At 67.0% G+C, this 114,612-nt stretch carries 98 protein-coding genes, 1 tRNA gene and 16 pseudogenes (2 of these 115 only partly in view); 59 read left to right on the forward strand and 56 right to left on the reverse strand.

Annotated features, from left to right (window positions below; all coding sequences use genetic code 11):
* Positions 1–30: the 3' portion of a hypothetical protein gene (locus tag MVG78_RS20300; RefSeq protein WP_247561036.1), read on the forward strand. It extends 240 nt beyond the left edge of the window; only the last 30 of its 270 coding nucleotides appear in the window; the start codon falls outside the window, past its left edge; it ends in the stop codon at positions 28–30.
* Between the two features lie 250 nt (positions 31–280).
* Here the strand turns inward: MVG78_RS20300 and MVG78_RS22135 are convergent.
* Positions 281–370 (reverse strand): annotated as a pseudogene (locus MVG78_RS22135) (integrase core domain-containing protein); the annotation flags it as partial.
* A 429-nt stretch (positions 371–799) separates the two neighbouring features.
* Positions 800–1,573 carry an alpha/beta fold hydrolase gene (locus MVG78_RS20310; RefSeq protein WP_247561038.1) on the reverse strand — a complete coding sequence of 258 codons (774 nt, stop codon included), beginning with the start codon at positions 1,571–1,573 and terminating at the stop codon, positions 800–802.
* A gap of 92 nt (positions 1,574–1,665) precedes the next feature.
* Here MVG78_RS20310 and MVG78_RS20315 point away from each other — a divergent pair, with 92 nt between their 5' ends.
* Positions 1,666–2,637 carry a LysR family transcriptional regulator gene (locus MVG78_RS20315; RefSeq protein ID WP_282615085.1) on the forward strand — a complete coding sequence of 324 codons (972 nt, stop codon included), beginning with the start codon at positions 1,666–1,668 and terminating at the stop codon, positions 2,635–2,637.
* 60 nt (positions 2,638–2,697) lie between these two features.
* Here the strand turns inward: MVG78_RS20315 and MVG78_RS20320 are convergent.
* The 29 genes and pseudogenes from MVG78_RS20320 to MVG78_RS20465 form a co-directional block, all read right to left on the reverse strand.
* Positions 2,698–2,841: pseudogene (locus tag MVG78_RS20320) on the reverse strand (IS630 family transposase); the annotation flags it as partial.
* A 78-nt stretch (positions 2,842–2,919) separates the two neighbouring features.
* On the reverse strand, positions 2,920–3,933 hold the full coding sequence (locus tag MVG78_RS20325) for a 4-hydroxyproline epimerase (RefSeq protein WP_247561040.1): 1,014 nt from the start codon (positions 3,931–3,933) through the stop codon (positions 2,920–2,922).
* A 17-nt stretch (positions 3,934–3,950) separates the two neighbouring features.
* A pseudogene (locus MVG78_RS20330) lies at positions 3,951–5,178 on the reverse strand (NAD(P)/FAD-dependent oxidoreductase).
* A 486-nt stretch (positions 5,179–5,664) separates the two neighbouring features.
* On the reverse strand, positions 5,665–6,054 hold the full coding sequence (locus MVG78_RS20335; RefSeq protein WP_247561042.1) for an FCD domain-containing protein: 390 nt from the start codon (positions 6,052–6,054) through the stop codon (positions 5,665–5,667).
* 58 nt (positions 6,055–6,112) lie between these two features.
* On the reverse strand, positions 6,113–7,168 hold the full coding sequence (locus MVG78_RS20340) for a glycosyltransferase family 4 protein (protein ID WP_247561044.1): 1,056 nt from the start codon (positions 7,166–7,168) through the stop codon (positions 6,113–6,115).
* A gap of 8 nt (positions 7,169–7,176) precedes the next feature.
* Complete coding sequence (locus tag MVG78_RS20345) at positions 7,177–7,968, reverse strand: UDP-2,3-diacylglucosamine diphosphatase (protein ID WP_247561046.1); 792 nt, start codon at positions 7,966–7,968, stop codon at positions 7,177–7,179.
* Positions 7,969–8,111: 143 nt separating this feature from the next.
* The gene (locus MVG78_RS20350; RefSeq protein WP_247561048.1) at positions 8,112–9,131 is read right to left on the reverse strand and encodes a PDR/VanB family oxidoreductase; all 1,020 of its coding nucleotides are present in this window, start codon (positions 9,129–9,131) and stop codon (positions 8,112–8,114) included.
* 30 nt (positions 9,132–9,161) lie between these two features.
* On the reverse strand, positions 9,162–9,887 hold the full coding sequence (locus MVG78_RS20355) for a GntR family transcriptional regulator (protein WP_247561050.1): 726 nt from the start codon (positions 9,885–9,887) through the stop codon (positions 9,162–9,164).
* A gap of 5 nt (positions 9,888–9,892) precedes the next feature.
* Positions 9,893–10,957, reverse strand: coding sequence for an aromatic ring-hydroxylating dioxygenase subunit alpha (locus MVG78_RS20360; protein WP_247561052.1), 1,065 nt, complete (start codon positions 10,955–10,957; stop codon positions 9,893–9,895).
* A gap of 122 nt (positions 10,958–11,079) precedes the next feature.
* Complete coding sequence (locus MVG78_RS20365) at positions 11,080–11,808, reverse strand: ABC transporter ATP-binding protein (protein ID WP_247561053.1); 729 nt, start codon at positions 11,806–11,808, stop codon at positions 11,080–11,082.
* On the reverse strand, positions 11,801–12,595 hold the full coding sequence (locus MVG78_RS20370) for an ABC transporter ATP-binding protein (RefSeq protein WP_247561132.1): 795 nt from the start codon (positions 12,593–12,595) through the stop codon (positions 11,801–11,803). The genes MVG78_RS20365 and MVG78_RS20370 overlap by 8 nt, the downstream gene beginning before the upstream one ends.
* A gap of 5 nt (positions 12,596–12,600) precedes the next feature.
* A complete protein-coding gene (locus MVG78_RS20375) occupies positions 12,601–13,608 on the reverse strand; it encodes a branched-chain amino acid ABC transporter permease (protein ID WP_247561055.1) in 1,008 nt (335 codons plus the stop codon).
* Positions 13,609–13,619: 11 nt separating this feature from the next.
* Entirely contained in the window at positions 13,620–14,480 is an 861-nt protein-coding gene (locus MVG78_RS20380; protein WP_247561056.1) for a branched-chain amino acid ABC transporter permease, read from the reverse strand.
* Between the two features lie 16 nt (positions 14,481–14,496).
* Positions 14,497–15,675, reverse strand: a complete 1,179-nt coding sequence (locus MVG78_RS20385; protein ID WP_428480854.1) for an ABC transporter substrate-binding protein — start codon at positions 15,673–15,675, stop codon at positions 14,497–14,499.
* Positions 15,676–15,736: 61 nt separating this feature from the next.
* A complete protein-coding gene (locus tag MVG78_RS20390) occupies positions 15,737–16,729 on the reverse strand; it encodes a catechol 2,3-dioxygenase (RefSeq protein ID WP_247561059.1) in 993 nt (330 codons plus the stop codon).
* A complete protein-coding gene (locus MVG78_RS20395) occupies positions 16,726–17,448 on the reverse strand; it encodes an alpha/beta fold hydrolase (protein WP_247561061.1) in 723 nt (240 codons plus the stop codon). Before MVG78_RS20395 ends, MVG78_RS20390 begins: the two co-directional genes overlap by 4 nt.
* Entirely contained in the window at positions 17,432–18,289 is an 858-nt protein-coding gene (locus tag MVG78_RS20400) for a class III extradiol dioxygenase family protein (RefSeq protein ID WP_247561064.1), read from the reverse strand. The genes MVG78_RS20395 and MVG78_RS20400 overlap by 17 nt, the downstream gene beginning before the upstream one ends.
* A complete protein-coding gene (locus MVG78_RS20405) occupies positions 18,289–18,654 on the reverse strand; it encodes a hypothetical protein (RefSeq protein ID WP_247561067.1) in 366 nt (121 codons plus the stop codon). Before MVG78_RS20405 ends, MVG78_RS20400 begins: the two co-directional genes overlap by 1 nt.
* A gap of 129 nt (positions 18,655–18,783) precedes the next feature.
* Positions 18,784–19,772 (reverse strand): annotated as a pseudogene (locus MVG78_RS22140) (LysR family transcriptional regulator).
* A gap of 161 nt (positions 19,773–19,933) precedes the next feature.
* A complete protein-coding gene (locus tag MVG78_RS20420; protein ID WP_247561072.1) occupies positions 19,934–20,812 on the reverse strand; it encodes an NAD(P)-dependent oxidoreductase in 879 nt (292 codons plus the stop codon).
* Complete coding sequence (locus MVG78_RS20425; protein ID WP_247561138.1) at positions 20,809–21,687, reverse strand: amidohydrolase family protein; 879 nt, start codon at positions 21,685–21,687, stop codon at positions 20,809–20,811. The genes MVG78_RS20420 and MVG78_RS20425 overlap by 4 nt, the downstream gene beginning before the upstream one ends.
* A 23-nt stretch (positions 21,688–21,710) precedes the next feature.
* Positions 21,711–22,712 (reverse strand): Bug family tripartite tricarboxylate transporter substrate binding protein, encoded by a 1,002-nt coding sequence (locus MVG78_RS20430; RefSeq protein ID WP_247561074.1) that lies wholly within the window; start codon positions 22,710–22,712, stop codon positions 21,711–21,713.
* Positions 22,713–22,728: 16 nt separating this feature from the next.
* A complete protein-coding gene (locus MVG78_RS20435; protein ID WP_247561076.1) occupies positions 22,729–23,724 on the reverse strand; it encodes a Bug family tripartite tricarboxylate transporter substrate binding protein in 996 nt (331 codons plus the stop codon).
* Positions 23,725–23,764: 40 nt separating this feature from the next.
* Positions 23,765–24,613: an ABC transporter substrate-binding protein gene (locus MVG78_RS20440; protein WP_247561078.1), complete on the reverse strand. Its 849-nt coding sequence runs from the start codon at positions 24,611–24,613 to the stop codon at positions 23,765–23,767.
* Complete coding sequence (locus MVG78_RS20445) at positions 24,606–25,289, reverse strand: 4-carboxy-4-hydroxy-2-oxoadipate aldolase/oxaloacetate decarboxylase (RefSeq protein WP_247561080.1); 684 nt, start codon at positions 25,287–25,289, stop codon at positions 24,606–24,608. Before MVG78_RS20445 ends, MVG78_RS20440 begins: the two co-directional genes overlap by 8 nt.
* Positions 25,290–25,672: 383 nt before the next feature.
* A complete protein-coding gene (locus MVG78_RS20450) occupies positions 25,673–26,566 on the reverse strand; it encodes a ParB/RepB/Spo0J family partition protein (protein WP_247561083.1) in 894 nt (297 codons plus the stop codon).
* A gap of 1 nt (position 26,567) precedes the next feature.
* Positions 26,568–27,584, reverse strand: coding sequence for an AAA family ATPase (locus tag MVG78_RS20455; RefSeq protein ID WP_247561087.1), 1,017 nt, complete (start codon positions 27,582–27,584; stop codon positions 26,568–26,570).
* Positions 27,585–27,715: 131 nt separating this feature from the next.
* Positions 27,716–28,051, reverse strand: a complete 336-nt coding sequence (locus tag MVG78_RS20460) for a hypothetical protein (RefSeq protein ID WP_247561089.1) — start codon at positions 28,049–28,051, stop codon at positions 27,716–27,718.
* A gap of 316 nt (positions 28,052–28,367) precedes the next feature.
* The gene (locus MVG78_RS20465; protein ID WP_247561091.1) at positions 28,368–29,219 is read right to left on the reverse strand and encodes a helix-turn-helix domain-containing protein; all 852 of its coding nucleotides are present in this window, start codon (positions 29,217–29,219) and stop codon (positions 28,368–28,370) included.
* A gap of 815 nt (positions 29,220–30,034) precedes the next feature.
* Between MVG78_RS20465 and MVG78_RS20470 the strand changes: the two genes are divergently transcribed.
* The 10 genes and pseudogenes from MVG78_RS20470 to MVG78_RS20515 all read left to right on the forward strand — a co-directional run bounded on the left by MVG78_RS20470 (position 30,035) and on the right by MVG78_RS20515 (position 41,925).
* Positions 30,035–31,162: a hypothetical protein gene (locus MVG78_RS20470; protein ID WP_247561093.1), complete on the forward strand. Its 1,128-nt coding sequence runs from the start codon at positions 30,035–30,037 to the stop codon at positions 31,160–31,162.
* Between the two features lie 137 nt (positions 31,163–31,299).
* Positions 31,300–31,407 (forward strand): annotated as a pseudogene (locus tag MVG78_RS20475) (proline racemase family protein); the annotation flags it as partial.
* 262 nt (positions 31,408–31,669) lie between these two features.
* Positions 31,670–34,753: a formate dehydrogenase-N subunit alpha gene (gene fdnG, locus MVG78_RS20480; RefSeq protein WP_247561141.1), complete on the forward strand. Its 3,084-nt coding sequence runs from the start codon at positions 31,670–31,672 to the stop codon at positions 34,751–34,753.
* Between the two features lie 8 nt (positions 34,754–34,761).
* Entirely contained in the window at positions 34,762–35,748 is a 987-nt protein-coding gene (fdxH, locus tag MVG78_RS20485) for a formate dehydrogenase subunit beta (protein ID WP_282615086.1), read from the forward strand.
* Positions 35,745–36,425, forward strand: a complete 681-nt coding sequence (locus MVG78_RS20490; RefSeq protein ID WP_247561094.1) for a formate dehydrogenase subunit gamma — start codon at positions 35,745–35,747, stop codon at positions 36,423–36,425. Before fdxH ends, MVG78_RS20490 begins: the two co-directional genes overlap by 4 nt.
* A gap of 40 nt (positions 36,426–36,465) precedes the next feature.
* Positions 36,466–37,386, forward strand: a complete 921-nt coding sequence (gene fdhE / locus MVG78_RS20495) for a formate dehydrogenase accessory protein FdhE (protein ID WP_247561096.1) — start codon at positions 36,466–36,468, stop codon at positions 37,384–37,386.
* A 3-nt stretch (positions 37,387–37,389) separates the two neighbouring features.
* Positions 37,390–38,787, forward strand: a pseudogene (gene selA, locus MVG78_RS20500) (L-seryl-tRNA(Sec) selenium transferase).
* A complete protein-coding gene (locus tag MVG78_RS20505; RefSeq protein ID WP_247560601.1) occupies positions 38,774–39,574 on the forward strand; it encodes a tetratricopeptide repeat protein in 801 nt (266 codons plus the stop codon). Before selA ends, MVG78_RS20505 begins: the two are co-directional and overlap by 14 nt.
* A pseudogene (gene selB, locus MVG78_RS20510) lies at positions 39,571–41,543 on the forward strand (selenocysteine-specific translation elongation factor). The gene MVG78_RS20505 and the pseudogene selB overlap by 4 nt, the downstream one beginning before the upstream one ends.
* Positions 41,536–41,925, forward strand: coding sequence for a hypothetical protein (locus MVG78_RS20515; RefSeq protein ID WP_247560602.1), 390 nt, complete (start codon positions 41,536–41,538; stop codon positions 41,923–41,925). Before selB ends, MVG78_RS20515 begins: the two are co-directional and overlap by 8 nt.
* Positions 41,926–42,227: 302 nt before the next feature.
* Here MVG78_RS20515 and MVG78_RS20520 read toward each other — a convergent pair whose 3' ends face one another.
* The 5 genes from MVG78_RS20520 to MVG78_RS20540 form a co-directional block, all read right to left on the reverse strand.
* Positions 42,228–42,572: a hypothetical protein gene (locus tag MVG78_RS20520; protein WP_247560603.1), complete on the reverse strand. Its 345-nt coding sequence runs from the start codon at positions 42,570–42,572 to the stop codon at positions 42,228–42,230.
* Between the two features lie 177 nt (positions 42,573–42,749).
* Complete coding sequence (selD, locus tag MVG78_RS20525; protein WP_247560604.1) at positions 42,750–43,796, reverse strand: selenide, water dikinase SelD; 1,047 nt, start codon at positions 43,794–43,796, stop codon at positions 42,750–42,752.
* 220 nt (positions 43,797–44,016) lie between these two features.
* The gene (locus MVG78_RS20530) at positions 44,017–45,993 is read right to left on the reverse strand and encodes an FAD-binding monooxygenase (RefSeq protein WP_247560605.1); all 1,977 of its coding nucleotides are present in this window, start codon (positions 45,991–45,993) and stop codon (positions 44,017–44,019) included.
* Positions 45,994–46,128: 135 nt separating this feature from the next.
* The gene (locus tag MVG78_RS20535) at positions 46,129–46,566 is read right to left on the reverse strand and encodes a MarR family winged helix-turn-helix transcriptional regulator (RefSeq protein WP_247560606.1); all 438 of its coding nucleotides are present in this window, start codon (positions 46,564–46,566) and stop codon (positions 46,129–46,131) included.
* A 96-nt stretch (positions 46,567–46,662) separates the two neighbouring features.
* Positions 46,663–47,586: a LysR family transcriptional regulator gene (locus MVG78_RS20540; RefSeq protein ID WP_247560607.1), complete on the reverse strand. Its 924-nt coding sequence runs from the start codon at positions 47,584–47,586 to the stop codon at positions 46,663–46,665.
* Positions 47,587–47,723: 137 nt separating this feature from the next.
* On the opposite strand from MVG78_RS20540, the gene MVG78_RS20545 reads away from it, so the two are divergent.
* From MVG78_RS20545 to arfA, 9 genes and pseudogenes are all read left to right on the forward strand, one after another.
* Positions 47,724–49,226 carry a CoA-acylating methylmalonate-semialdehyde dehydrogenase gene (locus MVG78_RS20545; RefSeq protein WP_247560608.1) on the forward strand — a complete coding sequence of 501 codons (1,503 nt, stop codon included), beginning with the start codon at positions 47,724–47,726 and terminating at the stop codon, positions 49,224–49,226.
* Positions 49,227–49,394: 168 nt separating this feature from the next.
* Positions 49,395–51,728: an Orn/Lys/Arg family decarboxylase gene (locus tag MVG78_RS20550; RefSeq protein WP_247560609.1), complete on the forward strand. Its 2,334-nt coding sequence runs from the start codon at positions 49,395–49,397 to the stop codon at positions 51,726–51,728.
* A 126-nt stretch (positions 51,729–51,854) separates the two neighbouring features.
* Positions 51,855–52,793, forward strand: a complete 939-nt coding sequence (locus MVG78_RS20555; RefSeq protein ID WP_247560610.1) for an ArsR/SmtB family transcription factor — start codon at positions 51,855–51,857, stop codon at positions 52,791–52,793.
* Positions 52,794–52,903: 110 nt separating this feature from the next.
* A pseudogene (locus MVG78_RS20560) lies at positions 52,904–54,807 on the forward strand (ABC transporter substrate-binding protein).
* Between the two features lie 55 nt (positions 54,808–54,862).
* Positions 54,863–55,867 (forward strand): ABC transporter permease, encoded by a 1,005-nt coding sequence (locus tag MVG78_RS20565; RefSeq protein WP_247560612.1) that lies wholly within the window; start codon positions 54,863–54,865, stop codon positions 55,865–55,867.
* Position 55,868: 1 nt separating this feature from the next.
* Positions 55,869–56,731, forward strand: a pseudogene (locus MVG78_RS20570) (ABC transporter permease).
* Positions 56,731–57,771, forward strand: coding sequence for an ABC transporter ATP-binding protein (locus MVG78_RS20575; RefSeq protein WP_247560614.1), 1,041 nt, complete (start codon positions 56,731–56,733; stop codon positions 57,769–57,771). Before MVG78_RS20570 ends, MVG78_RS20575 begins: the two are co-directional and overlap by 1 nt.
* Positions 57,768–58,612: pseudogene (locus MVG78_RS20580) on the forward strand (ABC transporter ATP-binding protein). Before MVG78_RS20575 ends, MVG78_RS20580 begins: the two are co-directional and overlap by 4 nt.
* Positions 58,602–60,186: pseudogene (gene arfA, locus MVG78_RS22145) on the forward strand (arabinosylfuranosidase ArfA). Before MVG78_RS20580 ends, arfA begins: the two co-directional pseudogenes overlap by 11 nt.
* 186 nt (positions 60,187–60,372) lie before the next feature.
* Here the strand turns inward: arfA and MVG78_RS20590 are convergent.
* Together MVG78_RS20590 and MVG78_RS20595 are read right to left on the reverse strand one after the other, a co-directional pair.
* Positions 60,373–61,077 (reverse strand): TetR/AcrR family transcriptional regulator, encoded by a 705-nt coding sequence (locus tag MVG78_RS20590; protein ID WP_247560616.1) that lies wholly within the window; start codon positions 61,075–61,077, stop codon positions 60,373–60,375.
* A gap of 22 nt (positions 61,078–61,099) precedes the next feature.
* Positions 61,100–61,831, reverse strand: coding sequence for an SDR family NAD(P)-dependent oxidoreductase (locus tag MVG78_RS20595; protein ID WP_247560617.1), 732 nt, complete (start codon positions 61,829–61,831; stop codon positions 61,100–61,102).
* Positions 61,832–61,994: 163 nt separating this feature from the next.
* Between MVG78_RS20595 and MVG78_RS20600 the strand changes: the two genes are divergently transcribed.
* Genes MVG78_RS20600 through MVG78_RS20620 form a run of 5 tightly spaced genes read left to right on the forward strand, consistent with a single transcriptional unit; the run spans position 61,995 to position 65,430 of the window.
* Positions 61,995–62,666, forward strand: coding sequence for an amino acid ABC transporter permease (locus MVG78_RS20600; RefSeq protein ID WP_247560618.1), 672 nt, complete (start codon positions 61,995–61,997; stop codon positions 62,664–62,666).
* Positions 62,667–62,693: 27 nt separating this feature from the next.
* Entirely contained in the window at positions 62,694–63,341 is a 648-nt protein-coding gene (locus tag MVG78_RS20605) for an amino acid ABC transporter permease (RefSeq protein WP_247561147.1), read from the forward strand.
* A 25-nt stretch (positions 63,342–63,366) separates the two neighbouring features.
* Entirely contained in the window at positions 63,367–64,191 is an 825-nt protein-coding gene (locus tag MVG78_RS20610) for a transporter substrate-binding domain-containing protein (protein ID WP_247560619.1), read from the forward strand.
* 21 nt (positions 64,192–64,212) lie between these two features.
* Positions 64,213–64,962: an amino acid ABC transporter ATP-binding protein gene (locus MVG78_RS20615; protein WP_247560620.1), complete on the forward strand. Its 750-nt coding sequence runs from the start codon at positions 64,213–64,215 to the stop codon at positions 64,960–64,962.
* A gap of 21 nt (positions 64,963–64,983) precedes the next feature.
* The gene (locus MVG78_RS20620; protein ID WP_247560621.1) at positions 64,984–65,430 is read left to right on the forward strand and encodes a type II 3-dehydroquinate dehydratase; all 447 of its coding nucleotides are present in this window, start codon (positions 64,984–64,986) and stop codon (positions 65,428–65,430) included.
* Between the two features lie 55 nt (positions 65,431–65,485).
* Here MVG78_RS20620 and MVG78_RS20625 read toward each other — a convergent pair.
* From MVG78_RS20625 to MVG78_RS20660, 8 genes and pseudogenes are all read right to left on the reverse strand, one after another.
* Positions 65,486–66,500 (reverse strand): annotated as a pseudogene (locus tag MVG78_RS20625) (DDE-type integrase/transposase/recombinase).
* A 106-nt stretch (positions 66,501–66,606) separates the two neighbouring features.
* Positions 66,607–67,422: an ABC transporter permease gene (locus MVG78_RS20630; protein ID WP_428480832.1), complete on the reverse strand. Its 816-nt coding sequence runs from the start codon at positions 67,420–67,422 to the stop codon at positions 66,607–66,609.
* A 13-nt stretch (positions 67,423–67,435) separates the two neighbouring features.
* Positions 67,436–68,623 (reverse strand): ABC transporter substrate-binding protein, encoded by a 1,188-nt coding sequence (locus tag MVG78_RS20635; RefSeq protein WP_247560623.1) that lies wholly within the window; start codon positions 68,621–68,623, stop codon positions 67,436–67,438.
* A gap of 11 nt (positions 68,624–68,634) precedes the next feature.
* Positions 68,635–69,408: an ABC transporter ATP-binding protein gene (locus MVG78_RS20640; protein ID WP_247561149.1), complete on the reverse strand. Its 774-nt coding sequence runs from the start codon at positions 69,406–69,408 to the stop codon at positions 68,635–68,637.
* 10 nt (positions 69,409–69,418) lie between these two features.
* Positions 69,419–70,423: an acyl-CoA dehydrogenase family protein gene (locus tag MVG78_RS20645; RefSeq protein ID WP_247561151.1), complete on the reverse strand. Its 1,005-nt coding sequence runs from the start codon at positions 70,421–70,423 to the stop codon at positions 69,419–69,421.
* Positions 70,424–70,498: 75 nt separating this feature from the next.
* Entirely contained in the window at positions 70,499–71,068 is a 570-nt protein-coding gene (locus MVG78_RS20650) for a carboxymuconolactone decarboxylase family protein (protein ID WP_247560624.1), read from the reverse strand.
* A 122-nt stretch (positions 71,069–71,190) separates the two neighbouring features.
* Complete coding sequence (locus MVG78_RS20655) at positions 71,191–71,562, reverse strand: beta-propeller fold lactonase family protein (protein ID WP_247560625.1); 372 nt, start codon at positions 71,560–71,562, stop codon at positions 71,191–71,193.
* Between the two features lie 187 nt (positions 71,563–71,749).
* Positions 71,750–71,844: transfer RNA gene (locus MVG78_RS20660), tRNA-Sec, on the reverse strand.
* Positions 71,845–72,414: 570 nt separating this feature from the next.
* Between MVG78_RS20660 and MVG78_RS20665 the strand changes: the two genes are divergently transcribed.
* On the forward strand, positions 72,415–72,843 hold the full coding sequence (locus MVG78_RS20665; protein ID WP_247560626.1) for a hypothetical protein: 429 nt from the start codon (positions 72,415–72,417) through the stop codon (positions 72,841–72,843).
* Between the two features lie 139 nt (positions 72,844–72,982).
* On the forward strand, positions 72,983–73,879 hold the full coding sequence (locus tag MVG78_RS20670) for an Lnb N-terminal periplasmic domain-containing protein (RefSeq protein WP_247560628.1): 897 nt from the start codon (positions 72,983–72,985) through the stop codon (positions 73,877–73,879).
* Between the two features lie 283 nt (positions 73,880–74,162).
* Here the strand turns inward: MVG78_RS20670 and MVG78_RS20675 are convergent, their stop codons facing one another.
* Positions 74,163–74,657, reverse strand: coding sequence for a MarR family winged helix-turn-helix transcriptional regulator (locus MVG78_RS20675; RefSeq protein ID WP_247561153.1), 495 nt, complete (start codon positions 74,655–74,657; stop codon positions 74,163–74,165).
* 49 nt (positions 74,658–74,706) lie between these two features.
* Here MVG78_RS20675 and MVG78_RS20680 point away from each other — a divergent pair, with 49 nt between their 5' ends.
* The 8 genes from MVG78_RS20680 to MVG78_RS20715 all read left to right on the forward strand — a co-directional run bounded on the left by MVG78_RS20680 (position 74,707) and on the right by MVG78_RS20715 (position 83,135).
* Positions 74,707–76,215 (forward strand): FAD-dependent oxidoreductase, encoded by a 1,509-nt coding sequence (locus tag MVG78_RS20680; RefSeq protein ID WP_247560629.1) that lies wholly within the window; start codon positions 74,707–74,709, stop codon positions 76,213–76,215.
* A 254-nt stretch (positions 76,216–76,469) separates the two neighbouring features.
* Entirely contained in the window at positions 76,470–77,882 is a 1,413-nt protein-coding gene (locus MVG78_RS20685) for an aminotransferase-like domain-containing protein (protein ID WP_247560631.1), read from the forward strand.
* A gap of 110 nt (positions 77,883–77,992) precedes the next feature.
* The gene (locus tag MVG78_RS20690; RefSeq protein ID WP_247560633.1) at positions 77,993–78,427 is read left to right on the forward strand and encodes a DUF983 domain-containing protein; all 435 of its coding nucleotides are present in this window, start codon (positions 77,993–77,995) and stop codon (positions 78,425–78,427) included.
* 25 nt (positions 78,428–78,452) lie between these two features.
* On the forward strand, positions 78,453–79,880 hold the full coding sequence (locus MVG78_RS20695; protein WP_247560635.1) for a cytochrome ubiquinol oxidase subunit I: 1,428 nt from the start codon (positions 78,453–78,455) through the stop codon (positions 79,878–79,880).
* 5 nt (positions 79,881–79,885) lie between these two features.
* Entirely contained in the window at positions 79,886–80,893 is a 1,008-nt protein-coding gene (gene cydB / locus MVG78_RS20700; protein ID WP_247560637.1) for a cytochrome d ubiquinol oxidase subunit II, read from the forward strand.
* Positions 80,893–81,024 (forward strand): DUF2474 domain-containing protein, encoded by a 132-nt coding sequence (locus MVG78_RS20705; protein WP_247560639.1) that lies wholly within the window; start codon positions 80,893–80,895, stop codon positions 81,022–81,024. Before cydB ends, MVG78_RS20705 begins: the two co-directional genes overlap by 1 nt.
* Entirely contained in the window at positions 81,024–82,544 is a 1,521-nt protein-coding gene (locus MVG78_RS20710) for an MFS transporter (RefSeq protein WP_247560641.1), read from the forward strand. The genes MVG78_RS20705 and MVG78_RS20710 overlap by 1 nt, the downstream gene beginning before the upstream one ends.
* A gap of 114 nt (positions 82,545–82,658) precedes the next feature.
* Positions 82,659–83,135: a GlcG/HbpS family heme-binding protein gene (locus tag MVG78_RS20715; RefSeq protein ID WP_247560643.1), complete on the forward strand. Its 477-nt coding sequence runs from the start codon at positions 82,659–82,661 to the stop codon at positions 83,133–83,135.
* A 67-nt stretch (positions 83,136–83,202) separates the two neighbouring features.
* Here MVG78_RS20715 and MVG78_RS20720 read toward each other — a convergent pair.
* A pseudogene (locus MVG78_RS20720) lies at positions 83,203–83,415 on the reverse strand (AMP-binding protein); the annotation flags it as partial.
* A 34-nt stretch (positions 83,416–83,449) separates the two neighbouring features.
* A pseudogene (locus tag MVG78_RS20725) lies at positions 83,450–83,620 on the reverse strand (alpha/beta hydrolase); the annotation flags it as partial.
* 131 nt (positions 83,621–83,751) lie between these two features.
* Here MVG78_RS20725 and MVG78_RS20730 point away from each other — a divergent pair.
* The 9 genes from MVG78_RS20730 (at position 83,752) to MVG78_RS20770 (ending at position 92,805) form a co-directional block, all read left to right on the forward strand.
* Positions 83,752–84,849: a substrate-binding domain-containing protein gene (locus tag MVG78_RS20730; protein ID WP_247560645.1), complete on the forward strand. Its 1,098-nt coding sequence runs from the start codon at positions 83,752–83,754 to the stop codon at positions 84,847–84,849.
* A complete protein-coding gene (locus MVG78_RS20735) occupies positions 84,815–86,155 on the forward strand; it encodes an extracellular solute-binding protein (RefSeq protein WP_247560647.1) in 1,341 nt (446 codons plus the stop codon). The genes MVG78_RS20730 and MVG78_RS20735 overlap by 35 nt, the downstream gene beginning before the upstream one ends.
* 10 nt (positions 86,156–86,165) lie before the next feature.
* The gene (locus MVG78_RS20740) at positions 86,166–87,020 is read left to right on the forward strand and encodes a carbohydrate ABC transporter permease (protein WP_247560649.1); all 855 of its coding nucleotides are present in this window, start codon (positions 86,166–86,168) and stop codon (positions 87,018–87,020) included.
* Positions 87,017–87,832: a carbohydrate ABC transporter permease gene (locus MVG78_RS20745; RefSeq protein WP_247560651.1), complete on the forward strand. Its 816-nt coding sequence runs from the start codon at positions 87,017–87,019 to the stop codon at positions 87,830–87,832. The genes MVG78_RS20740 and MVG78_RS20745 overlap by 4 nt, the downstream gene beginning before the upstream one ends.
* Positions 87,833–87,895: 63 nt before the next feature.
* Complete coding sequence (locus tag MVG78_RS20750) at positions 87,896–88,963, forward strand: ABC transporter ATP-binding protein (protein WP_247560653.1); 1,068 nt, start codon at positions 87,896–87,898, stop codon at positions 88,961–88,963.
* Positions 88,960–90,222 (forward strand): MGH1-like glycoside hydrolase domain-containing protein, encoded by a 1,263-nt coding sequence (locus MVG78_RS20755; RefSeq protein ID WP_247560654.1) that lies wholly within the window; start codon positions 88,960–88,962, stop codon positions 90,220–90,222. Before MVG78_RS20750 ends, MVG78_RS20755 begins: the two co-directional genes overlap by 4 nt.
* On the forward strand, positions 90,219–91,283 hold the full coding sequence (locus MVG78_RS20760; RefSeq protein WP_247560656.1) for an amidohydrolase family protein: 1,065 nt from the start codon (positions 90,219–90,221) through the stop codon (positions 91,281–91,283). Before MVG78_RS20755 ends, MVG78_RS20760 begins: the two co-directional genes overlap by 4 nt.
* Positions 91,280–92,386: an amidohydrolase family protein gene (locus MVG78_RS20765; RefSeq protein WP_247560658.1), complete on the forward strand. Its 1,107-nt coding sequence runs from the start codon at positions 91,280–91,282 to the stop codon at positions 92,384–92,386. Before MVG78_RS20760 ends, MVG78_RS20765 begins: the two co-directional genes overlap by 4 nt.
* Positions 92,383–92,805 carry a Rieske (2Fe-2S) protein gene (locus MVG78_RS20770; protein ID WP_247560659.1) on the forward strand — a complete coding sequence of 141 codons (423 nt, stop codon included), beginning with the start codon at positions 92,383–92,385 and terminating at the stop codon, positions 92,803–92,805. The genes MVG78_RS20765 and MVG78_RS20770 overlap by 4 nt, the downstream gene beginning before the upstream one ends.
* A gap of 158 nt (positions 92,806–92,963) precedes the next feature.
* On the opposite strand, the gene MVG78_RS20775 is transcribed toward MVG78_RS20770, so the two are convergent.
* The 6 genes and pseudogenes from MVG78_RS20775 to kdpF all read right to left on the reverse strand — a co-directional run bounded on the left by MVG78_RS20775 (position 92,964) and on the right by kdpF (position 98,832).
* Positions 92,964–93,131 (reverse strand): hypothetical protein, encoded by a 168-nt coding sequence (locus MVG78_RS20775; protein WP_247560661.1) that lies wholly within the window; start codon positions 93,129–93,131, stop codon positions 92,964–92,966.
* 167 nt (positions 93,132–93,298) lie between these two features.
* On the reverse strand, positions 93,299–94,252 hold the full coding sequence (locus tag MVG78_RS20780; RefSeq protein ID WP_247560663.1) for a GntR family transcriptional regulator: 954 nt from the start codon (positions 94,250–94,252) through the stop codon (positions 93,299–93,301).
* A gap of 66 nt (positions 94,253–94,318) precedes the next feature.
* On the reverse strand, positions 94,319–94,969 hold the full coding sequence (kdpC, locus tag MVG78_RS20785; protein WP_247560665.1) for a potassium-transporting ATPase subunit KdpC: 651 nt from the start codon (positions 94,967–94,969) through the stop codon (positions 94,319–94,321).
* 3 nt (positions 94,970–94,972) lie between these two features.
* Positions 94,973–97,032, reverse strand: a pseudogene (gene kdpB / locus MVG78_RS20790) (potassium-transporting ATPase subunit KdpB).
* An 11-nt stretch (positions 97,033–97,043) separates the two neighbouring features.
* On the reverse strand, positions 97,044–98,741 hold the full coding sequence (gene kdpA, locus MVG78_RS20795) for a potassium-transporting ATPase subunit KdpA (protein ID WP_247560667.1): 1,698 nt from the start codon (positions 98,739–98,741) through the stop codon (positions 97,044–97,046).
* 4 nt (positions 98,742–98,745) lie between these two features.
* Entirely contained in the window at positions 98,746–98,832 is an 87-nt protein-coding gene (kdpF, locus tag MVG78_RS22150; RefSeq protein ID WP_428480857.1) for a K(+)-transporting ATPase subunit F, read from the reverse strand.
* A 329-nt stretch (positions 98,833–99,161) separates the two neighbouring features.
* On the opposite strand from kdpF, the gene MVG78_RS20800 reads away from it, so the two are divergent.
* Genes MVG78_RS20800 through MVG78_RS20810 form a run of 3 tightly spaced genes read left to right on the forward strand, consistent with a single transcriptional unit; the run spans position 99,162 to position 102,902 of the window.
* Positions 99,162–99,449 carry a hypothetical protein gene (locus MVG78_RS20800; protein WP_247560669.1) on the forward strand — a complete coding sequence of 96 codons (288 nt, stop codon included), beginning with the start codon at positions 99,162–99,164 and terminating at the stop codon, positions 99,447–99,449.
* Positions 99,450–99,486: 37 nt separating this feature from the next.
* Positions 99,487–102,192: a sensor histidine kinase gene (locus MVG78_RS20805; protein WP_247560671.1), complete on the forward strand. Its 2,706-nt coding sequence runs from the start codon at positions 99,487–99,489 to the stop codon at positions 102,190–102,192.
* Positions 102,189–102,902 carry a response regulator gene (locus MVG78_RS20810; protein WP_247560673.1) on the forward strand — a complete coding sequence of 238 codons (714 nt, stop codon included), beginning with the start codon at positions 102,189–102,191 and terminating at the stop codon, positions 102,900–102,902. Before MVG78_RS20805 ends, MVG78_RS20810 begins: the two co-directional genes overlap by 4 nt.
* Positions 102,903–102,919: 17 nt before the next feature.
* On the opposite strand, the gene MVG78_RS20815 is transcribed toward MVG78_RS20810, so the two are convergent.
* Positions 102,920–103,507 carry a sugar O-acetyltransferase gene (locus MVG78_RS20815; protein WP_247560675.1) on the reverse strand — a complete coding sequence of 196 codons (588 nt, stop codon included), beginning with the start codon at positions 103,505–103,507 and terminating at the stop codon, positions 102,920–102,922.
* A 103-nt stretch (positions 103,508–103,610) separates the two neighbouring features.
* Between MVG78_RS20815 and MVG78_RS20820 the strand changes: the two are divergent.
* The 11 genes and pseudogenes from MVG78_RS20820 to MVG78_RS20870 form a co-directional block, all read left to right on the forward strand.
* Positions 103,611–104,221, forward strand: a pseudogene (locus MVG78_RS20820) (TetR/AcrR family transcriptional regulator).
* A gap of 600 nt (positions 104,222–104,821) precedes the next feature.
* Entirely contained in the window at positions 104,822–106,015 is a 1,194-nt protein-coding gene (locus MVG78_RS20825) for an MFS transporter (RefSeq protein ID WP_428480837.1), read from the forward strand.
* Positions 106,016–106,096: 81 nt separating this feature from the next.
* The gene (locus tag MVG78_RS20830) at positions 106,097–106,396 is read left to right on the forward strand and encodes a protocatechuate 3,4-dioxygenase (RefSeq protein WP_247560679.1); all 300 of its coding nucleotides are present in this window, start codon (positions 106,097–106,099) and stop codon (positions 106,394–106,396) included.
* A gap of 14 nt (positions 106,397–106,410) precedes the next feature.
* The gene (locus MVG78_RS20835; RefSeq protein WP_247560681.1) at positions 106,411–107,262 is read left to right on the forward strand and encodes a class III extradiol dioxygenase family protein; all 852 of its coding nucleotides are present in this window, start codon (positions 106,411–106,413) and stop codon (positions 107,260–107,262) included.
* 501 nt (positions 107,263–107,763) lie between these two features.
* Complete coding sequence (locus tag MVG78_RS20840) at positions 107,764–109,035, forward strand: ABC transporter substrate-binding protein (RefSeq protein ID WP_428480838.1); 1,272 nt, start codon at positions 107,764–107,766, stop codon at positions 109,033–109,035.
* Between the two features lie 12 nt (positions 109,036–109,047).
* Entirely contained in the window at positions 109,048–109,923 is an 876-nt protein-coding gene (locus MVG78_RS20845; RefSeq protein ID WP_247560685.1) for a branched-chain amino acid ABC transporter permease, read from the forward strand.
* Entirely contained in the window at positions 109,923–110,957 is a 1,035-nt protein-coding gene (locus tag MVG78_RS20850; protein WP_247560687.1) for a branched-chain amino acid ABC transporter permease, read from the forward strand. Before MVG78_RS20845 ends, MVG78_RS20850 begins: the two co-directional genes overlap by 1 nt.
* Positions 110,941–111,669: an ABC transporter ATP-binding protein gene (locus MVG78_RS20855; RefSeq protein WP_247560689.1), complete on the forward strand. Its 729-nt coding sequence runs from the start codon at positions 110,941–110,943 to the stop codon at positions 111,667–111,669. Before MVG78_RS20850 ends, MVG78_RS20855 begins: the two co-directional genes overlap by 17 nt.
* The gene (locus MVG78_RS20860; RefSeq protein WP_247560690.1) at positions 111,656–112,357 is read left to right on the forward strand and encodes an ABC transporter ATP-binding protein; all 702 of its coding nucleotides are present in this window, start codon (positions 111,656–111,658) and stop codon (positions 112,355–112,357) included. Before MVG78_RS20855 ends, MVG78_RS20860 begins: the two co-directional genes overlap by 14 nt.
* 15 nt (positions 112,358–112,372) lie before the next feature.
* On the forward strand, positions 112,373–114,436 hold the full coding sequence (locus MVG78_RS20865; protein WP_247560692.1) for a hydantoinase/oxoprolinase family protein: 2,064 nt from the start codon (positions 112,373–112,375) through the stop codon (positions 114,434–114,436).
* Positions 114,437–114,438: 2 nt separating this feature from the next.
* Positions 114,439–114,612, forward strand: partial view of a hydantoinase B/oxoprolinase family protein gene (locus MVG78_RS20870; RefSeq protein WP_247560693.1) — the beginning only. The gene runs 1,470 nt beyond the window's last position; the window shows 174 of its 1,644 coding nt (coding positions 1–174); its start codon is at positions 114,439–114,441; the stop codon falls past the right edge of the window.

Genomic DNA, 114,612 nt, shown 5'->3' on the forward strand with positions numbered 1-114,612 from the left:
GTGGCACGCCGGATTATGCCGGATTCGTAATTTATGGCGCCCCCATATCGCCCATGATGACATTCCCCATTTGCGGGCGTCCGGCCCGGCCACACCGGCTTGGCCGCCATCTGATGCTATTGGGACCGCCAGCCGGCTCCGTGCCATGAAGGGACGGATTTGCCCTTCGGTAGTCTTTACCTAACGATAGAATTCAGAGGGTGGCTTCTGGGGTGCTCCCCATCAAACCGGACAGGAGACTGGGTTGGACGCTTGACGGGCGATGAACCCACGAGGTGAGAGCAAGCATACGCAAGCCAGAGTGGGGGTGGCAGGCGTTGTAATCCTCGAACCAGGCAGGGAGCTGCTGGAGGACGGTGGGGGCATCTGGGCAGTGGTGCCGCGCCGGCCAGCGTAGTCTGTGCCGAAGTCTTCCGATGGCCGCTGTGCCGTACGCCCTCAGCCATGCCCGAGGTCATCGAGTGAACAGGGTGGATGGTGACGGAGCACAAAAGCTGGGCGACGTGTCTCTCACAGCAGGATTCACCCGGCTGCTTTCACCGCAGGACAAGACATGGCCATGATGTCAGCGGAGCGCTGCCCGGATGCATTGCGGGAAGCAGGATTGCGTGTACCGGATGGGATTTCGGTTGTCGGCATCGACGGCGTCGGCCCTGCACGCCGATCGCCTTATCGCCCGACCCTCTGGTGGTCCGTATTGGCGAGAAACGAGTAGGACGGCGAGATTCCGCCTATCCGGCCGCGTTTCTGATCGCCTCCTGATGATGCGAAGGGAATGATCTACACCACACGGCACTTCTCAGGCTTCGGTGGCCTGCAACCAGTCGCGCAGCAGTTCGCTGAGCAGATCCGGTTCCTCCAGCGCAGGCATATGGCCGCAGTTCGGAATAACGTGCAGCGTGGAACCTTTGATGCTCGCATGCATCTCCTCTGCGTGCTCCACAGGCGTCACCCGGTCCCCCTCCCCCACCACGATCAGTGTTTCGGCAGGAAGCGCTGAAAGCCCGGGGCGTGCGTCCGCGCGGGTCATGATCGCCTGCTGCTGACGGAGGAAAGCTTCTCCGCCGACCCTCAGGGCCATGGCTCGCATCTCGGCCGCGACATGCCCCTCGAAATGGCGGGGATGTACGAGGTCACCGAGCAGCTTGCGGGTGATGCCGACGAACTTTCCATGGCGGAGCGAGGTCATGCCTGCCTGCCGTTGGGCGATGCGCTCGGGACTGTCGGCACGCGCGCTGGTATCGACCAGGGCCAGGCGCCGCACACGATCCGGCGCCTGCCGCATGATCTCCAGCGCGACATACCCGCCCATCGACTGCCCGACGAGCGAGAAGCGGGGCGGCGCCGCCGCCAGGGTGCGCCGCGCCATGGCCGCGATGGAGGAATCCAGTGTGAGATCCGCCACCATCGGCGCGGACACGTCGGCAAGTGCCCGCACCTGATGGTGCCACAGGGCCTGGTCGCAGAGCAGGCCGGGCAGGAAGACCACAGGCTCCAGCGGCCGGATTGTGGCGGCAGCCATCATGCCGTGCGGCAGTGTCGCTACTCTGTCCAGATCGAATGCCAGGCTCATAGGGGTCAGCTCCTCGGCCCGGAAGATGAGGCTTGATGGCTTCATCTGTCCAATACATGATACAGGCCTTCTTGATATGTTTTGGAGATGATGTGGAGCTGCGTCACATCCGGTACTTCCTGGCGGTCGCCGAAGAAGGCCATTTCACCCGGGCCGCGCAGAGGCTCGGGATCGGGCAGCCGCCCCTCAGCCAGCAGATCAAGGATCTGGAGGAAGAGATCGGCGTCATGCTGTTCCACCGTGGCCCGAAGGGCGCGGAACTCACCGCGGCCGGCAAGGTGTTCCAGGAACGTGTGCGACCCCTTCCGTCCGAGGTGCGGAGCGCGGTGGAAGCAACGCGCCGGGCTGCGCGCGGCGAGATCGGCACGCTCAGGGTCGGCTTCACAGGCTCCGCGGCCTTCAATCCCCGGGTGCCGCTGGCCATCCGCACCTACAGGCGGCGCTATCCGGATGTCGAGCTCAGCTTGCGGGAAGCAAACTCGAACGGCCTTGTCGAGGCGTTGCGCTCCGGCAGCCTGGATGCCGCTTTCCTGCGGCCCGAGGCGATCGACCGGGATGGACTCAGGCTCCATGCCATGGAGGAGGAGCCCCTCATCGCCGCGCTGCCATCCAGCCGCATGGCGCACGAGAAGCCCATCCACCTGCGCGAGCTTGCCTCCGATCCCTTCGTCATGACACCGCGCGCACTGGGGCCGACCTTGTTCGACGTGACGATCGGCGCCTGCCGCAAGGCCGGGTTCGAACCGATCATCGGCCAATCAGCGCCGCAGGTGGCCTCGGTCCTGGCACTGGTCGCGGCCGAACTGGGCGTTGCGCTCGTCCCGGTGTCCATGCGGGATGCGGCGATCAAGGGCGTGACCTACCATGACATCAAGGGCGAGAAGCCGGTCACGGCCCTGGCGCTGGCGGTCCGGAGCAACGAGCGGTCCCCCGCCGTGGCGGCCTTCGTTGCCGAGGCGCGTTTCCTGGAGGGAGGGCCTGACACGTCTGGCCGTTTGCGGGACCACGGCGCGCCAGCAGCACCGCTTCCGGAGCACGGTTCCCACCATCGGCGGCAGGAGTGATCCGATGTCAGGGGCGATCCAGGCGGCAACACCGCCCATTGCTCATCCGGCGGCGGCACTCTCTCCGCGCGGGTCGCGTCCGTTGCGGCGAGCCATGTTCGTGCTCGCCCAGGTCTCGTCGATGAAGACCGGGCGCTCTGGGTCGGGGCTGGGCTGCATCTCTCGCCAGGTGGCACGCGCCGCTGCTATGTCCGGGCGGTCCTGCCCGGCAGTGAGCCGGGAAACCCATGGTGACCTGTGTTCCAGCTACGGCCACGCCACGGCCATTCCATCTGGTGAAACCTACTTCACCACGAAGCCATGCGCGTACGGGTCCCGGTCATCGATGAAGATGGTGTTGATACCGGTCTGGCGTGCCCATCCACCTATGGAGGGAATGATCGCCGGCTTGCCGGCAACCTCGGCCGCCGCCTCGACCCGCCCCTTGAAGATCGAGCCGATGATCGATTCATGCCAGAACTCATCGCCCACATTCAGCTTGCCCTTGGCTGCCAGCTGCGCCATCCGCGCGGAGGTGCCGGTGCCGGTGCCGGTGCCGCAGGGTGAGCGGTCGATCGCCTTGTCACCATAGAACACGGCGTTACGGCCGTGAGCGCCTTCCACCGTCGGCCTGCCGGTCCACTGGATATGCGACAGGCCGCGGATCTCGGGATGCTCGGGGTGCACGAAATCGTACTTCTCGTTCAGTGCCTTCCGAAGCTTCGGCGAGAAGCCGATCAGCTCCCCTGCAGTGAAGTCGGCCATGTCGCCGAAATTCCTCTGCGGCTCCACAATGGCGTAGAAGTTGCCGCCATAAGCCACGTCCACCACGATCTCACCGAGCCCTTCCACATCCGCGGTCAGCCCTTCGGCATGGAGGAAACCCGGGACATTGGTGAGACGCACTTCCTCGACGAAGCGGCCTTCCTGGCGATAGAGGATATCGACCTTGCCCGCCGGGGTGTCGATGGATAACCGGCCGGGTTCGCGCGGCTGGATCAGGCCATTCTCGATGCCCATGGTGATGGTGCCGATGGTCCCGTGACCGCACATCGGCAGGCAACCCGAAGTCTCGATGAACAGTACGGCGACATCGCAGTCGGGGCGCGTCGGCGGATAGAGGATGGAACCCGACATCATGTCGTGGCCACGTGGCTCGAACATCAGGCCGGTCCGGATCCAGTCGAAGTCCCGAAGGAAATGAGCGCGCCTTTCCAGCATGTTCGCGCCTTCGAGGCGAGGCCCGCCGCCCGAAACGAGGCGCACCGGATTGCCGCAGGTATGCCCATCGAGGCAGGAAAAGGTATGGACCGCCATGGTCGGGATCTCCGGCGTCAGAAGCGTTGTGGAGAGAAGGAGGAGATGTCCACGGGCAAGGGCGCGCCTGTCAGCAGATCAGCAACGATGCGTGCCGTTCCCACGGATTGCGTCAGGCCCAGATGGCCGTGACCGAAGGCGTGGATGATCCGTCGATCGCCCCTGGCCAAGCCGAGAGCCGGCAGGCTGTCGGGCAGTGAGGGGCGAAAGCCCATCCACCGGGTGCCACCAGCGGTCTTCAGTCCGGGGAGGAAGGTCTCGGCTTTTGCCAGCATCGCCTCGGCACGCTTGAAGTTCGGCGCGAGCTTCAGCCCGCCGAGCTCGACAGCACCGCCGACCCGGATACCGGTAGAAAGGCGGGAGACGACGAAGCCGTGCTCGCCGAAGGTGACCTGGCAGCGCAGGTCCAGGGCATCGGGCGGTAGGGTGGTATTGTAGCCGCGCTCCGTTTCCAGGGGAATCCGCTCCCCAATGGTCTTCGCGATGTGGTGCGAGAAGGCCCCGGCTGCGAGCACCACCCTGTCGCCGCTGAACACACGATCGCCGATCGCCTCGATGCCAGCGTCGGTCGGTTGCAGGGTCCGGATCTCGGCGATCTCGATCCGGCCGCCCCGCGCCCGGAAGTGATCGGCCAGCGCCAGGGTGTAGAGCTTCGGATCGGCGATGGAATACCATCCAGGGGTGAAGGTGCCGTGGGTGAAGCGCGGCGCAAGACCGGGCTGTAGGTCAGCCATCTCAGTGGCGTTCAGGTGCCGGAAGTCGATACCATGCTGGGCGCGCCACCCACCCGGGCAGGGAGGCGCGAAACTGAGCTTCGCCCTCGTAGACTTCCAGGTTTCCGTCCTCACGCAACATATGCGCCGTGCCAGTCTGCGATAGGAAGTTCCTGAGCTCGGCCTTCGAGAGGTCCATCATCGCCGTTTGTGCGGCGACCGAAGCTGCGACCCGGTCCGGGGCGCAGGCGCGCACGAAGCGCAGGAGCCATGGCATCATCTGCAGGGCATAGGCCGGCGGCAGGCTGAGCGGACCAAGCGGATCGAGCAGCCACTTCGGTGCCTTCAGGAAGATTCGGGGCGAGGCAAGCGGGAAGATATCGGTGAAGGCGAAGGCCCCCGCATTGCCCGCCGACGCGCCTGCCGCCGGGCCGTCACGATCGATCACCGTAACCGGCAAACCTCGCGCCTGCGCGGCGATCGCAGCCGAGAGGCCCACCACTCCCGCACCGATGACGATAACCCGTTCCATCTCGACCTCAATGCTCCACGATGAGGAACTGCCGCCGCCCAGACCCCGTCATCCTGACTGACGTATCACCGGGTCATGGCCCCGAACGTGGTCAGACAAACGAGCGGATGCAGCAGCCGATAGGTCAGCAGCAGGTCATTCGGGTGGTAACGCAACAGGACGAAACTGGTGCGGAACGTCCCACCGCGCCAGAGAGCGTAGCCTTTGTGGAGCGGGCTTGGTTATACGTGGTCTGGATCCTGCCATGACGGCTTCTACCTTTGGTGCCTCCTCAGCCTCTCGCAGGCCGCCGGCGGGTTCATGCACCTCAACATGGCTCAGACGGTGGAAGCAGGCACTTTCCAGGCCCTGTCGGGGGTCATGGACAAGTAGCTTTCCGCACAGACAAAGGTACTGGATCAGACGCAACCGGCCCTCAACCCTCCCCGCGCCCGAGCGCCGCCGCGACACAGCTCTCCGTCAGGCGCGGATGTCAGCAGCACCGTATTACGGGGCGGCGTCTTTCCTGGCCTGCGTATTGTTCTTCGCCTGAAACCTCCGCAGCACCTCTCCCGCGAAGATCACATGCTCACGCATCAGCGCTTCCGCGCGTTCTGCATCGCGATTGGCGATGGCGAGGACCACGCGGTGATGATCATCATGTGAACGCTTCATGATGTCATAATCTTCCCAGATGAACAGGCGGTCGGAAGCCAGGGGCACGTTCTGTGTCTGCCGCACGAAGCTGTTGAGCCAACCATTGCCGGCGGCATCGAGGATCGTCTCATGAAACTCGACATTCATGGCGCGATAGGGCGGCAGCCCTTCCAGTGTCAGCCTGCCTGCCGCCAACACGTCATCACCACGACGCAGGCAGTCGCGCAGCCGCCACCGCAAACCAGGACATCAACGGCTATGGCAGTCGACAGGATCATTCCCAGCTTGCTTTTAGCGCTCAGGAGATGGGAACGAGAGCGGCGCGGAGGAGCGACTTGCACCGCCCCCAGGACCAGCCCTCCGCATGATCGCGACATGCCGAACGATCCACGGCGAGCGCATCGAGACACGCGATGCGGAGATCCTCGTTCATGGCGCCAACGGGCGCGGCCGCTCCGCCCAGCACATCCAGGGGTCCGGGCACCGGGAAAGCGGCGACAGGCGTGCCGCTCGCCAGAGCCTCCAGCATCACCAGGCCAAAAGTGTCGGTGCGTGAGGGGAAGACCAGGACATCCGCATCCGCGTAGCAGGCCGCCAGCGACTCACCGTGCTTCTGGCCCAGAAAATGCACATCCGGGAAGCGTGCCTGGAGTGCCCCGCGCCTCGGTCCGTCGCCCACCACCACCTTCGACCCCGGAAGATCGAGGTTCAGGAAAGCCTCGATGTTCTTTTCCACCGCCACCCGGCCGCAGCAGGCGAAGACCGGTCGTTCGAGCCCGGCATAGGGGGCATGCGGGCCACCCCGCAGCTCAGGCCGGAAGCGTTCCAGATCCACCCCCCGCGTCCAGAGCTGGAGGTTGCGGAAGCCACGCCCCTCCATCTCCCGCAACAGGGACGGTGTCGCGGCCAGGGTGCCGGCCGAAGCCGCATGGAAGCGGCGCAGGATGGCCCAGGACCAGCCCGGCGGCACGCGAGCCCGCAGATGCAGGTAATCCGGGAAGCGGGTGTGGAAGGAGGTCGTGAAGGGCCAGCCGCGACGCCGGCAGACCGCCCGCATCATCCAGCCCAGCGGTCCCTCCGTGGCGATATGGATGGTCTGCGGCCGGAAGGCCCGCACCCGGGCTTCGACCGCGGCACGGGAGACACAGGCGAGCCGGATTTCCGGATAGGAGGGCATGGGCAGGGAAACGAAGCGATCGGGGCCAAGGATCTCGACCACATCGCCATCGCCGCGCAGAAGGTCGGCGACGGTCCGCAATGTCCGCACGACCCCGTTCACCTGCGGTTCCCAGGCATCCGAAACGATCAGGATACGGGCAGGCGTCTCGGGTAGCAGGTTCGGCGCCCCTGCCATGCCCCGCATCAGGCGGATACCGGCTGCGCCGTTGGCGTGGCCAGGCGTTGGCGCGCGGAACAATCCAGCAGTTCGAAGCGTCCGTCGGGATGCTCGACCAGGGCGGTGCAGGATTCCACCCAGTCGCCCGTGTTCATGTAGATGACGCCGCCGATGTCGCGCATCTCGGCATGGTGGATATGGCCGCAGATGACGCCGTCATAGCCACCGCGGATCGCCTCATGCGCCAGCGCTTCCTCGAAGCGGTCGATGGCCTTGACCGCCTCCTTCACGCGCCGCTTGAGCCATTGCGACAGCGACCAGTAGGGATAGCCCATCCGCCGCCGGGCTGTGTTGAACCAGCGGTTCAGCAGCAGCGCCGCGTCATAGGCCCAATCCCCGAGATGAGCCAGCAGCGGCCAGTAGCGCACCACGCTGTCGAACTCGTCGCCATGCATCACCAGCAGCCGGCGGCCATCGGCGGTCACGTGCTCCGCCTGCGCCACGAGGTGGATGCCGGCGACCTCCAGCCCCACCCAGTCGCGGAACATCTCGTCATGGTTGCCGGGGATATAGAGGATCTCGACGCCTTCGCGCGCCCGGCGCAGCAGCAGGCGGATCACCTCGTCATGTCGGGCGTCCCAGTACCAGGACTTGCGCAGGCGCCAGCCATCCACGATGTCGCCCACCAGCACGATCCGCCCGCAATCCACGCCGCCCAGGAAATCCAGCAGCAGGTCTGCCCGGCTGGCGCGCAAGCCGAGATGCAGGTCGGACAGGAACACCGTCCGGTAGTGGCGCCTGACGAAGCTCTGTTGCATGCACGGCCCGGCAACCTGTTTCGTCGCCGGTATAGGGGGCGAGAACCAGGACGGGCGTGAAGATTCCTTGAATGCTGGGAGGCCGGATCGCCCTTGGCAGCATCCGGCCCATGCTCATGACCAGCCCCGGAATCAAGGCCGCATCAGGAATGCAGCCTCTTCAACTCCGGACCGGACCGAAGCCGCTCGTCGCCCCGGAAAGCCGTGTCCACAGTGATGACGCCACCGACCGCGCGGGAAACGCAGGCGCAGATCCTGCGGCCTTCCTCATGCTGATGGTCGCTGAAGAAGACATCGCGATGATCCACGATGCCCTCGGCATCCAGCACATCCATCGCGCAGAGCCCGCATTCCCCGCGCCGGCAGTCGGACAGCACCCCGACGCCGCTGGCCTCCAGCGCTTCCAGCATGCTGCTGTTGGCCGGCACCGGGACCTCGATGCCGAGACGGGGAAGCCGGACGGTGAAAGCCTCGGTCGGATAACGGCCGGAGGAGCCGAAGGTCTCGAAGACCAGCCGGGCACGCGGACGGCCCGCAGCCGCCCATTCGCGCTTCGCCGCCTCCAGCAGACCGATGGGGCCGCAGATATAGGTCTCCGCGTCGGGTCCAAGCGAGGAGAAGGCCTGCCTCAGATCGGCCCTTCGCCCTTCGGCCTCGCTGAAGACCTCAAGATTCCCGCCGAGCTCCGCTTCCAGCTCGGCAAGATAGGCCATCTCGGCGCGGGAGCGCCCGGCATAGAGCATGCGGAAACGCGCACCGCGCCGCCGCAAGGCCGAGGCCATGCCTCGGATCGGCGTGATCCCGATCCCACCGGCAACCAGCAGATATTCGGGCGCATCGCCGGAAAGCTGAAAGAAGCTGTCCGGCGCCGTGACCTCCAGCCGCGCCCCGGCCGGCAGCGACCACATGTAGCGCGAGCCTCCCCTGCCCGGCTCCTCGCGCTTCACGGCAATACGCCAGCAGCCGTCCTGCGGCTGGTCGCCCACGAGCGAATAGCGGCGCAGATCCGTCTTGCCATCGACCATCACGCGCACGCAGAGATGGCTGCCGGTGGCATAGGGCGTCGCGCCGCCCTCGGGCGCCAGGGTGAATTCCCGGATGCCCGGCGTCAGGTCACGCGTGCCGCGAACCACCGCCGTGATCCACTGTCCGTCGAACCGCATCTTTCTTTCTTCCTCCCCTGCGCCGCCGGCTCAGGCCGACAGGCGGCGCTGGATCAGGGCACCGCCCTGGACCAGATGAAGCTTCCCCTGGCGCAGGGCCAGGGCGAGGTTGCGATGGGCGAGCCGGGCATGCTCCCGCATGATCGCCTCCGCCCGGGCCCCTTCCCGCAGCGTGATCGCCTCGACCACGCCGCGATGCTGTTCCTGCGCCACGGTGAGGATCACCCGCGCCTCGGGCAGTTCGCCCTGGGCCATGACGAAGCCGCTGGGGGAAGCGAAAGGCAGGGCCACCGCCTGCCCGACCTTGCGCGCCAGCACCGGACTGTCCGCCAGTTCCAGCAGGAGCTGGTGGAAGTGCTCGTTCAGCGTCACGTATTCGGTGAAATCGATCCCGGCCTCCGGCGCGCGCGCCAGGGCGGCGTCGATGCCCTCCAGGATGTCCCGCAGATGCGCCAACCCCTCCGGCGAGGCACCGCGCTCGGCCGCGAAGCGCGCCGCCAGTCCTTCCAGCGTGCCGCGGACCTCGATCGCATCGCGGATCTCCTTCTCGCTGAAGGCCTTCACCATGAAACCGCCGGAAGGGATGGGCTCCAGGAGTCCTTCCTCCGCCAGCCGCGCCAGGGCCGCCCGGACCGGCGTCCGCGAAGCACCCAGCCGCTCGGCGACACCGTTCTCCGACAGGCGCTCCCCCGGGGGCATGCTGCCGCTGAGGATGACCTCCCGCAGCTTCAGCAGGGCCGCGACGCTCTGCGACATCGTGGCTACTCGGCCGCGACAGGCAGGGAAGGCGTGCCGCCCGTCTCGGCTGCGACCATGCGGTCGATCAGCCGCCGGGCCCAGAGCGCCCCGGCATCGATGTTCAGGTTGTAGAAGACATGGTCCGGATGCTCATCGATCGCGCGCTGCTGCGCCTCGACGATGATCTCGTCCTCCCGGAACACCTTGGTGATGGCATCGCGGATATCGGTCGTCACGCGCTGCTCGTGGATGCGGTAGTCCCGCACATTGGCCCAGAAATAGTGGCAGGTCTTCTCGGTCGCGGGGGTGATCGTGTTGATCACGATCATGCTGACCCCCTCCTTGCGGTCCCCCTGCGGCGCGCCGGTCCCGGTGGGGGCCACGCCCACATCGATGGCCACCGTGCAGGGCGCCTCGAAGCGGATGATCTGCCAGCGGTCCACATGGCCGGGCTTGCCGAGCTGGGCGCGCCAGAAGGGCGGCGGCTCGATATCGACCATCCAGCGCGTGACCGTCGCCGTCCTCTCGCCATGCGTGACGTCGAAGGGCGCTTCCGCCACCGCATCGTTGCCGATGCTGCTGCCATGGATATAGGTCTCATGAGTCAGGTCCATGAGATTGTCCACGATCAGGCGATAGTCGCAGGCGGCGTGGATCACCTTGCCGTCGCCGGCCCAGGCCGGGTCGTGGTTCCAGTGCAGGTCCGGCACCAGCGCCGGATCGGCCAGGGCCGGGTCGCCCGGCCAGATCCAGACGAAGCGGTGCTTCTCCACCACCGGGAAGGAGCGCACATTCGCGGAAGGATTGATCGTCTCCTGCGACGGCATGAAGGTGCAGCGCCCCCGCGCGTTGAAACGCAGGCCATGATAGGCACATTGCACCTCGTCGCCCTTGAGCCGTCCCATGGAGAGCGGAACGAGGCGATGCCAGCAGGCGTCCTCCAGCGCCACGGCACGGTCGTCCTGCGTGCGATAGAGCACGACCTTCTTGTTGCAGATCGTGCGGGCCAGAAGCTCCCGCTTCACTTCCGCATCCCAGGCGGCGGCGTACCAGGCATTCAGGGGAAAGGTCGGGGTCTTGTTGCCCATGGGGGCCTCCACATGGATCGTTTCCTGCCATCCTGTATACAAGCTGGATACCAATCCCGACAAGTCTTTTGTCTTCTATATCTCCCGAGGCCGAGGATCGCCCTGCCGCAAAGCCCCGCCCGTCACATGACGGGCAGGACCACCCCCTTGCGGGATACACCCAGATGCCGCTCCAGGATCTCCGTGTCCGAGCGCAGCACCGCGCTCGGCGCCGCATGCACGATCCGGCCGCGTTCCAGGATCACCGCGTCATCGGTGACGCCCAGGATCTTCTGCGCGTGCTGTTCCACCAGCAGGGCGGACAGGCCCTCGTCGCGCATGATCCGGCGCAGGGCTGAAAGCAGCTCATCCACGATGATCGGCGCCAGACCCTCGGTCGGCTCGTCCAGCAGCAGCAGGCGCGGGTTCAGCACGAGGGCCCGCCCCACCGCCAGCATCTGCTGCTCGCCGCCCGAGAGCTGGTCCCCCATGTTGCGGCGCCGTTCCTCCAGCCGGGGAAACATGCCGAAAACCTTGCGCAGGTCCCAGGGCCCCGGCCGCGCCACCGCCGTCAGGTTCTCCTCCACGGTCAGGGAGCGGAAGATGTTGCGTTCCTGCGGCACCCAGCCGATGCCGGCCAGGGCGCGCCGGTCCGGAGACAGGCTGGTGATGTCCTGCCCGCCGAGATGGACCGTTCCACCGAAACGGCGTGTCACGCCGATGATGCTGTTCAGGAGCGTGGTCTTGCCCATGCCGTTGCGCCCCAGCACGGCCATGGAGCGGCCTTCGGCGAGGCGCAGCGACACATCGTGCAGCACCGCGGCCTGCCCATAGCCCGCCGCGAGATGCTCCACCGCCAGGATGTCAGCCATGCTCGCCCTCCCCCAGATAAACCTCCCTCACCCGCGGGTCCGAGGCGACCTCCGCCACGCTGCCCTCCATCAGCACGCCGCCCAGCACCAGGACCGAGATCCGGTCCGCGAAGCGGAAGACCAGATCCATGTCATGCTCGATCAGCAGCACGGTGACGTCGCCGGGCAGTTCCGCGATGCGGTCGAGGATCTCCTCGCGCTCCGCCTCGGGCACCCCGGCGGCCGGCTCGTCCAGCAGCAGCACCCGGGGGCGGCAGGCGATGGCCAGGGCGATCTCCAGCAGGCGCTGCTGCCCATAGGGCAGGTTGACCACACGCTCCCCCATCACGCCGGCCAGCCGGAACCGTTCGAGGATGGCCACCGCCTCCTCCACCACGGCGGGCCGGCTGCCCACGGAACGCCACCAGGAACGGCCGCCATAGAGCCGCTGCGAAATGGCCAGGCCCGCCGTTTCCAGCACGGTCATGGCCGGGAAAAGCTGGTTGATCTGGAAGGTCCGGGCCAGGCCGCGGCGCACGCGCTGGTCCGGGCGCAGGGCCGTGACATCCTCGCCCTCCAGCAGGATCCGGCCCGAACTGGGGCGGAGCACACCGGTCAGCAGGTTGATGAGCGTCGTCTTGCCCGCCCCGTTCGGGCCGATCAGGGCATGGCGGCTGCCCTGGGCCAGCGAGAGATTGACCTCGCGCGTCGCGTGCAGCCCACCGAAATGCCTGTTCAGGCCCAGTGTCTGCAAGGCCGGGACCGGCCTGGAAGCCGCCGCGCCGGGCCCGGGACGATCCTGCAGCATCGCGCTCATTCGGCCGGCTCCGGGACATGGCTGGCGGCGGCAGGCTTGCGCCGGCGGAACAGCCTGGGCCAGACGGCGATCCGGTCCCGCCCGATCAGGACCAGCGCCACCAGCACCAGGCCGATCCAGAACTGCCAGTACTGCGGTGTGATGTTGGCAAGGACATCCTGCATCAGTTTGAACAGCACCGCGCCGAGCAGGCCGCCATAAAGCCAGCCGACGCCACCGATCACCAGCACCAGGAGGATATCGGCGGAACGATGGAAGGCGAGCACGTCGAGGGAGACGAACTGCGTCGATTGCGCCAGCAATGCCCCGGCGATCCCGGCGATCCCGGCCCCCAGCGTATAGGCCGCGATCAGCCGGGCCCGGACGGGGATGCCGATCGCCCCGGCGCGCAGCGCGTTCCCCCTGACGGCCCGCAGGGACCAGCCGAAGGGGGAATGCACGATCCGGCGGACCACCACGAAGACCAGGAACAGGACGGTAAGGCTGTATACAGCCGCCACCTGCCCACGCAGGTCGAAGTCGAAGAGGCCGAGAAGCGGGCCGACCTCCATCCCCTGCAGGCCATCCGCCCCACCCGTGAGCCAGCTCAGCCGGTTGGCCAGTTCATAGAGGACCGACGCCACGCCCAGCGTCACCATCAGCCGCGTCAGGTCGCTGCCACGCAGCACCAGCAGGCTTGTCGCGCCGCCCAGCAGGGTCGCGGCCACCCAGGCCAGGACGAGGCCCAGCAGCGGGTCCGAAACGCCCCTCACCGCCGCGATGCCGGCGACATAGGCGCCGAGACCGAAGAAGGCCGCGTGGCCCAGGGACAGGATGCCCGCATAGCCGAGGATGAGGTCCAGCGAGAGCGCGAAAAGGGCCGTGACGGCGATCTCCGCGATCAGCAGGTAGCGGTCGGGAAACAGCAGGAACGCCGCCACGATCGCCGCCCAGGCCAGGTATTCCGCGGGATGCCACCGGGACAGGCGCGCGAGCTGTGCCGCCGCCTGCTGCGGAAGGGTCATGCCGGTGCCGCTCATCGGGTCGCCACCCGGCCAAACAGGCCCTGGGGCCGCCAGATCAGGACCGCGATCATCACCGTATAGATGACGAAGGCACCAAGCTCCGGCACGTAGTACTTGCCGGCCACATCGGCGATGCCGAGGAGAAGGGAGGCCAGGAACGCCCCGGAGATCGAGCTGGTGCCGCCCACCGTCACCACGATCAGGAAGTAGATCATGAACTTCAGCGGGAAGCTGGGGTCCAGCCCCAGGATCTCCGCCCCCAGCGCGCCCCCCAGCCCCGCGAGGCCGGACCCGACAGCGAAGGTCACCGCGAAGATCGCCCCCACATTGATGCCCAGCCCGCGCGCCACGCGCGGATCGTCCACGGCGGCGCGAAGCCGGCTGCCGAAGCGCGTGCGCGACAGGGCGAGATGCAGGGCCAGCGCGATCACGCCGCAGGTGACGATGATCAGCAGCCGGTAGGCCCCCATGCTGATGCCCAGGAACTCGAAACGGGCACGGAGCATGTCGGGGATCGCGATGAACTGCTGCGAGGACCCCGCCACATTATCCACGATGGCCACGGACATGAAGACCAGGCCGATCGAGAACAGGACCTGGTCGAAATGGCTGCGGGCATAGACGTGGATATAGAGCGTCCGCTCCAGCAAGGCGCCGAGCAGGGCAGAGAAGAGGAAGGCCAGAGGCAGGGCGGCCAGGAAAGGCACGCCCCAATGGTTCACCAGGACGAGGGCGGCATAGCCCCCGGCCATGGCGAAGGCGCCATGCGCCAGGTTCACCAGGTTCATCAGGCCCAGTGTCACCGCGAGACCGCAGGCCAGGATGAACAGGACCATCCCATAGGCCACGCCGTCAAACAGCACGGTCAGCATTGCCGCCCCCCTGCCCTCAGCCCGAGGCCGTCTTGGCCGGGTCCCGGACGGCCGGGATCGTGGCGAACTCGACGTTGTAAAGCTCGCCATCCACGCGCTCGCAGCGGCGCATGTAGATGTTCTGGACGATGTCGCGGGTCTGCGCGTCGATGGAGATCGGCCCCCGCGGGCTTTCCCAGGACAGGCCCTTCATCGCCTCCAGCAGGGTCGGCCCGCCCGAGTCACCCTTGGTCTTCTCCAGCGCCTTGTAGATCAGCGCCATGCCGTCATAGCCGCCGACCGCCATGAAGTTCGGCCGCATGTCCTTGTTGGCGGCCTTGAAAGCCTTCACGAAGCTCTTGTTCAGCGGGCTGTCATGCGCGGCGGAATAATGCTGCGAGGTGATCACGCCCAGAGCCTGATCGCTCATGTTGTTGAGGAGATCGTCGTCCAGGACGTCGCCCAGCCCGATCAGCCGGATGCCGGCCTCCTTCAGCCCGCGTTCGGCGAACTGCTTCATGAAGACCGATCCGGCCCCCGACGGCACGAAGATGAAGACCGCATCCGGGGAGGCATCACGCGCCCGTTGCAGGAAGGGTGCGAAATCCGGGCTGGCCAGGGGGACGCGCAGGGATTCCGGCACCTGCCCGCCCGCCTGTATGAAGGGCTCCTTGAACCACTTCTCGGCATCGAGGCCGGGACCGTAGTCGGACACCACCGTGACGACCTTGCGGATGCCGTTCTCCGGCGCCCAGCGCCCCAGGGGCAGGGCCACCTGCGGGACGGTCTGGGAGGTGCGGACAATGAACGGGGACGACTCGGTGATGCTGGAGGTGGCGGCGGCCATCACGACCTGCGGCACCTTGGCACGGGTCGCGATCGGGGCCGCGGCCAGGGCCAGCGGGGTCAGGCCGAAGCCCGCCAGGACAGCGGCCTTGTCGTTCACCACCAGTTCCTGCGCGAGGCGCCGCGTCGCATCCGCGACATTGGCATCGTCGCGGACGATTACCTCGACCGACCGCCCGGCGACCTCGCTGCCGTTCTGCTGCATGTAGAGGCGTACAGCCCCCTCGATCTGCCGCCCGGTCGAGGCGAAGGGCCCCGTCATCGGCAGGATCAGGCCGATCTTGAGCGGCTCCGCCGCCCGCGACAGGCGCGGCGCGGCCAGGGGCAGGGCCATGGCGGTCCCGGCAGCCAGAAATTCTCTTCTTCTCATGGTTCTTTTCCTCCCGAACAAAGACGCGGGGCCGGACCGGCCCCAGCTTCCCAACCCCCGATCAGTACACGATCCCCTCCGCGTCCATCTCCTCCAGGGTCGGCGTGCCGTGGGTATGGAAGCTCTCGATGGTCTTCAGGCCCCAGGCCTGTCCCTTCCGCCGCTCCGCCTCGCTCCAGCGGATCGGCTTCCAGTCCGGCGCCAGGATCAGCCGCGCCCCGGCATTGGCCAGTTCCACACGGTTGCCGCCCGGCTCATAGACATAGAGGAAGAAGGTCTGCTGGATCGCATGCTTGTGCGGGCCGGTCTCGATATGGACGCCGTTCTCCAGGAAGATGTCGGCGGCGCGCAGGATCTCCTCGCGGCTGTCCAGGGCGAAGGTCAGGTGATGGAAGCGCCCGCGGCGGCCGTTGCTCTCGCGCGAATAGGCGATGTCATAGCTCTTGTTCGTGCAGGTGAACCACATGCCGGCCTCGACGCCGGTGTCCAGCACGATCTGCTCCGTCAGCCGCATCCCGAGGCACTGCTCGAAGAACTCGCGGTTCGCCTTGATGTCGGCGGCGAGGCAGTTGATGTGGTCGAGGCGGCGCACGTTCACCCCACGCCCGGGGAAGCGCTGCGCCTGGTTCTTCAGCGCCGGCCGCAGCTCGGGCGGCGCCTCGTACCACTCCGTCTCGTAGTAGAGCTCGATCAGGTGCCCGTCGGGGTCCCGGAAGCAAAGGGTGCGGCCATGGCCCAGGTCGCCATCATGCCACGACACATCGTGCCCACCCGCGCGCAACGCGGCGGCGCGGCGCTCCAGGGCCTGCGGGCTCCTGACCCGGAAGGCCATGTGGCCCATGCCGGAATGGCGTGCCGCCGTCAGCTTCACGCAGTAACGCTCGTAATCGTCCCATCCCCGGAGATAGACCGAATCTCCCTGGCGCCCGCTTTCCGTCATGCCCATGACATCGACGAAGAAGCGCAGGCTCTCCTCCGGCTTGGGAGTCAGCAGTTCCAGATGTCCGAGATGGGCCAGATCCATCACGGGCTCCGCGGTTTCAAGGGATGTCATGCCATCACTCCCAGGCGCAGCCAGGCACTCAGCACGCCGGTGACGGCGGCCGGTGCCTCGACCGTGCTCATATGGCCGCTATCCTCGATCACCGCGAGTTCGGCATCGCGGATCGCGGCCGCCATCTCCTCATGCTGCGACAGCGGGCTCCACCCGTCCTGCCGCCCACAGGCCACCAGGGTCGGGCAGCCGATGCGGGGCAGGACCGCCGCCGCATCGGGCCGGTTCAGCAGGGCCTTCACCTGCTTCTCGAAAATCCCTGGCGTGGCCCGGCACACCATCTCGGCCAGCGGCCGCATCAGCGCATCGTCGTTCACGCGCTGCGGATGCACCATGGGCGGCAGCCAGCGTTCTGCCAGGGCCGCCATGCCGCGTGCATAGGCGAGATCGACGAGCTCCTGCCGCTTCTCGGCCTCGCCGGCCCGGCGGGGATGCGTGCCGGTGTCCAGCAAGGCCAGCCTCTCGACCCGCTCCGGCGCGCGATCCAGCACCGCCAGGGCGACCCGCGCCCCCATGGAATGGCCCGCCAGCGCGAAACGCTCCGGCGCCTTGTCGAGAACGGCTTCCGCCATCGCCTCGATGGAATCCAGGCCCCAGAGATCCGGAACCTGCACCTCGTAGTCCCGGCCCAGGCTCTGCCGCTGCGGGACCCAGACGGAGGCGTCGCAAAGCAGGCCAGGAACCAGGACGACCGTGCGGCGCTCATCCATGTGCGGCATCCGCCATGTCCTCATAGATCACCTGGGCGAAACCGGTATGCAACGGGGCGTGGTAGTTCCGGTGCAGGCAGCGCACGCGGGGGGAAAGGGCCCCACGCATGGCCAGCCACATGATGACCTCGGCCCCTTCGGCGCCGCCACGCTCGATGAAATCCTGCAGGCGCAGCCCCGCCAGATGCTCCGGATCATCCTGCAACCGGTCGAGGAACTCCATGTCCCAATCCTGATTCTGGTAGCCGAAGCGCTCGCCATGCAACTGGTGCGACAGGCCCCCGGTGCCCAGCACGACCACGTCGAGATCCTTGGGGAAACTCCCGACGGCCCGCCGCAGCGCCTTCCCCAGCCGGAAGAGCCGCCCCGGGCCCGGCACCGGGAACTGGAGCACGTTCACGGCCAGCGGCAGGATGGCGCAGGGCCAGCCCTCCCCATGATCCGGCCAGAGTGCCGAGATCGGCGTCAGCGCCCCATGATCGAGCGGCATGTCCTGGCAGACGGTCAGGTCGAACTCGTCATCCACCAGGCTGTGCGCGACATGCCAGGCGAATTCCGCATCGCCACGGACCGGCGGCAAGGGACGCGGCCCGAAGCCCTCATCGGCGATCGGATGCTCCTCCGCGACGGACAGCGCGAAGGTCGGGTAGCGGTCGAAGAAGAAGGAAGTGACATGGTCGTTGTAGATGAGGATCGCGAGATCCGGCCTGCGTTCGCGCAGCCATGCCTGCATGGGCCGGTAGCCGTCGAGCAGCTTCTCCCAGCCGGGCTCCTGCCAGGCCCCCTTGTCGATCAGCGCACCGATGGAAGGGGCATGCGGGGAACCGAGGCCGCCGATGATCCGGGCCATCAGGATGCTCCCTTTCCGCCCTGGCGGCTGGCGAGATAGTCCTCCAGCGTCTCGCCCCGCATCTGCGCGCCCGTGGCCGCCAGGCCATCGCCACAAAGCTGGGACAGGCGCAACAGTGGGAAGACATTCGCGCCGCGCCGCACCAGGCCGATCCAGTCACGCGCCAGGACGAGCGCCCGGTCCTCGGGATCGAGATCGTAAGGTGCCATCGCCGCCTCCGGATCGGCCAGGAAGGCTTCCCGCTTCGCCGGCTGGCGGAGGTCATAGCAGAAGCGGTTCAGCCGGAGCGCCTTCGCGGCCGACACCCCCGTGTTCAGGTAGGTGCCGGCGGGCAGGCGCTCGGGATCGAGCTGTCGGCTGTGCATCGCCAGGACTTTCTCCCCATATCACGCGCCCACTTTCCAGCCCTTCGTCGGGACGATCGGGGGCGGGCTCTTAGGAGGAGAAGCTAGACCGGCGAAGCCGGAACCGTGTTATCGCTTCTTCGCCGCGCGCTATGACCGGCCGACATAGGAGCCCTCCGAGCCGGCCGGCTCCCCATCACGGCCCGGGCGCTCACCCCGCGCCGCGATCTCCTCAACATAGCGCCGCAGCCCCTCCACCAGCACCTCGGCGGCCGGGGAAAGCGGCGTGTCGGCACGCCGGATGAAGCCGGCGGGACGTGGCCGGGAAGCGGCGGGAAGCGGCGCCGCGCGGATCGTCCCCCGCAACAGGTCGCCCGCCATCATCGTGTTGGGCATGACCGAGATGAAATCGGTCGAATGCAGCATCTCGCGGATGAAGCCGTAGGAGGTCGAGCGCATCGAGGTGGTAGGGGTCAGGCCCAGCGTGACGAGGAGCTGGTCGATCTCCTGGCCCACACGCTGGCCGATCGTCGGCAGCACCAGCTCCCAACGGCGCAGCGCCTCCGCCGTGATGGGGGTTTCGAAGACGGGGTGATCGGTGCGGGCGAGGACGGAGATCGGCTCCTCGTACAGCGCCTCCCGCAGCAGCCCGTCGGGCTTGTCCGGTGGGTAGAGCTGCCCGACCACCAGATCCAGCTCCCCCCTTCCAGCTTAGGCAGAAGCTCTTCCGTCTTGCCCTGGACGAGCTGGATCACAAGCTCCGGATGCTGGCTGCGCAGCCGCCCCAGCAGTCCCGGCAGCACCCCGGCGGCGGCCACGGGCAGCGCCCCGAGCATGATCGTGGCCTTCATCTGTCCGACCAGGCGGTCCAGCTCCTCGTCGAGGCGGCGCAATTCACCCAGCAGGCGCCGGGCCGATTGCAGCACCACCTCCCCCGCCGGCGTCACGCGTACGCCCCGGCCGCTGCGCTCGAAAAGCTGCAGCCCCAGCAGCGCCTCGGCCTCCTGCAGGCTGCGGGTCAAGGCGGGCTGCGTGACGGCCAGGGCGCGGGAGGCGCCGAGAATGCTTCCATGCGCCCCGATGGCATCGACAGCCCGCAGCAGCCGCAGCTTCAATTGCTGATCGAGGTGCCTCGGCATGTCCTTCCTCCCCCGGGGCCCTGGCTCAAACGGCCGGGACAGAGCGCCCCGGGAATGCCACCGCCCGAAAGCACGGCCCTGGCAAGGCACTATGCCTCACCAGGGCCACCAATCCCATACGGGCCGGCCCCATGCCGGAAGGCCCCGTGCCGGAAGGCGGATCAGAGCCTGGCCAGGACGGCATCCAGCAGCGTGTCGAGATCCTCGGTCGCCAGTTCCTCCGGGGACAGCTTCGCCCCGCGATCGGCGGACCAGTCCTGGCGCTCCGCGATCGGGCCGCTGAGAATCGGCGGCACGCCGGCTTCCGCCACGGTGCGGGCGACCTCGCGCATCTCCTCCGCGCGGCGGCGGCCATGGATCAGGGGGCGGCTGATCACATAGCGCGCCAGCCCCCGCCAGTCCGGATGCGGCAGGGTGTCGGAGAGGGAGGCCAGGACCTCCTTCTCCACGCCATAGCGCCGCGCGGCCAGGAGGCATTCCGTGGTCAGGGCCTCCAGGCCCTTGACCATCACGCTGCGGCACATCTTGACCGAGGAGGCGCGGCCGATCTCCTCCGAGAAGACGGTCAGGGCCATGTCGAACGGCGCCATGCCCGCGACGAAGGCCGCGGCATGCGGCCCCCCCAGCAGCATGGGCGAACGGAGCCCCTTCGGCGGCACGCTGGTCATGACGGCCGCCTCCACATAGCGGCCCCCGGCCGCCTCCACGATCGCCGAAGCCTCGCGCTTCGTGCCCGGGGAAACGGAGTTCACGTCCAGGACGAAGGGACCATGTCCCAGCCCCGCCGCGATGGACCGCATGGCGTCCAGGTCGGAACCGGCCGTCACCGAGACGATGACCAGATCAGCCCCCCGCACAGCCTCCAGCGGAGAAGATGCCGGCGTCAGCCCGGCCTTCCCGGCATTCCGCGACGCCTTGCTGTCCGGATCGGCGAAGGCGGTGTCGAAGGCGCTGATGTCCGTGGCACCGGCGGCGCGCAGGTCGCGCGCGAAGATGCTGCCGACCTCGCCATAGCCGATGAACGCGATGCGCATGCTCATGCCGCCTGTTCCTCGCTCCAGTAGAGACGGGTTGGATTGTCCACCAGGATCTTCCGGCGCGTCGCCTCGTCCGTCACCGCCTCGGCCAGAAGGTCCAGGAGATCGCCGTCATTGGGCATGTCCCCGGCGATGTTCGGGTGCGGCCAGTCCGTGCCCCAGAGCACCCGGTCCGGTGCCACGGCCACCAGGGCGCGCGCGAAGGGAAGCGCATCATGGAACGGCGCCCCCTCGGAGGAAACGCGCTCGGCACCACAGATCTTCACCCAGGCCCTGTCGTTGCGCATCAGCTCCAGCAGGCTCCGGAAGGCCGGCTGCTCCAGCCCGCCGCGCGCCTTCACCCGGCCCATATGGTCGATCACGAAGGGAACGCGGATCCGGGAGATGCGGGGCGCTAGCTCCGTCACGTCCTGCGCGTCCAGATGCAGCACCACATGCCAGCCGAGCGGCTCGATCTGCTCCAGGACCCTCTCGAAGAAGGCCATATCCGGCATCCCGCCGAGATGGCGCACGAAGTTGAAGCGCACGCCACGGATGCCGCCGTCATGGAGGCGGGCCAGCTCGGCATCGCTCACGCCCGGTTCCACCACCGCCACACCGCGATAGGCACCGCCGGACCGCGCGATGCCGTCCAGCGTCACCCGCATATCGCTGCCGTGGCAAGAGGCATGGACGATCACCGCGCGATCGATGCCCAGGATGCCGTGCAGGCGCCTCAGCCCCTCGAAGGGCGCATCCGGCGGCGTATAGGCGCGGTCGGGCGCGTAGGGGAAGACGGCATCCGGGCCGAAGATATGGCAATGCGCGTCGCAGGCGCCCGGCGGGGCACGGTAGCGCGGCTTCCGCGTCTCCGGGTCCGGGCCCTTGCAGGTGGGGATGTCGCGGGAAGCTGCTGGCTGGGTCACTGGCGCGGGATTCCTGCCTTCTCGATCACTTCGGCCCAGCGCGCCGTATCGGCCGCCAGGAGCTTGCCCATGGCCTCCGCCGTGCCGCCCTGCGGTTCCACCCCCGACTGGGTGAGGATGTCGCGCACGGCGGGCCGCTTCAGCACGGTATTCACCGCCTCGTTGATGGCGGCGATGGCCGGGGCGGGCGTGCCCGTCCTGGCCACCAGGGCGTTCCAGGATGTCACGTCATAGTCCTTCACGCCGAGTTCCGTCAGCGTCGGCACATCGCCCAGGCTCGGCGCGCGCGTGGTGGACGTGACCGCGATGGTCCGTATGGCCCCGTCATGGATCTGGCCCAGCAGCGGCGCCGTGATCTCGAAGGCCACATCCACGTCGCCGCGCAGCAGGGCCGTGACGAGCTGCGGCGTGCCGGGGAAGGCCACGGTCTCCGCCTTCACATCCGCCCTGATCTTGAACAGCTCGGCCGACAGGTTCTGCGTGCTCCCCGCATTGATCGTGCCGATGTTCAGCGCGCCCGGTTCGCGCCGCATCCGTTCCAGAAGGCCGGGGAAGCTCTTGATGGGGGAGCCAGGTGCCACGATGAGCGCGATGGGGAAGCTGCCCAGCGTCACGATCGGCGCCAGGTCGCGCAGCGGGTCGAAGGGCAGCGAGCGGAAGAGGGAGCGGCTGATCGCCGTCCCGTTCGTCGCCGCCATCAGGGTGTGGCCATCCGCCGGAGCGTTCATCAGCTGCTGCGCGGCCGGGATGCCGCCCGCCCCGGGGCGGTTGTCCACCACCACCGGCTGCCCCAGCAGGTCGGCCAGGGGACTGGAGACCGCCCGCACGGTGAGATCCGCCACGCCCCCCGCCGCGAAGGGCACGATGACGCGGATCGGCCGATCCGGGAAACGGGTCTGCGACCGGGCGATGCGGGGCGCCGCCAGAACGGATGCCCCGAGGAGCATTCCCGCGCCGAGAAGACCGGATCGGCGCGTGATAGCCGGGTGATCGGTCATGCCTTGCCTCCCTGGCTCAATTGGCCTGGACGCCGGTGCGGCGGATCACATCGCCCCAGCGCTCCCGCTCCTCCGTGATGAAGCGGCCGAACTCCTCCGGCGTGCCGGGCGACGCCACCGCGCCTTCCGCTTCCAGCCGGGGCTGCAGCTTCTCCCCCTTCAGGATGCGGGCGCTTTCCGTGTTCAGTCGGGCGATGATCGCGGGCGGGGTCCGGGCCGGGGCGACGAGACCATACCACTGCACGGCCTCGAAACCCGGCATGCCCTGCTCGGCGATGGTGGGAATGTCCGGCGCGGCTGCCAGGCGCCGCAACGAGGAGACGCCCAGGGCCCGCAGCAGCCCGCCGCGCACCGCCGGAAGGGCCGGAGGGCCGCCCGTCAGCGTCAGGTCGATGGCGCCCGAGATCAGGTCGTTCATCATCGGCCCGGTGCCGCGATAGGGCACATGCGTCATCTCGATGCCCGCCGCGAGGCTGAAGGCAACGGCAGCGATATGCGCGGCCGATCCATTGCCGCCGGAACCGTAGGTCAGGCCGCCCGGCTTCTCCCTGGCGAGCGCGATCAGCTCCGGCACCGTCTGGGCCCGCAGCTTCGGGTTGATCACCAGCACGTTCGGCACGATGGCCACGAGCACGACCGGGGCGAAGGCGGTGGCCGTGTCGAAGGACAGGTTGTGATAGAGGGCCGGATTCACCGCCAGCGTGCCGATATGGCCCATCATCAGCGTATGGCCATCGGGCGGCGCATGGGCGACGTTTTCCGTGCCGATGGTCCCGCCGGCGCCGCCGCGATTCTCCACGACGAAAGGCTGGCCGAAGACCTCCTGCAACTCGGCCCCCAGGGCACGGGCCAGGATATCGGTGGAACCGCCCGGCGTGAAAGGCACCACGATCCGGACCGGCCGCTCGGGCCAGCGGGGCGATGGCGCGGTCTGCGCGGCGGCCCCACGTGCCGCGAGATGGGTGCCCAGGCCCAGCAGCCCCGCGGTGATCCCGCGGCGTGTCATCGGCATCTTCTTGTTTCCTCCCTTGCAGGCCACCCAGGGCCCGCTCCTACCCGATCCCGGTCGGAAGCCCGTCCCAGATGTCCGCCAATGTCAGCGGCGCCGGCAGAAGCTGCTGTTCCGCACAGAAGCGGCTGGCGAGAAGGAGGGCAGGATCCAGCGCGGCCCGGCCCGTCATCGGCGCGTCCCGGAAAAGGCGGACGAGTTCGGCGGCCAGATCCGGCCGTTGCGCGGCGACGTCGCTGCGCATGACCAGCAGATGGTTCACCGGCTTGAAGCCGTACCGCGCGCGGAACGCCTCGCCCGCGGCGGCCGGATCGGGAAAGACCGTGCGCAGCTTCGGATCGTCCGGCACGTCATTGCCCACGATCACCGCGTCCAGCGCGCCCTGCTCCAGCATGGCCATCATGTCGGACCCCGCCGGCGCACGCTCCGCCCAGGGCGGATCCCGGTACTCGGCCAGATGGGCATCCTCGAAGGTCACCCATCGCAGGTCGCCCGGCCGGAGGCCGAACGCCTCCTGCAGGCTGCCCCGCAGCCACATCCCCGTGGTCTGGCTATAGGCACGCACTCCCAGGCGGCGCCCCGCGAGATCGGCCGGCCCCTTGATGGGGCTGTCCGTCCGGCAGAGCAGCGCGGCCTCCTGGAAGCGCGCCGCCATCACCACCGGCAACAGCACCAGCGGCTTGCCGGCCGCCTTGGCCATCAGGAAGGTCGCGATGGCCATCTCGCTGACCTCGAAGCGTCCTTCCCGCACCATGGGCGCGAAGGCGCGGCTGACCGGCTTGATCCCCGCATCCTCCAGCCGGAGAAGCGGCGAGGAAACCCGGCCATCGAGCACCGGCGCGCTGTGCGGATAGCGCCCGATGGCCGAGTGCAGAACGGTCGGGTCAGGCATCGGCGTCCTCGTAGCGCAGCCCCTTCTTCGCCAGCGCCTCCCGCATTCCGTAGATGTCCAACCCGAGCTCGCCGGCGGACAGGCGCGCGCGGGTCCTGGCTTCCTTCTCCTCCCGCGCGGCGGAAGCCCGCAGCACGGCCTCCGCTTCCTCGCGCCGGACCACGACCACACCGTCATCGTCGCCGGCGACAAGATCGCCCGGATGGATGAGCTGCCCGGCGCAGACGACGGGAAGGTTCACGTCCCCCAGCGTCTCCTTGACGGTTCCCTGGGCCGAGACGGCCTTGGACCAGACAGGAAAGCCCATCTCCCGCAGCGCGCCGACATCGCGGCAGCCGGCCTCGATCACCAGGCCGACCACGCCGAGGGCCTTCAGCGAGCAGGCCAGGAGCTCGCCGAAATAGCCGGCATCGGAGGGCGAGGTCGGCGAAACGACGAGGATGTCGCCGGCGCGGCACTGTTCCACCGCCACATGGATCATCCAGTTGTCGGCCGGCGCGATGGAGACCGTCACGGCGGTGCCGACGGCACGCGCGCCGGGATAGATCGGCCGCATATGGGCGCCCAGCAGGCCGCGCCGCCCCTGCGCCTCATGGATCGTCGCGACACCATAGGGAGCGAACCCGGCGGCGATCTCGGGCGGGACGCGCGGCGGGTTACGACGGACCAGGCTCATGCCAGACTCTCCACGATAGGCAGGAATACGGTGCGGCGGCCTTCGCCCAGGGCGGGCGACATCGGCCCGTCCGTGCGGCAGCCCATGGCAGATCCAGGAACGGAGATGGCTGCGGGGAGGCGTTCCGCCTCATACGACGCGGCCCGTTGACCGGCTCGCACCATTGTTTTTCCTCCCGTCACGAAACAGGTGCGGGGACCCTAGGCGCGCGCGGAAGCCTTGTCGTATCGCTTTTCCCTCGGGCGCTATGAGCAACCGGCATAGCGCTTGCCCCAACGCGGCGGCGTTCAGCAGGAATGCTGCAACGCAACAAATGGCTGTCGGGGCACCATCTCTGGCGGAGCATGGCGGTTCTGACGTCAGAACCGCCATGCCGGACCGTCTCAGTCCTGCTGCGACAGGATCTCCGCGATACGCGCCTGCACCTCGGCGAGCCTTTCCCGTTCCAGCTTCGTCGGCGCCTGCTTCCGGGCCATCAGATCCTGCAGCCACTTGTCGAAGCGATAAAGCGCGACCGGCCGGGGCGCCTTCCGCGCGGGCCTGGGGGACGGTTCCCCATTCTCCTCGCCGGCCGCCTCATGCGCGATCTTCGCCGCCCGCAGGGCACGGACCGTGATCCGCCCGGCATAGGCATTGGCGATCAGTGAATCCCGCATCCTGCCCGCGGGCAGGCGCGCCAGTTCCACAAGGATGTTGCGCGGCAGGTCGAGCTTGCCACTCTCCAGATCCATCACGAAGGAAGGCGGCAGCGTCAGCATCCGCAAGGAGGCGCTGATCTCCCCCTTGGTCCGGCCCAGCACCTCGGCGACGCGCGTCTGGGTCCAGCCCTGGCTTTCCAGCAGCCGCTGGATGCCACGCGCCTCCTCGACCGGCGTCAGGTCGATCCGCTGGAGGTTCTCCAGCAGGGCCAGCGCCCCGGCGCCATCCTGCTTCTTCCACTCGATTGCCAGGATCGAGGTCCAGCGGAGCAGCTTCGCGGCCCGCCAGCGCCGCTCTCCGGCCACGATGATCCAGTTCGCCGGATGCTCGGGGTCGCGGCGCAGCAGGATCGGCTGCAACTGCCCCTGGTCGGACATGGTGGAGGCCAGCGAGGCCAGGCCATCCGCATCGAAATTCTTGCGCGGCTGATCCGGGTCCGGCAAGACCCGGTCCAGCGGCGCCTCGAAGGTATGGGCGAAGCGGCTCGCGGGGGTCACGAGCGAATTCGTGGCCTCCCCGATCGAATTCGCCACGGCGCCGAGCAGGGGCGAAGGCCGGCGCTTGCGGGACACGGCCATGTCAGGAAACCTCCGCACGCGGCAGGGGCCTGCCATCGCTGAGCGCCTCGGCCAGCCGCAGATAGGCAGCCCCGGCCGCCGCGCCGCTCTGGCCATGGCTGGCCGAAACCGAGATCCGCCCGTCGCGGGCGGCATGGCCGAAGGCGGCACTGGCCGGGATCGGTTCCAGCAGGGGCACCCGTTCCAGCATGGCCTGCGACAGATGGCCCAGCACCTCGCGATCGACCGCCCGGCGCTGGCTGAACTGGGTCGGCAGCACGCCGATGATCCGCAGGTCCGGATTGAGCCGTCGCTGCACCTTGTTCGCGGTGGCCAGGATAAGCCCGACCCCCATCGCATCATAAGGCTCGGTCCGGACAGGCACGATCACCTCGGTCGCCGATGCCAGGGTCATCCAGGTCAGCATGCCGAGATTGGGCGGCGCATCGAGCACGATCCAGTCATAACTGGCCCGGATCGGCGCCACGGCCTCCCGCAGGGCGGCATCGAAGCCCGGCTCCCGGCGCCCATCGGTGTCCGAGAGCTCGATATGGCTGGGAACCAGGTCGAACGGAATGCTCCGCCCCTGTCCCGACGTATCGGCCAACGCATCGCCCGCATGGACGATGGCCTCGGCGAGGGGCCGTCCGTTCAGGATGACATGGGCGGTGGTGCGCCCCTGGCGATAGGCTTCGACCCCACCGCCGGCCAGCACCGCGGCCGTGGCCGTGGCCTGCGGGTCCATATCGATCACCAGCACGCGCCGCCCGAGGGCAGCCAGGGCCGCGGCGACGTTCAGGGCACTGGTGGTCTTGCCCACGCCGCCCTTCTGGTTCGCGAAGGCCAGGATGCGCGCATTGGCCGGACGGGCCTGGGCGATGGCCGCGACCTCCACCGCGACCTCCCGCGGGATGGGCTCGCGCCCGTTCTCCCAGCGGCTGATCTTGGATTTGTCATAGGCGCGCCCCATGCGCCTGTTGAGAATATCCTTCAATTCGACCTGGCTGAGGCGAAGCTGCTGCCTCGCCTCCTTCAACATCTGCGAATCCACGCTCGGCCCCCCGGCACACCTGGCCCCATCGGCAGCCGGCGACGTTGCTACAGATCATCAACCCAATCAACCCTTGGGTTGATGGCCACTTCGTGTTCGGACATCAGAACATCATCCGGCTATGCCGGAACACGCCGGAAGGTCCCATGGGCCAGGTCCTGCACACGGCGCAGCATGGGGTTCCGCTTCATCTCCGCCCGGTGCAACAGCGCCTGCAACCTCTGCCGCCGCGTTTCCGGCTCGGAGACGGCTTCCCGGCAAAGCGCCACCATCTCGCAGATCTGCGGCCGCCATTTGCGCGTGCGGCGCCACTGCCGGCAAGCCTGCTCCACGGCCCAGATCGGGAACTCCCCGAGATCCTCGGCCCAGTCATCGGCGATCATCTGCTCGACCTGCGGCGGGTTCGGCTCGGCACGGAAATGCGACAGGAGAGCCAGGATACGGGCGAGGAGCACCCCCTCTCGGCGGGCCGCAACGCCGCTTCCAGTTCCGAAAGGTGCTGCGCAGCCAGCTCGGCCACCCCGTCCGCCACATCCGGCGGAGGCTGCCAGGTCTCCACGATCCGGACCGCCCCGTTGTCGGGAAACAGGAAGCGCCGTTCCTGGATACCGCTTTCCAGGAGCCTCGCCACAGGGGCAGGCGGAGGTGGCAAAGGCCCTCGTCCCGCTGAAAGGGACATCGCATCACGCCCTTCGGCGATCCCGGTTGGCCGGCCATCCCGCCTGGAACTGGAGGTTCGGGGATTGATCTGCACGGTCTGGATCCTCCGGATCAGTACGGGCTGACATGGCTGGGCGGCGACATGGCCGCGGCCGCCCAGGCGTCGAAACGATGAAGCCGGTGCTCCGCCGGCCGCCTCGCGGCAGGCACGGTCTGCCGGCCTACCCCCACCGCCCCAACGGCCTGCGGGCGACGCGGCTGTGCGCGGTCGGCAATCAGCCATTCCAGCCAGGCTTCATCGAGATTGGCGTAGCGGTAGCCTTTGGCACGGCAGCGCGTGACGAAGCGCAGCGTGTGGTGCTCCAGCGGTGCATCCGGATAGAGCTGCCGGGCGCGTTCGCTGACCTCCCGCGACGGAGACCAATCCTGGGGCGGTTCCGCCAGGGAGGGCTTTGGTCCCGATGGCAGTGCCGGCCTGTCCCGCTCCTCCGGCGGTGTCTGATCCCCGCGATGCGCACGCATGGTGTGCGTGTCCTGAATCTGTTCAGGAATCGCGTGACTCGTGTCAGCCGGATGACAGGGCCTGTCGCCATTCGGACAAAGGTCTGTTTCCGCCGTGACAGGAGGCTGGATGCCCTGCGCGAAGCCGCGCGCCTGTTCCGGCGTCTGGGCCAGCTGGTACCGGCAGCTCGTCGTGCCGCCGTTCTGGCGGGAACGGGCCTGCTTGCGGATCAACCCCGCCATGGCGAGTTCCGCGATCACCCGGTTGGCCCAGGGGCGGCTGCGGCCGAGCCGCCGTGCCAGCGTCGCCTGGGAAGGCTCGCAGAACCCGGCCTCGTCGGCATAGGTGCAAAGGGCTGCCATCACGGCCAGCCGGTCCGCATCCACGGCAGGATGCAGCAGCCACCAGGCGGGGATCTTACCCCACCGGGTCACCTGATCGAGGGACGCATTCGATGCCATCCGGAACCTCCGCCTGCGTGAGTCGGCGGCATCCAGGGAACGCCTCCCTGTCCTGAGTCAAACCATGACTCAGCAGCAGATGTAGGAACTCGGCGCGTTTCTGACGGCAAAGCCCGCGGAAACGGAAGGGAAGCGGCGCTCTTGTATAGGGCGACGGCGCGCCGGTTTCATGACTGTTCCGCGACTCCGATTCCAGCAGGGATTCCACGCGCTTATGGAGGGCAAGCGCGCGCCTGGCGGCAGGTCCGCCCGCTCCGCGACACGGCAGGAACCTCTCCCAGGGGATGCCCTCGCGCCCAAAGGCTGCCCTCCCACACGTCTCCCGGCGATCGGCGCCACAGGTGTAGGAACTTCGCGCGCTTCGTTCTCCAGAAGCCTCGCGCACCAGGGCCCGAATATAGGAGATCGGCGCGTTTCCAGGGTGAAGAGGCATCGGCGGTGCGAAACGCGCCAATTCCCTATATCCTATCCGCTCCTCGGCGCCCGAAACGCGCGTTTCCCCTACAGCCAGCTCGCAATGGCCCTGCCTGTGGTGGAAGTCCCAGGCCCCGATGCCCCCGGCGCCTGTAGGGAAAACGCGCATTTCCGGGAAAGCTGTAGGGAAACGGCGCGCTTTCTCCCTCATCCGCCCTGGCGATTCGCCCGGGGCCGGCCGGCGACAAGCCGGATCTGCCAGCAAAACGCGCCTTTCCCCTTCATAAAGGCGCCGATCGCCTTCATGATCCGCGCCTTTCCCCTTCACTCCAAGGGAAACAGGCGCTTGATGACAGGAGCCGGAGCCCCCCAAATGGGCCGGACGCGGGCGGAAGGGGATCATGTCGGAGCAGAGGGCCGCTTTGAAGCAGCCGACCCCATTGCAGCTCATCCTGTTCGAGAACTCGGACGCGGATGACAAGCGCTATACGAACACGATCAACCTCTACGACATCGCGCCCCGCTTCGTGTTCTACACGGACAGCCGGGCGGAAGGCGGCTACCTGCGCTCGATACGCCGCGAGTTCGAACATGCCGGCATCACCTACAAGCTCCTTCTTCGTCCGGGCCGCCTCGTCCGCGCCGACGGGGCCGAGCGGGAGGAATTCCCCGGCGAGCGGGAGCAGATCGTCGAGGCGGTGATGCAGCGCATCGCCAGCGACCGCGCGCGCCTGAGCGTCGAGAACGAGAAGGTGCGACTCTCCTTCTCGCTCTACGAGATCCGGGAGGAGCTGCGGAAGGTCCGGCATCTCTACAGCCTGGACGAGATCAAGGACGCGCTGACGGTCCTGCACACGGCGGTGGTCGAGATCACCCGCACGGACCGCAAGGGGCAGATGGTCCTGTCCTCCTCGTCCTTCCCGGTGCTCGCCCTGCGCCGGAAGGACGACCAGGAAAGCGCCTATCTCGAATTCAACCCGCTCGTCGAGAACGCGATCAAGAATCTCCATTACCGGCGCATCAACTACGACTGGCTGATGCGGATCTCGCATCCGCTATCGCGCTGGCTCTACCTGAAACTGTGCCAGAGCATCACCGAGGTCCGGCCCGGGGAAAGCCCCCTGATCTCGATGACGGCCATGGAGATCGCCCGCGACGGCCCCATGGCAGCGCGCTCGCGGCCGCGGGACACACTGCGCTACGTGACGAAGGCGGTGGAGGTCCTGGTCCGGGACGGGCTGCTGGAGGATCTCGGCCCGGACGGGACACGCATCATCAAGGATGGCCGCAAGAAGGCGGATGTGGCCTTCGACATCGTGCCCACACAGGGCTTCATGGACGACATCCGCCGCGCCGATGCCCTGGTGGCGGACAGCAAGGAACGCCTGCGCGCCGTCTCGGGCAGCGAAAGCCCGAACCGCTTCGTGAATGTCGAGCGCGCCTCCGCCCATGCGGTGAAGTCCGCCCGCCGCCGGCTGGCCTCGGGCACGGCCGCGAATGCGCTCCCCAGGACAGCCACGGGCGGGTAGGCCGACGACAGCCGGTTGATCGCCCATCAGGCCCCGGCCTCACAACTGCTTGCAGATGATCCCCCAGCCGAGCCGTGCCCTGAACGCGCGCAACGTCGTCTTCCATGAAGACAAGGCGATCGACCGTTCGCCCCGCGACACCCGCGATCATCCCTTCCATCGCCGGCTGGGCCAGAACCACAGGCTGCAACACCATCTTCATCGATGACCGCGATCCCTGCGCGCACGGTTTCCAGATGGTCTGAACCCCGGCGGTTGTGCTGACGTCAGAACCGCCGGATTCTGTGTGCACAGCAGCAAAATGTTGCGAAGCCAGACGTATCGGGCGCCGCCCATCCCCGCCACGAGGACGGCATCCACCCTTCTCTCCTGATTATGATGGCCCCGCGAGGCGAAGGCAGTGCCATCATCGCGCCGCACCGACAGCGGTTGCTTGACCGGGATCAGAACGGGAACTAACTCTTTCAGGATACGAGGCCCAAACGGCCCGAGGAGGCTTCAGTGACCATGCAGATCTCGCGGCGCGGCCTTCTGAAGGCTGCCGGCGCGGGTGTCGCGGCGACGTCTTTGGCATCCATGGGATTCGGGGAGGCGGAAGCCGCCGTCGCCGCCCATGTCCGGCCGATGAAGCTCGCGAACACCACCGAAACGCGCAACACCTGCCCGTACTGTTCCGTGGCCTGTGGCGTCATCCTCTATTCCAAGGGTGACGTCCGGAAGGGTGAGAAGGCGGAGATCATCCATGTCGAGGGCGACGTGGACCATCCCACCAATCTCGGCACGCTCTGCCCCAAGGGGGCGGCGCTCAAGGACTTCATCCACGCCCCCACCCGGCTGAAGCAGCCGATGCTGCGCCGCCCGGGATCGGACCGCTTCGAGCCGGTCTCCTGGGACCAGGCGCTGGACCGCATCGCCCGCCTGATGAAGGACGACCGCGACGCCAACTTCCTCAGCCAGAACGAGGCCGGCACGCCGGTCAACCGCTGGACGACGACCGGCATGCTCGCGGCTTCGGCCACCACCAACGAGACCGCCTGGTGCACCTTCAAGGTCGCCAAGGGCCTCGGTATCGTAGGATTCGACAACCAGGCTCGCGTCTGACACGGCCCCACGGTGTCCAGTTTGGGCCCGACATTTGGCCGTGGCGCGATGACGAACGCCTGGACCGATATCAAGAACACCGATCTCGTTGTCGTCATGGGCGGCAATGCGGCGGAAGCGCACCCCTGCGGCTTCAAATGGGTCACGGAGGCGAAAGCCAACCGGGGCGCCAAGCTGATCGTAGTGGATCCGCGCTATACCCGCACGGCCTCGGTCGCGGATTTCTACGCGCCGATCCGGCAGGGGACGGACATCGCCTTCCTGATGGGCGTGATCCGCTACTGCATCGAGAACGACAAGATCCAGTGGGAATATACCAAGGCCTTCACCAACGCGGCCTATCTCGTGAAGGAAGGCTTCGGCTGGCAGGACGGCCTCTTCACCGGCTACGATGAGGAGAAGCGCGACTACGACCGGTCGAGCTGGGAGTACGAGATCGGCGAGGACGGCTACGCCGTCACCGACCCGACCCTCCAGCACCCCCGCTGCGTCTGGAACCTGCTGAAGCAGCACGTCTCGATCTACACGCCCGAGATGGTGGAGCGCATCTGCGGCACGCCGAAGGCCAAGTTCCTCCGCGTCTGCGAGATGATCGCCGAGTGCTCCTCGCCGACCAGGACGATGACCTCGATGTACGCGCTGGGATGGACGCAGCATTCGCATGGCGCCCAGAACATCCGCGGCATGGCGATGCTCCAGCTCATCCTGGGCAATATCGGCGTGCGCGGCGGCGGCATGAACGCGCTGCGTGGGCATTCGAACATCCAGGGCCTGACCGATCTGGGCCTGATGTCGCATCTGCTCACCGGCTACCTGAACATGCCGACGGAAGCCGAGACCGACTTCGAGACCTATATGAAGAGCCGGCAGTTCAAGCCGCTCCGCCCCGGCCAGACCAGCTACTGGCAGAACTACCGCAAGTTCATGGTCAGCTTCATGAAGGCCATGTTCGGCGACGCCGCGCGTCCCGAGAACAACTGGGCCTATGACTACCTGTCGAAGCTGGACGTCCCCTCCTATGACGTCCTGCGCATGTTCGAGCTGATGAACGACGGCCGGGTCAACGGCTACATCTGCCAGGGCTTCAACCCCGTGCTGGCCTTCCCCAACCGGGGCAAGGTGGTCTCGGCCCTCTCCAGGCTGAAGTTCCTGATCACCATGGACCCGCTGGAGACGGAGACCGCCCGCTTCTGGGAAAACCACGGCGACTTCAACCCCGTGGACACCGCCTCCATCCAGACCGAGGTGATCCAGCTCCCCACCACCTGCTTCGCGGAGGAGGAGGGCTCGCTCACCAATTCCGGCCGCTGGCTGCAATGGCACTGGGCCGGCGGTTCGCCACCCGGCGAGGCGCAGCACGACACCTGGATCATGGCGCAGATCTTCCTCCGCATGCGGGAACTGTACCGGAAGGAAGGCGGCGCCTTCCCCGACCCGATCCTGAACCTGAGCTGGGACTATGCCGACCCGACGGAGCCGACGCCGGAGGAACTGGCCAAGGAGATCAACGGCCGCGCCCTGACCGATGTGCGCGATCCGAGCGATTCCTCCAAGGTGCTCGTGCCGGCCGGCAAGCAGGTGCTGAACTTCTCGCAGCTGCAGGATGACGGCTCGACCATGAGCGGCTGCTGGATCTATTCCGGCTGCTTCAACGAGGCCGGGAACAACATGGCCCGCCGGGACAACCACGATCCCGACGAGACCGGCGCCTATCTGGGCTGGACCTTCGCCTGGCCGCTGAACCGCCGGACGCTCTACAACCGCGCCTCGGCGGACCTGCAGGGCAAGCCCTGGGACCCGAGCCGCAAGCTGCTGGAATGGGATGGGACGAAGTGGACCGGCTACGACGTGCCGGACATCGCGCCCACGGCGAAGCCGGAAACGGTGATGCCCTTCATCATGAACCCGGAAGGCGTCTCCCGCCTCTTCTCCCGGGGCATGATGCGCGACGGGCCTTTCCCGTCGCATATGGAGCCCTTCGAATCCCCGGTGCCCAACGTGCTGAACCCGCGCATGCGGGGCAACCCGGTCGCGCGCGTGTTCCAGAACGATGTGTCCCAGTTCGGCAATTCGGACGAGTTCCCCTTCGCGGCGACCTCGTACCGGCTGACGGAGCACTTCCACTACTGGACCAAGCACAACCGGGTGAATGCCGCGCTGCAGCCGGAATTCTTCGTGGAGATCTCGGAGGAACTCGCCGCCCTCCGCAAGATCACCAACGGAGGCTGGGTGCGCGTGTGGTCCAAGCGGGGTTCCGTGAAGGCCAAGGCCCTGGTCACCAAGCGCATCCGCCCGCTGATGTGCGACGGGCGGGAGGTGCATGTGGTGGGCATCCCGCTCCACTGGGGCTTCGTGGGGGCTGCCCGGAAAGGCTTCGGCCCGAATTCGCTCTCGCCCTTCGTGGGTGAGGCGAATATCGAGACGCCGGAATACAAGGCCTTCCTGGTCAATATCGAGCCCAGCACGCCGCCAGGAGGGGCCGTGGCATGAGCGCCGGCATGATGGACAGCCCACGGACGGCGGCCAGCAACCCGCCGACCCAGCCGATGGCCAGCCAGTTCGGCGAGGCCGACCTGATCCGCCGTTCGGCGACGGAGAACCTGCCGGCGCCGCAACGGCAGTTCGTGCCGGTGGCCAAGCTGATCGATGTCTCCAAATGCATCGGCTGCAAGGCCTGCCAGTCGGCCTGTGTCGAATGGAACGACACCCATCCGGAGATCGAGGAGAATCACGGGGTCTATACCAACCCCCATGACCTCACCGAGAACATGTTCACCCTGATGCGCTTCACGGAATGGGTGAATCCGGAAACCGACAACCTCGAATGGCTCATCCGCAAGGATGGCTGCATGCACTGCGCCGACCCGGGCTGCCTCAAGGCATGCCCGGCCCCCGGCGCCATCGTCCAGTACAGCAACGGCATCGTGGACTTCATCCACGAGAACTGCATCGGCTGCGGCTATTGCGTGAAGGGCTGCCCCTTCAACATCCCCCGCATCTCCAAGGCCGACCGGCGCGCCTACAAGTGCACCCTCTGTTCCGACCGGGTCGCGGTGGGGCAGGGGCCGGCCTGCGCCAAGGCCTGCCCGACCAAGGCCATCGTCTTCGGCACCAAGGAGGACATGAAGAAGCATGCCGAGGAGCGCATCGCCGACCTGAAGTCGCGCGGCTTCGCCAATGCCGGGCTCTACGATCCGCCCGGCGTGGGCGGGACGCATGTGATGTATGTGCTGCACCACAATGACAAGCCGCATATCTACGCCGACCTGCCGGACAACCCCCGCATCTCCCCCCTGGTGCAGACCTGGAAGGGGGTCACCAAATATGTGGGCCTCGCCGCGATGAGCGTCATGGCGGTGGGCAGCGTGATCCACGGCGTCTTCGCGCGGCCCAACCGGGTCAGTGAGGAGGATGAGGAGAATGCCGAGAAGCTGGTGGAAACCAGCGTGAAGGCCCCGCCGCAGCCGGAAGAGCATCCAAGATGACCGAGCACATCCAGCCAGGAGATGCCATCCACCCGGGCAAGCCCGTCACGGTGGACCGCTACGGCCCCCTGGCCCGGCTCAACCACTGGGTCACGGCCGCCAGCCTGATCCTGCTGGCCGTCTCCGGCCTGGCCCTGTTCTGGCCCTCGCTCTTCTTCCTGACCAACCTCTTCGGCGGGGGACAGAACACCCGCGCGATCCATCCCTGGATCGGCGTGGTCCTGTTCTTCAGCTTCTTCATCTTCTTCTTCCAGCTCTGGCGGGCGAACCTCCCCGCCAGGGTGGATTTCGTCTGGCTGTCGCGGATCAAGGACGTGGTCCGCGGCAACGAGGAGAAGCTGCCGGAGCTCGGCAAGTACAATGCCGGCCAGAAGTTCATCTTCTGGGCGATGACCGGGCTGATCCTGGTGCTGATCGTCAGCGGCCTGGCGATCTGGGAACAGTACTTCGCCCCCTATACATCGATCCCCACCCGCCGGGTCGCCGTCCTGGCGCATTCCATCGCCGCCGTGCTGATCATCTGCGTCTTCATCCTGCACGTCTATGCGGCGATCTGGACACGCGGCACGCTGCGGGCCATGACCCGCGGCTCCGTCACCGGCGGCTGGGCCTGGAGGCATCACCGGAAGTGGCTGAGGGAACTGGCCGGCCGGCATAAGGTCGGCCCCGCCGAATAACCATCGACAACGCGTGGCCGGTCCGGCCCGCGGAGGATCCATGTCAGGATTTCAGAACCTCCAGCCCGATCCCTCCCTGATCGGGCGCATGCTCAAGCCGCCTTTCGCCATCATGCCCGATCCGGTGGCCCTGTTCCGCCAGCGGGCGGAACGCTTCTCGGTCCTGGCGGGCGACAGCCATCTGGCGCCCTACCTGGATTTCCTGGCCGGGCTGAGCGGGTTCCAGGCCGATCTGGCCGGGGAGCTTCCCCCCGCGCTTCCCATCTCTGACGAACAGGTCCGGCGCGCGCGGGAAAACCGCATGCCTCCCCTCGACCGTGCCGCCCTGGCCGGCGATACGGGCCTCCGGGCCCTGGCACAGCGCTTCCTGGAAGGCGTGGCGGCTCTCCCCATGCCCCCGCCGGCGGAGGCGGCCCTGGCCGGTTTGCGGCAGGCGGCCCCCGAGGACCTGGACCAGTTGATCGGCAATGTCCTGGCGGATTCCATCCCCGCCGATGACCTGCCCCGCCACCTGTTCCTGTCCGCGGCCGTGCAGGTCCATGCGGCGCGGCTGGCCTCCCTGCTCGATCCGAAACAGCTCGTGCCGGTGGAAACCGGCCTCTGCCCCTGTTGCGGCGGCCCTCCCGCCTCCTCCATGGTGGTCGGGCATCAGGGGGCGGAAGGGGCCCGCTACGCCGCCTGCGCCTTCTGCGGAACCCAGTGGAACGAGGTGCGGATCAAGTGCCTCGCCTGCGGCTCCACCAAGGGCGTAGGCTACATGGCGCCCGAGAGCGAGGATGAGGCCGCGGTGAAGGCGGAAACCTGCGATTCCTGCCGGAGCTGGGTGAAGATCCTCTACCAGAACCGGAATCCGTCCCTGGAACCGGTGGCGGATGACGTGGCCAGCCTGGGCCTCGACCTGCTGATGCGAGACACCCAGTACCGGCGGGCCGGCTTCGACCCCTTCCTGCTGGGCTACTGATCCATGTCCGATAAGGCGGCGTTGCGGGCCCTCCCTTCGGTGGATCGCGTCCTGTCCCTGGCCGGGCCTGCCATCGCCCGCTTCGGCCGCACCGAGGTCACGGAAGCGGTGCGGGCCGTGCTGGCGGAAATGCGGCGTAACCCGCCCGCACCGGACGCGCCCGATGCAGCCCCCGATGCCGCCACAGTGCTGGCCCGGGCGGAAACCCGCCTGGCTGCGCGGGACCGCTCCAACCTGCGGCCTCTCTTCAACCTGACGGGCACGGTGCTGCACACCAATCTCGGCCGCGCGCTCCTGGCCGAGGCCGCCGTCGAGGCCGCCGTGGCGGCCATGCGGAATGCGGTGGCCCTGGAATTCGACCTCGAAACCGGCCGGCGTGGCGAGCGTGACGACCATCTCCGGGGTGTTGCGCGAACTGACCGGCGCGGAGGATGCCACGGTCGTCAATAACAACGCCGCCGCCGTGCTGATCGCCCTGAACACCCTGGGCGCGGGGCAGGGGGCCCTGGTCTCGCGTGGGGAGCTGATCGAGATCGGCGGCGCCTTCCGCATGCCCGATATCATGGCCCGCGCCGGGGTCCGGCTGGTGGAGGTGGGCACCACGAACCGCACCCATGCCCGGGACTACGAGGACGCGCTCTCGCCCGGGATCGGCCTGATCCTCAAGGTGCATCCCTCCAACTACCGGATCGAGGGCTTCACCAAGACGGTGCCGGGGCAGGAACTGGCCTACATCGCCCGGGCGGCCGGTGTGCCGATGCTGAACGACCTCGGTTCGGGCACGCTGCTGGACCTGTCGCGCATCGGCCTCGCGAAGGAACCCACGGTCAGGAGGCGGTGGCCGAAGGCGCGGATATCGTCACCTTCTCCGGCGACAAGCTGCTGGGGGGCCCACAGGCGGGGTTCATCGTCGGGCGCCGCGACCTGATCGCGGCGATCAACCGCAACCCGATGAAGCGGGCGCTGCGCCTGGACAAGATCCGCCTCGCGGCCCTGGCGGCGACGCTGAAGCTGTACCGCGACCCCGACCGCCTGGTCGAACGCCTGCCGACCCTGCGTCTCCTGGCGCGCCCCCTGGCGGAGATCGAGGCCCAGGCCCAGCGCCTGTTGCCCGCCCTGCGACGGCTCCTGCCGCCCGGCTTCACCGCTGAACCCTGCTCCTGCCGCAGCCAGATCGGTTCCGGCGCCCTTCCGGCGGAAACCATCCCCAGTGCCGGGCTGCGCCTCTCCGCGCCGGATGGCGGAGGGCTGGACCGCCTCGCCGCCGCCCTGCGCAGCCTGCCGAGGCCGGTGATCGGCCATCTGCGCGACGGTGCCCTCGTGCTCGACCTCCGGACCCTGGAGGACGAGCCGGGCTTCCTGGCCAGCCTCGCTGCCATGCCCGCCGATGCACTGGCTTAGGCGTCTCCGGCGGCCTGCCGCGCCGCCGGCCCCCGATCCGGTGGCCGAAGCCAGGGCCGCTTTCGGCCGGGGCGAGTACGGGACGGCCCTGGGGATCTGGGAACCCCTCGCCCGGGCCGGCGACGCGGAGGCCCAGGCGGGGATCGGCCTCTGTTTCCTGCACGGCCTGGGTATCCCCGCCGACCCGCCCCTGGCGGAAAAATGGCTCTCCCTGGCCGCGGCCGGGGGGCATGCCAAGGCACGGCGTGAACTGGCGGAACTGTTCCGGCACGGCGCCGAGGGAGTGGAGGCCGACCCCGGCCGGGCGACGCAACTGTACCGGGCGGCCGCGGAAGGCGGCGATCCCGTTGCCCAGGATGTCTGGAGCCTGATGCTGCTGGAAGGGCAGGAGGGTGTCCCGGTGGACATCGCGGAAGCCCGCCGCTGGGCCCTGGCGGCCGCCGGGGCCGGGATCGCCCCGGCCATGACCCGCCTCGGCATGCTCTACCACAATGCCCAGGGGGTGGAGCGCGACGTGGCGGAGGCCGCCCGCTGGTGGCATGGCGCGGCTCTCCGGGGCGATGCGGATGGACAGGCCATGTTCGGCGCCGCCCTGCATCTGGGGGCGGGCGTGGCACCGGACCCGGTGGCGGCCATGGCCTGGCTGCTCCGGGCCACACGCGGCGGCAGCGCCCTGGCCCGGCCCTTCCTCTCCGCCGTCCGCGCCGCGCTGACCCCCGCGCAGCTCTCCCAGGCCCTGGCCCGCTCCTCCGAACCCCTGCCACCCATCCCTGGAGAGCCGGGATGATCGTCGGAACCGCCGGCCATATCGACCACGGCAAGACCGCCCTCGTGCGCGCCCTGACCGGGGTGGAAACCGATCGCCTCAAGGAGGAAAAGGCCCGCGGCATCACCATCGAGCTCGGCTTCGCCTATCTGGCGGAAGCCGGGCGCAGCATCGGCTTCGTCGATGTCCCGGGCCATGAGCGCTTCGTCCACACCATGCTGGCCGGGGCAAGCGGGATCGACTTCGCCCTGCTGGTGGTGGCCGCCGATGACGGGCCGATGCCCCAGACGCTGGAGCATCTGGCCATCCTGGACCTGCTGGGCCTGCGGCGCGGTGTGGTCGTGCTCAGCAAGGCGGATCTGGTGGACCCGGCGCGGCGGGAGGCCGTGACGGCGGAAATCCGCGCCGCCCTGGCCCCGACCGGCCTGTCGGAGGCTGGGATCCTGCCCGTTTCCACGGTAACGGGCGAAGGGCTGGACCGGCTCCGGGACCGGCTCTGGCAGGCGGCGGCGGAAACGGCCTCGCGCGGAGAGGATGGCGCCTTCCGCTTGGCGGTGGACCGCAGCTTCGTCCTGCCGGGAACCGGGACGGTGGTCACGGGAACGATCCTCTCGGGCGCCGTGGCCGTGGGCGACACAGTGCTGGTCAGCCCCGCCGGCCTGCCCGCCCGGATACGTTCCATCCATGCCCAGAACCAGCCCGCCGGGCGGGGCGTGGCGGGGCAGCGCTGTGCCCTGAACCTGACCGGGGAGGGGATCTCCCGGGATGCCGTCTCGCGCGGCGACATGATCCTCGACCCGGCCCTGCATGCGCCGGCCGGCCGCATCGATGCCCTGCTGCGGCTTCTGGACAGCGAGCCCCGGCCGATCGGCAACCTCCTCCCGGCCCGGCTGCATCATGCCAGCGCGGAAGTGGGCGTTCGCCTCATCCCCCTGGAAGCCGCCATCCCGCCCGGCGGCCAGGGGAGGGTCCAGCTCGTCCTGGAACGGCCCATCGCCGCCGCGGTGGGCGACCGCTTCATCCTGCGCGATGCCTCGGCACAGCGCACGATCGGAGGCGGACAATTCCTCGACCTGCGCCCCCCGCGCGCAAGAGGCGGACGCCCGAACGTCTGGAACAGCTCGACGCCGCCGCACAGCCGGAACCCGCCGAAGCGCTCCGACGAATGCTCGCCCTGCCGCCGTTTCATGTGGAACTTTCCGAATTCGTAAGGGATCGCGCCCTTTCCGCCGCCCAAGGAAAGGCGCTGGCGGGCCTGCCCGGACTGGCCGGTATCGAGGCCGGCGACCGGCATGTCCTGATGACCCGGGACCGCCTGCAGGCGTTCCGGGAGGCGATCCTGGCGGAACTGGCGCGTTTCCATGAGGAGAACCCCGATCTTCAGGGAACGGGCCGCGAAAGGGTGCGGATGCTCCTGCAACCCCGCCTGCCGGTGCCGGTCTTCCGGGCCATCCTGGAGGGGGAGGCCAAAGCCGGAAGGCTGGTGCTGGAGGGTGCCTTCCTCCGCCTCCCCGGGCACGAGGTGCGCCTGGGGCCGGAGGACGAGGAGCTTTACGCCCGCATCGTTCCCCTGATCGGTGGCGCCACCCGCTTCCGCCCACCAAGGGTGCGGGATCTCGTGCCGTTGGTCGGGACGGAGGAAGCCGGGATCCGGCGCCTGCTGAAGCTCTGCGCGCGCCTCGGCCGGGTGGACCAGATCGCCCATGACCACTTCTTCCTTCGCGCCACGACCGCCGAGATGGTCGAGATCGCACAGAATGTCGCCACCTGTTCCGCCGACGGCACCATCACCGCCGCGGCCTTTCGCGACCGGATGGACAATGGCCGGAAGGTCGCCATCCAGATCCTGGACTTCCTGGACCGCCACGGCGTGACCCTCCGCAGAGGCGATCTGCGCCGCATCAACCCGCACAGGAACGATCTGTTCCGGACCTACGACACGGACGGGCCCGCACCCCAGGCGACCGGCCCGGCCCAGAACCATGGATGACGACCTGGCCATGACGCCCCCCGCCGAGACGGATTTCGACGACTGGCTGATCGCCACCTATGGCGAGGTCGGCTCCTTCACCATGCTCTTCGTACTGCTACGGATCGCCGAAAGCACCGTGGAGCCCCTCCGCTCGGCCTATCTCCATGTCGTGGGCGACGAGACGCGCTGGCCGGACATGACGTCGCTCTTCGCCGGGGCCCGTGTGCCTTGGGACGCCGCCGTCTTCTTCCGGGCCGGGCGGGAAGGGCTCGTCGAGGATCGCGAAGCCAAGGCCCGCCTCGCTGCCCTGGCCCGTAGCCTCCACGAGGATCGCGGCCTGATCCGTGAGGGCGAGTTCTTCAATGCAGCGGGCATGCGGCTGCGGCTGGACCCGGCCTGACCCGGACGCGGAGCCACGCGCCATGGTCCACACACGAAGCAAACACATCCCGCCGCCAGAACAGATGGAAGCATGGCCACCGCGCACGCCCCTTGCGCTTCGGGCCACGCGCGAGTATAGGAACAAAATCAGCAAACTTCCACGCGGCCTTCTGCGCTGTCCCTATCCTCTGGAGCAGGAATCCAGCGGAACTCGTTTGCCCGCCGGACTGAGGCCCCGCCCCATACGGGCGCATAAAGGTCTAAAATCCTAAAATCCTAAAGCCTTAAAACAGCCTTCCCGCTGAAAGGTCCCAAAGCCGCTCAGCAGTTCGGCGCGGCCTTCTTCGGCGCGCTGATCGGATCGAGGCCCCGCGCCGTCGCCGGCTGCCAGGTGCGCGACTGCGGCGTCTTCCCGCTGGACTGGGTGCCGATGAAGGAACCACCGGTCCCACCGCTCCAGCCCGTATTGCCCGCATTGCCGGGGGCGGTGCTGTCGGACCTGCCCGTTGCCGCCTGCGTCGCAGGCTGGGACTCCACCGCGGCCCGACAGCCCTGGCCACTGTCCAGGCTCTGCTTCGAGGGGGGCGTGCCGGCCTGCTGGGCCATGGCCGCCGTGCCGAGGCCGAGGATCAGGCTCCCGGCGATCCAGAACGCTCCTGCACGCATCGTCATCCTCCCATTGCTGGCGGGATCGGCCATGCACCCCGGTTGGCGCATGATCCACCTGGCGTCATCCGCGCGATGCCGCCGGCGATCCCGCACCCGGCCGCCACCGAAAGGGAAAGCGTATGGCGAACCGCCGGGTTTGCCCGGCCCCGCACGAAAGAAAGACCACGGCTCCCGTCAGGCGATCACCACCCGCGCCTCGCCCGCCACGGTACGGCCGACGAGACGGGCGGCGGGATAGCCCGCCTGCTGGATGCCGGACAGGATGCGCGCCGCCTCCGCCTCCGCGCAGGCGACGAGCAGGCCGCCGGAGGTCTGCGGGTCGGCCAGCAGCCGGCGCCGCCAGGCCGGCAGTTCCGCCGGCAGCGTGATCCTGTCGCCATAACTCGCCCAGTTGCGGTCGGACGCGCCGGTGATGAAGCCGCGCTCGGCCAGCGCGGCGGCGTGGGACAGCCAGGGAAGATCGTCGAGCCGCAGGGTCAGGCTCAGGCCGGAACCCTGCGCCATCTCCAGCGCATGCCCCAGGATGCCGAAGCCGGTGACATCGGTGATGCCATGCACGGCAGGATCCTTCGCCAGCTCCGCGCCGATCCGGTTCAGCAGGGTGGTGGAGGCCAGCATCTCGGCATAGGCACCCTCCGGCAGGGCACCTTTCTTGATGGCGGCGGAATAGATGCCGACGCCCAGCCCCTTGGTCAGGATCAGCGCATCGCCCGGCCGGGCCCCGGCATTGCGTCGCACCTGGTCGGGATGGCAGAGGCCGATCACCGCCAGCCCGTAGATCGGCTCCGGTGAGTCGATGGAATGGCCGCCGGCCACCGGGATCCCGGCCGCGGCGCAGACCGAGGCGCCGCCCGCCAGGATGCGCCGGATCACCGCCGGCTCCAGCTTGTTGATCGGCATCCCCAGGATGGCCAGGGCCATGATCGGCTGGCCGCCCATCGCATAGATGTCCGACAAGGCATTGGTGGCGGCGATCCGCCCGAAATCATCCGGATCGTCCACCATCGGCATGAAGAAGTCGGTGGTGGCGATCACCGCCAGATCCTCGTTCACCTGCCAGACGGCGGCATCGTCCGAGGTCTCGGTCCCGACCAGCAATTGCCGGAAGGGACCGGCCGCGGGCTGTTCGGCCAGGAGTTCCCGCAGCACCGCCGGCGCCAGCTTGCAGCCGCAGCCGCCACCATGGGCCAGCTCGGTCAGGCGGATCACGGGATCGGACATGGAAGCCTCCACAGTGCGGTCCATCGGCATCCGGGAAGCCTACATCCGATCATCGTGTCCGGAGAAGGGTAGGCCGGGCGACATCCCCCGCCCGTGCCCCTACCGCCGATGCCGCTCCTGGCGGAGCCTCGCACCGTGAGGATGCGAACGCCCAAGGCAGGGCCCCCGGGCATACCCCCCCCGGGGCATACCAAGGGGGCCGCCTGGCCGGCATCCGGCTTTACAGGGACAACTCGCCGGACACGGTATCCCGGCTCCCCCGTGCCGCCGGCGGTTCCAGCAGGAAGCCATCGAAGAAGCGCGCGATCCCGGCATGGTCGTCCAGGGGCAGGACATGCGCCACATGCTGGTCCGGCCTGACGATCACCACGCATCCGCCGTCCCGGTCGATGCCGCGCAGATCGAAGATGTCCCGGCCGCTCCCCGTGGCCGGGCAGAACACCTTCTCGTAGTCCACGAGGCCGTGGCGGCCCTTTGCCGGGCGCAGCAGGGCAGGCATCCCGCCATAGGCGAGATCGCGATGCGGCTGCTGGACGATCGCCCGCAGGTCGATCACCGCGTCGATATCCTCCCCCGCCGGGGTGTAGCGCCGGATCGGAGAGGCATCGTCCCGCTCCAGGAAATGGCAGAGCCGGCCGAGGCGGGAGGAAGGATCGGTCGGGTCCTCTGCCGCCGCGAAGGCGAAGAGGCGCCAGCGGCCATCCGCCTGCACCGCGTGACCGAGATGCATCGGCTTCGCATCCGCCAGCCGGATCACTGGCGCGGAATGGAAGCGCATGCCGATGACGAGGCCTTCCGCGAGATGCTGATGCACGCCCGCCCCGGTGATCGCCGAGGGCTCGTAGCGCATCGCCGTGCCGGCCGTGAAACGGCCCTGCTGCATGAAGTATTTCTGGAACTCCGCCGGATCGACACCCTTGCTGTCCGGATCATGGGGGTCCTTGGGCGGCAGGGAGAGCATCCGGGCCAGCTTGCGGTCGAAGGCGATCAGCTCCTCCGCCACGGCATGGCGCTCCGCCGAATAGGTGGCGAGGAGGAAGGGATCGACCTGTCCCCGCAGCACCGCGGCCAGCTTCCAGCCGAGGTTGAAGGCATCCTGCATGGAGACGTTCATGCCCTGTCCCGCCTTGGGGCTGTGCGTGTGGCAGGCATCGCCGGCGATGAAGACACGCGGCAGGCGCGTGCCCCTTTCCGCCTCCGGGACATCGTCGAAGCGGTGGCACATCCGCTGGCCGATCTCATACACCGACCACCAGGCCACCTCCTTCACCTCCAGCCGGTGGGGGGAAAGAATGCGCTGGGCGGCGGCGATCAGGTGATCGACGGTGATGTTGCGGTTGGCGACACGCTCGTTCTCGGCGAGCTTGTCCATTTCGATATAGAGCCGCACGAGATAGCCGCCCTCGCGCGGGATGATCACCATGTTCCCCGCCGCCGAATGGAGCACGCATTTCAGGCGGATGTCGGGAAAGTCGGTGACCGCGAGCACATCCATCACGCCCCAGGCATGGTTGGCGGAGGCGCCTTCCAGGTTCAGGCCGATCTCCCGCCGCACCGCGCTGCGGGCGCCGTCGCAACCGACCGCGTAACGGGCCCGGATGGTCTCCACCTCTCCCTCATGCCCGGGGTCGAGGCGCTCAAAGCGGGCCGTCACGGGATGGGAAACATCCGGTTCCGCCGCGACCTCCAGCGAGACCAGCCGACGATGATAGTCCGGCACGATGGGGGAGGCACCGCGCCGCATCGTGTCCAGGTAGAAGTCATGCACCCGGGCTTGGTTGAGGATGACATGCGGGAACTCCGAGAGTCCTTCCTCCGTGTCCAGGATGCGGCCGCTGCGCTGGATGGCGCCATCCCGGCTGCTGTCCGGCTTCCAGAACACCAACTCGTTCACCCAGTAAGCCTCGCGCAGCACACGCTCCACGAAGCCGAAGGCGTTGAACATCTCCATGGTACGACAGGCGATGCCGTCCGCCTGGCCGAGCATCAGCGGTCCGGCCTTCTGCTCCACGATACGCGTCGAGATCCCGGGAAAGGCGGCGAGTTGCGCCGCCAGGGTCAGGCCCGCCGGTCCGCAGCCGACGATCAGGACATCGGTGGTCCGGGGCAGGGCCGCGGGCACAGCGCCTGGAGGGGGAGGGGCGATCCTGGCCGCCTCCGGATCGCCTGCACGGAAACCGTTGAGATGGAACTGCATGCTCACTCCTCCCTGGATTGCCGCCATGGCGGAGGATGGGCGTCGCCGGATGCCGGAAGGCATCGGCGGGACGGTGCATCACTCCCTTCTGTGCGGCTCTTGCTTAAAGGATGAACACATAAATTATGTATGCTGTCAATTATCTTCCGCAGCTCGCCCAACGAATTTCCGGAGCAGCGCGATGAACTGGGCCTGCTCCGCCGTGGAGAGCGGCTGCATCATCTCCGCCTGAGCGGCCAATACGCGCTCTTCCACGGCTTCCAGCAGGGCGCTTCCGGCCTTGGTCAGACTGACGGTCTTCACGCGCCTGTCCTGCCGCGACGGCTGGCGTAGGATGAGGCCCTTGGCCTCCAGGCGGTCCAGCACGCCGCCGAGCGTCGCCCGGTCGAAGGCGATCAGATCCGAAAGCCGCGTCGCGTCGATCCCCGGTTGGGAGGCGATGGCCACCATCGCGGCATATTGCACCGAGGTGATCTCGAAGCCCGCCAACTGGGCGGTGAAGATGGCGCCCGAGATCTGATGCGCCCGCCGGATCAGGTGGCCAGGCATGTCATACATGGATCTGATGGACATCAGGCTTTCCGTGGCGGTTGGGACAGGCTGAGCCTCTAGATCAGATCGGGATGAGGGGGAACGGCAGGTACGGTCCCGGAAACCACGGTCCGGGGCTCAGGACGGCTGCTCGTGAGCCGGGACCCCGGTGGGGCCGGGCTGTACGAAGCGCGCGGCCCCGACACGGATGCCAGAGAGGATATGCCGGCGGATGAGCGAGACCCGCTGCGTGTCATGCGTATCGGGATGCGAGACCAGCCAGTAGCTGCGCAGGAAGCGGATCTCCGGCAGGATGCGCCGCAGCTCCGGAAAGCCGCCCGCGGCATAGTCATGCAGGATGCCGACGCCATGGCCGGCGCGGACGGCTTCCATCTGCGCCACCACGCTGCCGCATTCGTAACGGGCCCCGATCACGCGGCGCAGGGCGGCGGCGTAGTCCAGGGCGCGGCTGTAGACGTAATCCTCGACATTCGTGACAAAGAGCCGGCTCGCCAGTTCCGCCGGCCGGAGGATCGCGCCGGTCCGTGCGAGATAGGCTTCCGAGGCATAGACGCTGAGGGTGTAGTCGGTGAGCTTGGTGACGATCAGCCGCCCCTGCTCCGGACGCTCCAGCGTGATGGCCAGATCCGCTTCGCGGCGCGAAAGGGAAAAGGTGCGGGGCAGGGGCACGAGCTGGATGACCAGCCCTGGGTGCTGCTCTGCCAGCCCGGCCAGTTGCCCGGCCAGCACATAGTTTCCCAACCCATCGGGCGCGCCGATGCGCACGGTGCCGCTGACAGCCCCCTCCAGGCTGCTCAGCCGGGAGCCCAGGCGCAGGAATTCCGATTCCGCCCGTTCCGCCGTGGCGAGCAGGGCCTCGCCGGCGCTGGTCAGCAGGCAGCCCTGGTTCCGGCGGTCCAGCAGCTTGGCCCCGAGTTCGCGTTCCAGCGCCGTGATCTGGCGGCCCACGGTGGCGTGGTTCAGCTTCAGCTCCCGGGCGGCCGCGAGGATTTGCCCCGCACGTGCCACGGCCAGGAAGATCCGGATGCGGTCCCAGTTCATGGGGTGACTTTAAATTCCGCACATCGAGGGTGCAATTCTGGCCATTGATGTGCAGTTGGTCGAGCCTTATCGCAGGAAGCGCCGGTGGTGCCACGGAGTTCCGCCGGGATAAGCCTCGCGCATGGGAGACGAAACGCATGGCCACCTGGATTCCGCATTTCATCGGCGGCGAGAGCTTCGAGGGACGCGGCGGCCGCACGGCGCCGGTCTACAATCCCGCCACCGGAGAGCAGACGGGCGAGGTCCCGCTGGCCAGCGCCCGTGACGTCGATACCGCGGTTCGGGCGGCGCAGAAGGCCTTCCCGGCCTGGGCCGCCACCCCGCCGCTGCGCCGCGCCCGGATCCTGAACAGGTTCCTGTCGCTGCTGGAACGTGACGCGGACCGCATCGCCGCCGCGATCACCGCCGAGCACGGCAAGGTCCTTTCCGATGCCAAGGGCGAGCTGACGCGCGGCATCGAGGTGGTGGAGTTCGCCACTGCCGCGCCGCAGCTGCTCAAGGGGGAGGTGACGGAGAATGTCGGCACCCGCATCGACAGCCATTCCCTGCGCCAGCCGCTGGGTGTGGTCGCGGGCATCACGCCGTTCAACTTCCCGGCCATGGTGCCGATGTGGATGTTCCCGGTCGCGCTCGCCTGCGGCAACTGCTTCATCCTGAAGCCTTCCGAGCGCGATCCCTCCGCCAGCCTGATCCTGGCCGAACTGCTGGCCGAGGCCGGGCTGCCGCCGGGCGTGTTCAGCGTGGTGCAGGGCGACAAGGAGGCGGTGGATGCCCTGCTGGAGCATCCCGGCGTCAGCGCGGTCAGCTTCGTCGGCTCCACGCCCATCGCGCGCTACATCTACGAGACCGCGGCGAAGACGGGCAAGCGCTGCCAGGCGCTGGGCGGCGCCAAGAACCACATGGTCATCCTGCCGGATGCCGATATGGACCAAGCGGTGGATGCGCTGATGGGCGCGGCCTATGGCTCGGCCGGCGAGCGCTGCATGGCGATCTCCGTGGCCGTGCCGGTCGGCGAGCGCACGGCCGAGGCGCTGATGGCGAAGCTGGAGCCGAAGGTCCGCGCCCTGAAGATCGGCCCGGGCACCGAGGCCGATGCCGAGATGGGACCGCTGGTGACGCGCCAGCACCGCGACAAGGTGCGCGGCTATGTCGATGCCGGCGTGAAGGAAGGCGCGAAGCTGGTGGTCGATGGCCGCGACTTCCGCATGCAGGGCTATGAGGACGGCTTCTTCATCGGTGGCACGCTGTTCGACCATGTGACGCCGGAGATGTCGATCTACCGTGAGGAGATCTTCGGCCCCGTGCTCTCGGTGGTGCGGGCCGACGACTACGCCACCGCCGCGAAGCTCATCAACGAGCACGAGTTCGGCAACGGCACCTCGATCTTCACCCGTGACGGCGAGGCAGCGCGAGAATTCGCCCATGGCATCCAGGTCGGCATGGTCGGGATCAACGTGCCCATCCCGGTGCCGATGGCCTTCCACTCCTTCGGTGGTTGGAAAGCCTCGCTCTTCGGGGACCACCACATGCACGGGCCAGAGGGTGTGCGCTTCTACACGAAGCTCAAGACCATCACGACCCGCTGGCCTTCGGGCGGCTTCCGCTCCGGCGCGGAATTCGTGATGCCCACCATGGGCTGACCGACCATGGCTGGCCCGGGTTTCAACCCGGGCCGGTGCCCCTGTATGTCCGGCAAGGCGCCCCGAGGGCTCCGATGTCACGGAAGGATCATTGACGACCCGCTTGATTCGGTATGGTGCGCATGATCAGGGTCAGCCTGCCGGCATGCCGGTTTCAGGGAGATCCGGATGGAATACGCCCGTCGTTTCAAGTTCCTGGTCTGTGCCCCGGCGTTCGATGAGGCCGACCTGGAGGGCGCCCGCCTGCGTCAGATCCTCACCGAGATCGAGGGCATGGGGTATGCCGTGTTGCGGGCACGGCGGGATGAGGATGCCGAGCTGGTGGTCCGCACCGATGCCGCGATCGGCTGCGTGGTGGTGGACTGGGGTAAGAAGGGCCTCCAGGGCAAGGCAGCTGCCCTGATCTCGCTGGTCCGGCGTCGCGGCACGGAGGTGCCGATCTTCCTGCTGGTGCGGCGCCGGCGGCTGGAGGACATTCCGGTCGACGTTCTGGACGATGTCGATGGCTTCGTCTTCCTGGCCGAGGAAACGCCGGAGTTCATCGCCAAGAACCTCGTCTCCCGGCTGCGGCAATATGCCGAGACGCTGAAGACGCCCTTCTTCGGGGCGCTGGTGGATTATGCCGAGCAGGGCAACCAGCTCTGGACCTGCCCGGGCCATAACGGCGGCATGTTCTACAGCCGCAGCCCCATCGGGCGGATTTTCGTCGAGCATCTGGGCGAGGCGGTGTTCCGTGACGACCTCGACAATTCCGTGCTGCAACTCGGTGATCTGCTGACGCATGAGGGGCCGGCCCTGGCGGCGCAGCGCGAGGCGGCGAAGATCTTCGGGGCCGAGCGCACCTATTTCGTGCTGAACGGCACCTCCACTTCCAACAAGATCGCACTGAACGCCCTGCTCGCCGAGGGCGATCTGGTGCTCTTCGACCGCAACAACCACAAGGCGGCGCATCACGGCGCGCTCTTTCTCAGCGGCGCGCTTCCGATCTTCGTGGAGACGGCGCGCAACCCGCATGGGTTGATCGGGCCGATGCTGAAGGATGCGTTGTCGGAAGAGCGGCTGCGCGAGGCGATCCGTACCAATCCGCTGGTGCGCGATGCGGAAGCCTGGCGCCGGCCGCGCCCTTTCCGCGCCGCGGTGATCGAGCAGTGCACCTATGACGGTACGATCTATTCCGCCGAGGAAGTGCTGAGCCGCATCGGCCATCTCTGCGACTATGTCCTCTTCGACGAGGCCTGGGCCGGCTTCATGAAGTTCCACCCACTCTTCCGTGGACGCTTCGGCATGGGGCTGGAGAAGCTGGGACCCGACGCGCCGGGCATCCTGGTGACGCAAAGCACCCATAAGCAGCTCGCCAGCTTCTCCCAGGCTTCGCAGATCCATGTGAAGGACAGCCATCTCGGCGAGCAGCGGCGCCGTGTCGGGCATCGGCGCTTCAACGAGATGTACCTGCTGCATGCCTCGACCAGCCCCTTCTACCCGCTTTTCGCCTCGCTCGATGTGGGCGCGCAGATGATGAAGGGCCGTTCCGGCGAGGTGCTTTGGGACGACACCGTCCGCCTCGGCATCGAGATGCGCAAGAAGCTGCGTTTCACCGCGCGTGAGATGGCGGAGAAGGAGACTGACCCGTCGCGCCGCTGGTTCTTCGAGCCTTTCGTGCCAAAGACCGTGCGGCTGGACGGTGTGCCCACCCCATGGGAGGAGGTGCCGACCGACCTTCTGGCCGCCAACCCCGAGCACTGGGAGTTCCGCCCGGGCGAGGACTGGCATGGTTTCGGCGATGTGCCGGCGGGCTGGGCCATGACCGATCCGAAAAACTTGGTGCTGACGCCTGGCTTCACCGATGGCGGTTATGCCCGGCATGGCGTGCCGGCGCCGGTGGTGGCGGAGTATCTACGCCAGAACCGCATCGTGCCGGAGAAGAACGACCTGAACAGCCTGCTCTTCCTGCTCACGCCCGGCAGCGAGAGCAGCAAGGCGGGCACATTGCTGTCCCACCTGGTCACCTTCAAAAAGCTGCACGACCAGAACGCGCCGCTGGAGGATGTCATCCCCGGCTTCGTCGCGCGACGGCCGAGCCGCTACGCGAAGTTGCGGTTGCGCGACCTCTGTGCCGAGATGCATGATTTCTACCGCGAGCAGAATATCAGCGGACTACAGGCAGCGCAGTTCCAGGCTGGGCATTTCCCGGAGATGGTGATGCCGCCGCATGAGGCGGTGCGGGAACTGGTACGCAACCGTGTGGATTACGTGCCTCTGGACGAATGCTTCGGTCGCGTCGCGGTTACACTCTGGCTGGTCTATCCGCCCGGGATCGCCACGGTCGTGCCTGGCGAAAGGCTGGGCGAGGCCTCGCGGCCGATGATCGACTATCTGAAAGCTTTCGAACGGGCGGCGAACCGTTTTCCCGGCTTCGAGAACGAGATCCAGGGTCTCTACCGGGAGACCGATCCGGAGGGGCGGGTGCGCTTCTATACCTATGTGCTGCGCGAGGAGTCTTAGGGACCCGAAGGCTGCCCGGGTCGCGTGGTTGAACGAACGGACGTCCGGAAAAGTCAGTGTGATGAAGATTTCCTTTTATATATCGGTTAATCGGGTATGTTTTCTGGAGTACCTGACCGAGAACCCATGAGCAATTCGCCTAACCGTGCCTTCCTGACCGTGATCCCGGAGGCCCATGCCGAGCTGGTCCGTGGCCTGTCATCGCCCGTGCGGATCCAGATCCTGCGTCTGTTGCGGCAACAGGGGCCGCTCAATGTGAACCAGATCGGCGAACACCTCGACCTGCCCCAGTCGACCGTGGCGGCGAATGTGCAGGTGCTGGAGGAATGCCGTCTGATTGAAACAGAGGTCATCAAGGCGCGGAAGGGGCAGCAGAAGATCTGCCATGTCCGCTTCGACGATATCGTTATACGCCTGGACGGCCCTGCCCTGACGCAGCGCAACGACCTCGTCGAGGTGGCCATGCCTTTGGGTCTTTATACCTCCTGCAATGTGCGCGCCCCTTGTGGTCTTTGTTCGACGCGTGGCGTGATTGGCTTGCTCGATGTGCCGGACTTCTTCCTCGATCCTGCGCGTGTCGAGGCAGCTCTGATCTGGTTTTCACGGGGGTTCGTCGAATACAAATTCCCCAATAATGCCAAGCTGATCCGGGCCCGTGTGCAGGGGCTGGAATTCAGCATGGAGCTCTCCTCCGAGGTGCCCGGCACCAACCTCGACTGGCCATCCGACATCACGCTCTGGGTCAATGGTATAAAGCTTGGCAGTTGGACCTCTCCCTCCGATTACGGCGACAAGCGCGGTGTGCATACGCCGCGCTGGTGGAAGCTCGAAGGGTCGCAATATGGCCGCCTCACCAACTGGCGTGTGACTGAAAACGGTACCTTCTTCGATGGCATCCGCCTGTCCGACGTGACGCTGCGTGACCTTGCGCTCGACGAGCATCATTCCATCCGGCTGAGAATCGGCATTGAGGAGGATGCTGCCCATCCTGGGGGGATCAATATTTTCGGCCGTGGCTTCGGCAATCACAGCCAGGACATCGTCATGCGGCTCCACTTGGTTTAATGTTCTTGAAATTCGGGTTCATATCCAAAACAATGTTGACGATCCTAAGGCAACTCTCCTAGCCTCCCCGTAACGATAGCCGGCGCAGCCGGCACGGGGAGGAATGGTCCATGACGCTTTGCCGCAGATCGCTGCTGGCCACGCCGATCGTGCTTGCCGCCGCACCACTGAGGGCCCAGCCGACAGGTTCCGGTCCTGCCCCCGCTGCGCCGCCGCGACGCGAGACCCTGATCCTCGAAAACCCGGAAGGCGTGATCCGCAACGCCGGCTGGTTCAACATCTGGGCGATCAATGCAGGCAGCCAGTACAATGGCTTGCAGCAGGTCGCCATGGACACGCTCTGGTACATCGACCCGGAAAGCGGGCTGGACGGCCCCTTCGACAATTCCCTGGCAGCCGAACCGCCGATCTACAACGCCGACTTCAGCGAGATGACCGCCAAGCTGCGCCAGGGCATTTACTGGAGCGACGGGGTGGAATTCACCGCCGCCGACGTGGTGCATACCGTCGAGACGCAGATCAAGAACCCCGGCATGCGGTGGAGCGCGCAGTTGATCCTGAATGTGGATCAGGTGTCGGCCCCCGATCCCTATACCGTGGTGTTCAAGCTGAAGCGCCCCAACGCACGCTTCCATGCCAACTTCATGGTGCGCTTCAACGCCATCTGGATCATGCCCAAGCATGTCTTCGGGAAGGTGGCGGACCCGGTCCGGTTCGATTTCAATCCACCGGTCTCGCTGGGAGCCTACACGCTGCACAGCTACGATCCTGAGGGGCGGCGATTCACTTGGCAGCGGCGCGAGGACTGGCAGCGGACCACGCTCGGGCGCTTCGGACAGCCGGCGCCGCGCTACCTCTCCTATGTCGATGGCGGGCCGCCGGACAAGCGCGTGATTGCGCAGCTCAATCACGATCTGGACGTGGTCCATGACGTCTCGCCGGAGGGCATGTTCACCCTGGCGCGGCAGTCGGACCAGATCCAGGGCTGGTTCCCGCACTTTCCCTACGCACACCCGGATCCGACGCTGCCGGCGCTGATCTTCAACACTCAGAACCCGATGTTCCAGGACAGGCGGGTCCGTTGGGCGCTGGCGCTGCTGATCGATATCAAGGCCGTCTCGATGGCCAGCTATCGCGGTGCGGCCACCATTTCCGCCATTGCTCTGCCTCCCACCGGAACCCACCCCCGGGATTATCATGGGCCGTTGCAGGAATGGCTCTCGGCTTTCGAGCTGGATACCGGCAAGCAGGTGATCAAGCCTTATGACCCGGGCATCGGGGCCGAGATCGCTGGTATGGTGCGCCCCTCGACACCCGGTGTTCCGACGATCCCGCCGAGATTGCGCGTTCCCTGGGTCATGGCTGGTGGAAGCCCAATCCGCGTGCCGCCACGGAGCTCCTGGAAGCAGCCGGTTATCGCAAGCGCGGCAACAACTGGATGATGCCGGACGGGCGCCCATTCAGCATCAAGGTGATGGTGGAAGGTGAAACCCGCCCCGTGATGACGCGCGCGGGCACCATGATCGCGCAGAACTGGCGGCAGTTCGGCATCGACAGCAGGATCGACGTGGCCCAGGGCACGACCATGTCCGATCGTCGCAATGCCGGCGATTTCGAGACTGTCATCGCCTGGAGCGTCGAGACCTATGGCGGGCATCCGGACCTCGCCTATTTCCTCGACAGCTGGCATTCCCAGTATGTCGCGCCACCCGGCAAGGCGCAGCCCTGGCGCAACTGGCAGCGCTGGTCGAGCCCGGAGATGGACGCGGTGATCGAGCGTATGCGGCAGACACCTTTCGACGACCCATCGGTGGTCGAGATTGGACGTGACTATGCCAAGCTGATGGTGCGGGAAATGCCGATCATTCCGCTCATGGCCTACAATGTCTTCACCTCGATGGATACGACCTACTGGACGGGCTTCCCCAGTTCGGAAGCGCCCTTCGCCAATCCCGTGCCCAACTGGGGAAACTCCCGCTACATGCTGGTGCGCCTGAAGCCGCGCGCCGCCTGACCACCGGCCGGCGGGCGCGTTGTGCCCGCCTCTCCGCAACGCCAAGGATGCGCGCATGCAGGGCTATGGCCTCCATCTGCTCAAGCGTCTGATGCAGTTCCTTCTGGTTGTCTTCATCGGCATCAACGTGACCTATGTCATCACGCATGCCACGCCGATCGACCCGGTGGAGCAGACCATCACCGCGGCCACCTCCTTTGGTACCACGAGCCCTGAGGCCATCGAGATGATGCGCCGGTCGCTGCAGGATCTCTATGGCACCGGCGGCAGCTCGTTCAGCCAGTGGCTGTCCTTCTGGCGGCGGATTCTGGTCGGTGATTTTGGCCCTTCTCTTTCTGCCTTCCCGACCCCGGTCGCGACGCTGATCGGCCGTGCCCTGCCATGGACCTTCGGATTGATGGCGGTTTCCACCCTGTTGGCCTGGGGGTTGGGCAATCTGCTGGGCGGACTGGCGGGCTATTACCGGCGCAGCCGGTTGCTCAAGCTGGCCGGGATTGCCGCCATGGCGGTGCATCCCGTGCCCTATTACATCGTGGCCTTCGTTCTGCTGATCCTCTTCGGCTTCGTCTGGCCAGTCCTGCCGATCACGGGCGCCTATGCACAGGGTCTCCAACCAGGCTTGACGCTGGAATTCGTCCTCAGTGTCCTGCGCTATTCCCTTCTGCCGGCGCTGTCGCTGATCCTGGTCGGGATCGGCGGCTGGTTCATGGGTATGCGTTCCCTGGTCTCCAACGTCGTGACGGAGGATTATGCCGTCTATGCCGAACTGGCCGGGGTCCGGCGGCGCACCATCCTGTCCGCCTATGTCATGCGCAACGCCCTGGCGCCGCAGGTAACGGGTCTCGCCATGTCGCTCGGAGCCATCTTCAATGGCGCCATCATCACCGAACAGGTCTTCGGCTATCCCGGGCTCGGCTCGCTCCTGGTCGCAGCGGTGCATGCGGGCGACTACAGCCTGGTGATCGGGGTGACCACCATCTCGATCCTCGCCGTATCCTCCGCGGTGCTGCTGGTGGACCTGCTCTATCCTTTGCTCGATCCGCGGGTACAGGGGCGCTGACATGATCCGTATCCTGCGAGACCTGCTGCGCTACAACTGGGAATTTGCCCTGGGCAGCCTCTTGCTGCTGGGCGTGGCCATCGTGGCACTGATGTCCTTCTTCTCGCCTTATCCGCCCCTCGATGTCTATGTCGTGCCGCCTGACATGCCGCCCTCCGCTCAATTCATCCTGGGCACCACTTCGCGTGGGCAAGATGTCTTCTGGCAGCTCTCCTTCGCCATCCGGAACACCCTGCTCTTCGGCATCACTGTCGCTGTGATCAGCCGGATCATCGCGCTCGCCGTCGGGCTCCTCGCCGGCTATGCCGGGGGGCAGCGGACAGGGCGCTGATGTCCGTCAACGACAGTTTCATCGTGGTGCCGCTCTTTCCCATCCTGGTGCTCTTCTACTTCGTGATGCGGGATCAGATGACCTGGGCGTTGCTCGCGCTGGTCGCCGCCTGCCTCGGTTGGGCCTATGATGCACGGCTGATCCGCTCCATAGCCCTGTCGCTCAAGACGCGCGAATTCACGGCCCAGGCCGCCTTCTCCGGCATGAGCGCGGCCCGGATCGTGACGCGGGAGCATTTGCCCTACGTCATGCCGGTGATCTTCACCACCACCATGAACAACATGAACTGGAGCATCGGGTTGGAGGTGACGCTCTCCGTCCTGGGCTTCACCGATGTCAACACACCCACCATCGGCGGCATGATCTACTGGGCCAACCAGCACGCTGCCCTGGTTTCGGGGATCTGGTGGTGGATCGCGGCACCCGTGGCCCTGGTCGTCGCTGTCTTCGTGGCGCTGTTTCTCCTGGCAGTCTCGATGAACGAGTACATTGACCCGCGCTCCCGTCTTGCACGCATGGGAGGTGGCGCGTGATGCTGGCTGTCACCCCGCCTGTCCCCCCGCTGGCCCTGGCGACGCGGCCGCGCCCCATCCTGTCCGTCGAGGGGCTCAAGGCCTACTACCGTGTGAATGCCTATGGCACGGTACGCGAGGTGCGCGCCGTGGACGATATCAGCCTGGAGATCCGCCGGGACGAGATCTATGGCCTCGCGGGTGAAAGCTCCTCCGGCAAGAGTAGTCTGATCAAGACCATCGCCCGTGCCATTCGCCCACCTCTCCAGGTGGTGGCCGGGCAGGTAAGGTTCGATTTCGGCTCCGGACCCCGTGATCTCTATGCCCTGCCGGAAGCGGAACTCTCGGCCACGCGCTGGCGGAACCTATCCTACATCATGCAAGGCTCGATGAACGTGCTCAATCCGGTGCGCAGGATTCGGCACGCCTTCGCGGACTTCGCCTTCCGCCATATGGGCCTGCCCATGCCGGAGTTCCTGCAGAGGGTCCAGGCACATCTGGCCCATTTGCACCTGCCGCCCGAGGTGCTGGATCGCTTTCCGCACGAGCTGTCCGGCGGCATGCGGCAGCGTGTCACCATCGCCCTCGCCACCGTCTGCCGGCCGGATTTCGTGATTGCCGACGAACCTACCACCGCGCTCGACGTCGTGGTGCAGAAGAGTGTCCTGGCGATGATCCGCAACCTGCAGCGCGAGATGGGCTCTTCCGTCCTTTTCGTCACGCATGACATGGCGGTGCATGCCAACCTGACCGACCGGCTCGGCATCATGTATGCGGGACGGCTGGCGGAGGAAGCGCCGACGCGGCAGCTCTTCCGTGGGCCGTTGCATCCCTATACGCGTCACCTGATCGCCAGCCTGCCTCGCATCGGCGATGACAGGCCGCGACACGGGTTGGAAGGCAAGCCGCCGAGCCTGGCCGACCCGCCGCCCGGGTGCCGCTTCCATCCACGCTGCCCGCTCGCCATGCCCGTGTGCCGCGAAGTGGTGCCGGCATTTGAGGAGGTCCAGCCCGACCACCGTGTCGCCTGCCATGCCGTGGCCCAGGGGAAGGTATCATGACCACGCCGCTTCTTGAACTGCGGCAGGTCTGCAAGACCTATGGTGGCGGCCTCTTCGCGCATCGGAAGACGCCGGCGGTACGCGACGTGTCCTTCGTCCTGGAGGGCGGGCGGCCGGAGGTCTTCGCAGTCATCGGCGAGTCCGGGAGCGGAAAATCGAGCCTGGCCCGCATGGTGCTGGGCATGAGCAAGGCGACGGAAGGGAAGGTCCTGTTCCAGGGCCACGACGTGTCGCATCTCCGGGGACGTCGCGCCCGGCTGGATTTCATGCGCCAGGTACAGCCGATCTTCCAGAACCCTTTCGAGGCTTTCAATCCGCTCGTGCGCGTGGACCGCTATCTCTACGCCACCGCCAGCAATCTTGCCGGGGCATCGGGTCAGGCAGAGGCCGAAGCGGCTTCCGACCGCGCCCTGCAGCAGGTGGGACTTTCGCTGGCGGAGGTGAGGGGCGCTTTCCGCATGAGATGTCCGGAGGACAGTTGCAGCGTGCGGCGATCGCGCGAGCTCTGATCTCTGGCCCGTCTTTGCTGGTGGCGGATGAGCCGGTCTCGATGATCGATGCGTCCCTGCGCATGACCATCGTGAACCTGTTCAAGGAACTTCGGGATCATCTTCGGGTCTCGATCATCTACATCACGCATGATCTCGCCACGGCCTACACGATCAGCGATCGCGTCATGATCATGCGATATGGCGAAGTGGTGGAAACGGGGGAGGCACGCGCAGTGCTGTCGAACCCGAAGCATCCCTATGCCATCCAGTTGAAGGAATCCGTGCTCTCCATCGAGGGTGCGTGGGACGACGGCCCGGAGCCGGCCAGGCAGCCGGCACATGGGCAATAGGACACTGGGAAGGAACGAAGCCTTGAAGGCACAGGTGACCATCGACCGCGACGTCGCCATCGGCGATACGCATGACCGTCTTTTCGGAGCTTTCGTCGAACATCTCGGGCGATGCGTCTATGGCGGAATCTTCGAGCCCGGCCATCCCGAGGCAGATGAGAAGGGATTCCGCAAGGATGTGCTGGCTCTGGTGAAAGAGTTGGCACCGACCATCATGCGCTATCCGGGTGGCAACTTCGTTTCCGGATATAACTGGGAAGACGGGATTGGCCCGGTGGAGCAGCGGCCGCGCCGCCTCGATCTGGCCTGGATGTCCACGGAGCCCAACACCTTCGGCACCAATGAGTTCATCGACTGGTGCCGCGCCGCCGATGTCGAGCCGATGCTGGCGGTCAATCTTGGAACGCGTGGTGCCGATGCGGCACGCAATCTCGTGGAATACTGCAACCACCCGGGTGGGACAGCATGGTCCGACCTACGCCGCGCCCATGGCTGGGAGAAGCCGCACGATATCAAGTTCTGGTGCCTCGGCAATGAGGTGGATGGCCCCTGGCAGATGGAGCACAAGACGGCCCAGGAGTATGGCCGTGTCGCGACGGAATCTGCCAAGATGATGAAATGGGTGGATCCGTCCCTCGAACTGGCCGCATGCGGATCTTCCGCCCGCAATATGCCGACCTTTGGCGCCTGGGAACGGGAAGTCCTGGACCACTGCTTCGATCATGTCGAGTTTATCTCGCTTCATACGTATCTGAACAACTACGCCGAGGATATGCCGAGCTTCCTGGCAAGCGCCGACCTGATGGACAGCTTTATCGAGGAGGTCGTGTCCATTGCCGATGCCGTGGCGGCGGAGCGCAGGTCGTCCAAGAGGCTGATGCTGAGCTTCGACGAATGGAATGTCTGGTATCGTACCCGTGGGAAGAGGGGAGGGAAGGACCATTCCAGGCTGGCCAGTGGCGCCGAAGATCCTGGAAGAGGTCTATACGATGGGCGATGCGCTGGCCTTCGGTGGCGCGTGCATTTCCCTGCTCAATCATGCTGATCGGGTTAAGGCTGCCTGCCTTGCACAGCTTGTGAATGCCATCGCGCCGATCATGACGGAAACCGGCGGGCCCGCTTGGCGGCAGACGATCTTCTACCCGTTCGCCCAGATGAGCAATCTCGGGCGCGGGCGGGTTCTGCGGTCGCGGGTACAATCGCCGACCTATGCCACCAGCTACTATGATCCGCGTGGTGCACAGGACCACCGCTTCGCCATGCCGGATGTTCCTTATCTGAAATGTGCTGCGGTGCACGACCGGGATGGGGGGTTCCTGACGCTCTTCCTGTTGAACCGGAATCTGGAGGACCGACTGGACCTCGACATCGAAGCGCGTGGAGTGGAGTTCCTCGGGCTAGACCGTGCGGAGCAGCTTGGCGATGCGGATTTGGCGGCCGTTAACACCCGCGACGATCCTGAGCGCATCAGGCTGTCTACCTTGGAGGAGGTTCGCGTCGAGGATGGCCGTGTTTCCGCGGTGCTGAGACCTGGCTCCTGGAATGTCATCCGCATGCAGGTGGCCAAGGTTTGACGGTTTGGCCCGGAGCGACCGGGCCAGACATCTCGCGCGTCCCACCATCTTCGATAGGTGTCAGGGCTGCGGCAAATGCTGCCCTGACACTTTATCGGGCGCTTGTTCGATGCATTGTTGGGCTCACCCAGAGCCCGCGGCACCAGCTGGGATCACGGATTGTGATTCATCCTGCTGCGCAATCGGTTATGGGGATGCCAGGACGAAGCGCATGATCATCTCGACAATGGAGTCCTGCCTCTGTGAAAGGACCGCGGGATCGAAGAGATCACGTCCAAAGATGGCCGATAGGGTATGCCTGTTCGAGACATACATGAAGCCTAGCGCGGAAATGCTGATGTAGAGATCAAGCGCATCTATCCCGCTTCGGAACTCGCCGCTAGCGACACCTCGCTTCAAGATACTCTCGACGATATCGATGATCGGCCGGTTCAGTTTTGCCGCATGCCTGGAGGAATTCAGGTACCGTGCGCCGTTCTGGTTCTCGATGTTGAGAATTCTCACGAAGTCAGGATGCTCAACATAGTATCGGAAGGTGAATTGAACGAGCTTGGCAAGCGCTTCGCTTGGACTTAGTGACGAGAATTCGACAGTTTCCTCGCTCAACCTTATCCCGGCATAGACTTCTTCCAGGACTGCTATGTAAAGCTGCTCCTTGCTTCCGCAATAATGATATAGGACAGCCTTGTTGCTATTGGTGCGGCCGACGATGCTATCGATCCGGGCCCCGCCATATCCGCGTGTTGCAAATTCGGTGATCGCGGATTCCAGCAGCTCCCGGCGGCGACGTTCCGGTGCGCGCTCGCCCGGCGCCACCGGTGTGGCTGCGGGCTTACGGCGCCGGAGATGCGGTTCCGGAGCGCGCGGCGGTGTCATTGTCTGATGGCTCACTCCAGCATCTGCATCACTGTGCCTAATAGGTCGCACGGCCGCCTGAGAGATCGAACACCGCACCGGTCGAGAAGGAGCAGGCTGACGAGGCAAGCCATCCGACCAGTGATGCGGCTTCCTCCGGACGGCCGAGGCGGCCCATGGGGATCTTCCCTTTCATGGCGGCGATATACTGTTCCGTCATCTGCTGAAGAAGCTCGGTCTCGATCATGGCCGGCGCGATGCAGTTCACACGAACTTCGGTCAGGGCGAGTTCCTTGCCAAGGGACTTGGTCAGCGCGATGACACCGGCCTTCGACGCGGAATAGGCGCCTCCATAGGCGTTGCCTTCCTTCCCGGAGATCGAAGCGATGTTGACGATACGGCCATAGCCTGCCTCCACCATATGGGGAGCCACTGCCTTGCAGCACAGGAATGTGCCATCCAGATTGATGGCCATCACACGCCGCCAGTCGTCGAGGCTGTACTCGGCCACCGGGAAATTCGGCCCGGTGATGCCAGCCGAGTTGATCAGGTTGGTGATGTCGGAGGTCCTTCCGAGCGTCTCTTCGAAGCCCCGTGTGACAGAGGCCTGATCCGTCACATCCACGACCAGGCCGAGGCCTTCTTCGAACTCTTCCGCCTGCCTGGCGACGCGCTGATCCACATCCCACAGGACAACCCTGTCACCGCGTTTCGCCAGATGGCGCGCGATAGCCAACCCGAGACCGCCACTGCCACCTGTCACAACCGAGACTTGCCGCGAGGCTTCCATCTTCTGGCTTCCTTTATTGTTCTTGCTGCGTTGCAGTAAACGACGCGTCCGATACTAATCAAAAACTTGACGTCAACCAACCAGTCGGTTAACAGCATGGCAGACGTTCGTCCAGCGTCTCATGGCAATGCCGCAAACGGCCCAGGGAAAATCGGGAGGAAGCTTGGAATACAGCTTCGACTTCGCTGTTGTCATCGATCAATGGCGAGAGCTCTTCTGGGGCTGCTTTCTGACGCTCCAGCTCACGGCGCTGGCCGTTCCCATCACCTTGGCCATCGCAATTCTGGCGGTGTTCGTGCTGCAGATGCGAGAACGCGTCAGCACGGCCATCATCCAGACCTTTGTGGAGATCGTCCGCAATACGCCCTTCCTCGTGCAGATATTCTTCCTGTTCTTCGGTCTTCCCACAATCGGCATCCGTCTCGACCCGAACATCGCCGCCGTTCTCGCGCTTGGCCTTAACGGGGCGGCTTATGCGATCGAGATCATCCGGTCCGGCGTGGATGCCTTACCGAAGGGCCAGGTCGAGGCCGGGAAGGCACTTGGTATGCGGCCCTTCCAGATCTTTCGCCATATCATCCTGAAGCCGGCACTGCGGACGATCTATCCCGCGCTCACCAGCCAGTTCATTTTCCTCATGCTGACCTCCAGCATCGCGTCGTCCATAACCGCACGTGAGCTCACTCACGTCGGTGCAGAGATCGAAGCGACGACCTTCCGAAGCTTCGAAGTCTATTTCGTGATTGCGGGGCTGTACCTGGTGATGTCGGTCTTTCTGTCAAAGGTCTTCGCAGTGATCGGCCGTCTCAGCTTCTCCTATCCCACCAGTCGCTGAACGCCGATCAATGGGAGGTTGCCGGTGATCAACTCACTCGGTCCTGCACAGTTCGAGTTGCTTTTCAGAGGGCTCCTCTGGACGCTGGCATTGTCGGGCATAGGGTTCGTCACCGGAGCGGTGGGCGGCCTGATCATCGCCCTTTGTCGGAGCTCCGGCCTGCGTTGGTTGGAAACACTTGCCGCTGGTTTCATCGAGGTCTTCAGGGGCACACCGTTGCTTCTACAGCTTTTCATCGTGTATTACGGCGTGGCCCTGCTCAACTTTTCCATCGATCCCTGGCTTGCCGTCTCGATCGCCTTCATGCTCCATGCCAGCGCCTTCCTCGGTGAGATCTGGCGTGGATGCATTCAGGCGATCCCAGGGGGCCAGACCGAAGCGGCTGTTGCGCTCAGCCTGCGTTATTCAGATCGCCTCCGCTATATCATCCTCCCGCAGGCGCTGAAGATCTCGATCCCGGCGACGATCGGCTTCCTGGTGCAGCTCATCAAAGGGACCTCGCTGGCAGCCATCGTGGGCTTCACGGAACTGGCAAGGACTGGGCAGATCTTGTCCAACATCACCTATCGGCCGTTGCTGATCTACGCGATCGTCGGCCTGATCTACTTCGCCGCCTGTTGGCCCCTTTCGCGGCTTGGCAGGGCGATGGAGCGCCGGCTGACCCCGGCGAGATAATGAAAAAGCAACTGGGAGGAAACCAATGACCCTTCATTTGAACCGGCGCCATCTTGTGGGTGCCTTCGCCTTGACCGCCACGGGTCTGATGGTGGCGCGTCCGGCTTTCGCGCTGACCCCGGATGACATCAGGAAGCGCGGCAGCCTGGGGATCGGTGTGCTCTCGGAGCTACCGCCATGGGGCTTTCTTGATGCCAGTGGGCAGCCGGCTGGATATGATGTCGATGTCGGAAAGCTTATCGGCAAGAAGCTCGGTGTTCCGGTCGAGTTCGTCGGCATGACGGTTGCGGCGCGTATCGCACAGGTCATGACGGGGAAGGTGGACATGCTTCTCGCCACCATGGGCATGTATCCGGATCGCGCGAAGGTCGTGCAGTTTACCAAGCCTTACGCCGGGCTGAAGATCATACTTCTGGCGAAGAAGGACCAGAAGATCGAGAAGATCGAGGATGCCTCGGGTCTGCGCATCGGGGTCACACGCGGCTCGGCTCAGGACACGGCGATTTCGGCTGCGCTGAAGAATGCCGACATCCGTCGCTTCGATGACGATTCCGCGGCCATTCAGGCGCTCATCACCGGCCAGGTGGACGCCATTGGTGCCAACACGACATACATGATCAACATCAACAAGATTTTTCCCAACAACAACTTCGAGCAGAAGCTCGTTTTCAACGAGCAATGGATGGGTATCGCGGTTAAGCCAGGACAGAAGGAGCTCGTGGACTGGCTCAATGCCTTCATCGATGAGATCAAGGCGAATGAGGAGTTGGAGAAGATCAGCCAGCAGTGGATCGGTCAGAAGCTTCCGGTCTTCCCGACGCAGATCGAGGGTGTTCCGTTCAGCGCATGAAGCTGGAGTGAAATGAACACCATGTCGATCGAGCCGCAGACCGCCATCATCATGGAGAAGGTCAACAAGCACTACGGCACTTATCACGCTCTTCGGGATATCGATTTTACCGTTGGGACCGGTGAGCGTGTCGTGCTGTGCGGCCCCTCCGGTTCAGGGAAATCGACGCTCGTCCGTTGCATCAACCGTCTTGAGACCATCCAGTCCGGTCGGATCGTGGTGGATGGGGTGGATCTGGGGGGTGGCCGGCACAATGTCGAACAGGTGCGCCGTGACGTCGGCATGGTGTTTCAGCAGTTCAACCTCTTCCCACATATGACGGTGCTTCAAAATTGCATGTTGGCTCCGATGCGGGTTCGGGGGCTTTCGGCTGGGGAGGCTCGGGTGGTGGCACAGCGCCTGCTCGACCGCGTGCAGATCGGCAAGCAGGCGGAGAAGTACCCGGCTCAGCTCTCCGGTGGGCAGCAGCAGCGTGTGGCTATTGCACGGGCCCTTTGCATGCAGCCCCGTATCATGTTGTTCGACGAACCGACCTCGGCTCTCGATCCCGAGATGGTCAAGGAGGTTCTCGACACGATGACGGACCTTGCCAGCGAGGGCGTGACGATGGTTTGCGTCACCCATGAGATGGGATTTGCGCGTGCCGTCGCCGATCGCGTGGTGTTCATGGCGGATGGAGAAATTGTTGAAGAGGGCCCGCCGGAGGAGTTTTTCTCCTCACCGAAGCATCACCGTACACGTACTTTCCTGGGGCAGATTCTCAACCATTGAGGCAGTGAGCAGGAGCAGGGAATGCTAAAGCCCATCTTTATTCTGAACGGCCCGAACCTGAATCTCCTCGGCCAGCGTGAGCCCGAGATCTATGGCTACGACACTCTGGACATGATCCGTGAAAGATGTGCCGCCCGTGCCGAGGCTCTGGGTGAAACGATCGAATTCCGTCAGAGCAACTATGAGGGAGCCCTGATTGAAAGTGTGCATGAGGCGCGGGAAATAGCGGCCGGCATCATCATCAATCCCGCAGGTTACACCTTCACCTCTGTTGCGCTCATGGACGCCCTGAAGATGTTCAGCGGCCCGAAGATCGAACTCCACATCAGTAACGTGCATAAGCGGGAACCTGTCTACCATAAGTCCCTGATGAGTGCCGTGGTCACCGGCCTCGTGGTTGGCTTCGGCGCCTATGGTTACGAGATGGCAGTCGATGCCATGCATTATCTCTGTGATGAGGAAGCTTAGACCAGATATCCATCTATGGCAGGCCATCCCGTCTCAAGAGAAGGCGATGAGGTCGTCAGGATCGCGAAATGTCTGGTTGTGAGACGTCCTTGGCATGTTCGGCGATGAGGCGTGCGTGCGCGAGCGATGTCCTCTGGTCCGGCACGTCCTTCAGGTGTCTCGGGTTTGGGGCGGGCGAGCTTTCGTCGCGCCCGGAGGCGTTCCTTGACGACCTGGTCGGGTGTCTTGCCGTCGAGAACGCGCTGGCGGCGGGCATTGTAGGCGGCGTTGAAGCCCTGGAGCAGCTGCTCGAGTTGGGCGTGGGACCAGATGGTGATACCCAGCACCTCGCTGCCGACCCGTCCGTTGAACCGCTCCACCATGCCATTCGTCTGCGGCGAGTAGGGCCGCGTGTGACGATACTCGGCGCCGAGTTCGGCGCAGACGCGGGCGAAGGCTGGTGTAAAGCAGCTGCCGTTGTCGGTCAGCACGTGGGTGAGGCGGAACGGGAAGGCCTTGGCTGCCTCGCGCAAGAAGGCGATGGCGCTGCGCTCGGTCTCGTCATCCTTGACGGCCAGGTGGACGGAGCGGGACCGGCGGTCGATGGCGACGTAGAGGTAGCGCTTGCGGCGCTCGCCGTTGGCGGTCTGCAGCTTGGGCAGGTGCTTGATATCGATGTGGACAAAGCCGAGGTCGTAATCCCCGAAGGTGCCCTTGCCCCGGACAGGCCGCCCCGACGCGGGAGGGCGTCTGCGGCTGAGCCCATCGGCCTTCAGGATGCGCCAGACGCTGTCGCGGTTGAGATGCGGCAGGAAGTGGGTCACCACGAAGGTGAGGTCATCGAGGGAAAAGTTGGTGGCCCGACGCACGGCGCACACCACGGCGCGCTCCTCATCAGTCGCTTTCCAGGGCAGCTTGTGAGGTCGGGCCGAGTGGTCCAGGCAATCTTCAGGACCTCGCTTGCGCCACTTGCGGACGGTCTCGCTGCTCACCCCGAAGCGGCGGGCCAGCACGCCCGAGGGCTCGGTGGAGCGGGCGATCTCAGCCCGGACGGCGGGGGTAGTGCGGGCATTGGGGTGGATCTGGAGCATGGCTCATCTCCTTCCCGGCACGGCGCCCTTCAGGCGCTCGAAGCAGTAGGCATAGTCTACGATGGCTAAGCACACCGGGTCCCAACAATGTTCTGCGACCAGACACCTAGCCGCCGCGCAACCGGTGCAGCACCTGCGCCGCCGCATCCAGCAGGAAGCCGAGCAGACCGATGAGCAGCACCACCGCCATCAGTTCCGAATAGGCCAGGCGGTCCCGTGCATCGAGGATCATGTAGCCAAGCCCGGCGGAAACGCCGAGCATCTCGCAAGGGACCAGGACGATCCACAGGATGCCGATGGCCAGCCGCACACCCGTCAGCATCGGGCCGAGGATCCCTGGTAGCACCACGTGCCACAACGTCTCCCATCGTGTGGCGGCGAGGCTGCGCGAGAGCTGGAGCCAGCGTGGGTCAAGCGCACGCACCCCGGCTGCGGTGTTCAGCATGATGGGCCAGACCGCGGCGAAGGCGAGGAGGAAAAGGATTGGCTGATCGCCCACGCCGAAGACCATCACCGCCAGCGGCATCCAGGAGAGCGGGGAGATCATCCGCAGAAACTGGAAGGCCGGGGAGGTCGCCGCTTCCAGCACACGCAGGCTGCCCACCGCGATTCCCAGCGGCACGCCGACCAGCAGCCCCAATCCGAGGCCGGCCAGCACGCGTCGCAGGCTGGCCGCGACATGCAAAGCCAGGTCCGGCTGGGTCAGCAGCTTTGCGAGGCTGGCCAGGGATCTGCCAGGTGCGAAGCGGCGCGCCATGCTGCCCTCGGGTGCCAGCAGATCCGTCCCTGCCCACCAAGCCGCCAGGATTACGGTGATGCCGGCCAGCCCGAGGACGAGCCGCCCGGGCCCTCGCACCGTCCAGGGCCGTGACGGCCGGAGGCTAGGGCGAAGGCTGTCTCGAACGGCCAACTGCTCGGACATTCGTATGGACCGCCTAGACCGCGATCGTCTCGGCGCGAGCCCAGCCATCGGCGATGCCGAAAGCCGAAGGCCCACCTACCGCCCCGATGGCCTGACGCACGAAGCGGTCGTCCACCAGTTCCCGTGCTGCAACGGCCGGATCCAGCGCCTCCAGGAAGGCGCGGTCGCCTTCCATCAGCGTTTCCTTCAGGCGGCGCACCAACTCCTCCGTATAGGAGGGGAAAGGATAGGGCTGGAAGTCGATGCGGCGGTTGCTCCAATCCGCATGGCGGATGGCGCCGGAGGCCAGATAGGTCGCCCGGTCGGACGCCGACGGGGAGAGGACCTTCTGCAGCACGGGCAGCGGGTGCGGGGTGTACTTGTTGGTGCCATCTCGCGAGAGGAGCTGGGCCGTCTCCGCGTGGTGATCGCGGGTCCAGACCTGCGCCTTGACGATGGCGTTCACCACCTTCTGCGACCACTCCGGACGGCCCTGCAGGTCGCGCTCATTCATCAGCACCAGGCAGCAGGCATGGTCGCGCCAGACATCGCCGGTGAAGCGTAGGACCCTGCCAACGCCCTGCATCTCGGCGGCGGCGTTGAAGGGCTCGGCCACGATGTAGCCCGCGATGCGCTTGGATGCGAGCGCCGGGACCATGTCGGCGGGCGCCATGATGACGAGGTTCACCTCGTTCGGCGCGAGCGCCCCGCTGCGGCGCGTCACGGGCGTCAGCCCCGCCTCGCGCAACAGCATTCCCAGCACCACGTTGTGGATGGAGTACCAGAAGGGCACGGCCACCGTCTTGCCACCGAGCTCGGCCACGGCGTTGATCTCCGGCGCCACCGTCAAGGCGGAGCCGTCCATGTGGTTCCAGGCTACCACCTTCACCGGCGCCTTACTGCCGAAGCGTGCCCAGACTGCCATGGGGGAGAGGACATGCACCACGTCCACCTGCCCGGCGAGGAAGGCTTCGATCACCTGCGCCCAGGAACGGAGGAGGGTGGGCTTCTCCGCCCGGATGCCCTCGGCCTCGAAGAGCCCGTTGTTGTGCGCCACCAGCAGCGGCGTGGCATCGGTAATGGGCAGGTAGCCGATCCGCAGCGGCGCGTCCGGGGTTTGCGCCCGGGCGGCGCCGGATCGCAGCAGCGGCGCGGCGCTCGCCGCCGTGAACAGGCTGGCGAGGCGCATGGCATCGCGGCGGGAGAAGATCTCGGTCGGCATGACGAACCTCGTCAATGGCGCTGCCGGATAGCGGCGCGCAGGGTCTGAAGGATCTCGACGCGGAAGGCGCCCAGCTCCGCCACCATCTCGTCACGCGGGCGGAGCAGGTCGATGCGCCACTCGCCGATGACCCCGGCGGGGACGCCACCCAGCAGGAGCAGGCGGTCGGCCAGCAGCAGGGCCTCGTCGATGTCATGGGTAATAAGAAGGGTAGCCGTGCGGAACCGGGAGACGAGGCGCAGGAGCAGGCGCTGCATCTCCTCCCGTGTCACCTCGTCCAGCGCGCCGAAGGGTTCGTCCAGCAGCAGCACCTCCGGCTCCCGTGCCAGGCACCGCGCCAGGGCAGTGCGCTGCGCCATGCCACCGGAAAGGGCGGAGGGCGGACGGCGGCGCGCATGCTCGAGCCCTACCGCCGCGATGGCGGCATCCACCCGTGCGCGGCGCGTCTCGATGGATAGCCGCGGCTGATGGCGGAAGTCCAATCCGAAGGCGACGTTCTGCTCCAGCGAAAGCCACGGCAGGAGGGAAGGGTCCTGGAAGGCAATGGCGACGCGCGGGTGCACGCCCGTCAGCGGTGCGCCATGCACCAACACGCGCCCATCGCTCGGACGCTCCAGTCCGGCCAGCACGCGCAGCAGGCTGGACTTTCCCACCCCGCTCGGTCCCAACACGGCCACGATCTCGCCCGGGTGCAGCTCCAGGTCGAGCCCGGCGAGTACCGGCTGTTCCGCGCCGGGATAGCGGAGAGCGAGGCTCTCTGCCCGCAGTGAGGCGGCCTCGCCCATGCCCCCGCTGTCAGGCAGCACGCGCGGCTTGCCCGGCGAGAGCCGCGCGAAGCTGCACGAGGCTGGGTGTGATGACCGGGATGAAGGCCGCCTCGCGCCAGCGTCGTGCGAAGCCCTCGCCGGGAGCGGTGAGGTAGGCGCGCCCGCCGGAGGCCTGCAGTTCCAGCCCCGTGGCCTCCGCCACGATCTCCGCCAGGGCGATGCGGATTCGGAAGAGGGCGGGGGCATCCGCGACGAAACGGCCGTCCCGCAGGCCCTCGCGCAGAGCGTGTTCCTGCACCGATAGAGCGGATGCCAGTGCGGCCACGGGCTCGTGCAGCACATGGCGCGCGCCGCCGCTGCAGGCGCCCGCCTCCGCCAGGGCCCGGCGGGCGAGGCCGATGGACATACCGCATTGCAGCCCGAGGAAGGCCGGCCGTACCCGCGGCAGCCAGAACTTTGCAGAGCCGTGCAGAAGGTGTTTGGGTCCGACCCGCACGTCCTTGATGCGGATGGCGGCGGTGGAAGTAGCACGCATCGCCATCAGGTCCAGGTCGGCCGACCGTTCCAGTCCGGGCGCGTCGCTTGGCAGCGCGACGCAGAAGGGCTCGCCGCCCTCGGGCGCCACGGCTGCCGCGATATGGAAGCCCTGTGCCCGCAGGTTCGTCACCCAGGGCAGGTGGCCATCCAGCACGTGCCCCGCGCCGTCCGGCCGCGCCGTGATGCTGATCTCCTCCAGCCCGGAGAGCGCCTTCATGGCGTTCGACATGCCCGTGGCGCCCGCCACCTCCCCGGCCAGGAGTGCGGGCAGAAGACGGTCGCGCAACACCTCGTTCTGGCTCTGCAACAGGTACTCGATGAAGGTGCGGTGCCCCCAGGCCACGAAGCCCGCAGCCAGAGAGCGCTCGGATACGGCGGCAATGGCCTCCACCGCATCCGTCACGTCTCCCCCGGTTCCACCTAGCGCCTGGGGCAAACCCGCTCGGAACAATCCGGCATCCGCCAGCCGCGGGAGCAGCACAGCCGGATCTGCCATGCCCTGGTCCAGCCCGGTGGCCGATTGGTCCAGCCAGGCGCGCAGTACGGGATCAGCGGAGGTGGTCACGGCTGCTCAGGCCGCCTGCCTGGCCGGACCGTCCCAGCGGAACTGCGCCAGTTCCGGGTTCAACTCGGGCTGGCCAAGGTTGTTCGCGAAGTTGCAGAGCGTAGCGAGGGAGACGCCCAGCACCACCTCCAGCGCACTCGCATCGGTGAAACCCGCCGCCTTGAAGGTGGTGAGATCGGCATCGGAGACGGCCCCACGGGAGGCGATCACGGCGGAGGTGAAGGCGGCCACGGCGGCCAGACGCGGGTCGGCCGGGGCTTCCACTCCTCGCAACGCCTCCACCGTCTGGCTGTCCAGCCCCGCTTTCTTCGTAGCGATGGCCGTGTGGCCGGCCACGCAGAAGCCGCAGCCATGGGTGGCAGCGGCGGTGATCTGCACCGCCTCGCGCTCGGCAAGGGTCAGACCCGCACGGGCGTTGATGCCGGAAACGACCTGATAAGTCTCCAGCGCTGTCGGCGCATTGGCCAGCAGGCGGACGAGGTTCGGCAGGAAACCGTTGTTCTTCTGGGCAGCGAGGAGGCGGTCGCGGGCTTCCTCGGGAGCATCCTCAGGTGTGCGGAGGGGGAGACGGGCCATGCTGAAGCGTTCCTGTTCGTGTTCTCGCTACCTCGGCGCGTTCAGGGCAGCGTGGGGGAGCGGAGCGGCGACCTGGCGCAGCCCGGCAGCGATCAAGCAGATATAAGAAATTCACCTACGAATCAAGTTATTAATGTGATATCACTATATAAAATCGTGCATAAGATGCTGCGCCAACAGCGAGCTTCTTCAAGATGGGGAGTTGGCATCTGATCGGCCTCGCCGGAGACATCCGCATCGCGTTCGCTGCGGGTGACGGGGGTATGGCCGGTGTGGTTGGCGAGGAGCAGGAACTCGCGCTGGGTGTCGAGGGCGGAGAAGGCGGGAAGGGTACCGAAGCTTGGCTGGCGCGAGATCTCGGTGAGTGAGCCGGTCTTGAGGTCGACGCGATAGGCGATGACTTGGTCACCGCCACTGAGATGGTGGCCGGGGAGTGTCAGCGCCTCGTGGACGACATAGAGGATCTGCCGGACCGGATCCTTCGGCCGTTCCACTGGTGCTGGGCTAGGCAATGTCGATGTTCGGCGACGCAACCAAAACTGAGCATGTCGGGCGAGGTGACGGTAGGGGATAGGAGGAACTGACGCTGCCGGGGACCACTCTCCGGCTTGTCGCGGATGCGCTACTGAAGCCAGACATTAGCCGGAGATCGAGCTGAGCTGTTCCATTCGGCGGCAGGATTGGCGGAAGAGGAAGGAGTCGAACCCACCGGAGACAGCAAGCCGCCTCCCACCGGATTTGAAGTCCGGGCGCCCCACCGGGGACGTTGCTCTTCCGGGATCCTGCGTAGCGCCGCATCGCGGCCTGAGTCAAATCGCCGCCTCAAGGGGATATTCCGTAAAACCAATTGGTTCACTCCGATTGTCACAGACTTCGAACGCCGGTTCACGAAGGCGAACCGCCGTTGCCCTGCCTCTGCCTGTGCGCAACAGTGAAGTTCACGCCTGGCCAAGAGGTCAGTGCGTGTCGCCGGCGATCTCCGCCAGCGCGTCGCAGAATGCATCCACCTCCGCCGCTGCGGAACGGCCGCATCTCCGCCATCCGTTTCCGGCGAATGTAGATCGCCCCCGAGCTGCCTGGCCCATAACGCCAGCCCCCAGCCCTTCCGCTGGACCAAATCCGCCGACGGCATTCCCGCCGCCATCCAGCGCTTCTGCCCCCGATCCCAGCAGATCGGAGGAACTTCGCGATCAGGACACTAGGAACTCGCATGGGATCCTGGCTGTCCTTGTCCTGCTTGTCGCGGCCTGTGCCGCACTGATTACGGTTGAGCCGGTCGACTCCCGAAGTCGCTGCCACAGGTCAGGCATATCGTTTTCATTTCCACACCACAAAGGGGAAGCTATGTGTCAGGCTGGTCGATAGCGCATCTGGCCGGGCGGCTGGTGACGCTACCCGGCGCCATCGTCTCGCTGAGTGCCGACATCCTGACCAACAACGCTTCGGCTTTCAGCCTCGATCGCGGAACCATGCGCCTGGGCAGCGTCTATGGCATGACACTGGGGAACCCGTTGATACGCGGCCTAGTCAAAGAGCAGATCGCGCAGGGCATACATGCTCATTCGATCATTCCAACACTTGGCGATGGACCGTTGGAGGGGCGGACGGATGGGGTTGTGGCTTACGCTAGTGCTCATATCGAAGGCGTTGCTTCCGAATTCATCGTAGAGCACTCTCCACATTCGACTCAGGGCGATTCCCGGACCATCAATGAAGTTCGCCGTATCCTGCTTCTGCACCTGATGAAAAGCTGCACAGGCGCTGCCTGCCGATAGGTTCTGGCCTCTTCAGGAGAGGGCGACCGGCCGCCTTTTACCCCATGCCGGCCGACAGACGGAGAGGAGCAGTCCTACGCAACGCTTCGGAAACAGCCTGATCGTCGGAGGTCTGGTGGTCTTCATGGCTTGGGGTACCATGGCATTGATCATGGACGCCCCTGGAGTGACCGCGCTACGCATTGCTCTGGCGGCACTCTTCACCACCTTGGTGACTGTTTCGATATACTGGGTCCGATACAGGCCTCTCGGTTTTCTTGCCATTGTGCTGCTTGTCGGGTGGTGGTTGCGGATTCCAGCAACCAACGAGGCCAACTGGGCTCCGGACTATGCCCGCGTTCCGGTTATAGAGCGGGCCGGACAGTATGTGACCATCCATGATATCCGAAATTTCCGGTATCGTTCGGAAGAAGATTTCGACGCGTCTTACTATGATGCGACCTATCCCCTTGATGAATTATCAAGCCTGGATCTGGTGACGTCATACTGGGCAGGAGACAACATTGCCCATGTCTTTGTCAGCTTTGGTTTTCGTGATGGAAGGCATCTTGCTGTTTCCATCGAGACACGGCGCAGGAAATATCAGACCTACTCCACTGTTGCAGGGTTTTTCCGGCAGTATGAACTCATCTATGTGGCAGGTGATGAACGTGACCTTATGGGTCTGCGCACGGATATCAGGCGCGAACGCGTCTATCTCTATCCCGTCCGGCTCAGCCCCGAAAATAGGCGGCGGTTTTTCGAAAGCTATCTCGAACGCATGGAAAGGCTGGAGAAGCAGCCCGAATTCTACAACACGATGACAAACAATTGCACGACCAACATCCTGGCCCGCGCGAATGAGGTTGCTCCGGCGATTTCCTACAGTTGGAAGATTCTGGCCAGCGGTCATGCGGCGGAATACGCGTATGACCTGGGGTTGCTGGACAACGACGTGCCGTTCAGCGTTCTGCACCGGAGAAGCCTGATTCGACGTGCACCGGCGGCTCCCATCGATCCGGATTTTTCAGCCCATATACGACAGCCTGTTTTGTGAAATGGAGCTTTGCTCAAGGACAACCGGTCCATCCGATGGGGCCGCATCGGCAGTTTCCAACGGCCTCCCTGCGGGGCTCACGGAGCGAAAAGGCCAGGTTGACCAGCTGATGATCGATGTTGCAGCAACAAGGCACATCACGAAGCAACTGGCCCGCTCAAAACGGGGCTCTACCTTGATGCACTGGCCGGGCGAAAGGCAGGCTCCGACCGGGATCAGGCGCGCCAGCCTGAACAAGATCCCCCGAGCCGGCACCGCTTCTCACGCTGCACGATGCCACCTCTCAGTCGGGCTGCTCCACGATGATGGGGGCCTCGTTCATGCCGTCGGCCAGCATCCTCAGCAGCCTGACCAGCTCGTTGAAGTCGTCGCGTTCCCAGTCCCGGAACATCGCCTGGGCCATGCGCTCGCGGGCGGCATCCACGGCGTCCGTGGCAACCTTGCCTTCGGGGGTGATGACCGCCTCCCGCACCCGCCTGTCCGCGGTGCTGGCCCGGCGGCTTACCAGGCCCAGCTCTTCCAGCCGCGCCACCTGCCGGCTCACGGTCGTGTAGTCGCGGCCCACCCGGCCCGCGAGCTCCACCACCCCGATCGGTCCCAGCCGCTCCACCAGCACCAGCAGCGGGAACAGCGCCCGTTCCAGCGACAGGCCGGCCGCTTCCAGCAAGGCGGCATCCCGCTCCGGCTGGTTCATCACCCCCACGATGTCGATGAGAGACCGATGCAGTGCCGGCAATAACGCGCTTATATGTGCATTATGCACTTTGTTCGTTGACAACTCCGCTTCCTGCTTCATCATATGTATAATGCACATGAAAGCGGCGGACATGGAAGATCAATTCCCGATCGACGTCCTTATCTGCGGCGCTGGCGCCGCGGGCCTCACACTGGCCATCGACCTGGCCCGGCGTGGCGTCCGTTTCCGCCTGATCGACAAGCTGGGGGCACCCTTTGCCGGTTCCCGTGGCAAGGGCATCCAGCCGCGCACGCAGGAAGTCTTCGAGGATCTCGGCCTGATCGACCGCCTTGCCGCTGCCGGTGGCTCATATCCGCCGACGCGCCGCTACCGCGCCGATGGCAGTGCCGAGGAAGTCCAGGAGATCCCGGTCACAGCGTCCACGGCAGCGGAGCCCTACCGCTCGACCCTGATGGTCCCGCAGTTCCGCACCGAGGCAATCCTGCGGGAGCGCCTCGCCGAGTTCGGCATCGCTCCCGAATACGGCTGCGAACTCCTCGGCTTCGAGCAGAGTGCGGACAGGGTCTCGGTCCGCATCGCCGGTCCGAACGGCCCGGAAACGACCTGCTGCCGCTACCTCGTGGGCGGGGACGGTGGCCGTTCGACCGTCCGCCGCCTCCTCGGCATCGGCTTCCCGGGCGAAACCCTGGGCGTGCGCGCCGTGGTGGCGGACCTGGTGCTGGGCGGCCTTTCACGCGACGCTTGGCACCGCTTCAACGCCGATGACCGGGGCTCACAGGTTCTGCTCTGTCCACTCCCGGGCACCGACCTGTTCCAGTTGCAGGCCCCGATCGCGCAGGAGGGCGACCCTGACCTGTCCACGGCCGGCGTCCAGGCCTTCCTCGACGCCCGGGTGCCGGATCGCGGCCTGCGCGTCCACGGCGTTGCCTGGGCCTCTGCCTACAGCATGAGCTCCCGTCTGGCCCACAGCTACCGCCGCGGCCGCGTTCTCCTGATGGGCGATGCTGCTCACGTGCACCCGCCCACCGGGGGGCAGGGGCTGAACACCTCCGTGCAGGACGCCTACAATCTTGGATGGAAGCTCGGTGCGGTTCTCGAGGGCGCGCCGGACACCCTGCTGGACAGCTACGAGGCGGAGCGCCGCCCCATCGCCGCGTCGGTTCTCGGTCTTTCCACCTCCCTGCTGCAGGCGGCGAAGCAGGGGTCCATGCATCGTGGGCGGGAAGTGCACCAACTCGACCTCGGCTACACTGGATCGCCTCTGTCGCTGCCGGACTTCTCCGGCGGCAAGGCCGGGCCGCAGGCCGGTGACCGCGCCCCGGATGCTCCCTTGCGTGGCGCGGGCGGGCAGCCACGTCGCCTCTTCGACCTGTTCCGGGGCCCGCACTGGACCTTGCTCGTGCACAGCGACACCGCGCCCCTGCCGCCGGCCAGCCCCAGGATGCGCATCCACCGCGTTGGTCCCGGTGGTGAGTTCCACGATCCGGACGGCCACCTGGCTTCCGCCTATGCCCTCGCCGAGGGAGACATGCTCCTGGTCCGGCCGGACGGCTACGTCGGCGCGCGTGTTTCCGCCGCCGATGCCGCGCGGCTTACCGACTATCTCGCCGCTCTGCGGCTCCACGTGCGCGAGGCTTGAGCCCGAAATCACGGGTTGCGCCTTCCAGGCGGTGCTGCACAACCTGGACGAGCTGGGAAATACGATCGAACCGGAGATGGTAAACCGGGATCTGACCGCAATGAATGCCGCATCCGGCACCGGCGTAAGCCTGACGGTTTGAAATAGATTCGTATTCAGATCGATTTCAGTGGAGGTGCAATGGGGCTGCAACCTCTTTGAATGCATACAATCAAGAGCTACAATACCATATTGTAGGTGAATGAGGTTCAGGCGTGTCCCGCTCCATTGACGATCTGACCTGGACGCCCGCCATCGATCGGTCCGCAGGGCCCCTGTACCGGTCCATCGCGGATGCCCTGGATGCGGACATCCGGGCCGGGCGCATCGCGGAAGGTGTTCGCCTGCCGCCCCAGCGACTGCTCGCCGAGAGACTGGGCATCGACTTCACCACCGTGACACGCGCCTATGCCGAGGCGGCCCGGCGCGGCCTGGTGGAGGGGCGGGTGGGCCAGGGCACCTTCGTGCGCCTCCATCGCGCCACCCGGCCGGCCGGGATGGAGGCCGAGCCCCGGCAGGCGGCCCCTTCCGTCGATCTTCGGATGAACGCGCCGCCCTTGCCGGGGGAACAAGGCCTGCAGGACGGTCTACGGCACGATATCCTTGCCTTCGCCGCGGGCTTGGACCTGGATCTCCTGCTTCGCTATCAACAGGTCGGGGGCAGCCCGGCGGACCGTCAGGCAGGGGCTGACTGGCTGCGGGGGCGTCTGGCCGTGCCTGCCGAGCGGGTGCTGGTCTGCGCAGGTGCGCAAGGGGCCCTGCTCGCTTTGCTGAGCGTGTTGTGCGAACCCGGCGACCTGGTGTGCTGCGAGGCGCTGACCTATCCGGGCTTCCGCAGCCTGGCGGCCCATCTGCGGCTGCGGCTCGCCCCGGTGGCCATGGATGGCGATGGCCTGCTGCCCGATGCCTTCGAGGAGGCCTGCCGGAACCATCGCCCCAAGGCGCTGTACTGCACCCCGACCTTGCACAATCCCACCACGGCAACCCTGCCACTGGAAAGGCGCGAGGCGCTGGTGGACATCGCCCGCCGACATGGCGTGCCCATCATCGAGGACGACGCCTATGGTGCCCTGGCACCCGATGGGCCGCCGCCCCTGGCGGCCCTGGCGCCGGAGATCGTCTTCCATGTCTCCGGCCTGGCCAAGCCCGTCTCGCCCGCCCTGCGGATCGCCTATCTCGCCGTGGCCGAACCCCGCCAGCGATCACGGCTCGCCGCGGCCGTACGGGCGACGACGGGGATGGCCTCGCCGCTGACCGCGGCCCTGGCAACGCATTGGATCGGCAGCGGCATGGCCGCCGGGATCGTCACCAGCATCAGGCGGGAAACCGCCGCGCGGCACGCGATCGCCACGGAGACGTTGCCGGTGGAGCTCCTCACAGCCAATCCCGCGGCCTTCCACCTGTGGTTGCGCATGCCCGGGGAGTGGACCCGGGGCGAGTTCATCGCGCGCCTGCGGCCGGCGGATATCGGCATTGTCGGCAGTGATGCCTTCGCTGTCTCGGCGCCGCCCGAGGCGGTCCGCATCGCGCTCGGCACCGCGAGGGACAGGCAGGGCCTGCGCGATGCATTGCGGCTCGTGGCCGACCTTCTGGCCGAGGCGCCTGCCATGTCCTCCCTCGTTGTATGAATTTCACTCTTATTGAATGCATACAACTTGACACGAATGGGCACATATATACATACACATCGAAATTGCATGCAGGCATTGCCCGGCAATGCCATCCAAAGGAATGCGCGATGTCATCCGACCCGGAGTGGCCGCCTCTCCCCCCTGTACGTACCGGCCTGAAAGGCCGCTGTCCGCGTTGTGGCCAGGGGCACCTGTTCAGCGGCTTCCTCAAGCTGCGGTCCCAGTGCGAAGTGTGCGGCCTGGACTACTCCTACGCGGACCCGGCGGATGGACCGGCTTTCTTCGTCATCTGCTTCGCCTGCATTCCCAGCGTCGTCCTGGCGCTCTGGATCGAGGCCCGCTTCGCACCGCCCGGCTGGGTCCACCTCGTCACGACACTGCCGTTCATGCTGCTGACCTGCATCCCGCCCCTCCGCCCCCTGAAAGGCTGGCTGGTCGCCAGCCAGTTCTTCTTCAAGGCCGAGGAAGCGCGCTTCCACATGGCCGCGCCGGTGGAGCGGTTCGCTGCCGCGCACGAAGGCGCCGACCAGCGCCCGATCTGACCCTCACCGGGCAGCGGAGATTCTCATGCTTGGCTTGGATGCGCTGATACTGGCCCGGATCCAGTTCGGCTTCACCGTGTCGTTCCACATCATCTTCCCGGCGATCACGATCGGACTGGCCAGCTACCTGCTGGTGCTGGAAGGGATGTGGCTGTGGCAGCGGAAGCCCGTCTATCGGGATCTCTACCACTTCTGGTCCAAGATCTTCGCCGTGAACTTCGCCATGGGTGTCGTTTCCGGCCTCGTCATGGCCTACCAGTTCGGGACGAACTGGAGCCACTTCTCCGCCTTCGCCGGCAGCATCACCGGACCGCTGCTGGCCTATGAGGTGCTGACTGCCTTCTTTCTGGAGGCCGGCTTTCTCGGAGTCATGCTGTTCGGCTGGAACCGTGTCGGCCCGGGGCTGCACGTCTTCGCCACTGCCATGGTCGCGCTGGGCACGTTGATCTCGGCCACCTGGATCCTGGCTTCCAACAGCTGGATGCAGACCCCGCAGGGTTTCGAGATCGCCGATGGGCGCGTGATTCCGGTCGATTGGCTGAAGATCGTCTTCAATCCCTCCTTTCCCTACCGGCTGGCGCATATGACGATCGGCGCCTTCCTCTCGACGGCCCTCTTCGTCGGCGCATCCGGCGCCTGGCACCTGCTGCGGGGCAACGACACGCCTGCGGTGCGCAAGATGCTGTCGATGGCGATGGGGATGCTGCTCGTGGTGGCGCCCTTGCAGATCGTGGTGGGCGACCTGCATGGCCTGAACACGGTCGAGCATCAGCCCGCCAAGATCGCCGCCATCGAGGGACACTGGGAGAACGAGCCGGGTGCCGGCGTTCCGCTGATCCTGTTCGGCCTGCCGGACATGTCGGCCGAAACCACGCGCTACGCTGTGGAAATCCCACGCCTTGGCGGGCTCATCCTGACGCATAGCTGGAACGGACAGTTCCAGGGCCTCAAGGAATTCGCTCCGGAGGACCGTCCGAACTCCACCGTCGTGTTCTGGAGCTTCCGCGTCATGGTCGGCCTCGGCCTGCTCATGCTCCTTCTGGGGCTCTGGGCGGCCTTGGCACGCTGGCGTGGGCGGCTCTACACCAGCAGGCCCATGCTGCGCCTCGCGGTGCTGATGGGGCCATCGGGACTGGTCGCCATCCTGGCCGGATGGTTCACGACCGAGATCGGCCGTCAGCCATGGGTCGTCTATGGGGTGATGCGCACGGCACATGCCGTTTCCAGCCATTCAGCCCTGACGCTGTCCGTCACGCTGATCCTGTTCGTCGTCATGTACATGGCGGTCTTCGGCACCGGTGTCAGCTACATGTTGAAGTTGATCGGCAGAGGCCCCCATCCGCATGAGGAGGCGGCCGGAACCGACCATGGCGAAGGCCAGAGCCTGCGTCCATCACGGCCGCTCTCGGCCGCGCCGGACAGTATCGATCCCGCGCTGGCGGGTGGGGAGTAGGGGCGATGGGCATCGACCTGCCGCTGATCTGGGCCGTCATCATCGCGTTCGGCCTGATGATGTATGTCGTGATGGATGGGTTCGACCTGGGGATCGGCATCCTCTTTCCCCTCGTGCGGGACCGGACGGATCGCGACACAATGGTCAACACCGTGGCGCCGGTATGGGATGGCAACGAGACCTGGCTGGTGCTGGGCGGCGCCGGCCTCTTCGCGGCATTCCCGATGGCCTACGCGACCCTGCTCAGCGCGCTCTACCTGCCGCTGGCCCTGATGCTGGTCGGATTGATCTGGCGCGGTGTGGCCTTCGAGTTCCGCTTCAAGGCGGACGAGGCGCACCGCCCCTTCTGGGACAAGGCTTTCACCGCCGGCTCCTACCTTGCCACCTTCTGCCAGGGCGTGGCGCTCGGCGCCTTCATCGACGGCTTCGCCATGGCCGGGAACGAGTATTCCGGCGGCGTGATGGACTGGCTGACGCCATTCAGCGTCCTCACTGGTATTGGCCTGCTCGTGGCCTATGCCCTGCTCGGCAGCACATGGCTGGTGATGAAGACCGAAGGCGCGTTGCAGTCCCGCATGACGGCTCTGGCGCAGCCCATTACCTTGCTGCTGCTGGTCTTCATCCTCGTGGTCAGCCTCTGGACCCCCATCGCGCAGCCATCGATCAGGGCACGCTGGTTCACGCTGCCCGATATCGTCTTCTTCCTGCCCGTGCCGGCCCTGGTCCTGCTGACGGGCTGGCTGATCCGGCGCCTACTGCGGCAGGGAAGCCATGCCGGGCCGTTCCTGGCCGTGTTGTTCCTGTTGTTCCTGGGCTATAGCGGGCTGGCCATCAGCCTGTGGCCCAACATCATCCCTCACGGCATTTCCATCTGGCAGGCCGCGGCTCCGCCGCAATCCATGGGCTTCGCGCTCGTCGGCGCCCTCCTGATCATCCCGGTGATCCTGGCCTACACGGCGTGGTCCTATTACGTGTTTCGTGGAAAGGTGCGGGCCGGGGAGCGGTATCACTGATGGCCTCCACCTCCTTGTGGTTCCGTCAACTGGGATGGCTCGTGCTGATCTGGTCCGGGAGCGTCCTGGCCCTGGGTGTGGTGGCGATGGCCTTCCGGCTGCTCATGCGCCTGGCGGGGCTGACGCCCTGATGGAGATCGAGCCGGTAATGACGCAGCGAAGCACCAGCCCGATTGCTGTTCTGCTGACCGCCTCCATAGGCTGCGCGATGACGGTGCTCGACACCAACGTCGTGGCGGTCGTTCTGCCATCGGTCGCGAGGGATCTGGGCGCGAGTTTCGCCGAGATCGAATGGGTGATCAGCACCTATGTGTTGTGCTTCGCATCCCTGTTGCTGCCGGCCGGCGCGGTGGCCGATCGCTTCGGGCGGCGGCGCGTGTTCCTGGTCGGCATCGGCATCTTCGCCATCACCTCGCTGTTGTGCGGCATCGCTCCATCCCCGAGGGCCCTGTATCTCGCGCGGGCTCTTCAGGGCGCTGGCGCGGCCTTCCTGCTGGCCCCGGCCCTGGCCATCATCGGGCACAGTTTCCATGGTGAGGCCGACCGGAACCGCGCCTGGGCCATCTGGGGCACGATCATGGGGATGACCATGGTCCTTTCGCCGGTCATCGGGGGCTTGATTGCGCATGTCCTCGGCTGGCGCTGGGCGTTCCATGTCAATGTGCCGATCTGCGCGCTTCTCGGCCTGGCCACCTTCGTCCTCGTGGCCGATTCACGGGATGCCGATGCCAGGCGGATCGATCCGCTCGGAATCCTGCTCTTTGCCGCATCCATGTTCGGGGTAACCTGGGGGCTCATCACGGGCCAGTCCCATGGCTGGATCTCCGTGAGCGCCATGTCCGGCTTCATCGGGGGCGGACTGGCATTCTGTGCCTTCGTGATCGTGGAGCGCACTCAGCTTCGCCCGATGCTCGACCTTCAGCTCTTCCTGGATCCGCGTTTCGTGGGTGCCGTATGGGCGATGTTCGCCTATGCCGCCTGTGCGCAGGTCATGGCGTCGATACTGCCGCTGTTCTTCCAGAACGGCTTGGGGAGATCCGCGCTGGAGGCTGGATTCAGTATGCTTCCCTTCGCCCTGACGATGCTGGTGTTCCCCCATGTCGGCCGATTTCTTGGGCGCCATCTCGCTTCTCCCGGTATTCTCACCCTCGGTCTGGTCCTGGTCGGCATCGGAAACGCGGTGACAAGCTGGGGAGCACATACCGGTGCATGGCCGGCCATCATGACCGGCATGCTCGTCATAGGGAGTGGAGGCGGATTGCTGAATGGCGAGACACAGAAGGCCATCATGAGTGTCGTGCCCCACGGCCGCGCAGGCATGGCCTCCGGCATCAGCACGACGGCAAGGTTCTCCGGAATTCTCCTGGGTTTCGCGACCCTGAACGGTGTGCTGGCGACCGTCGCTCGCCGCCACCTGAATCCCACGGGCTCGGCGGCGCCATATGGTCACACGGGTGATTTTGCCGATGCCGTCGTGGCCGGGGATTTGTCGAGCGCGGTCGCCCGGTTGGCGGAACCCGTGCAGGAGATCGCCATGGCGCAGGCAAGGCATGCTTTCGCGGCAGGATTTTCTGCGGCGATGATGGTCGCCGCGGCCGTCGCGCTGGCTTCGTCGTTCGCTGTCCACATTCTCATGCGAAAGGCGAAGTAGCCGCCGATCTGCAAACCACTTCCTTGGCCATGTCGCCATTTCCGTAGCGACGGCCATGACCGAGGACATTGTCACCTCGCCATGGAATGGACTTTCCCTTCAGGAGAATCACGCATGTTCCGTCCTTACGTGCTTGCCGCCCTGGCCGTCCTGCCGCTGGTTGCCTGTCGGACGGCCGATGCCGCCGATCTGCCGCGCCAACCCGTGCTCAACCTTGAGGCTGCCCGATCGGTCCTCTCGGCTGCGGAAGCCGAAGCCCGAAAGCAAGGCTGGCCGGCTGCCATCGCGATCACCGACGCAGGGGGCGCATTGCTGACCCTGGATCGCATGGACGGCGCGGGGCCTGCCGCCGCCGAGATCGCCGCAGGCAAGGCAAGAACGGCCGCCATGTTCCGCCGGCCCACCAGTGCCTTCGAGGACGCAATCAATGGCCAGCGCCCGGCGGCGATCACATCGGGTTTCGTGATGATGGCCGGTGGCATGCCGCTGATCGTGGATGGACAGGTCGTTGGCGCGATCGGTGTCTCCGCTGACTTGCCGCAACATGATGTCGCCATCGCCGAGGTGGGCCGCGCAGCGATACCCCGTTGAGTTTGAGGCGGAAGAATGCCTCCTCGGTGACCAGGAGGGCGGGCCTGGCGTGATCCAGGATGTAGGACAAGCCGTCCGCGCGCAACTTGGTGTTGATCGGGATCCAGACCAGCCCGGACATGACCAACGCATAGACCCGCGCCACGTGCTCGGGCGAGTTGCCCAGCGTCACCGCCACCCGGTCACCCCGGCGCAGCCCCTGTTTCTCGAGCGCAGCGCAGCAGGCGGAAACCATGACCGCCATATCGTCGCAGGTGTGGGGCCGGCCCTCGAACACCATCAGGGCCTGCGTGCTGCCCCAGGTCAGCCGGTGGCGGATGCAGAATAGCGAAGCGGCGGGTGAAGTGCCCACCGCCGGAGAAGCCGAACAAGGCGAAGCGGTCCCAGCGGCCGCCGTACTTCGCTCCCACCTCCTCCACCATGGCGAGTAGCACCCGGTCGCAGCGGATGTCGCCCTCCCGCATGTACTTGTAGCCAGAGCGTGCCTTAGTTTCCGAGCGGGCCGTGGAGGCAGTACTGGAAGCAGGATAGGGCGACGGGCGTATGAAATTACGGCTTGACCCCCAAAACGTTTCGGATCAGCGTTCCGGCCAAGAGGAACAAACGTCCGCAGCCCATGTCGCTCGCCCGCATCGCCAGCACCTTGCGACTGTCCGTGACCACCGTGTCCCGGGCCCTGGGCGGCTATAGCGATGTTGCCGAGGCGACCCGCCGCCGGGTCCAGGCGGAAGCCGAACGGATCGGCTATCGCCCCAATGTCTCCGCCCGCCGGCTGAGAGGCGGCGTCAGCGACGCCGTGGCGGTGGTCCTGCCCACCGGCCCGGGGCAGATGGAGGATGCCTTCTTCCTCCGCCTGCTGGGAACGATCGGGCCGCGACTGGCCGCCGCCGGGCTCGATCTCCTGGTGGGCGCGGCACGCCCCGGTGCGGAGGAGATGGCCCTCTACCACCAGTTGGTGGAGAACCGCCGCGTCGACGGCTTCCTCCTGGCCCGCACGAGGCGAAAGGACCCGCGCGTCGCCTATCTGCTCGACCGGGGCCTGCCCTTCGTCGTGCATGGCCGCACGGCGGAGGCACGCCCCCACGCCTCGGTCGATGTCGACGGGGCCGCCGCCTTTCGCCAGGCGGCCCGGCGCCTCCTGGCCTTCGGCCACCGCTGCATCGGGCTGATCAACGCGCCGGCCGCCTACAGCTTCGCGCATCACCGAGAGGCTGGCTGGCGGGAAGCCCTGTCCGAGGCCGGCCTTGCGGCAGGACCGCGTGCCGAGGCCGAGGCGACGGAGGAGAACGGCTTCCGCCTGATGCAGGCGATGCTGCGGGGCAGGGCGCCGCCCACCGCGGTGCTCTGCGCCACGGACCGCCTGGCGGTGGGCGCCCTGCACGCGATCGCGGCATCGGGGCTGCGGGCCGGGCGGGATGTCTCCGTCATCGGCTACGACAACCTGCCGGTGGCCACCTTCACCGATCCACCGCTGACCAGCTTCGAGCCGATGGTGGACCACAGCGCGGAACGGATGGTGGCGATGCTGCTGTCCCTGCTGCGCGGCGCTTCGCCCGACGGCATGGCGGAGCTTCTGGAGGCGCGGCTGATCGCACGGGCTTCGGACGGTCCGGCCCCTTCACCAGGGCGCCGCATGCCGCGCGGCGGTGGATCAGGCCGAAAGGGAGGAGCAAAGGACAATGGACGTGACGCCAAAGCCCGGCTGGAAGACTGATCCGGCCATCCTGACCCGCCGCGCCGCGGGCCAGCTCGGCCTCGGGGGCCTGCTGGCCGCCGCCTTGCCGCGCGCCGCTGCCCAGGCACAGGGCCAGGAGATGATCTTCCTGTCCACGCAGTTGCGGCCGATCGAGGCGGCGCAGGCCATGCGGCAGAAGATCCTGTCCGGCTTCGGCCAGCCCGTGAACTTCGTCACCGAGCAGCCACCGCAACTCGGCGTCCGGGTGCGCGCGGAACAGCAGGGCGGCCGTCACACCACGAGCCTGATCGGCGGCCTGCATGGGGAGCTCCTGCCGCTGCTCTCCACCGACGCGCTGACACCGCTCGACGATGTGCTGGCGGGCCTGTCCCAGCGCGGCTTCAACGCGGCGATGCTGGAATCCGGCAAGCTCGGCGGCCAGCAGCAGCGCTACATCCCCTGGATGCAGGCCACCTATCTCATGGCGGCACACAGGCAGGCGCTGCCCTTCCTGCCGGCCGGCGCCGACATCAATGCGCTGAGCTACGAGCAGCTCGGCCAATGGGCGGCGGCGATCCAGGAGAAGACAGGCCAGCGCCGGCTGGGCTTCCCGGCCGGCCCGACCGGCCTGATGCCGCGCTTCTTCGAGGGCTATCTCTACCCTTCCTTCACCGGCGGCGTGGTGACGACCTTCCGCTCGGAGGCGGCGGAGGCGATGTGGACGCAGTTCCGCGAGCTGTGGAAGACGGTCCATCCCAACTCGACCAATTACGGCTTCATGCAGGAACCGCTGCTGAGCGGCGAGGTCTGGATCGCCTTCGACCATGTCGCGCGCCTGATCGATGCCCTGAACCGCAAGCCGGACGAGTTCGTGGCCTTCCCCGCGCCGGCGGGTCCGAAGGGGCGCGGCTTCATGCCGGTGGTCGCCGGGCTCTCCATCCCCGCCGGTGCCCCGGACCCGGCCGGCGCGGCGAAGCTGATCGACTACCTGACCCGGCCGGAGGTGCAGATCGCCACCCTGCGCGCCACGGCCTTCTTCCCGGTGGTGAAGGCGGACCTGCCGGCGGATCTGGAACCCGGGCTGAAGCTCGCCGCCGATGCCATCGCGAGAATGTCCTCGGCGCCGGATGCGCTGGTGAGCCTGCTGCCGGTCGGCCTCGACCAGAAGGGCGGCGAGTTCGACAAGGTCTTTATGGATACCTTCCAGCGCGTGGTGCTGCGTGGCGAGAAGCCCCGCGCCGCGCTGGACCGGCAGGCCGAGGCGATGCGGCGCATCATGACCGAGACCGGGGCGCCCTGCTGGCGCCCGGACCCGCCCTCCGAGGGCGCCTGCCAGGTCGGTTGAGGAGATCGCCTTGGCCGCCCGCCGGAACGCCGCCCTGCCCTATCTGCTGATCGCGCCCTCGGTGCTCTTCCTGGGGGCGCTCTTCCTGCTGCCGCTGTTCCAGACGGCGGTGCTGGCCTTCCAGTCCGGCGGAGGCTGGTCGATGGAGAACGTCCACCGCATGGTGGACGACATCAACTTCACCGATGCGGTCCGCAACACCTTCTCCGTGGTGCTGCTGGTGGTGCCGCTGCAGCTCGCCCTGGCGCTGGGCATGACCATGATGCTGCGGCATGTGCGGCGCGGGCGGGGCCTGATCCTCTGGGTCTGGTCCATCCCGCTCGGCATTTCCGATCTCGCCGCCGGCCTGGTCTGGCTGGCGCTGCTGACCGATCTCGGCTGGGTCAACAGCCTGCTCTTCCGCCTGGGCCTGACGCAGGGGCCGCAAAGCTGGCTGACCTATGAGACGCCCTGGGCCCTGTTCGCCGCCATCGTGGTGGCGGAGCTGTGGCGGGCGACCGCCATCGTCTTCGTCATCCTCCTGGCCGGAGTGCAGCTCCTCCCCAAGGAATACGAGGAGGCGGCGGAGGTCTTCGGCGCCTCCCCCTGGCGCCGCTTCGTCAAGGTGACGCTGCCGCTGCTCAAGCCTTCCATCCAGACGGCGCTGATCCTGCGCACCGTCCTGGCCTTCGAGATGTTCGCCATGGCCCTGGCCCTGGGCGGCAGGAACTTCCCCGTCCTGGTGAGCGAGGCTTTCAACTGGCAGTATGGGAGCCAGGATTACGGCGTCGCGGCCGCCTATGCGCTGCTGGTGATGCTGATCTCCCTGGCGGCCACCGTGCTCTATTTGCTCCTGCTGCGCGTGCCGGCGGAGCAGCGTTCGTGAGCGCCGCGCGGCCTTTCCGGCGTTTCCTGCTGCTGGGCGGGGTGACCGGCCTCTGCGCCTGGACGCTGATCCCCATCGCCCTGCTGGCGCTCGGGGCGCTGGGCGGGCGGGATTTCGTCTCCCGCTGGCCGAAGAGCCTCGGAGCCGGCGATGTCTCGCTGGAAACCCTGCGCGCCTTCCTGGCCATCGACGGCGTCTGGGCCGCCACCTGGGTCAGCATCCAGGCGGCGGTGCTCTGCATGCTCATCGCGCTGCTGTTCGGGGTCCCGGCGGGCTATGCGCTGGCGCGCTTCCCGTTCCGGGGCGCGGGGGCCTACCGGGTGCTGATCCTGATGACCCGCGCCTTCCCGGTGGCGATCCTGGCCCTGCCGCTGACCGTGGGCTTCATCCGCCTGGGGGTCTACGACACGCCCTTCGGCGTGGCGCTGCTGCATGCGGTGCTGGCGACCCCCTTCGCCACCCTGGTCTGCGCCAGCCTGTTCCAGGGCATCCCGGCCGAGCTGGAGGAAGCCTCCTGGGTCTTCGGATGCTCACGCCTCACCGGCTTCGTGAAGGTGGTCCTGCCCCTGGCCCTGCCGGGCATCGCCGCGGCCTCGATCTTCGCCTTCGTGCTGAGCTGGAACGAGGTCTTCGCCGCCTCCGTGCTGACGGTGCGGCACCGGACATTGACGGCCTATCTCCTGTCCGTCCTGTCGGAATCACCGCTGCATGTGCAGTTCGCCGGCGGGCTGATCCTGATCATTCCCTCCATTCTCTTCATCTTCCTGGTGCGCCGCCGCCTCTTCGCGATGTGGGGCATCGGGAACCGATGAGCGTGGCGGCCGGCGCCCATCGCGGCCAGGGCCCCGGCCCGCGCGAGACACGATAGGGTATCCATGGCGACCATCGAGATCGACGGTATCCGCAAGAGTTTCGGCGCCGTCCAGGCCCTGCAGGCGGTGGAGCTGCAGGTGCGGGATGGCGAGTTCCTGGCGCTGCTGGGGCCCTCGGGATGCGGCAAGACCACGCTGCTGCGGATCATCGCCGGGCTGGAAAGCCAGACGGGCGGCCGCGTCCGCATCGGCGGCCGCGACGTGTCCGACCTGCCACCAAGGCGGCGGGGCCTCGCCATGGTCTTCCAGAACTACGCGGTGTTCCCGCATCTGACCGTCTTCGAGAATGTCGCCTTCGGCCTGCGGATGGCGAAGGCACCGAAGGAGCGCGTGCAGCGGCAGGTCGAGCGCGCGGCGGCCCTGCTCCATATCGAACCCTATCTCTCCCGCCATCCCGGCCAGCTTTCCGGCGGGCAGCGGCAGCGCGTGGCGGTGGCGCGGGCCCTGGCGGTGGAGCCCGAGGTGCTGCTGATGGACGAGCCTCTCTCCAACCTCGACGCCCTGCTGCGCCTGGAAATGCGGGCCGAGTTGAAATCCGTGCTGGCGGAGGCGGGAACGACCACGATCTACGTCACCCATGACCAGACCGAGGCCATGGGCCTCGCCGACCGGATCGCGGTGATGCAGGCCGGGCGCATCGAGCAGATCGGCAGCCCCTCGGACATCTACCATCGCCCGCGCTCGCGCTTCGTCGGCGGCTTCGTCGGCAGTCCGCCGATGAACTTCCTGCGCCTGCCGGTGCGGAATGGGCAGGCGCTGCTGGCGGAACTGCCACTCCCCGCACCACGGGCCGCGCCGGAGGAGGTCCTGCTGGGCCTTCGCGCCGAGGACCTGACCCCCGTGCCGGAGGGCCGTGGCTTCGGCTTCACGCTGCGGGTGGCCGAACCCCTCGGCTCGCATGTGCTGCTGACGGGGCAGGCGGCGGGACAGCCGATGCGGGTCGTCGTGCCCTATGAAGCCGATGGCCCGGGGGCGGATTTCTCCCCCGGCCGCGTTCTGCACCTGCGCCCGCATCCGGAACGGCTGAACTGGATGGATGCGCAGACAGGCCAGTCCCTGGAGGGAGCATGATGGACCGGAGCGAGGCAGCGCGGCAGATCCTGCGCGACAACGACCGTGGCGGCTACACCGTGCCGACCGACCGGCTCTACCCTTTCCAATGGAACTGGGATTCCGCCTTCGTCGCGATGGGCTTCGCCAGTTTCGACCTGGCCCGCGCCTGGTCGGAGATCGGGTGCCTGCTGCGCGGCCAGTGGGAGGACGGGATGATCCCGCAGATCGTCTTCCACGCCCCCTCCGACGACTACTTCCCCGGCCCCGGGGTCTGGGGCATCCGGCGCGACCCGCCGACCTCCGGCATCACCCAGCCACCGGTTCTCGCCACCGCCGCGCGGCGGGTGCTGGCGGCCGATGCAACGGCGGAGGGCGAGGCGCGCATGGCCGCCATCTATCCCCGCCTGCGCGACAGCCACCGCTGGTGGGCCGCCGCGCGTGACCCGGGCGGGACCGGGCTGGTGGCCACGCTGCATCCCTGGGAAACGGGGATGGACAACAGCCCGGCCTGGGACAGGGCGCTGGACCGCGTGCCGACCGGCACACGCACGGCGATCCGGCGGCGGGACACCAGCCATGTCGATCCCGCCTTCCGCCCACGCGCCATCGACTACCAGCGCTTCATCCATCTGGTGGAGGTGTTCCGCGATGCCGGCTGGAACCCCGCCCGGATGCTCGCCGCCTCGCCCTTCCGCGTCGCGGATGTCGGCACCAATGCGATCCTGCTGCGGGCGGAGAAGGATCTGCTGCATCTCGCCAGCCGCTTCGGCACGCCGGAGGAGGCGTCCGAGATCGCCACGCGCATCGCCCGCATGGAAACGGCGCTGGAACATCTCTGGGACGATGCGCGGGGTCATTACCTGCCACGCGACCTGATCTCCGGGGAGGCCATCCCCTTCCGTGGCTCCGCCGGCTTCCTGCCGCTCTTCGCCGGGCAGGCACGGCATGCGGCGGCGCTGGCGACGCGGCTGGAGGAATGGGGCAGGAGGGTCAAGGCCCTGGTGCCCTCGACCGATCCCGGCGACCCGCTCTTCGAGCCGCTGCGCTACTGGCGCGGCCCTGTCTGGGCCGTGGTGAACTGGATGATCGCCGAGGGCCTGCACCGCTGCGGCGAGACGGCGATGGCGGCACGCGTGGCCGGCGACACGCGCGACCTGATCGCCGCGGAAGGCTTCAGCGAGTACTTCGACCCGATCACCGGCCAGGGCATCGGCGGCGGCACCTTCTCCTGGACCGCCGCCATCTGGCTGCTGCTGGAGGAGGGGATGGCATCATGATCCCTGCCGGCGCCGTCGATTGCGACATCCACCCCGCCGTGCCGTCGCTCAAGGCGCTGCTGCCCTATCTCGACCCGCTCTGGCGCGACATGGTGGCCGAGCGTGGGGTGCATGAGCTGGACACCATCGCCTATCCGCTGAAGAGCCCGCTGACGGCACGGCCCGACTGGCGCCCGGCCAGCGGCAAGCCGGGCTCCGACCTCGCGCAGCTCCAGGCCCAGGCGCTGGACGGCTTCGGCACCAGCCTCGCGATCTGCAATGTCCTCTACGGCGTGACGGTCCTGTTCAGCGAGGACATGGCGGCCGCCTTCGCCCGCGCGGTGAACGGCTGGATGGCACGGGAATGGCTGGACCGCGATCCCCGCCTGCGCGCTTCCATCGTCGTGCCCGTGCAGAACCCGGAACTGGCGGTGGCGGAGATCGAGCGCTGCGCCGCCGACCGCCGCTTCGTGCAGGTGCTGCTGCCCGCCATGCACGACGCGCCCTGGGGCAGGCGCCAGCACTGGCCGATCTATGCCGCCGCCGAACGGCACGGCCTGCCCATCGGCATCCATGCCGGCTCCGCCTACCGCCATCCCGTCACCCCGGTCGGCTGGCCCTCCTACCACACGGAGGACTATGTGAATCAGGCGCAGGGGATGCAGACGCAGCTCACCTCCCTGGTCTGCGAGGGCGTCTTCGGCCGCTTCCCGAATCTCCGCGTGGTGATGATCGAGAGCGGCTTCACCTGGCTGCCCGGCTATCTCTGGCGGCTGCACAAGTACTGGCGCGGGCTGCGCATGGAGATCCCCTGGGTGGATCGCCCGCCACCGGAGATCATCCGCGACCAGGTGCGCTTCACCCTGCAGCCGGTGGACGGGCCGCCGCGCGCGGAGGACCTGTTGCGGGTGGTCGATCAGATGGGATCGGAGGAACTGCTGCTCTTCTCCACCGACTATCCCCATTGGCAGTTCGACGGCGACGACGCCTTGCCGCCGGCCCTGCCGGAATCCCTGCTGCGCCGGATCGCGATCGACAATCCGCGCGCCACCTATCCCCGGCTGGAGGAAGCTTTCCCATGAATGTCGAGCTCCGCGGCCCATCGGCGGGAGCCGTCCCGGCCAGCAGGCCCGCCATTGCCGATTGCGACATCCATCCCTGCTTCGCCCAGGCGCGGGACATCCTGCCCTACCTGTCCGAACGCTGGCGGCGGCACATGGACACCTTCGGCATGCTGCCGCGCCATGGCTACCAGTCCGGCCCCGCCTATCCCAAGGGGCAGCCGGATGCGGCGCGGCGGGATTCCTGGCCGCCCGGCGGCCGGCCGGGCAGCGACCTGGGCTTCATGCAGGCCCAGCATCTGGACCCGAACAACGTGGCGCTGGGCGTGCTGAACGTGATCGCCCCGGCGGCCGGCGCGGCGCAGAACCTGGATTTCAGCGCCGCCCTCTCCCGCGCCCTGAACGAATGGCAGGTGGCGGAATGGACCTCGAAGGACCGCCGCCTGAAGGCATCCGTCGTCGTGCCCTACGAGGACGCGCAGGCCGCGGCGGCGGAGATCGCGCACTGGGCCGGGCATCCGGATTTCGTGCAGGTCCTGCTGCTCAGCCGCACCGCCGAGCCGCTGGGCCAGCGCCGCTACTGGCCCGTCTATGCCGCGGCGCAGGAGGCCGGGCTGCCGGTCGGGGTCCATGCCTTCGGCTATGGCGGCTATCCCGTGACGGGCGGCGGCTGGCCTTCCTTCTACATCGAGGAAATGGTCGGCCATGCCCAGTGCTGCCAGGCGCTGCTGACCAGCATGGTGGTCGAGGGCGTCTTCGAACGCTTCCCCCGCCTGCGCATGGTGCTCATCGAAGCGGGCTTCGCCTGGCTCCCGGCCCTCGCCTGGCGGCTGGACAAGCACTGGTCCCGGCTGCGGGAGGAAGTGCCGCACCTGACCCGCGCGCCTTCGGAGACCATCCGCGAGCATGTCTGGCTGACCACCCAGCCGATGGAGGAGCCGGAAAAGCGCCGCCACCTGAGCGAGGTGATCGACTGGATCGGCATCGACCGGCTGCTCTTCGCCACGGATTACCCGCACTGGGACTTCGACGACCCGGAATGGTCGCTGCCGGTCCGGCTGGAGGCATCCGCCCGGAGCGCCTTGTTCCTCGATAATGCGCGGGCGCTCTACGGAGTGGCATGATGGCCCGTCACGTGGTTGCCCCGGCCAGCGCATTGCCACCGGGCGGGCGCCTGCTGGTGGAGGCGGCGGGGAAGAAGATCATCCTCTTCAATCTGGGGGGCGATCTTTTCGGCCTGCTGAACCGCTGCCCGCATCAAGGGGGCGAGTTGTGCCACGGGACCGCGCTGGGCCTCATCGAGGCCGATCCGGCACAGCCGGGCCAGATGCGCTATACGCGAGAGGGCGAGATCCTGCGTTGCCCCTGGCATGGCTGGGAGTTCGACATCCGCACCGGACTATCCCGGGCCGAACCGCAGAAGGTAAAGACGCGCAGCTACCCCGCGGGGATCACGGGCCGGGACAGAACGGTTGAGAGGCCGCCCGCGACCACCATCCCTGTTGGAAGGACGGATGAGGGCCAGATCTACGTGGAGGTCTGAGAATCTGACCATGGAGGATGATGGAAGCACCCGATCAAGGACGCTTCCATCGAGGTGGCCCTCAGGCCCGGCGCGGCGACGCCGCGATCCCCACGGCACTCCCTTCGCCGCCTGCATCCGCGGAGACCGGGCGTACGAAGATCAGTACGCAGAGGACGTCAGCCAGGGCAATGACACCAGCCAGTCAGCCGCGAGGGCCGCAGCGCCTGCACATTGACATCCCAGAGCAGTTGCCGCGCGCCCGGCTGGAAGGAAATCATCGCGACCATGTGGAAGGAACCCAGGACGGCAGCGGACGTGCCGCCCAGGAACTGGCGCCTCAACATGGCTGATTCCTCCGAATGGGCCCGTCATTGCGGGCCTTCGTTCTTGTTTCAGACCCGTATCAGCACAACCGATGCTGTGGGGCACGATGTCGCATCACAGGCTGCTGAGGCCGCTCCCCCGTGTCAAGCAGGCGCAGGGTTCGGCCCGGTATCACCGTCACCGGCGATCAGGCGGCCCTGTCCGTGCCCCGTTTCGGAAGGGTCATCAATCCGGAGACCTGCAACCGGACATTCTCCAGCAGCTTCGCCTTGGAAGCGCGTCCGGCATCGAGATGGCTCAGAAGCAGCCGCGCCGCTTCCTCCCGGTCTCCCTCCTCGATCCGGTCCAGGATCGCCAGATGCTCGGCCGACTGGGTGGCGAGCCGTTCCTGATCCAGCGCGATGACATAGCCGACCACCCGGCGAAGACGTGTCACCCGTAAACCGGCATCGGCGAAGAAGCGGTTGTTCGAGGCCTGCGTGATCGCCAGGTGGAATCCCGAATTCAACTCGAAGACCTCGCGGGGATTCGCCGAGGCGGGGTCTTCCAGCAGGCCCTGCTGCTCGCGCCGCAGGCGCGCCAGCACGAGAGGCGGCATCGAGAAGGCCGGGTCGAGCAGGGCGGCCGGCTCGATGGCCCGGCGGAAGCGATAGGATTCGTCATAGCTGTCCGGCCCGTCGATCAGCGCCAGGAAGCGCCAGTTGCCCGCCGGCGCGCGCTCGATCCAGCCCTCGCCCATGATCTGCAGCAGCACACGGTGCACGATGCCACGGGGCGCACCGTAACGCCGCATCAGCTCGGCTTCTCCCACCAGGTCCGGAAGGGCACCGCCGATGCGATCCCGGGCGACGCGCCAATAGAATTCCTCCGCATCGCCGGCCTCGCCATCCGCCGCCCCGATCTCCTCTCCGGCCCCCGGCAGGCGCCGGAGGCGCAGCCGCCCATTGGCCGACCGCTCCAGCACTCCGAGTTCCAGCAGGATCGGCAATGCCCCCCGCAAGGGCGTGCGGGAGGTGCCGACCGCCTGCGCCAGGGCATTCTCGCTCAGCGGCATCCCGGCCTCCGCGCCCGAGGCACGCAGGTGATCGACGATGGCGCGCGCGAGATCGCGATGCAGGTCGGCGGCAGGCGGACGGGGCATGGGGAAAGGATAGCACGGTATCGGCCTATTCTAACATCGGCCGCCCCGCACTCCTTCAAGGAGAGGTCAGCCCTGCCGGGCGACACTCTGCCCCGGTCCAGCACAGCCGCTTCCTGGAACCACACCAGCATGATCCGCCGCGGCATCGAGCGCGAGGTTGAGGCGAAGCACGTTCACGCGCGGCGCACCGAGGAAGCCCAGCGCCGGCGCCGTGGTGTTCCTGGCCAGGATGGCACAGACCTGATCCTCCGGCATGCCGCGCGCCTGTGCGACCCGCGCCACCTGGCGCACCGCGTTCTCGGGGCTGATATCGGGGTCGAGGCCGGAGCCGGAGGCCGTGACGGCATCCGCGGGCACGGGCCCGGGGCCGGCCGCCGCGACACGCTCGCGCACCGCGCCGATCAGCGCCTGGCTGGACGGTCCGCGCTGCGACGCCGCCGAGGATGCGGCGTTGTAGGGCGCGTCCACCGTCCGGCTGCTGTCCTGCGGATCGGGCGCTGTGGTGGCCGAGGGACGGCCATGGAAATAGCGGTCCCCGGTGAAGTTCTGCCCGATCAGGGCCGAGCCGATGACATGCCCGTCGCGCTGGATCAGGGACCCGCCGGCAGGACCGGGCAGGAGGGTGGTGGCGAGGCCGGTCATGACGGCCGGCATGGCCAGGCCCAGCAGCAGGGTGAAGCCGACGACCACGGTCACGGCAGGGCGAATTGGAGACATGGCTCAGGCGATCCCCAGCATCTGGAGGAAGAGGTCGATGATCTTGATCCCGGCGAAAGGCGCGACGATCCCGCCCACGCCATAGATCAGCAGGTTCCGGCGCAGCAGCGTCGCGGCGCCCGCCGGCCTGTAGCGCACGCCGCGCAGTGCCAGCGGCACCAGCGCCACGATGATCAGCGCATTGAAGATCACGGCGGACAGGATGGCGCTCTCCGGACTCGCGAGCCGCATCACGTTCAGGGCCTGCAGCTCCGGATACTGGGTCATGAAGATCGCGGGCAGGATGGCGAAATACTTCGCCACGTCGTTCGAGATGGAGAAGGTGGTCAGCGCCCCCCGCGTGATGAGAAGCTGCTTGCCGATCTCCACCACCTCGATCAGCTTGGTCGGATCGCTGTCCAGATCCACCATGTTGCCCGCCTCGCGCGCCGCCTGGGTGCCGGTCTGCATGGCGAGGCCGACATCCGCCTGCGCCAGGGCGGGGGCATCGTTGGTGCCGTCGCCCGCCATGGCGACAAGGCGTCCTTCCCCCTGGGCCTTGCGGATATAGCCGAGCTTATCCTCCGGCGTGGCTTCGGCGATGAAGTCGTCCACACCGGCCTCGGCCGCGATGGCGGCGGCGGTCAGGCGGTTGTCGCCGGTCACCATCACCGTGCGGATGCCCATCTTGCGCAGCGCGGCGAAGCGCTCCCGCATCCCGGGCTTCACGATGTCCTTCAGCTCGATCGCACCCAGCAGGCGGCGGTCCCTGGCCACCACCAGCGGCGTGCCGCCCTGCCGCGCGATGCGCTCCACCGCCTCGCGAAGCGCGGAGGGGGGCTGGGCATCGAGCGCCCGGACGATGCTGTCCGAGGCCCCCTTGCGATAGCTGCCATCCGGCAAATCGAGCCCGGAGAGCCGCGTCTGGGCCGTGAAGGGCACCACCTTCGCCTCCGCCGGCAGGGCAGGCGGCACCACGCCATGGGCCTCGCGTGCGAAGGAGATGATCGAGCGGCCCTCCGGCGTCTCATCGGCCAGGGAGGACAGCATGGCCGCCTCGGCCAGCTCCTGCGTGGTCACGCCCGGAGCGGGGTGGAAGGCCGCGGCCTGCCGGTTGCCCAGGGTGATGGTGCCCGTCTTGTCCAGCAGCAGCACATCCACATCGCCCGCCGCCTCCACCGCGCGGCCGCTGGTCGCCATGACGTTGAAGCGGACGAGGCGGTCCATGCCGGCGATGCCGATGGCCGAGAGTAGCCCGCCGATGGTGGTCGGGATCAGCGTGACCAGCAGCGCGGCCAGCACGGGCACGGAGGGCGGGGCGCCGTTCCAGCTCGCCAGCCCCACCACGCTGGCCACGGCGATCAGGAAGATGATCGTCATGCCGGCGAGCAGGATGTCGAGCGCGATCTCGTTCGGCGTCTTCTGGCGCGAGGCACCCTCGACCAGCGAGATCATGCGGTCGATGAAGGTGGAACCCGGTGCCGCGGTGATGCGCACCACGATCCAGTCGGAAACCACCAGCGTCCCGCCCGTGACCGCCGAACGGTCGCCGCCGCTCTCGCGGATCACGGGCGCGCTCTCGCCGGTCACGGCGGCCTCGTTCACCGAGGCGATGCCCTGCACGACCTCGCCATCGGAGGGGACCAGGTCGCCCGCCTCGACCAGGACCAGCTCGCCCACGCGCAGCTCCGTCGCATGGCGGGGCTGCCAGAGGTTGCGGTCGTCGGCCCTCAGGAGAAGCTTCGCCTGGGTCTCGGTGCGTGCCCTGCGCAGGCTCTCCGCCCTGGCGCGCCCCGCCCTTCCGCCACCGCCTCGGCGAAGGTGGCGAACAGCACGGTGAACCAGAGCCACAGCGCGATGCCCGCCTGGAAGGCCCATGGCTCTCCCACGAAGGCGGCACGGGCCGCCAGCAGCGTGATCAGGATCGAGACGACCTCCGTCACGAAGATCACGGGATTCCGGATCAGCGTGGCGGGATTCAGCTTGCGGAAGGCATCCGCGACCGCCCGGGGCAGCAGCGCCGTGTCGAGCAGGATCGGCTGGGGGCGCGTGGATGCACCCGTGCCAGTGGTGGTGTCGAGCATCTGGATGCGCCTCAGAAGGTCTTGCCGGCGAGCAGGGTGAAGTGCTCGGCGATCGGACCGAGGGTGAGGGAAGGGAGGAACTGCAGGCCGCCCAGGATCAGGATCACGCTGGCCAGGAGGCCCGCGAAGAGCAGGCCATGCGTCGGGAAGGTCCCCGCGCCTTCGGGCGCGCGCGGCTTGGCGGCCAGCGAGCCGGCGATGGCCATGACCGGCACCACATAGGCGAAGCGGCCGAGCATCATGGCGATGCCGAGCGTCAGGTCCAGCCAGGGCGTATCGGCGGCGAGGCCACCGAAGGCGGAACCGTTGTTGCCGGTTGCCGAGCTGTACGCATAGAGCATCTCGGTCAGCCCATGCGGCCCGGCATTCGCGATCGAGGACGTCGCCGCCGGCAGCACCACGGACAAGGCGGTGAAGCCCAGGATCACCGTGGGCAGGATCAGCACGGCGAGCATCGCCAGCTTGATCTCGCGCGCCTGTACCTTCTTGCCCAGGTATTCCGGCGTGCGCCCGACCATCAGGCCGGCCACGAAGACGGCGAGCAGGGCGAAGACCAGGATGCCATAGAGCCCCGATCCGGCACCGCCCGGCAGCACCTCGCCCAGTTGGATCAGGAACAGGGGCATCAGCCCGCCCAGCGGCATGAAGCTGTCGAACATGGCGTTCACCGCGCCGCAGGAAACACCCGTGGTGGTGGCGCTGAAAAGCGCGACGAGCGGCATGCCGAAGCGGATGTCCTTGCCCTCCATGTTGCCCATGGCCGGATCGACGCCCAGCGCGGTCAGCAAGGGGTTGCCCGCGGCCTCGGCCGCATAGATGGCGGCGGTGGCGGCAACCACGAAGCCCAGCATCACCAGCAGGAGCACGCGGCCCTGGCGGATATCGCCCACGATCCGCCCGAAGGTCAGGCAGAGGGCGAAGGGAATGACCGACTGGGCCCAAATCTGCAACGCGGTGGCCAGCGCGTCGGGCCCTTCGAAGGGATGCACCGAGTTCACGCCGAAGAAGCCGCCGCCATTGGTGCCGAGATGCTTGATGGCGACCTGGAACGCCACCGGGCCGAGAGGGATGGTCTGCTGCGCACCTTCGAGCGTCGTCGCCGTGACGTAATCCGAGAAGGTCTGCGGCATGCCGAGCGCGACGAAGGCCATGCCCAGCACGATGGCCAGGGGCAGGAGGACATAGAGGGTGATACGGATGAAGTCGGCCCAGAAATTCCCGAGCTCGCGCAGGCCCCCGCGTGCGAAGGCGCGGGAAACGGCGAGCGCCAGCGCGACACCGGTCGAGCCCGAGAGGAAGTTCTGCACCGTGAGGCCTGCCATCTGCGACAGGTAGGAAGCGGCCGCCTCGCCCGAATAGGCTTGCCAGTTCGTGTTCGTCACGAAGCTGACCGCCGTGTTGAAGGCGAGCCAGGTGGACATGCCGGGGAAGCCCTGCGGGTTCAGCGGCAACAGGCCCTGCAGGCGCAGGATGGCGAAGAGCAGCACGAAACCCGCGGCGTTGGCGGACAGCATGGCCAGCGCATAGGCTTTCCAGTCCTGGCCGCGCTCAGGGTCGATGCCGCCGGCGCGGTAGAAGAGCGCTTCCACAGGCCGCAGCCAGGTCACACGGCCATCCGCGACGGCCACCATATAGCGCCCGAGCGGCACCGCGGCCGCGACAATGCAGGCGAGGACGAGCGCGATCTGTGCCCAGCCGATGAGTGTCATGGAATCAAAGGTCCTCGGGGCGCAGGAGCGCCCATAACAGATAGACCAGCAGCCCGGCCGAGACGGCGCCGCCCAGGATCAGGTCGAGCATGACGCGTCAGATCCGGTCGCAACCGTATACATAGGCCGCCAGCACCGCGAAGATTCCGAGGCCGAGGGCAAGGACGAGAAGGTCGTTCATGTTCCGGTTTCCCTGGTCGGCGAGCAGCCGACATCAGGCGAAGTCAATGGAAAAACGAACGTAAAGACACCATTCGAGATTTCGGCGGAGATCGTAAAAAGCGCATAAACACCCATGGAACACCGCCGGAGAACCAGCGGTTTTTATGGATTTTTTATGCTCCCGGGATGATTGGATGATCGTGCTTTTACACCCTTCGCCACAAAGCATGGGGAGGCCAAGGGTCAGGAAGGTTCGCCATGTCATCCATGATCTCGAACCGGCTGGAGAGCCTCCGCGGAGAATCGCTCCAGGACCTCGCCGGACGCCGCCGGAACCTTCTGCGCCGGCTCGGCGCGGGGGCGGTGGTGATGGCCACCCTGTGCATGCTCTTCGCCTGGAGCTTCGTCGGCTCCCTGTTCATGGGCCTGCGGACACCGGCGACATCCCAGCCGCGCATGGTCGTCCTGTGGCTTTGCGTGGCGGCGGGCATCATCCTGGGCGGCTTCGTCGGGGAACTGCTTGTGCTGGCACGCTCGAAGGAGTGATCCTCGGCACGGCAATCCCCCCGGGCCCGTATTCCAGATGATGAGAGATGCAGGGACAGGAAGCGGCGAACCCGCCAGACCCGATCCCGATGCGCTGCTGGCCCTGGTGCATCAGGAGAGCCGGGGCAGGCTGAAGGTCTTCCTCGGCGCGGCGCCGGGTGTCGGCAAGACCTACGAAATGCTGACGGAAGCCCGCCGGCGCGCCCTGGGTGGCGCCGATGTGGTGGTCGGCCTGGTGGAAACCCATGGCCGGGCGGAGACGGCGGCCCAGCTCGCCGGGCTGGAAGTCCTGCCGCGCGCCAACCTTCCCCATCGTGGTCAGATGCTGAGCGAGTTCGACCTGGATGCCGCGCTCGCGCGCCACCCCGCCATCCTGGTGCTCGACGAACTGCCACACAGCAACGCGCCCGGCAGCCGCCACCCAAAGCGCTGGCAGGACGTGGAGGAACTGCGCGCCGCCGGTATCGAGGTCTGGACCGCCATGAATGTCCAGCACCTCGAAAGCCTGTCGGAGACCGTGGCCCGCATCACCGGCGTGCGCGTGGCCGAGACGGTCCCGGACCATGTGCTGGCCGGCGCGGATGCGGTGGAGCTGATCGATATCCCGCCGGCCGAGCTGCTGGAGCGGATGCGGCAGGGCAAGGTGTACCGCCCCGATCAGGCGGCGCGGGCCCTGAAAGGGTTCTTCCGGGAGGGCAATCTCGCCGCCCTGCGCGAGATGGCGCTCCGCCGCACGGCCGAGCGCGTGGATGCCGACGTCACCGGCTACATGCAGGCCAATGCCATCGCCGGCCCCTGGCCCGCGGGCGACAGGGTCATGGTCCTCGTGGGCGCCGGGCCGGAGGCCGAGACGGTGGTCCGGCAGGCCCGCCGCATCGCGGACGCATTGCGGGCGCCCTTGGTGGCCCTGCACATCGAGCGCTCGGGCGAGGCCGGGGGCGACCCTTCCCAGGCGCTGCGCCTCGCGGAGTCACTCGGGGCCGAAACCGATACGATGGTCGAAACCGACCTGCCCCGCGCCGTCCTGAAGGCGGCATACGCGCGGAACGTCACGCATCTCGTCATCGGCCGTGGCCGCCCGGCCTTCTGGCGGCGCCTGACCGGGCGCACGCTCGCGGCGGCCCTGATGCGGCGCGCCACGGATTTCACGCTGCACATGGTCCCCAGCCCCAGCGAGGCTGGGCGCCCGAAACCCGTCGCGGAACGGCGCCGCTACCCCGCCTGGCTCGGCTGGGCCGGCGTGGCGGTCTGCGTCCCGGCCGCGACAGGGATCGCCTTCGCCCTGGACGGGCGGGTGACCGAGGGGTCGCTCGGCATGGTCTACCTCGCCACCACCGTGGCCGCCGCGGTCGGGTTCGGCCCCCTGCACGGCTTCGCCACCGCGATCCTCTCCTTCCTGCTCTGGAACTTCCTCTTCATCGAACCGCGCTACACCCTGACCATCGACGGCCCGCAGGAAGTGGTCGGGGCCGTGGTCTTCGGCCTGGTGGCCCTGCTGCTCGCGGGCACGGCGGGGCGGCTCGGGCAGACCGTCCGCATCGCCCAGGCCCGGGTCTTCGGGCTCCGGCGCCTGGTGGAGTTCAGCCGCCGCCTCGGCGCCCCCATGGACCGGGGCTCCCTCCTGTCCCTGATCGCCGAGGAGGCCGAGCGGGTTTCCGGCTGCTCCTGCTGCGTCCTCATGCCGCTTTCGGGCGAGGACCTGCCAGGGCTGGGCCTGCCGCGCGAGCGGAGGCCGGACGATACCGACCTGATCCTCCGGGCGGCGGCACCCTCCTCGGCCGAGCCCGACGACGCCTCCATGGCCGCCGCGCGCTGGGCCTATGCCAAGGGCAGGCCGACAGGCTGGGGGACGGATACCCTGCCGGCGGCGCTCTGGCAGTTCCAGCCCTTGCCCAACGGCCAGGGCATCGCGGGCGTGGTGGGGATCCGCTTCGCGGATCGTTCGGAACCCCTCGACAGCGAGCGGTCCCGGACACTGACCGCGCTGATCGAGCAGGCCGCCGTCGCCCTGGAACGGGCGGAACTGATGGAGGACCGGGCGCGGGGCGCCATGCGCGCGGAAGCGGATGCGCTGCGGACGACGCTGCTCACCTCGCTCGGCCACGACCTCCGCACGCCGCTGACCAGCATCAGAGGATCGCTGGAAACGCTGCGGACGATGGGGGAGGCGCTGTCCCCGGCCGCGCGGGCGGACCTCATCCTGGCAGCCGAGGAGGAAACGGAGCGCCTGGGCCGCTTCGCGTCCAATATCCTCGACATGGTCCGGCTGGAAAGCGGACAGGTCTCCCTGCGGCGCGAAGCGGTGGACCTGCCTTCCGCCCTGGAAACCGCGGTGGCGCGGGCGGAACATGCGACGGGGCGCCGGGTGGAACGGCGCATCGGCCCACGCCTGCCGGAACCGTCCCTGGACCCGGTCCTGTTCGATCAGGTCCTCGGCAACCTGCTCGACAACGCGATGAAGTTCTCGGGGTCGAAGGGGCGCGTCGCCGTGGCCGCGCAACGCCTCGGCGCCAATGTGTCGGTCTCCATCGAGGATGACGGCCCCGGCATCCCGCGCGAGGATCTCGCGCGGGTCTTCGATCCCTTCTTCCGCGCCTCGCGCACCGACCGGATCGCGGCCGGCAGCGGCCTGGGCCTCGCCATCGCGCGCGGTTTGACCCAGGCCATGGGGGGAGAGATCCTGGCGGAGAGCCCCATCCAGGATGGGCACGGCACGCGTCTCACATTGCGGTTTCCGGCATGAGCAATCCCCCGCCCGATCTGTCCTCCCCCCGTGTCCTGGTGATCGACGACGAACCGCAGATCCATCGCTTCCTGGGGCCGGCCCTCGCGGCCTCCGGCTATGCCCCCATCCAGGCGGAAAACGCCGCCGCCGGCCTCCATATGGCGGCCACGCAATCGCCCTCCGCCGTGCTGCTGGACCTCGGCCTGCCGGACCTGGACGGACAGGAGGTGATCCCCAGGCTCCGCGCCTTCAGCACCGCGCCCATCATCGTGCTGTCCGCCCGCGACGGGGAAATGGCCAAGGTGGCGGCCCTGGACGCCGGCGCGGATGATTTCGTCGAGAAACCCTTCGCGCTCGCCGAACTGCTCGCCCGCCTCCGGGCCGCGCTCCGGCGTGCCGCCGCGGCGGCGGGGCAGGATGCGCCCTCGGCGACCGTCCGGATCGGCCAGCTCGAGATGGACTTCGCCGCCAGGACCGCAACGGTGGCCGGCGTGGCACTCAGGCTGACGCCCCGCGAATGGGATCTCCTGGCCGCCCTGGCGAGAGCCGGGGTCAGCCGCGTGGTGACCCAGCGCCAGCTCCTTTCGGCGGTCTGGGGGCCGGGCCATGCCGAGAGCCCGCAATATCTGCGCGTCTATATCGGGCATCTGCGCCAGAAGCTCGGCGAAGCCGCCACGCTGATCCGGACGGAGCCCGGTGTCGGCTACCGGCTCGGCCCCGCGGAATAGGCCCGAAGAGCCTATGGTCAGGGCCCGGAGGCGCAGGAGGCACGCTCATCGGCGCTGATCTTGCGGATGACGCGGCAGGGGTTGCCGGCGGCGAACACGCCATCCGGGATGTCCCGCGTGACGACGCTGCCCGCCCCGATCACCGTGCCTGAGCCGATGGTCACGCCCGGCAGGATGAGCGCTCCCCCGCCCACCCAGACATCCGATCCGATGTCGACCGGCTTGCCATACTCCTGCTGCCGGCGGAGGGCCGCATCCATCGGGTGCAGCGGCGTCAGGATCTGAACGGCCGGGCCGAAGAACGTATAGGCACCGATGCGGACCCGGCAGACATCGAGGACCACGCAGTTGAAATTGAAGAACACGCGCTCGCCGAGTTCGATGTTGGAGCCGTAATCGCAATGGAACGGCGGCTGCATCCAGACCGTGTCACCGCCCTTCCCGAAGATCTGCGTGCAGAGTGCCCGGCGCAGCTCCTCCTCGCCGTCGCCGGAGGCGTTGAGCTGCCGGCAGAGGTCCCTGACCCTGGACCGGTCCGCAACCAGACCGGGATCGAGGGCATCGTAAAGCTCCCCGGCCAGCATCTTCTCACGTTCACTGCGCATCGCCGTCCTCTTCCTGGCTTCCCGGGAATCTCTTGCGATGCGTACAATCGTACATATAGAAGGGGAAGACCGCCCGGCCATCAGGCCCGGGCCAGTCACCGGAATGTGCGAATTGACTGCCAGGACCCGCCGTCACGACCCGGACCGACGCGACCGCATCGTCAGCGCCGCCCTGGATGTGATCGCCGAGCACGGCGTTGCGGGAACCACCCATCGCAGGGTCGCGGCGAGGGCGAATGTCCCGCTCGGTTCCATGACCTACCATTTCGCCGGGCTGGACGATCTGCTCCGGGCCGCGTTCACGCGCCTGGCCGAGGAAACGTCACGGCTCTTCGCCGCACGCCTCGGCGCCGCTTCCTCGCGGGAGGAGGCGGAGGAGGCCGTCCTCGGCATCATCATCGGCGACCCCGGGACGAACGAGCGCAATCTCCTCCTGAGCTACGAGCTCTATGCCTTCGCCGCGCGCCATCCCCCCTCCGCTCCGTGATGCGGGACTGGATGGCCATGAGCCAGCACGCCCTGCGGCGACATTTCGATCAGGATACGGCCCGGGCGCTGGATGCCCTGATCGAAGGTCTCATGATCCACCGATCGGTCGACCCCGCCCCGGCCGGGCCAGCGGAGATCCGGGCCATCATCCGGCGCCTGACGCGGAGGGCTCCAGCGGATCATGGTCTTCCACCAGAAGCCGGAACGCCACGTCACGCGGAATAAACAGCGTGCGCGGTCGGAGACATGGCCTCCTGAACCCTCTTGCTTCCCGAACCCCACTCACGCTATAGGAATATAATCAACACTCATCCCGCAACCAGCCGCACACCTCCCCAGATAAAAGTTTAAAATCCTAAAATCTTAAAGCGCTAAAATCCGAAACGGCATGCAGGAGAAAAGCCCGGGTTGTGAAGGCGGGGGGTGCCGGACCCTGCTGCCTCCGGAGAACTGCTGGCCAGGGAAGGTTCATTGGCCCGGACATGACGCGCAGAAGGGCAGGGCGCGCCTGATCGTCCCGGCATGGGCAACCCCGGCCTGCCCACGGGACCGATGGCCCGAACGCGCATCGGCAGCCATGCCCGAACCAGATGTTATCGCCCTGCGCGGAATATCGAATGCCTCCTGACGGCGGTTTCCAGTCATCTACCCGATCATCGGTGATGCCGAAGTCCCGCACCGGATAACCAGGGACCCGGGGGAGGAGCTTTCATGAGCACGACAGCGGAGGGAGTTCAGCCCCTCGCGGATGCCGAAGCCCGGCCAGCGAAAGCCGCAAATCGCCTCTCCTCGCACTGGGGCGGAATGATCCTTGTGAGTTTCGGCGTGCTGATCGCCTATGCCGACCGATCGAGCATATCGGCCGCCATCGCCAACACCTCCTTCATCCAGCATTTCGGCCTTTCCAGCGTCTATCGTGGCTGGGTGGGTGCCGCCTTCTTCTGGTCCTACGCGCTGACACAGATCCCGATGGGCTGGATCGTGGATCGCTACGGCGCGAAGGTGCCTTACGCCATCTGCTTCGCCTTGTGGTGTGTCGCGACCGCCGCCGCCGGGCTGATGACGACGGTGGCCGCCCTGGTCGCCACGCGCGTGGTGGTGGGCGCCATGGAAGCGGTGGTGATGCCGGCCAGCTACCGATGGATACGGCACAATGTTCCGGAGCGTCACATGGGGGCCGCCATCGGGGTCTTCGCCATGGGCAACAAGGTGGGGACCGCCGTCGGAGCCCCGCTCGCCGCCTGGCTCATCGTGCTCTACGACTGGCGCTTGATGTTCGTCGTCACGGGCCTGCTGGGGCTGGTCTGGCTGGTGCCCTGGTCCATGTTCGTCGAGAATGATCTCCCGGGGAAATCGGAAATGGCCGCGGCGCGGCGCCGGGCCTCATCGGTTTCATTCCGCAGCATCATTCTGTCCCCCGTCGTCTGGGGCGGCATGATCATCAACTTCTGCTACAGCTATTTCGTCTTCTACTGCATGACCTGGATGCCATCCTATCTGGTGGAACAGCGCGGGCTTTCGCTCACCAGTTCCAGCCTCTACACCTTCTTCAGCTTCGCCGGCATCGCGGCCGTGGCGGTCATCGCCGGCTGGGCGGCCGACAGGATGATCGAAGGTGGCAAGGATCCGGTCAGAACCCGGAAGATATTCGTCGTGCTGGGCTTCATCGGCGCAGGCACCGTGCTGTTCGGCGCATACACCAGCGAGCTGAACTGGGCCTTGTTCTGGAATGTCTTCTCCCTGTCCTGCCTGGGCCTGGCCAGCGCCAACAGCCTTGCGCTGTGCAAGGTGACGCTGATCCCATCGCCCGCCATCGGCATGGTCACCGGCGTGCAGCACATGGCCGCAGGATTGTCGGGCGGCGTCGCGGCCAGCCTCTCCGGCTGGCTTCTGCACGTCAGCGGAAGCTACGATCTACCCATGAAGGTCATCGTGGTTTTCCTGGTCACCGGCGCCGCGGCCTGCGTTGTTCTGCTCCGCCCGGAATGGTCGCCGAAGGTCACGGAACCCGCCTCATGACCACCGCTCCCATCGCCCGATGCGGCCAGGACGGTGCGGGACCGTGAGCACAAGAAATCCGCCGAACACGAGGGGCCTTGAATGGAAGCGACCGAACGAATGCTCATGGGCATTTTCAACGGCGAGGATGCACAGCGCGGCTACGCATTGAACAAGATGTGCCACTCCCTGAACGACGAAGGGAACCGGCGCGAGTTCATGGCCGATATCGATGCCTATTGCTCCAGATATGGGCTCAACGACCAGCAGCGCGCGGCGGTGAAGAGCAGGAAGAAGAACGACCTGCTCGCCGCCGGAGTCAGCCTCTATTTCCTGACGAAGCTTGCCCGCGCCTATGCCGGTGGCCCATTGGCCCCCGTGCCGCGCGGCAAGGCTTCCTGACGGGAGGACGTATCATGGCACAGCTCATCGGATGCATCACCACCTCGCACGTCCCCATGATCAGCCGGGCCGTGCACGAGAACCTTCAGCAGGACCCGTACTGGAAGCCGTTCTTCGACGCCTTCGCACCCCTGCATGCCTGGCTCGACGAAGCGAAACCCGATCTGATGATCGTCATCTATAACGATCACGGGCTGAACTTCTTCCTCGACAACAAGCCCACCTTCGCGCTCGGCACGGCCCTGGACTACGTCAACGGAGACGAAGGCTTCGGCCCCCCGCCACCCCGCCGGTTCGGAAGCGATGCGAAATTCGCCTGGCATGTCGCGGAATCCCTGGTGGAGGACGAGTTCGACATCTCGACGTGCCAGGAAATGGTGCTCGACCATGCCTGCGTCACGGCCGGGGATCTCCTGTACCCAGGCCAGGATACCTGGCCGATCCCGGTCATCCCGCTGGAGATCAACATCATCCAGCACCCCCTGCCCAAACCCGGCCGCTGTTTCGCACTGGGGCAGGCTCTGGGCCGGGCGATCAGCTCCTACCCCGAAGACAAGAAGGTGATCGTGGTGGCCAGCGGCGGCCTGTCGCACCAGATCAGCCAGGGCGGCTATATCAACAGGGATTTCGATGCCATGTGCATGGACAGGATCGTGAACGATCCCCTGCCGCTGACCCGCTACACCAATCAGGAATGGATCAATCTCGCCGGCAGCCAGGGGCTGGAATTCATGACCTGGCTGGTCATGCGGGGCGCGGTCCTTCATGGCGTCAAGCTCGTCGCGGAGACGTATCACGCACCGCTTTCCCACACTGGCGGCGCGGTCATGCTGCTCGACACACGACCGGCCGCGCTTGCAACGTGATGGGCTGCTGATGCCTTGTCTCGAAGACGGGTGCGGCGGCCCCGGCGAGGCCCGGCACGCGGTCCGAAACGATGACGATGAACTTGTCCCGCCGGATGCGGTCATAGATCTCGCCCAGGAATTTCGCCGATGGCGAAGGAGGCGGCGTGGACGGCCTGTGTGCCGGGACACGGCACCTGTCTGAAACATCCAGCGCCATGTACCGCACCATGACGCTCTCCGCGGGATAGACGCGGGCGGCGCCTCCGATCGTTCTTGCTGCGACGCGGCATGCGTGCGCTCATGAACACAGCATGTGCACAAAGCTGTGGCGACGGGTGCCGGTTCCGAATGCCGATTGGACAGAAGAGGCCACAGCGGGCCATGCTCTACCCATTGCTGTGGACTCATCCAGCGGACAGGATCGGCCCCAGGTTTCGTCATTCGCGCCCAGGCTCCATGCCCCGGGCGAGGGTTGGCCAAACGGGTCGTCCGCGTCAGCCCGAGCGTCAGAGAGGTTCCATGTTCACTCGCCGTGCCGTGTTCCGTGCCTCAGCGATTGGGGCCGTTCTGGGGGCTTCCAGCCTTCCCTTCGTGAACATCCGCTCCGCCCATGCCGCCGAGGAAGTGGTGATCGGCGCCATCTACCCGCTCACCGGCAACAGCGCCCAGATCGGGCAGGATGCCAAGGCGGTGATGGAGGTCGCGGCCGAGGTCATCAACGGCCAGCATGACCATGTGCCCATGCTGCTGGGTGAGGGCGGTGGCCTGCCGAAGCTGGGCGGCGCCAGGATTCGCGTGGTCTTCGCCGACCACCAGAACGACCCCCAGAAGGCCCGTGCGGAGGCCGAGCGCCTCATCACGCAGGAGAAGGTGGCGCTGATCGTCGGCAGCTTCTCCTCCGCCACGGCGGCGACCATCTCGCAGGTCACCGAGCGCTACCAGATCCCCTATGTCTCCGCCGACAACTCCTCGCCCAGCCTGACGCAGCGCGGGCTGCAATGGTTCTTCCGTCCCTCGCCCAACGACGTGACCTTCACCGAGGCCATGTTCAGCTTCTTCCAGTCGGCCGGCGGGAAGACCGGGCGCAAGGTGAACTCCGTCTCGCTCTTCTACGAGGACAGCATCTTCGGCACGGACAGCGCCAACATCCAGCGCAAGATGGCGGAACAGGCGGGCATCAAGATCCTGGCCGACATCAAGTACCGCGCCAATTCGCCGACCCTCGCCTCCGAGGCACAGCGGCTGAAGGCTGCGGATGCCGATGTGCTGATGCCCTCCTCCTACACCACCGATGCCATCCTGATCCTGCGCGCGATGAACGAGATCGGCTACAAGCCCAGGGCCATCATGGCCCAGGCGGCCGGATTCCAGGAACAGGCTTTCCTCAACGGCGTCGGCGCCATGGCGGAAGGGGTGTTCAGCCGCTCCTCCTTCGCCATCGACGCCGGCAGCAGCCGCCCCGCGATCGAGAAGATCAACGCGCTCTACAAGGCCAAGCAGAACAAGGACCTGAACGACAATACCGCGCGCGAGTTCACGGCGTTGCAGGTGGCGGCGGACGCGGTCAACCGTGCCGGCTCGACCAAGGCGGCCGATCTGCAGAAAGCCTTCCGCGAGACCGAGATCGCCGGGGAGCAGACCATCATGCCCTGGAAAGGCGTGAAGTTCGACGCGGCGGGCAACAACCTGCTCGGCACGCCGGTGATCCAGCAGGTGACCAACGGCGCCTACCGGACCGTCTGGCCCGCCGACGTGGCCTCCGTGCCGCTCGTCTGGAATGTCGGCCAGTAAGCGCGGACCGGGATGACCGTCGAACTGGTTGCGCAGGCCGTGGTGAGCGGCCTGCTGATGGGCATGATCTATGCCCTCGTGGCGGCTGGGCTGTCACTGATCTTCGGCCTGATGGACGTGGTGAACTTCGCCCATGGCGAGTTGCTGATGCTCGCCATGTTCGCCACGCTGATCCTCTTCCACGCCACGGGGCTGGACCCGATCCTGCTGCTGCCTCTGGTGGCGGTGCTGCTCTTCGGATTCGGGGTGGCGATCTACCGCCTGCTGATCGGGCGGGCGCTGTCCGTCACCTTCAACCGCGGCATGTCGCAGATCTTCGTGACCTTCGGCCTGGCGATCTTCCTGCGCGGTGCGGCGCAGTACCTCTTCGGCAGCGAGTTCCAGAGCATCACCGGCAGTTGGGTCAGCGACCGCACGGTGAACCTCGCCGGCATCTACCTGCCGCTGCCGCAGCTCGTGGCCTCGGCGGTCTGCCTGCTCGCCTTCGCCGCGCTGCTCGCCGTATCGCGCACCGAATTCGGCCGGGCTCTGGAGGCGACGCGCGAGGATCGCGACGCGGTGGCGCTGATCGGCATCGACCGCGACCGGATCTTCGCCATCGGGTGGGGGATGGGCGCCGCGGCGGTGGGCGTGGCGGGGGTGATGCTGGCCACTTTCTACTACATCTCCCCCAATGTCGGGGTGAACTTCGCGACCATCGCCTATGTCACGGTCGCCCTGGGCGGCTTCGGCAGCCTGCTGGGCGCGCTCGCGGCCGGGCTGCTGGTGGGGCTGGTGGAATCCATGACCGCGCTCGTGCTGGAGCCCTCCATGAAGCAGGTGGGCATGTTCGCCCTTTATATGCTCGTGCTCGCGTTCCGCCCGCGCGGCCTGTTCGGGAAGCTGTGATGTCCACCACGATCCAACAGGCTCCCGCCACGCCGCTCCGCACCAATTCGATCACGCGCCGCCGGCGGCGGGAGCTGGCCACCGGCGTGGTGCTCCTCCTCCTGCTCGCGGCGCTGCCCTTCGGGGGTTCCGACGTCTATGCGCAGAACCTGATCATCCTGACCCTGCTCTATGCCGGTCTCAGTCAGGCATGGAACATCCTGGGCGGCTATTGCGGCCAGATCTCGCTGGGCCATGCGCTCTATTTCGGCATCGGCGGTTATGTCTCCACCATGCTGTTCGTGCATGCGGGCGTGCCACCGGTCTTCGGCATGGTCGCCGCCGGGGTGGTGGCGGGGCTCGGGGCGCTGCTGGTCGGCTGGCCCTGCTTCCGCCTGTCCGGTCATTACTACGCCATCGCGACGGTGGTGGTGGGTGAGATCGGCTACCTCCTTTTCCTCAACTGGGAATGGGTCGGCGGCGCCATGGGCATCTATGTGCCACTGGGGCCGGATTCCTGGCTGAACCTGCAGTTCCGCATCTCCAAGCTCCCCTGGCACTTCATCACCCTGGGCTTCGCCGCCCTGACCTGGATCGTGGCCTGGCTGGTCGAGGGTTCGCGCTGGGGCTATTCCTGGCGGGCGGTGAAGGATGACGTGACGGCGGCGCGCAGCCTCGCCGTGCGGATCTTTCCCTCCAAGATGGCGGCGGCCGCGATCAGCGGCTTCCTCACCGGCGTCGGCGGCGCGATCTACGCGCAGTATGTCGGCTATATCGACCCGGACAGCATCCTGGCCGGGTCCTTCTCCATCCTGATCGCCCTGCCGGCGGTGCTGGGCGGCGTCGGCACGCTCTGGGGGCCGCTGATCGGCGCGGCAGTGCTGATCCCCGTCTCGGAGCTGTCACGCTCCTACCTGGGTGGTTCCGGCAGCGGCGTGGACCTGATGATCTACGGGCTGCTGATCATGATCGTGGCGCTCGCACGGCCACAGGGGCTGGTCAGCCTCCTCGGCGTGAAGAGCCAGGCGGGAGGTGGCGATGGCCGCGCTGCTTGAGGTCCGCAACGTCAGCAAGCGGTTCGGGGGGGTGCAGGCGAACAGCGATGTCAGCTTCGATGTCCATCGCGGCGAGATCCTGGGCCTGATCGGGCCGAACGGCGCGGGCAAGACCTCGCTGTTCAACTCGATCTCCGGCGAGGTGACGCCAGACAGCGGCGAGATCCGCCTCGACGGGCAGCGCGTCTCCGGGCTGGGGCCGGTGGAATGCACCCGGCGCGGCATCGCCCGCACCTTCCAGGTGGTGCGCTCCTTCGACTCCATGACCGTGCTGGAGAATGTGATGGTGGGCGCCTTCACCCGCCACAGGACGGCGCGGGAGGCCATGGCGGCGGCGGAGCAGGTGCTCGGCTTCGCGGGCCTGCTCGGACGCATGGACACCCCGGCCATTTCTTTGACCCCGCCGGAGAAACGGCGCCTGGAGGTGGCGCGTGCCCTGGCGACGCAGCCTCGCCTCCTGCTTCTGGACGAGATGCTGACCGGGCTCACCCCTGCCGAGGCACAGTCCGGCGTGCAGCTCATCCGTGCGGTGCGGGACCAGGGTGTCACCATCATCATGGTCGAGCATGTGATGGAGGTGCTTCTGCCGCTGATCGACCGCGCCGTGGTGCTGAATCTCGGCAAGGTCCTGCTCACCGGCTCGCCGCAGGAGGTGGTGCGCGATCCGGAGATGATCCGTGCCTATCTGGGGGACCGCTATGCTACGGCTTGAAGGGGTTTCCGCCAGCTACCGGGGCCTCAAGGCCCTGCAGGGCGTCGATCTGGAGGTCGGCCAGGGGGAGGTCGTGGCCGTGGTCGGCGCCAATGGCGCGGGCAAGAGCACCTTGCTGAAAGCCATCGCCGGGCAGGTCACGACCGAGGGGCGGATCGCCTTCCAGGGCGAGAGCCTGCGCCGGATGCCCGCGCATCGCATCGCGCGCCTAGGCGTCAACCTCGTGCCCGAGGGGCGGCGCCTCTTCCCGCGCCTCTCGGTGGAAGACAATCTCCGCCTCGGGGCCTATGCGAAGAGGGGCGATCCGGACCGCTTCAAGCCATTGGAGCTGGTCTTCGAACTCTTCCCCCGCCTGAAGGAACGCCTGCCACAACTGGCCGGTACCCTGTCCGGTGGCGAGCAGCAGATGCTGGCCATCGGCCGTGCCCTGCTGACCCAGCCGAGGCTGCTGATGCTGGACGAACCCAGCCAGGGCATCATGCCGAAGCTGGTGGACGATATCCTGGCTGCGGTGACGCGCATCCGCGCCCTCGGGGTGACGGTGCTGCTGGTGGAGCAGAGGCTGGCCGAGGCTTTGGCCATCGCCGACCGTGCCTATGTGCTGCAGACCGGCCGGATCGTGATGTCCGGCCAGGCTGCGGAGATCGCCGGCAACGCCGATGTGCGGCGTGCCTATCTTGGCATGTGATCAGGATTCCCCCCTTTGTCCTCCCAGCGTCATATCCGGATCGGCATCGATATCGGAGGCACCTTCACCGACCTGCAGATCCTCGATGAGAGGACCGGCGCGCTGCACAGCCTCAAGACCCCGACCACGCCGGAGGACCCCTCCACCGGGCTGATGGCGGGTATCGAGGCGGCGGCGGCGCGCTATGGCTTCGCCCTGGCCGATATCCGCCTGCTGCTGCATGGCACCACCATCGCCACCAATGCGGTGCTGGAACGGCGCCTCGCGCGCGGCGTTCTGCTGACCACGGCGGGTTTCGAGGATGTGCTGGAGATCGGGCGACACACCCGACGCGACATCTATGGGCTGAAGCAGAAGGTGGAGCCGCCGCTGGTGCCGCGCGACCGGCGCCTGGGCGTGGCGGAACGGCTGCGTGGCGATGGCAGCGTGGAGACCGCCCTCGGCGAGGCCGCGATCGGGTCGGTGCTGGAACGCCTCCATGCGCTGGAGCCCGAGGCGATCGCGATCTGCCTGCTCAACGCCCATGTCGATCCGGTGCACGAGCAGCGCCTGTCGGAGCATGTCCGCGCCGCCTTCCCGGACCTGCCGCTCAGTCTTTCCTCCGAGGTCAGCCCGGAGATCCGGGAGTACGAGCGCAGCTCGACCACCGTGCTGAACGCGCTGCTGATGCCGGTGGTGGGCCGCTATATCGGCCGGCTGCGGCAGCGTCTGGCGGAGCGTGCGCCCGGCGCGCGCCTGCTGCTGGTGCAATCGAATGGCGGCGTCTGCTCTCCGGAGATGGCGGCGCGCCAGCCGGTGCGGCTGCTGCTGTCCGGGCCGAGTGGTGGCGCCCTCGCCACCCTGCGTGCGGCCGAGGCATTGGGCCGCCCGAACCTCGTGGGCGGCGACATGGGCGGCACCTCCTACGACATCTGCGTCGTGCAGGGCGGGCAGGTGACGCTGATGACGCAGGGCGAGATCGACGGCCTGCCTGTACGCCTGCCGATGATCGAGATCCGCACCATCGGCTCCGGTGGCGGCTCGCTCGCCGCGGTCGATGCCGGCGGGCGCCTCACGGTCGGGCCGCGCTCCGCGGGCTCCACGCCCGGCCCGGTCTGCTACCGGCGCGGGGGCACGGAACCCGCGGTGACGGACGCGAACATCGTCCTGGGCCGGCTCGACGGGCGCTTCTTCCTGGGCGGCGCCATGGCCCTGGACACGGAGGGCGCGCGCGAGGCCATTGCCGACCGGGTCGCCCGCCCGCTGGGCCTGGGGGCAGAGGAAGCGGCGGAGGGCATGCTCACCGTGGTCAACAATGCCCTGGCCTCCGCAGCACGTCTCAGCCTGTTCGAGAAGGGGCTCGACCCGCGCGACTTCAGCCTGCTTTCCTTCGGTGGTGCCGGCGGTCTGCACGCCATCCCGGTGGCCGAGGAGCTGGGTATCGGCGAGGTGATCTTTCCCGCCGATGCCAGCACCTTCTCCGCCTTCGGCATCCTGCATTCCAACATCGTGCATGACGTGGCACGCAGCCGGGTGATGCCCGCCCTGGCGGAGAGCCTGCCGCGCATCGCCGAGAGCTGCGCCGCGCTGCGCGAACAGGGCGATGCCATGCTGGAGGCGGATGGCGTGCCGGCGGAACAGCGCCGCTTCGCGCTCTCGGCCGATCTGCGCTACCGCGGGCAGGCTTTCGAGCTGGTGGTGCCCTGGGCGGCACTGGGGGATGGCGCGACGCCGGACGAAACCGCGCTGGCGGCGTTGCTGGCCGAATTCCACCGCACGCATGAGCGCCGCTTCTCCTACTGCAATCCGGATGCGCCGGTGGAACTGGTGGCGCTGCGCCTGACCGCCACGGGCATTCTGCCGCGCGCCGAGGCGGTGCGGCGTCCGGGCCTGGGTGCCGATCGTCAGCCCGAGGCGCGGCGGATCTTCCTCGGTGGATGCTGGCAGGAGGCCGCCGTGCACCAGCGCGAGCAAATCACCGGCCCGGTCGAGGGACCTGCGCTGATCGAGGAGGAATACACCACCGCCTTCATCGCCCCCGGCTGGCGCTGCGCCCCGGGACCGGATGGAACCCTGATCGCACGGAGGCTGGAGGCGTGAGCATGCCCCGTCCCATGGAACTCGGACCCGTCGAACTCGAGGTGCTGCGCAACGGCCTGACCGCCGCCGCCGCCGAGATGGACGTGACCGTCTGGCGCACCAGCCGCTCCACCGTGGTACGGGAACTGCTGGACTATTCCACCGCCGTCTTCGACCGTGACGGCTACAACGTGGCG

The sequence above is a fragment of the Roseomonas gilardii subsp. gilardii genome, assembly GCF_023078375.1.
GTDB lineage: Bacteria > Pseudomonadota > Alphaproteobacteria > Acetobacterales > Acetobacteraceae > Roseomonas > Roseomonas gilardii.

Coding starts and splice junctions, on each gene's coding strand:
- MVG78_RS20310 (WP_247561038.1), bottom strand. CDS start 1,573: ATGAGCCTGGCATTCGATCTGGACAGAGTAGCGACACTGCCGCACGGC.
- MVG78_RS20610 (WP_247560619.1), top strand. CDS start 63,367: ATGACCCTTCATTTGAACCGGCGCCATCTTGTGGGTGCCTTCGCCTTG.
- MVG78_RS20860 (WP_247560690.1), top strand. CDS start 111,656: ATGCTACGGCTTGAAGGGGTTTCCGCCAGCTACCGGGGCCTCAAGGCC.
- MVG78_RS20645 (WP_247561151.1), bottom strand. CDS start 70,423: ATGGCAGATCCGGCTGTGCTGCTCCCGCGGCTGGCGGATGCCGGATTG.
- MVG78_RS20405 (WP_247561067.1), bottom strand. CDS start 18,654: ATGCACAGCCGACAGCTCGATCCCGAGCGCCTGCCCGCCGGCACCTAC.
- MVG78_RS20385 (WP_428480854.1), bottom strand. CDS start 15,675: ATGAGAAGAAGAGAATTTCTGGCTGCCGGGACCGCCATGGCCCTGCCC.
- MVG78_RS20365 (WP_247561053.1), bottom strand. CDS start 11,808: ATGGCTGACATCCTGGCGGTGGAGCATCTCGCGGCGGGCTATGGGCAG.
- MVG78_RS20430 (WP_247561074.1), bottom strand. CDS start 22,712: ATGACCGATCACCCGGCTATCACGCGCCGATCCGGTCTTCTCGGCGCG.
- MVG78_RS20760 (WP_247560656.1), top strand. CDS start 90,219: ATGATCCCTGCCGGCGCCGTCGATTGCGACATCCACCCCGCCGTGCCG.
- MVG78_RS20355 (WP_247561050.1), bottom strand. CDS start 9,887: ATGTCGCAGAGCGTCGCGGCCCTGCTGAAGCTGCGGGAGGTCATCCTC.
- MVG78_RS20680 (WP_247560629.1), top strand. CDS start 74,707: ATGGAAGATCAATTCCCGATCGACGTCCTTATCTGCGGCGCTGGCGCC.
- MVG78_RS20455 (WP_247561087.1), bottom strand. CDS start 27,584: ATGTTGAAGGAGGCGAGGCAGCAGCTTCGCCTCAGCCAGGTCGAATTG.
- MVG78_RS20640 (WP_247561149.1), bottom strand. CDS start 69,408: ATGGGCGAGGCCGCCTCACTGCGGGCAGAGAGCCTCGCTCTCCGCTAT.
- MVG78_RS20565 (WP_247560612.1), top strand. CDS start 54,863: ATGCAGGGCTATGGCCTCCATCTGCTCAAGCGTCTGATGCAGTTCCTT.
- MVG78_RS20695 (WP_247560635.1), top strand. CDS start 78,453: ATGCTTGGCTTGGATGCGCTGATACTGGCCCGGATCCAGTTCGGCTTC.
- MVG78_RS20575 (WP_247560614.1), top strand. CDS start 56,731: ATGCTGGCTGTCACCCCGCCTGTCCCCCCGCTGGCCCTGGCGACGCGG.
- MVG78_RS20755 (WP_247560654.1), top strand. CDS start 88,960: ATGATGGACCGGAGCGAGGCAGCGCGGCAGATCCTGCGCGACAACGAC.
- MVG78_RS20545 (WP_247560608.1), top strand. CDS start 47,724: ATGGCCACCTGGATTCCGCATTTCATCGGCGGCGAGAGCTTCGAGGGA.
- MVG78_RS20370 (WP_247561132.1), bottom strand. CDS start 12,595: ATGCTGCAGGATCGTCCCGGGCCCGGCGCGGCGGCTTCCAGGCCGGTC.
- MVG78_RS20620 (WP_247560621.1), top strand. CDS start 64,984: ATGCTAAAGCCCATCTTTATTCTGAACGGCCCGAACCTGAATCTCCTC.
- MVG78_RS20845 (WP_247560685.1), top strand. CDS start 109,048: ATGACCGTCGAACTGGTTGCGCAGGCCGTGGTGAGCGGCCTGCTGATG.
- MVG78_RS20815 (WP_247560675.1), bottom strand. CDS start 103,507: ATGCGCAGTGAACGTGAGAAGATGCTGGCCGGGGAGCTTTACGATGCC.
- MVG78_RS20555 (WP_247560610.1), top strand. CDS start 51,855: ATGAGCAATTCGCCTAACCGTGCCTTCCTGACCGTGATCCCGGAGGCC.
- MVG78_RS20505 (WP_247560601.1), top strand. CDS start 38,774: ATGCACTGGCTTAGGCGTCTCCGGCGGCCTGCCGCGCCGCCGGCCCCC.
- MVG78_RS20770 (WP_247560659.1), top strand. CDS start 92,383: ATGATGGCCCGTCACGTGGTTGCCCCGGCCAGCGCATTGCCACCGGGC.
- MVG78_RS20670 (WP_247560628.1), top strand. CDS start 72,983: ATGGCATTGATCATGGACGCCCCTGGAGTGACCGCGCTACGCATTGCT.
- cydB (WP_247560637.1), top strand. CDS start 79,886: ATGGGCATCGACCTGCCGCTGATCTGGGCCGTCATCATCGCGTTCGGC.
- MVG78_RS20635 (WP_247560623.1), bottom strand. CDS start 68,623: ATGCCGACCGAGATCTTCTCCCGCCGCGATGCCATGCGCCTCGCCAGC.
- MVG78_RS20400 (WP_247561064.1), bottom strand. CDS start 18,289: ATGGCCCGGATCATCGGCGGCCTCGGTTCCCCGCATGCCCCTTCCATC.
- MVG78_RS20710 (WP_247560641.1), top strand. CDS start 81,024: ATGGAGATCGAGCCGGTAATGACGCAGCGAAGCACCAGCCCGATTGCT.
- MVG78_RS20830 (WP_247560679.1), top strand. CDS start 106,097: ATGGAAGCGACCGAACGAATGCTCATGGGCATTTTCAACGGCGAGGAT.
- MVG78_RS20380 (WP_247561056.1), bottom strand. CDS start 14,480: ATGCTGACCGTGCTGTTTGACGGCGTGGCCTATGGGATGGTCCTGTTC.
- MVG78_RS20345 (WP_247561046.1), bottom strand. CDS start 7,968: ATGCAACAGAGCTTCGTCAGGCGCCACTACCGGACGGTGTTCCTGTCC.
- MVG78_RS20550 (WP_247560609.1), top strand. CDS start 49,395: ATGGAATACGCCCGTCGTTTCAAGTTCCTGGTCTGTGCCCCGGCGTTC.
- MVG78_RS20520 (WP_247560603.1), bottom strand. CDS start 42,572: ATGCGTGCAGGAGCGTTCTGGATCGCCGGGAGCCTGATCCTCGGCCTC.
- MVG78_RS20440 (WP_247561078.1), bottom strand. CDS start 24,613: ATGCCTGACCCGACCGTTCTGCACTCGGCCATCGGGCGCTATCCGCAC.
- MVG78_RS20835 (WP_247560681.1), top strand. CDS start 106,411: ATGGCACAGCTCATCGGATGCATCACCACCTCGCACGTCCCCATGATC.
- MVG78_RS20375 (WP_247561055.1), bottom strand. CDS start 13,608: ATGACCCTTCCGCAGCAGGCGGCGGCACAGCTCGCGCGCCTGTCCCGG.
- MVG78_RS20435 (WP_247561076.1), bottom strand. CDS start 23,724: ATGCCGATGACACGCCGCGGGATCACCGCGGGGCTGCTGGGCCTGGGC.
- MVG78_RS20705 (WP_247560639.1), top strand. CDS start 80,893: ATGGCCTCCACCTCCTTGTGGTTCCGTCAACTGGGATGGCTCGTGCTG.
- MVG78_RS20395 (WP_247561061.1), bottom strand. CDS start 17,448: ATGCCGCACATGGATGAGCGCCGCACGGTCGTCCTGGTTCCTGGCCTG.
- MVG78_RS20780 (WP_247560663.1), bottom strand. CDS start 94,252: ATGCCCCGTCCGCCTGCCGCCGACCTGCATCGCGATCTCGCGCGCGCC.
- MVG78_RS20515 (WP_247560602.1), top strand. CDS start 41,536: ATGGATGACGACCTGGCCATGACGCCCCCCGCCGAGACGGATTTCGAC.
- MVG78_RS20855 (WP_247560689.1), top strand. CDS start 110,941: ATGGCCGCGCTGCTTGAGGTCCGCAACGTCAGCAAGCGGTTCGGGGGG.
- MVG78_RS20540 (WP_247560607.1), bottom strand. CDS start 47,586: ATGAACTGGGACCGCATCCGGATCTTCCTGGCCGTGGCACGTGCGGGG.
- MVG78_RS20325 (WP_247561040.1), bottom strand. CDS start 3,933: ATGGCGGTCCATACCTTTTCCTGCCTCGATGGGCATACCTGCGGCAAT.
- kdpA (WP_247560667.1), bottom strand. CDS start 98,741: ATGACACTCATCGGCTGGGCACAGATCGCGCTCGTCCTCGCCTGCATT.
- MVG78_RS20650 (WP_247560624.1), bottom strand. CDS start 71,068: ATGGCCCGTCTCCCCCTCCGCACACCTGAGGATGCTCCCGAGGAAGCC.
- selD (WP_247560604.1), bottom strand. CDS start 43,796: ATGTCCGATCCCGTGATCCGCCTGACCGAGCTGGCCCATGGTGGCGGC.
- MVG78_RS20750 (WP_247560653.1), top strand. CDS start 87,896: ATGGCGACCATCGAGATCGACGGTATCCGCAAGAGTTTCGGCGCCGTC.
- MVG78_RS20535 (WP_247560606.1), bottom strand. CDS start 46,566: ATGTCCATCAGATCCATGTATGACATGCCTGGCCACCTGATCCGGCGG.
- MVG78_RS20840 (WP_428480838.1), top strand. CDS start 107,764: ATGTTCACTCGCCGTGCCGTGTTCCGTGCCTCAGCGATTGGGGCCGTT.
- MVG78_RS20730 (WP_247560645.1), top strand. CDS start 83,752: ATGTCGCTCGCCCGCATCGCCAGCACCTTGCGACTGTCCGTGACCACC.
- MVG78_RS20390 (WP_247561059.1), bottom strand. CDS start 16,729: ATGACATCCCTTGAAACCGCGGAGCCCGTGATGGATCTGGCCCATCTC.
- fdhE (WP_247561096.1), top strand. CDS start 36,466: ATGTCAGGATTTCAGAACCTCCAGCCCGATCCCTCCCTGATCGGGCGC.
- MVG78_RS20340 (WP_247561044.1), bottom strand. CDS start 7,168: ATGGCAGGGGCGCCGAACCTGCTACCCGAGACGCCTGCCCGTATCCTG.
- MVG78_RS20850 (WP_247560687.1), top strand. CDS start 109,923: ATGTCCACCACGATCCAACAGGCTCCCGCCACGCCGCTCCGCACCAAT.
- kdpC (WP_247560665.1), bottom strand. CDS start 94,969: ATGTCTCCAATTCGCCCTGCCGTGACCGTGGTCGTCGGCTTCACCCTG.
- MVG78_RS20350 (WP_247561048.1), bottom strand. CDS start 9,131: ATGCGGTTCGACGGACAGTGGATCACGGCGGTGGTTCGCGGCACGCGT.
- MVG78_RS20470 (WP_247561093.1), top strand. CDS start 30,035: ATGTCGGAGCAGAGGGCCGCTTTGAAGCAGCCGACCCCATTGCAGCTC.
- MVG78_RS20800 (WP_247560669.1), top strand. CDS start 99,162: ATGTCATCCATGATCTCGAACCGGCTGGAGAGCCTCCGCGGAGAATCG.
- fdxH (WP_282615086.1), top strand. CDS start 34,762: ATGATGGACAGCCCACGGACGGCGGCCAGCAACCCGCCGACCCAGCCG.
- MVG78_RS20690 (WP_247560633.1), top strand. CDS start 77,993: ATGTCATCCGACCCGGAGTGGCCGCCTCTCCCCCCTGTACGTACCGGC.
- MVG78_RS20765 (WP_247560658.1), top strand. CDS start 91,280: ATGAATGTCGAGCTCCGCGGCCCATCGGCGGGAGCCGTCCCGGCCAGC.
- MVG78_RS20810 (WP_247560673.1), top strand. CDS start 102,189: ATGAGCAATCCCCCGCCCGATCTGTCCTCCCCCCGTGTCCTGGTGATC.
- MVG78_RS20360 (WP_247561052.1), bottom strand. CDS start 10,957: ATGGGCAACAAGACCCCGACCTTTCCCCTGAATGCCTGGTACGCCGCC.
- MVG78_RS20465 (WP_247561091.1), bottom strand. CDS start 29,219: ATGGCATCGAATGCGTCCCTCGATCAGGTGACCCGGTGGGGTAAGATC.
- MVG78_RS20615 (WP_247560620.1), top strand. CDS start 64,213: ATGTCGATCGAGCCGCAGACCGCCATCATCATGGAGAAGGTCAACAAG.
- MVG78_RS20595 (WP_247560617.1), bottom strand. CDS start 61,831: ATGGAAGCCTCGCGGCAAGTCTCGGTTGTGACAGGTGGCAGTGGCGGT.
- MVG78_RS20715 (WP_247560643.1), top strand. CDS start 82,659: ATGTTCCGTCCTTACGTGCTTGCCGCCCTGGCCGTCCTGCCGCTGGTT.
- MVG78_RS20490 (WP_247561094.1), top strand. CDS start 35,745: ATGACCGAGCACATCCAGCCAGGAGATGCCATCCACCCGGGCAAGCCC.
- MVG78_RS20420 (WP_247561072.1), bottom strand. CDS start 20,812: ATGAGCATGCGCATCGCGTTCATCGGCTATGGCGAGGTCGGCAGCATC.
- MVG78_RS20735 (WP_247560647.1), top strand. CDS start 84,815: ATGGACGTGACGCCAAAGCCCGGCTGGAAGACTGATCCGGCCATCCTG.
- kdpF (WP_428480857.1), bottom strand. CDS start 98,832: ATGCTCGACCTGATCCTGGGCGGCGCCGTCTCGGCCGGGCTGCTGGTC.
- MVG78_RS20630 (WP_428480832.1), bottom strand. CDS start 67,422: ATGTCCGAGCAGTTGGCCGTTCGAGACAGCCTTCGCCCTAGCCTCCGG.
- MVG78_RS20445 (WP_247561080.1), bottom strand. CDS start 25,289: ATGAGCCTGGTCCGTCGTAACCCGCCGCGCGTCCCGCCCGAGATCGCC.
- MVG78_RS20805 (WP_247560671.1), top strand. CDS start 99,487: ATGATGAGAGATGCAGGGACAGGAAGCGGCGAACCCGCCAGACCCGAT.
- MVG78_RS20530 (WP_247560605.1), bottom strand. CDS start 45,993: ATGCAGTTCCATCTCAACGGTTTCCGTGCAGGCGATCCGGAGGCGGCC.
- MVG78_RS20450 (WP_247561083.1), bottom strand. CDS start 26,566: ATGGCCGTGTCCCGCAAGCGCCGGCCTTCGCCCCTGCTCGGCGCCGTG.
- MVG78_RS20775 (WP_247560661.1), bottom strand. CDS start 93,131: ATGTTGAGGCGCCAGTTCCTGGGCGGCACGTCCGCTGCCGTCCTGGGT.